Consider the following 113,046-nt stretch of genomic DNA (forward strand, 5'->3'; position numbering starts at 1 on the left):
CCATCGAGCAGGCGGCGAGCGAGAAGACGAGTGCGCCGGAGGCGACGAGGCCGAGGGCGGTCTTGGTGATGGTCTTGCGCGTGATGGTCACGATGGGACTCCTTGTCTGTTCTTCCCGGTGGGGAGGTGACAGGGGTTCGCCGCCACCTCGGGAAGGGGTGGGTGTTCCCAGGTCCTGCTCAGCTTCGCCCACGCCGGGCCCCCCGAACGGGGCACGCCCCGTGCTGGCACGCGGCGGGCCCGCCTGCTCTACTGGTCGTCCGTCACCATCGCCCCGACCGCCTCCTGGGCACCACCAGGTCGGGGCCGCCGGATCAGGGAGAGACATGCACGACCGAACGGGAACCGACACCGACACCGACACCGACGCCGCCGCGGACCCGGGCGGCGACGCCTCCGGCTCGCACGACGTCGGCTGGCACGCGGTCGACGGCACCGCGCCCCTCGACGCCGCCGAGCGCGAGCGCCTGGCCGCCGTCGAGGCCTCGGCTCTCCTCGGCACCCCGCCGGAGGAGCGCTTCGACCGCATCACGCGCTTCGCCCGCGAGCTCTTCGACGTGCCGATGTCGTACCTCAACCTCGTCGACGACGCCTCGCTCGTGGTCAAGTCGCCCCAGGAGCCGGGGGAGGCGGCGCCCCGGTTCCCGTACGGGGCCGCGTTCTGCGAGTACACCGTCCACGGGACGGGCCTCTTCGAGGTGACCGACGCCTCCCTCGACCCCCGCTTCGCCGAGAGCCCGGCCGTCACGGCCTTCGGGGTGCGCTCGTACGCGGGCGTGCCGCTGCGCGCCGACGGCGGGCAGGCGATCGGGACGCTGTGCATCCTGCACCCCGAGCCGCGCCGGCTCACCGGGGAGGAGCGCGGCCGGCTGGTCGACCTGGGCCGGTGGGCGGAGGCGGAGATCCGCCAGGGGCAGGGGCAGGGCCCGGCGTCGGACGTCACCGTCGCCGTGGACCCGACGGCCGCGGGGCAGCGCCCCGCCCTGCACCACGGCGACCTCACGGCCACCGCCCTCGACCGGCCCCACGGCGCGGTGAGCGGCGACCTCCACGCCTGGGCCGAGGGCGGCGACGTCGTCACGGCGACGCTCGCCGACGTGATGGGCAAGGGCGCGGCGGCCGGCGCCCTCGCCGAGGCCCTCCGCCGGAGCCTCTACGAGGGGCCCGACGGCACCGACGCGCCCCCCGCGACGGCGCTCGCCACGGCGGCGCGGGCCCTCGGCCCCCAGCTCGCGGAGGCCGGGTCGTTCGTGACCCTCTTCCACGCCCGCGTCGACACGCGCTCGGGCGACGTCGAGTACGTCGACGCCGGCCACGGCCTCACGCTCCACCTCCGCGCCTCGGGGACGGTCGAGCGGCTCTCGTCGCACGACCTGCCGCTGGGGCTCCAGGACGCGGCCGAGGGCTGGACGACCGGGACGCTGCGCCTCGAGCCCGGCGACGCGCTCGTCTCCGTCTCGGACGGCGTGCTCGACGTCTACGACTCGACGCTCGCGAGCCTCGACCGCGTCGTCGCCGACCTGCGGGCCGAGCGCGACGTCGAGGCCTTCCTCGACGCGTTCTCGGTCAAGGTCGGCGTGGCCCAGGTCGACGACGACGTCACGGTGCTGGTCGTCACGAGGAGCTGAGCGGCCAGCCGGCCGGTCGGTCGGTCGGCCGGCCGGGCGTCGGAGCCGGCCGGGGGTCGGTGCGGCCCGGGCCTCAGGGTGCCGTCGGGGCGGCGACGGCCACGGGAGCGGACGCGTCGCCCGCGACCGGCGCCGCGACGGGCTCGCGCCGCAGGGCGACCACGGTCACGTCGTCGTCGTGGCCCAGCTCGCGGGCGAGGTCGGCCAGGGCGTCGACGACCGCCGACGGCCGCGGGTCGCGGCGCGCGAGGGCCGCGACGTGCTCGACGCTGTCGAGCCCGCCGCCGAAGAGGTCGAGCACCCCGTCGCTGAAGCAGACCACGAGGTCGCCGGGGCAGAGGGCGGTGGTCCGCGTCTCCCACACGTCGTGCAGGCCGAGGCCGAGGCCGATCGGGAGGTCGGGCGTCGACAGGCGCTCGGCCCCGCCGTCCTCCCGCACGACGACGGTCAGGCCGTGGCCGGCGTCGGCCCAGTGCAGCACGTCGCCGCGGAGGCGCGCGTGGAAGAGGGTGGTGAACACGACGGAGTCGGGCCCGTCGGCGAGGTCGGTGGCGAGCCCCTCCGAGGCGCGGACGATGGCGGCCCCGGGGTCGGGGTCGCGGCGTGAGCTGCGCACCGTCGCCCGCACGGCCGCCGCGATGAGACCGGCGCCGACGCCCTTGCCCATGACGTCGCCGAGGGTCATCGCGACCCCGTCGTCGGTGCGGTACCAGTCGAAGAAGTCGCGGCCGACGGTCGTCGAGGGCAGGCAGGTGCCCGCGAGGGCGTAGCCGGGCGTGTCGGCCAGGGCTCCGGGGAGGAGCGAGCGCTGCACCTCGGCGGCGCGGGTGATCTCGGTCCGGACCACCGCCTCCCGCTCCTCCGACAGGCGCAGCTGGGCCGCGTACTGCCGGCTCAGCTCGTTCACGACGAGGGCCAGCGCGGTGTAGACGAGGACGCCGACGAGCAGGCGGGCGAGCTCGGTGACCCGGTCGCCGGCGCTGATGCCGGCGATGAAGGGCGTGAGGATGACGACCATCGAGCCGAGCACCGCCCAGAGCACCGACCGGCGTGGCTCGCGGGCGGCGAACCACACGAGCGGCATCACCAGCAGGGCCGTGAAGACCGACGAGGAGGAGCCGGTCGACCAGCGCAGGACCCCCAGCGCGACGAAGTCGAGGGCGGGCACCAGGAGGGCCCACCCGCCGATCACGGCCGGGCGGGCGGTGGCGGCGGCCGCCCAGAGCGTGGCGACCGCGGTGACGCCCAGGGCGACGAGGAGGCCCGCGCCGCTGGTGACCACCAGCTGCGGGACGGTGAGCGAGAGGACGACGGCCAGGACGACGAGCAGCGCCGACGGTGCCTGCTTCACGAGGGGGGTCACGCCGTACCGCAGGAGGAACGTGTCGAGCGTGGAGCTCCGGCGTGCCCGCGACGGAGAGCGGTCAGAGGTCACCCCTCGACGATAGGTGTCGGCCGCCCCTCTCCGGTACCCCCCGCACTGGAGCGCCGCGGCGGGCTGTGCCGGGGGTCGGCCGCAGCTATGGTGTCGCGGAGGACCGCGCCGACCCGTGCGCCGGGACGACGAGCCGAGGAGGCTGGCTGGATGGATCTCGCTGTCGAGGGAGCGGGCGCCGACGTCGCCGTCGTGCGCTGCACCGGGAGGCTCAACATGGTCTCGGCCCCGGCCCTGCGGGAGGCCGTGACCGGCGCGATCGCCGACGGTAGGCCCCGCGTCGTCGTCGACCTCGCCGGCGTCGACTTCATGGACTCCTCCGGCCTGGGCGCCCTCGTCGGCTGCCTCAAGTCCGCCCGCTCGGCGGGCGGCGACCTGCGCATCGCCTCGCCGTCGGCCCAGGTGCTGATGGTGCTGAAGCTGTCGAACATCGACCGCATCCTCCGCCCGCACGACGACGCGGCGACGGCGTTCGATGAGTGAGCACCAGCTCGTCTTCGCCACGCCGCCGGACGACGTCAACACGGTGCACGACTTCCTCGAGTCGGTCTGGGGCGACGACACGACCCTCACCGACGAGGAGCGCATGGCCTTCGAGCTCGCCCTCGTCGAGCTGACCAGCAACGTCATCGAGCACGCCGCGGCGGGCGAGGGCGTGGCCTGCCGGCTCTCCGTCGCCATCACCGACGGCGAGCTGACGGCCACCCTCAGCGACACGGCCGAGCCCGGCAGCGTCTCGCTCGTCGGCCGCGTCATGCCCGACGAGATGGCCGAGGGCGGCCGCGGCCTCGCCCTGGTCCAGCTGCTCGTCGACGACCTCGGCTACGAGCGGGTGGGCGACTCCAACGTGTGGTCGATCCGCAAGGCGCGCCCGACGGCCTAGCCGAGGGGCGCCGCACGACCGGCCAGCTCGGGGGAGGCGACGGTGGTGGAGGCGACGTCGGTGGTCTGGCCTAGGTTCTCTCCGGGAGGCACCGTGAGCGAGACGACAGGCGAGGCAGGGCGTGGGGCGCGCCCTCCGCGGTCGACCCGACCCGCGACTCCTGAGCTGCCGCCCGTCGTGCTCGGGCCCGTCGGGGGCGAGGAGCGCGCCGACGCCGACCTGCCGCGAGCCGCGCTCGAGGCCGTGCACGCCGGCTTCCCGTCGCCCGCCCAGGGCTACTGGTCGGGGCCGGTCGACCTCAACCGGCACCTGATGCGCGACCCGACGGCGACCTTCCTGGTGCGGGTGAGCGGCGACAGCATGACGGGCGCGGGCATCTTCGACGGCGACGAGCTCGTCGTCGACCGCGGGCTCGACGCGCACGACGGCGCCGTCGTCGTGGCCGTGGTCAACGCCGAGCTGACGGTCAAGCGCCTCTCATGGCGGCAGGGGCTGATGGTGCTCAGCCCGGAGAACCCCGCCTACCCCGAGATCGTGCTCTCCGAGCTCGACGAGGCGACCGTCTGGGGCGTCGTCACGAGGTGCCTGCACCGTGTCTGAGCGCCACGTCGCCATCGTCGACGCCAACAACTTCTACGTGTCGTGCGAGCGCGTCTTCAACCCCGCGCTCGAGGGCAGGCCGGTGGTCGTCCTCTCGAACAACGACGGCTGCGTCATCGCCCGGTCGCAGGAGGCCAAGGCGCTGAACGTCGACATGGCCGCGCCCTGGCACACGATCGCGCCGATCGCCGCGATGCAGGGCGTCGTCGCGGTGTCGAGCAACTACGAGCTCTACGGCGACATGTCGGCGCGCTCGGCCGAGATCCTCAGCCGGTTCACGAGCCACCAGGAGGTCTACTCGATCGACGAGTCGTTCATCGAGCTGACCGGCACCGTCGACGAGACCACCGCGCAGGCCCGCGAGATCCGCCGGGTGGTGCGCAAGCTGATCGGCCTGCCCGTGAGCATCGGCATCGCGCCGACGAAGACGCTCGCGAAGCTCGCGAACCGCGGCTCGAAGCAGGCCACGGCGCTGGCGGGCGTCTGCCACCTGGGCAGCTACACGCCGGGGCAGCAGACCGCCATCCTCGCCAGCGTCGACGCGGGCGACGTGTGGGGCATCGGTCGACGCACGGCGAAGAAGCTCGTGCCGCTCGGCGTGCACACGGCCGCCGACCTGCGCGACGCCGACGCCGCCCGCATCCGGAAGCGCTTCGGCGTGGTGCAGGCGCGCGTCGTGCAGGAGCTCCGCGGGGTCGACTGCCTGCCGATCGAGGAGGTCCAGCCCGAGCGCGACCAGATCTACCACTCGCGGTCGTTCGCGGTGCCCGTGACGACGGTCGCCGAGCTGGAGGAGGTGCTGTCGGTCTACACGCAACGTGCCGCCGCACGACTCCGGGGGCAGGGCTCGCTGACCCGGATGATGCGCTGCTTCGCCGCCACGTCGCCGTTCGCCACCGAGGCCGGCCACACCAACCACGTCGTCTCCGTCGCCTTCCCCGAGCCGACCGACGACGCGACCACGCTCTACCGCGCCGCGATCGGAGCCCTCGGCCCCCAGCTCGAGCCCGGCAAGCGCTACGTGCGCGCCGGCGTCACCCTGATGGAGCTCACCCCGCGCGCCGAGCACGCGAGCCTCGACGTCTTCGGGGAGGTCGCCGCGGCACCGCCCGCCTACGGCGACGTGCTCGACCGGATCGCCGGCAAGTTCGGCGACGAGAGCCTCGGCCTCGGCGTCGCGGGGCTGCGGCACCGCCGCGGCTGGGCGATGAAGCGCGACATGGTCTCGCCGCGCGCGACGACCCACTGGGACGAGCTCGCGACGGTGACGGCGCGGTAGCTCCTCCGTGATCGAGGTGCCGCTTCCTGGGCTCTCCGGGGAGGACAGCGCCCCGGACGGGGCATCTCGATGACTCGTCGTGCATGTCGGTGCACAGCGCGCATCATTGCCCGGAACGCGCCGGGAGCCGTCACGATGGAGGCATGGCAACGACAGAACCGCCCTCCTCCGGGGCCACCGACGCCCGACCCTCGACCCCGGGGGAGGCCGTCACGACGACCCCCCAGCTCCGTCGGTGGGTGTTCTGGCCCGCCGCGATCGTCGTCCTCGGCTTCGTGGCCTTCACGCTGATCGCCCCCGCCTCGGCCGAGGCTCTCTTCCTCGGGCTGCAGAGCGGCATCGTGCGCAACTTCAGCTGGTACTACGTGCTGATCGCCGCCTTCTTCGTCGGCTTCTCGGTCTTCGTCGGGTTCAGCCGCTTCGGCACCATCAAGCTCGGCAAGGACAAGGACGAGCCGGAGTTCTCGACCGGGTCGTGGTTCGCCCTGCTCTTCGCCGCGGGGATGGGCATCGGACTCGTCTTCTACGGCGTCTCCGAGCCCCTCAGCCACTTCGCCTCGCCGCGCCCCGGCGTCACCGGCACGGAGGACCAGCTCGCGCAGCAGGCCCTCACGCAGACCTTCCTGCACTGGGGCCTGCACGCGTGGGCGATCTACGTCGTGCTCGGCCTCGCGCTCGCGTACGCGATCCACCGTCGGGGCCGTCCGGTCTCCATCCGCTGGGCGCTCGAGCCCCTGCTCGGCGACCGCGTGCGCGGCGGCTGGGGCAACCTCATCGACGTCATCGCCCTGGTCGGCACGCTGTTCGGCGTCGCCACCTCGCTCGGCCTCGGCGTGATCCAGATCGGGGCGGGCCTCGAGGCCGCCGGCATCGCCGACAGCAGCATCGTCAGCCAGATCGCGATCATCGCGGTGATCACCGCGGTGACGATCGTCTCGCTCGTGACGGGCGTGACCAAGGGCATGAAGATCCTCTCGAACTTCAACCTGATCCTGGCCGCCGCCCTCCTCCTCTTCGTGCTCATCGTCGGCCCGACGCAGTTCCTGCTCCGCGACTTCGTGCAGTCGATCGGCGCCTACCTGCAGAACGTCGTCGGCCTCTCGTTCAACGTCACCGCCCAGCAGGGCGCCGCCGGCGAGGAGTGGCAGGGCGCCTGGACGACCTTCTACTGGGGCTGGTGGATGTCGTGGGCCCCCTTCGTGGGCATCTTCATCGCGCGCATCTCGAAGGGCCGCACCGTCCGCCAGTTCGTCTTCGGCGTGCTGCTCGTGCCGACCGCCCTCACCTTCCTCTGGTTCGCCGTGCTCGGCGGCGCGGCCATCCACCGCCAGACCGACGGTGCCGGAGGGCTCATCGGCGCCGACGGTTCGGTCGACGTCGAGGGCTCGCTCTTCGCCCTCCTCGGCGACCTCCCCGCGGGCGCCGTGCTGACCTTCGGCGCCATCCTCCTGATCGGCGTCTTCTTCGTCACGTCGTCCGACTCGGGCTCCCTCGTGATGGCGATGATCGCCTCCGGCGGCGACATCGAGCCGAAGAACTGGCTGCGCGTCTTCTTCGCGCTCGTCGCCGCCCTGCTCGCCGTCGCCCTGCTGCTCACGGGCGGCCTCGACGCCCTCAAGACCGCGGCGATCACGACGGCGCTGCCGTTCAGCGTGGTGCTGCTGCTCACCTGCTGGTCGACGATCATCGCCTTCACGCGTGAGCGGCGGGCCTACGACGCGGCTGAGCGCGACGTGCTGCTCGAGCACGTCGGGGCCTACTACGGGCTCGAGGTCGAGGCGCCGACCCAGGCCGGCGCACGCGGGCTGGCCCGCCCGTGGGAGGCGGTGAAGGGCCGCCTGCGCGGCTCTCGTCGTGCGGCGGGCGACGGCTCGCCCGTCTCATCCGGCCCATCCGGCTCGCCGGTCTCGCCGTCCTCCGTGGCGCCGGAGCCGCCCCTCCGCGTGAGCGCCGTCTCGGTCGACCCCGCGGTGGACCCGAGCCTCGACCAGCGCCCCACCGACGACGGCGAGGGGACCGGCCCGTCGACTAGCGGCCGATGAGGGAGTCGCGGAGCGCCGACGCGTGCTCGTCGAGCAGCCCGGTGCGCGACGGCGGGGCCACCTGGTCGAGACGGGCGATCAGCCGCAGCGCCGCCTCCTGCACCGCCGGCTGCCCGTCGGCGTAGGTGCGCACGGCGTCGAGGACGGACAGGGTGAGCTCCTCCACCGTCGGCCAGCGGACGAGCACGCGGTCGCGGCCCTGGTCGTCGAGGTGGGCCACCACGACGTCGCTCCGTCGCCAGAGCGGCACGAGCACGCCGGCCGACATGTCGAGCGCGCTCACCGCCGTGTAGGGGTCGTTGCTGCCCGAGGCCAGGCCGCGGACGGCGATCTCGACGAGCTGCTGCAGGGCGAACTCGACGTCCTGGTGCGGCGTCCGCGCGGGGCCGACCGTGACGGCGCGACGCAGCTCCTGCACCGCGCCGGAGCCGAGGGAGGCGCGGGCCACGACGAGCGCGTCGCCCGCGATCACGTAGCGGCCCGGCATGGCCACGACCTCGACGACGTCGTCCTCGCGGGCGGCGACGCGGCACAGCTGCGCCCACGCGACCTCCTGCACGTAGCCGTCGGCCGAGGCTCGCACGACGGCGCCCCCCACGCCCTCGACGTCGGGTCGGGGCGGTGCTGCCGACGCTGGGGCCCCCGCCGGCCCGGCCTCCCGGCCCCGCGCCTCCGTCCGCACGTCGTCGCCCGGCTCGTCGGGCCACACCGTCGCCGCGACCGCGCGCAGGTCGCTGAGCACCCGGGCCTGGAGCGACGTGATCTGCACCGACGCGGCGATGTGGTGGATGAAGAAGACCAGCACCCCGACGTCGACGACGCCGAGGAGCACCGCGACGTGGACGGCGATGACGGGCACGAAGGCGGAGGCGTCGTCCACCTCGGTGTGGACGGTGCGCATCACGACGATGCAGTAGAGGAAGGTCGACGTGAAGGCGGCCAGCACGAGCTGGTTCGACCGGTCGGCCATGAAGTTGCGCACGAGGCGCGGCCCGTAGGTCGACGACGTCGTCGCCAGCACGGAGATGGTGATGGAGAACGACGTGCCGGCCACCGTGAGCATCGACGAGCCGATGCCGGAGAGGAGCGACCTGCCGCCCGAGGCGCTGAGGGCCCCGAGCAGGGGCAGGCCCGCGGTCGTCGACGAGGGGATCGAGCGGTCGACGGTGACCAGCACCTCGGCGAGCACGAGGACCGCGAGGGCGAACACGGCTGGGAGGAACCAGAACGACTCCCGCACGCGGGTGAGGGACAGCATGTGGCCGAGAGTAGGCGTGCCGGTACCGCCGCGGTCGGGCGGGCCAGGGCCGTCACCTGCGAGGATCGGGCCATGCCCGTCGACGGAACACCCCTGCGGCGCCTCGGCGTCCTCACCATCGGCTCGTTCGACCCCGCCTCGCCGGCCGCGGGCCACGAGGACGTCCTGCTCGTCATCGAGCGCGCGGAGGAGCTCGGCCTCGACAGCGCGTGGCTGCGCCACCGCCACCTGCAGCCGGGCATCTCGTCGCCGGTCGCGATCATGGCGGCCGCGTCGCAGCGCACGAGCCGGATCGAGCTGGGCACGGCCGTCACGCCGATCGGCGCCGAGAACCCCTTCCGGCTCGCGGAGGACCTCGCCACGGTCGACGTGCTGCTGGGCGGCCGCCTCAACCCGGGCTTCTCGTCGGGCACCCCGATGAACTTCGACCTCTACCGCGACGCGATCTACCCCGACACCGCCGAGCACGAGGAGCTCGGGCCCGAGCGCCTGCTGCGACTCCGCGACCTCGTGCGCGGCGACGTCGTCTCGGCCTCGCCGGGCCGCCGCGGCATCGAGGAGTTCAGCGACGTCGTCCAGCCGCACAGCCCGGGGCTCGTCGACCGGCTGTGGTGCGGCGTCGGCAGCACGCGGTCCGCCGTCTGGGCCGGCGAGAACGGGTTCCACCTGCTCGCGTCGAGCGTGACGAAGGCCGAGCGGGGCACGGACTTCGCCGAGAACCAGCGCGCCCAGATCGACGCGTACCGCGACGCCCACCCGGCGGGCGCCTCCGCCCGGGTGTCGCAGGGGCTCGTCGTCGTGCCGACCGACTCGGCCACGCCCGAGCAGCGGGCCCGCTACGCGGCGTACGCCGAGGCGCGCGCCGGCCGCGTGGGCGTGCCGCAGGGCCCGGGGCAGCTGCTCTTCGCGGCCGACCTCGTCGGCACCTCGGCCGAGATCGCGGACGCCCTGCACGCCGACCCCGCCTACCAGGCGGTCGACGAGGTCGCCTTCGCGCTGCCGTTCGCCTTCGAGCCCGGCGACTACGCGCAGATGCTCACCGACATCGCCGAGCGCCTCGGGCCGGAGCTCGGCTGGAGCCCCGCCGCCGCGTGACGGCACGCCCCGCGGGCGCTCGACGGTGAGCCCGCGGGATCCTCGGTCAGGGCTGGTCGCCGCCGCGCACCACGCGTTCGAGCAGCTCGAGGTCGATGCCGACGTGGCGCCGTGCCAGGGCGGCGGCGCGCGCGGCCTCCCCGGCGCAGATCGCCTCGACGATCTGCTCGTGCTCGGCGAGGGCGCGCAGCTCCATCTCGCGCATGCCGTCCGGGCCGCCCCAGAGGTGGGCCGGCGCGGCGATGCTGACCCGCGACTCCAGCTCGAGCAGCACGGCCCGGAGCGTGGCGCTGTGCGCCGCGTCGGCGATCGCGACGTGCAGGCGCTCGTCGGCCTTCTGCGAGGCCAGGCCCGAGGCGGCGGCGCGGTAGCCCTCGAGGCGGTCGCGCAGCACGGCGACGTCGTCGTCGGTGCGGTTCTCGGCCGCGGCCTCGGCGACCGTGCCGTGCAGGCGGCCGATCGCGTCGCTGGTGTCGCGGAGGTCCGACCAGCGGGCGGCGAGCGTGCGCTGCGCGACGGCCGCGGCCCGGTCGGTCGAGCGCTCCTGCACGAACGAGCCGCCGCCGCGGCCGCGCTGGGTCTCGATGAGCCCCTGGTCGACGAGCCGGGCGAGGGCGGCCCGCACGGTCATCCGGCCCACGCGCAGCGAGGCGGCGAGCTCGCGCTCCGGGGGGAGGCGCTGGCCGGGCAGGTACTCGCCGGTCGCGATGGCCGTCATGAGGCGGTCGGAGATGTCGTCGACCCGGGTCGACGACTCGAGCGGGGCCTCGAGGACGCCGGGGGAGTCGGAGCCGGGGGAGGCGGTGGCGGCGTCGGTCGCGGCGGTCACCGGGGACCCGGCGCGCGCCTCCGCGGCGTCCACAGACCCGTCCTCCGTCATGCCGCGTCACCCCTCCCCAGCCCGTCGTCGTGTTACGCCCAGGTTAAGTCACGCAGAAAGGTCTTGGCGTGAGACCTTTCGCGGGTGCATGCTGACGCGCATGTCGACGAGCACCGCTGCCACCCTCCCGTTCCGCGACGGCCACACCTGGTACCAGGTCACCACGCCCGACGAGCCCCGCCCCGGCGCCCTGCCCCTCGTCGTGCTGCACGGCGGCCCGGGCATGGCCCACGACTACCTGCGCAACCTGGCGGCGCTCGCCGACGAGACCGGGCGCACCGTGGTGCACTACGACCAGTTCGGCTGCGGCCGCAGCAGCCACCGCCCCGACGCGCCGGTCGAGACCTGGGCGCCCCAGCTCTTCGTCGACGAGTTCGAGGCCGTCGTCGCGCACCTCGGGCTCGAGCGCTTCCACGTGCTCGGCCAGTCGTGGGGCGGCATGCTCGGCGCCGAGATCGCCGTGCGCGAGCCCGCCGGCCTCGCCAGCCTGGCCATCTGCAACTCGCCCGCCTCGATGCAGCTCTGGATCGACGGCGCGGCCGAGCTCCGGGCCCAGCTGCCCGCCGACGTGCAGGAGGCGCTGCTCCGGCACGAAGACGCGGGCACGACCGACGACCCCGAGTACCTCGCCGCGACCCAGGTCTTCTACGAGCGCCACGTGTGCCGCGTGGTGCCGATGCCCCAGGACTTCGTCGACAGCGAGGAGCAGATGGAGGCCGAGCCGACGGTCTACCACACCATGAACGGCCCGAACGAGTTCCACGTCATCGGCACGATGCGCGACTGGACGATCGTCGACCGCCTGCCGAGCGTCACCGCGCCCACGCTGGTGGTCGCGGGCGAGCACGACGAGGCGACGCCGGCCACCTGGCAGCCCTTCGTCGACGGCATCGACGGCGCCGTCTCCCACGTCTTCCCCGGCGCCAGCCACTGCTCGCACCTCGAGCAGCCGGAGGAGTTCCGCCGCGTCGTCGCCGGCTTCTTCGCCGACCACGACGCCTGACCGCCACCCCCGCCACCCCCCCCTGACGGGCGTGGGCCGCGTCACCTGGACCGACGCGACCCGCGCCTCCCCGCACCACCCGCACCGCGCCTCCCCGGCACCACCCCCTCCCCGCACCGTTCCTCCCTCACCCCGAAGAGAGACACCATGTCCGAGCGCACCGAGTCCCCCGAGCTGAGCGCGCAGGCGCAGCTCGAGCAGTACGGCTACAAGCAGGAGCTGAAGCGGTCGGTCTCGACCGGCGACCTGCTCGTCTACGGCCTGATCTTCATGGTGCCGATCGCCCCCTGGGCGATCTTCGGCACCGTCTACAACGCGTCGTCGGGCCTCGTGCCCCTGGTCTACCTCGTGGGCCTGGTCGCGATGATCTTCACCGCCCTCGCCTACGCGCAGATGGCCAAGTCGATCCCCCTCGCGGGGTCGGTCTTCTCGTACGTGGGGCGCGGCATCCACCCCACGGTCGGCTTCTTCGCCGGCTGGGCCATCCTGCTCGACTACCTGCTCGTGCCGACGCTGCTCTACGTGTTCGCCGCCGAGTCGATGGTCGGCATCTTCCCCGGCACCGCCCGCTGGATGTGGGCGCTGATCTTCGTCGCGATCAACACGGCCGTGAACCTGCTCGGCATCACCTCGCTGAAGCTGATGAACCGCGTCTTCCTCGCCATCGAGGTCGTCTTCATCGTCATCTTCGTGATCATCGCCGTGACCGCGCTCAACGGCGGCACCATCCCCGGCGCCGAGTTCAGCGTGAGCCAGGTGTGGGACCCGTCGAAGGTCACCGGCCCGCTGATCGCGTCGGCGCTCTCGATCGCCGTGCTGTCGTTCCTCGGCTTCGACGGCATCTCGACCCTCGCCGAGGAGTCGACCGGCAAGCGCGGAGGCGCGGGTCGGGCCATGATCATCGCCCTCGTCATCGTCGCCTTCCTGTTCGTGCTGCAGACCTGGCTGGCGAGCGCGCTCGCCGCGGGCCGCGACTCCTTCCCCGAGGGGGAGGCCGGCAACGCCTTCTTCGACCTCGTCGCCCAGGCGTCGTCGAGCGGCTGGATGACCGCCTTCTTCGTCGTCAACGTGCTCGCCGTCGGCATCGCGAACGCGATGGCGGCGCAGGCCGCGACCTCGCGCCTGCTGTTCTCGATGAGCCGCGACCGGCAGCTGCCGGCCGTGCTCTCGCGCCTGAACTCGCGTCAGGTGCCGCAGGCCGCCATCCTCGTCGTGTCGGTGCTCTCGGCGATCCTCGTGCTGTTCTTCGTCGGCCAGATCGACGTCATCTCGTCGCTGGTCAACTTCGGCGCCCTCTTCGGCTTCATGCTGCTGCACCTCTCGGTGATCTGGCACTACGTCGTGAAGGGGAAGTCGCGCAACTACCTGCTGCACCTCGTCGTGCCCGTGGTCGGCTTCCTGATCATCGGCTACGTGCTCGTCAACGCGGCCCCCGCGGCGAAGATCGGCGGCCTCGTCTGGCTCGTGGTCGGGGCAGGAGTCTTCCTCTTCTACAAGATCCGGGGAGGCGCGGCGCCGACCCTGGGGCAGGTCGACGAGGGCGACGGGTCGGGAGCGGCCGCCACGGCGACCCCGGCGGCGGACACCCTCGAGAAGGAGGCGGGGCGATGAGCGACGCGCACCGCGACGCCTCGGGCGTCGACCACTTCCTCGGCAACGAGCTCGGCCGGCCCGGCTTCAGCGCCGCCGTCGAGCCCGTGCTGCACATCACCCCCGGCACGGGCGAGACGATCGGCTTCGAGACGAGCGACGCCGTCTACGCCGAGCTGCACGAGCACCACGACCTGGCGCAGCTGTTGGTGCCGATCAACCCCGTCACCGGCCCGGTGTACGTCGAGGGCGCGATGCCCGGCGACGCGCTCGCCGTGACGGTGCACGACATCCGGCTCGTCGACCACGGCTGGTCGGTCAGCCTGCCCGGCTCGGGCGCCCTGCAGCACGTGATGGGCGACGAGATGTTCACCCGTCGCGTGCCGATCGACGCGGAGGGCGTGCACGTCACCGACCGCCACGTCTTCGCGCCGCGGCCGATGATCGGCTGCATGGGCACCGCGCCCGCCGAGGGCGAGAACTCGACGATCATGCCCGCCTACCCGCAGGGCGGCAACATGGACGTGACCGAGAACACGGTCGGCTCGACGGTGTTCCTGCCCGTGATGGTCGAGGGCGCGTACCTCTCGATCGGCGACGTGCACGCGATCATGGCCGAGGGCGAGTCGTCGTTCGTGGCGATCGAGGCGCAGGGCACGGCGGTCGTCTCGATCGACCTCGTCAAGGGAGCCCGGCTGCGGGCGCCGCGGATCGAGACCGCCGACGACTGGATCTTCGTCGGCCTCGGCGACCCCGTGCAGGAGAGCGTCCGGCGCGGCTACGAGGACGCCTTCTCCTTCCTGGTCGACGACCACGGCTGGTCACGCGGCGACGCCTATGCGGTGCTCAGCGCCGTCGGGCACTCCCGGCTCGGCGGGCCGACCGGCTCGGTCGCGCCCGACCCGCTGCACCCGTTCGCGGCCGTCGGGGCGGTGACGCTGCACCGCGTGCCGAAGTCCGTCCTGTAGGAGGCGCGGGGCGGGCCGGCCGCCCGGCCGCCCTCAGCTCGAGAGGTGCGTGAGGATCGACCCGAGCAGGTCGTTCGTCGGGTAGTTCGACTGCCCGACGGCGATGAAGAGGTCGCCTCGCACGAAGTAGGTGTCGGTGCTGTCGGTGCCGTACATCTCGACGACGGTGGTCTGCTGGCAGAGCCGACCGTCGTGGGCCTCGGAGCAGGTGGCCCCGCGCGCCTCCGCCTGCTGCAGCAGGGCGGCGCCGGTGGCCTCGTCGAGACGGCCCAGCTGCACGGACAGGCCGGTGATGTCCGCCCCCGGGTCCCGCCAGAGGCAGTCGAGCTCCGCCGCCGTGTCGGCGATCATGAAGGGGGCGTCGCCGGCCGCGGGGACGCCGGGCGTGCGGGCGCCGCGGGCGCTGCCGTCACGGCGCGTGTACGCCTCCGGGTTCAGCGGCGTGGAGCCCATGGTCGCCTGGTACGTCGCCGTGTCGACGATCTGCGTGCAGTCGGTCGGGATGGTGACGACCGGCGACGCGTCGGGGGCCGCGGTCGCCGTCGGGGCCGGGGTCGTGTCGGGCTCGGCGGTCGGCGTCGTGGCCGGCGTCGGAGCGGCGTCGCCGGTGGCCGTGGCCGTCGGGCTCGCCGACGCCGCGGCGTCGCCCCCGGGCGTCCCCGTGCAGCCGGCCAGGGCGAGCACGACGAGGGCGGCGGCCGCGACGGTGGTGAGCGGGCGGACGTTCGACATGGCGGTTCTCCTCGACGGGCAGGTGCCGTGCGCACCCCTGGCGCTCGCGGCGGGCCCTCGGTCGGGCCCCGTTCTCACGCTAGTGAGCGGGGGAGGAGTCGCCCGTCAACCTCGGGGATGATCCCCGCCCGTGCCGGTCACGATCTGGTCACGTCGACCCGGTGTCGGACGGCGGCCCGCTACGGTCTCCCCGTCGGCCTGCGGCGGCCCGACGCCGGCCCTGAGGAGGACCATGCTCTCGCTCCGCTCCGCACCCGTCGGTGCGACCCGTCGGCGACCGTCGTCCCGTGCCCTCGGCGGCCTCGTGCTCGTCGTCGGCATCGCCCTCTCGGCGGCCGGTTGCGCCTCTGCCGACGGCGCCGCCTCCGCCTCCCACCGTCAGGTGTCGGTGGCGGGCCACGGCTCCGGCGAGGCCGAGGCGACCCAGGCGGCCACGGTGAGCCCGACGCCCAGCTCGGAGGGCGCAGGGGCGGCGGTCGCCGCTCCGGCCTCCCTCCCGACGTCGTGCGACGACGTGCTGCCCCCCGCCGAGGCCGTGGCCGCGGTGGGCGACCGTCCGGTCGTCGAGCTCGAGCCCCGCGCGGAGGCGGACGCCGTCATGAAGAGCGAGCGGCCCGTGCTGGCCGCCGAGGCCCTCGCCTGCCTCTGGTCGTCACCCGGCTCCGACCTCGGCACGAGCGTCGAGTACAGCGTCGTGGCCCCCGAGGTCTCCGACCAGTACCTGTACGACCTCAGCCTCGAGGGCTTCGCCTGCACCGAGTCGCTCGGCGGGCAGCGCTGCGCGTACTCGCACCCCGGCACGGCGGGGTCGTCGGCGGACGCCGGGCTGCTGACGATCTTCGAGCGCGACGGCGTCGTGATCACGCTGACGGAGTTCGGCGACGTGTCGGGGTCGCTGCTCCAGGCCGTCGTGCACCGCTTCTGGCCCTGAGTCCGTGGCGGCTCGGCCCCTCGGGGCGAGCCAGCTCAGTGGGCGTGACCGTGCCCCGGCCGCCCCGTCGCGTCGTCCCAGGTCGGGAAGGGGTCGACCAGGTCGCGCCACGAGGCCGGGTCGGCGAGCAGCTCGGCGTCCGTGAGGAGGCACTCGTCGAGCGCGCGACGGACGAGCCCGGCGTCGAGGTCGAGCCCGAAGAAGGCGAGCTGCTGGCCGTGCGGCGACTCCGGGTGCCACGACGGCCGTGACGTCGGGTCGAGGCTGAGCATCTGGCCGACGCTCGACCAGGAGCCGACCCGGTCGGCCCGGGTCGCGAACTGGGTGAAGCCCCGTGACCGGAGCACGGTGCCGGCCGGCCCGGGGGTGAACGTCTGCTCCAGCGCGACGGCCAGGCGCTCGGGGTGGAAGGGCCGCTCGTCGCGGTAGACCACCGTCGACACGGGGTCGCCCTCGACGACGTCGGGGGCGTCGTCGGAGAGGGCCCGCATCCAGCCCGCGGAGCCCGCGAGGGCCGAGGCGCGGCCCGGGGTGGGCAGGCAGCCCGCCGTCAGCGACGTGATCGGCAGCACCGTCGCGGTCGGGGCCAGCACCCCGAGCAGGGCCGCGAGGAGGCGGTGCTCGCGCTCCGTCACCGCGCCCACGTCGGTCAGCACGACGAGCGTCGCATGCTCGACGAGCTCGATGACGTGCTCGGCCGCCGCGAAGCGGTCGTCGGTGCCGCGCAGCACGAGGTCGGCGAGGTCGTCGGCGCTGACCACGCACGCCACGTGCTGCAGCAGCGACGCCCCGTCGGGGCGGCCGAGGTCGTGGTCGAGCAGCGAGCCGAGCAGCAGCGCCGTCGAGCGGGTCGGGGTGCCGGGGCGCAGCCGGACGGTCACGTCCACGGGCTCGCCGCTCCGGGCGAGGTCGAGCACGGCACGGTGGACCTCGTCGGCGGCGTCGTGCACGTCGGGCCCCGGGGCCAGCCGGTGGCTGTCGGGGCGGGCGAGCGTGTCGGCGACGTGCTGCAGGGCCGCCTCCTCCTGCCCGGCCACGAGGGTGACCCCCCGGTGTCGTGGGAGGCGCGGGCTCGGCAGGTCGTGTCTCATGCGGCTACTCTAGATGAAAACCGTTCTCAACAATAAGGAGGCACCCATGAAGGTCCGCAACTCGCTCAAGGCGCTGAAGCTCGTCCCCGGCTCGCAGGTGGTGCGCCGGCGCGGTCGCGTCTACGTCATCAACAAGGCGAACCCGCGCTGGAACACGCGCCAGGGCTGACGCCGCCGCCGGTCGTCGTCGGTCACGGGTCGCAGTGTCTCGCTGTCGGTGCTGGTTCTCATCATCGATTGGATGAACGCATTGCAATTCGTGCATGTGTTGTGGTGGACTCGTCCTGCCCGCTTGACCCGCCCCTCCGGAAGGACCGCCATGACCGACACCGAGACCCACGCCGAGCACACCGTCACCGAGCACCAGCACGGCACCGACTGCGGCCACGAGACCGTCACGCACGACGACCACGTCGACTACGTGCACGGCGACCACAAGCACGCTCAGCACGGCGACCACTACGACGAGCACTGATCGTCGCGACCGAGGGCCCCGCTCATCAGCGGGGCCCTCGGTGCGCCCGGCACCGCGGCCGCGCGCGTCGCATGCGCCACGGCTAATGTGTCTCCATGTCCACCGAGGGCCTCGAGGCCGCCGCCGAGCTCTTCAAGGCGCTGTCGTCGTCGTCCCGCCTGCGCCTGCTCCGCCTCCTCGGCGAGGGCGAGGCGGGGGTCTCCGCCCTCGTCGAGGCGTCCGGGCTGTCACAGCCCCTCGTCTCGCAGCACCTGCGCACCCTGCGAGCTGCGGGCCTCGTCCAGGTCGACCGCGTCGGGCGCGAGGCGATCTACTCGGTCGCCGACCTGCACGTCTCGCACATCGTCGACGACGCCGTGGCGCACGCGGGCGAACAGCCCGGCGCCTGACGCGCGCCCTCTGACGCCCGGTGCGGGCGCCCGGCCGCCCTACGCCAGCTCGGCGAGCAGCGCCACGACGAACTCGCTGCGCTCGACCATGCCGTCGAGGCTGATCCACTCGTGGCGCGCGTGGGCGCCGCCGCCCACCCCGCCGACCCCGTCGAGCACGGCGGCGCCGAGCGCGGCTGCGAAGTTGCCGTCGCTGGCCCCGCCGACCGACACCTCGCGCAGCTCGAAGCCCAGCTGCTCGGCGACCGCGGCGGCTCGCTCGTAGAGCGCGCCCGTCGCCGCCGACCGCTCCATCACGGGGCGGTTCCAGCCGCCGGTGACCTCCACCCGGGCGAGCGGGTCGTGCGGGGCGAGCGACGCGAACAGCCGCTCGACGCGGGCGGCCTCGTCGGCTCGGGTGACCCGCACGTCGACCATGGCGCGGGCGTGCCCGGCCCGGACGTTCGTCCGCGTGCCGCCCTGCACGATGCCGACGTTGAGCGAGGTGCCGGCCTCGACGTCGGCCTCGCCGTGCAGCTGCAGCACGAGACGGGCCATCTCGTCGATGGCGCTCGCCCCGCCGCGCGGGTGGAGCCCGGCGTGCACCTCGACGCCGAACGTCTCGACCTCGTAGATGCCGACGCCCTTGCGGGCGGTCTTGACCGCGCCCTCGGCGGCGGACTCGAAGACCAGCACCGCGCCTCCCCGGCTCACCTCGGCCTCGATCACGGGGCGCGACGCGATGCTGCCGACCTCCTCGTCGCCGGTCAGCACGATGCGCACGCCGGGCCGCGGCAGGCCGAGCGCGTCAGAGACGGCCAGGGAGTGCCCGAGCTGCACCAGCCCGGACTTCATGTCGAAGACGCCGGGCCCGGTCATGCGGTCGCCGTCGATCTGCACGGGCCACTCGGCGAGCGTGCCCTCGGCCCAGACCGTGTCGTAGTGGCAGAGCGCGGTGACCCACTCGGCCGAGCCGGTCGGCGACGGGTGCTCGAGCGTGACGGCGTCGCCGTAGCCCTCCACGACGCTCACCCGGCGGGCGGCGGCGGGGCCGGCCGTCCGCTCGAGCCACGCCTCGATCCAGGCGAGCCCCGCGGCGAGCAGGTCGACGTCGTCGGACGGGGTCTCGAGCGACGCGTAGGCCACGAGGTCGGCGATCATCGCCTCGCGGCGGGCGGCGACCGCCTCGCGCAGGGCGGTCGTGTCGGTCTCGGTGAGGGTCACGGGGGTCTCCGGGGGCGTCTCGGTCGGTGCGGGCGGCGCGGGCTCCGACCATGTTCCTCCCTCCCGGGGCCGACGGGCGACGAGGAGGCGCGGTGCCGGCCCCGCAGGGAGGGCCCGACCGCGGGTCGGCTCGTCACGACGGTGCGGCGGGTCCGCGTCCTCGGCGGCGGGCCGGCGCCGGCCCGCCGCCGAGGACGGCGACCCGCCGCACCTCGGGTGTCGGTCGGCGTCGATACAGTGACGACCGTCCGGCAGCACCGCCGGCGCCACGACCACCGCGAGCGAGAGGGGCCCCGTGCGCATCCTGCACACGAGCGACTGGCACCTGGGGCGGACCCTGCACGGCGTCGACCTCCTCGAGCACCAGGCCGCCTTCGTCGACCACCTGGTCGACCTCGTGGCCGAGCGCGCGGTCGACGTGGTCGTGGTGGCGGGCGACGTGTACGACCGGGCCGTGCCCTCGGTGCCCAGCGTGCGCCTCCTCGGCTCGGCCCTGCGACGGCTGAGCGAGCTCGCCGTCGTCGTCGTGACGCCGGGCAACCACGACTCCGCCGCGCGGCTGGGCTTCGCCGCCGAGCTGATGCGGCCTGGCCTGCACGTGCTGGCCGCGGTCGACCGGCTCGACGAGCCGGTCGTCGTCGACGACGCGCACGGGCCCGTGGCCTTCTACGGGCTGCCCTACCTCGACCCCGACACCGTGCGGCACGCCCTCGCGCCCGACGGCGCCGACGAGCCCCTCGCGCGCTCGCACGAGGCCGTCGTCGGCGCCGCGCTCGACCGGGTCAGGGCCGACCTGGCGACGAGGCCCGGCACCCGCTCGGTCGTCGTCGCGCACGCCTTCGTCGCGGGCGGGGCGGTCGTCGAGCGGAGCGAGAGCGAGCGCGACATCCGCGTCGGCGGGGTCGACGTGGTGCCCTCGGCGGTCTTCGACGGCGTCGACTACGTCGCACTCGGTCACCTGCACGGCGCCCAGCGCGTGGGCGCCGCCGCCGGGTCGCATCCGGTGCTGCGCTACTCGGGCTCGCCCCTGGCGTTCTCGTTCGGCGAGGTCGGGCACGTGAAGTCGACCGCCGTCGTCGACCTCGCCGCCGACGGCACGGTCGAGGTCGAGCTCGTCGCCGCACCCGTGCCGCGTCGCCTGGCCGAGGTGACCGACACCCTCGAGCACCTGCTCGACGGCCGCCACGACGACCTCGTCGACGCCTGGCTGCGCGTCAGCGTCACCGACCCCGTGCACCCCGACCACCTGTGGGCGCGCGTCCGGGAGAGGTTCCCGCACGCGCTCGCCGTGCTGCACACGCCCGTCGGCGCCGTCGACTCGCCCCGGCTGCGCGTGGTGACGGCCGAGACCGACCCCGTCGAGGTCGCGGCCGACTTCGTCGCGTTCGCCTCGGGGGCCCCGGCCAGCGACGCCGAGCTCGCCGTCGTGCGGGCGGCGTACGAGGCCGCGAGGGCGAGCGAGGGCAGCGAGTGATCCTGCACCGGCTGACCCTGCGCGCCCTCGGCCCCTACGCCGGCGAGCACTCGATCGACTTCGCCGCGCTCGGCGCCTCGGGCACCTTCCTGCTCGAGGGGCCGACCGGGGCCGGCAAGTCGACCGTCATCGACGCGATCGTCTTCGCCCTCTACGGGCAGCTCGCCGGCGAGGGCGCCAGCCGCGACCGCCTCCGCAGCCACCACGCCGCGGCGCACGTCGAGCCGTTCGCCGAGCTCGTGTTCGAGACGGCGGCGGGCGTGCACCGCATCCGCCGGAGCCCGGCGTGGCAGCGGCCGAAGAGCCGGGGCACCGGCACGACGCCCGCGAACGCGACGGCCACGCTCGTCCGCCTGACCTCGCCCGACGCCGTCGACGGCGAGGTGGTCTCGACCAGCACGCAGGAGGTCGGGCACGAGATCGGCCGGGTGCTCGGCCTGACCCGTCAGCAGTTCGTGCAGACGGTCGTGCTGCCCCAGGGCGAGTTCGCGGCGTTCCTCCGCTCGTCGGGGGAGGACCGCCGGCGCATGCTGCAGTCCCTCTTCGGCACCGAGATCTACGAGCTGACGACGGCCCGGCTGGCCGAGGGGCGGCGCACGGCCCACGCGGCCGTCGCCGAGGCCGACCGGGGCGTCGAGCTCGCGGTCGCCCGGCTGCGCGAGGCGGTCGGGGTCGACGACGACCCGGTCGTCGGAGCCGCGCTGGAGGCGGCGCTCGCCGGGCAGGCCGCCCCGGTCGTGGCGGGCGGCGGGAGCGACTCGGGCGCTCAGCCCGCCGAGGGTGGCGAGGGCGCGGCGGGCGCCGAGGGCCTCGTCGCCACCGTCGATGACGTCCTCGCCGGGCTCGTCAGCGAGTCCGACGCGGCCGCCGACCGGCGGGGCACGGCCCGGTTGGCGCACGACGACGCGCGGCGTCGCCTCGACGAGCAGCGCCGTCTGCGCGAGGCTCTCGACCTCCGCGCCGACCTGCAGGCCCGGAGCGCCCGCCTGACGGAGGCGGCGGTCGCGGTCGACGAGGCCCGGTCGCGCCTCGAGGCCGCGGGCCGGGCCGACACGGTGACCGGGGCGGCTCGGGGCCTCCGGGCGGCGCAGGGTGTGCTCGCCGAGTCGGGAGCGACGCTGGTCGACGCGCGGCAGGCGGCGACGGAGGTCGACCCGGAGCTGGAGACCGTGCCCGGGCTGGTGCTCGTCACGGGGCCGTCGACGCCGACCGACGGCATCGACGGCATCGGCGGCACCGCCGGCCTCGACAGCTCTGGGGGCTCCCCCGATCTGCCGGAGGTGACCGCCGCCGTCGCGGCCCACCGCGACGACCTGCGCTCCGACCTCGCCGTGCTCGGCCGGGTCGCCGCCGTCGAGCGGGGGCTGCCCGGTCGTCGTGCCGAGCTGCTCGACGCGGGCCGAGCGCTCGAGCAGGTCGACGTCGACCTCTCGACGCTCGACGCCGAGCTCGTCGAGCTCCCCGTCGCGAGGGTCGCCCTGGTGGCCGCTCGTGAGGGCGCCCGGCAGTCGGCCGACGACGAGCCCGCCGCCGTTCGCCGGGTCGCCGACGCCCGGGCGGCGCTCGCCGCCGTGCTCGCGACGGACGCCCTGCGGGAGGAGGCGACACGGCTCGACGAGCTCCTCGCCGACCGGTCGACGGAGGCGCTGGCCGCGGTCGACCTCGAGGCCGGGCTCCGTCGTCGGCAGATCACCGGCACGGCCGGCCAGCTCGCGCTCTCGCTCGAGGCCGGAGAGCCGTGCCCGGTCTGCGGGTCCATCGAGCACCCGGCCCCGGCCACCCCGACCGACGACCACCCGACCGACGACGACGTCGAGGCCGCCGCCCTCTCCGCCCGCGCCGCGGGCCAGCGGCAGCGCGACGCGGCCGCCGCCGCGGCCGCCGCCCGTGCCCGTCTCGAGGTCGCCGTGGCGGGGCTCGGCGACCTCGACGAGGCCGGGGCCCGGGAGGCCGTCGCCGAGGCGGAGCAGGCGCTCGCCCGCGCCCGTGCCGCCGTGGCCTCCGCCCGGGCCGCGGAGCGGGCGCTCGACGACCACGACCGTGAGGCGGAGGCACTGCGCACCCGGGCCGAGACGACCCGCACGCTCCGAGCGACCCGTGCCGAGCGGCTCGAGGGCGATCGACGCCGGCTCGCCGACGACGAGGCGCTCGTCGCCGAGGCCGTCGCCGGAGCAGGAGCCGGAGCCGAGGGGCGTGCCGACGGGAACGCCGACGGCCACGCCGAGCGCCCGACCGGCACCGTCGCCGACCGCGTCGACCTCCTCACCCGTCGCGCCGACCTCGCGGATCGTCTCGTCTCCGCCCTCCGGGCGGCCGAGGTCGCCCGGGTCGCGCACGACCAGCGTCGCGTCGAGCTCGCCGAGGCGCTGGCCGCCTCGGGCTTCGCGACGGCCGACGCCGCCGCCGCGGCGGTCCTGCCCGGCCCGGAGCGCGACTCCCTCGGTCGTCGCGTCGCGGGGCACGACGCCGAGCTGGCCGTCGTCGGCGCGGGCCTGGCCGACCCGTCCATCGCCGCCCTCACCGGTGAGGAGGAGGTCGACGTCCCGGCCGCGGAGGGGGCTCTCGGCGTCGCCGAGGTGGACCTCGCTGCGGCCACCGACGCGGCCGGGCGGTCCGCCGACCGGGCCCGACGCGCGACCGAGGCGCTCGCCGCGCTCCGACGTGCCGAGGCCGCGGGCGAGTCCGTCGCCGAGGAGGCGCGGGCCGTCGTGCGGATGGCCGACCTCACGAGCGCCACCGGCACCGTCAACGTGCGCGGGGTGACGCTCGGCACGTACGTGCTCCTCCGTCGGTTCGACGACGTCGTCGCGGCCGCGAACGCCCGGCTGCGGGTGATGTCGAGCGGTCGCTACGTGCTCGAGGCCTCGGAGGAGCGCGAGCAGGGCTCCCGCTCCCGGCGCACGGGCCTCGCGCTCGCCATTCGCGACGCGTCGACCGACACGACCCGCGACCCCGCGAGCTTCTCGGGCGGCGAGACCTTCTACGCCTCGCTGAGCCTCGCGCTCGGGCTCGCCGACGTCGTCCAGGCGGAGGCGGGCGGCCTCGAGCTCGGCACGCTCTTCGTCGACGAGGGGTTCGGCTCGCTCGACCCCGAGACTCTCGACGCCGTGATGACCGAGCTCGGCCGCCTCTCCGACTCCGGCCGGGTGATCGGCATCGTGAGCCACGTCGACGAGCTCAAGCAGCGCATCGCCGACCGCATCGAGGTGCGACGCCTGCCCGACGGCTCGTCGACGCTGCGCTCCACGGTCGGCTGACCGCGCCACCCGCTCCGCGCCTCCCGCCTGTCTCCGCCCGCTGGCCGACCTCGCTCGGCGAGTGGTCGCGAACTGCTGCTCCCGCGCCGAGTGAGGAGCACATCGCGACCATTCGACGCCGTCAGCCAGCGACGGCGTTCGGCGAGTGGTCGCGAACTGCTGCTCCCGGCCGCCGCGGAGCGCAGTTCGTGACCACTCGGCGCCAGCCCACGCCGTCCCCCACGAGCGACGGGCCGCGACCCCGCCACGACCACGGGGGTCGGGAGGGGGCGCGGCCCGTCGAGGGGTCGTGCGGGGTCGATCAGACGATCGGGCCGCCGTCGTCGCGCGTCGAGCGACGCGTGACCTGCTCGCCGCTGACCGGGTCGACCGCGCTGCGCGAGGTCGACGTCACCTGACGACGACGCGTCGCGAAGACGAGCCCGAGGATCGTGACGATGATGCCCGCCGCGATGAGGATGTAGCCGATCAGCTGGATGTCGATGCCCGCGACCTGGAAGTCGAGAGCGAACGCGAGGATCGCGCCGATCACGATCAAGGCGATTCCGCCGCCGATGCTCATGGGTTCTCCTTCGTGAGCCGGAGCCTCTGCTCCGGGTGCCTGAAGGGTACTGACCCCGCGCCTCCTCCGTCACCATCTCGTCGAGGGCTCCTCACCCCCTCCGCGGCCTGTGGGCAGCCCTCGGGCGGGCCGGACGCTGACTGAGCGTCACCCGGGTGGACGGGGGACGACGGGCCGAGACAGGTCGGGCGGCGAGGTAACCTCGGGTCACTCCGGCGGATCCTCGGCCTCGAGACTCCTGTTGAGCGACGCCCGTCGCTCGTTTCCCGGTGGTGGAGCCGAGGTCGGGTCCGCCGGAGGCCTCGCCGCTCCCGACGCGGCGGCAGACCACCTGGTCGACCCTCGATCTGGGGGAGGCGCGGGGCACGCCGGTCCGATCACCTCGGCCGGCAGCGCCCCCGGTCGGCACGCGTCGGCCCCAGTCGCCCCGCCAGCCCCCCCTCTCAGACCTCGGTCAGGCCCCGTGCAGCAGGTCGAGCGCAGCACCGAGTGCCAGGGCGTCGAGCTGCCCCGGGGCACTCGTCGCCCCGACCGCGCCGAACGTCAGGCACGAGCCGACCGTCTCGCCGGCGAGACGCGAGAGGGCGCCGAGCGGCCCCATCGACATCGTCACCGCGGGCACCAGGCCGGGCCCCGACCGGAAGTCGTCGGTCGCCGCCAGGAGGGTCAGCACGTCGGCGGGCGACGTCGGCATCGCGGCGAGCTTGACCACGTCGGCGCCGTTCTCCTGCTGCTCGACGAGGCGCGAGACGATCTCGGCGCGGGGCGGCGTCGCCGTGAAGTCGTGCGACGACATGACGACGCGGAGCCCCGCGCCGTGCGCGGCGTCGACGAGGTGCTCGCGCACGTCGGGCTGCGTGTACATCTCGACGTCGACCGCGTCGGGGCGCTCGGCGCCGTCGAGGGCGACGACAGCGTCGAGCAGCGCACCGTAGGCGTCGGGCGTGATGTCGCGCTCGCCGCCCTCCTGCTTCGTGCGGAAGGTCGCGAGCAGCGGGACGTCGTCTCGCAGCGACCGCCGCACCGCGGCCACGGCCTCCCGCACGCGGTCGTGGTCGGCGACGGCGGTGAGGTAGTCGAGGCGGAGCTCGACGACGTCGACCACTCCGCGGGGCAGGGCCGCGAGCTCGACGGCGGTGGCCTCCAGCGCGGCGGCGGTGCGCCCGACCAGCGGCACGCAGACGGCGGGGCGACCGTCGCCCAGGGTCACCGAGCGCAGGGTGACGGGCTGCGGGGTGGGCCGCACGTCAGACCACCGCCCGGTCGGTGAGCCCGGCCGCCGCACGGACGGCCGCCCGCACGGCACCCTCCTCGCGGAGCGGCTCGTCCGCCGCGCCCCCTGTGAACAGCCGCACCTGGCCGATCGCCTGCTCGACGAGCATGTCGAGCCCGCTGAGCACGACGCCGCCCTGCGCCGCCCACGCGCTCGCGGCGCGCGTCGGCCACGGGTCGTAGGCGACGTCGAACAGCACCGACGTCGAGCTCCGAGGCCGCAGCGGCAGGTCGTCGGCCGCGCCGGCGGGCAGGGTGCTGACGACGAAGTCGAGGGGGCCGATGGAGGGCAGCTCGCTGAGCGGGGCCACGACGACGTCGCCGCCGAGCTCCGCGGCGAGGGCGGTCAGCTCGCCGGCGCGGCCGGGGCTGCGCAGGTGGACGGAGAACGACCGGGCTCCCAGCTGCCAGGCCGCGTGCATCGCGGAGGCCGCCGTCGCGCCCCCGCCGAGGATGACGGCCGACTCGGGCCGCACGTCGTGTCGGCGCTGCACGGCGCGGACGATGCCGTCGACGTCGGTGTTGTGCCCGTGCCGGCGGCCCTCGTCGTCGATGACGACGGTGTTGGCGACGCCGAGCAGGGCCGCGAGCGGCGAGACGGTGTCGAGCAGCGGCAGCACCTCGCGCTTGAGCGGCATCGTGAGGCTGAGCCCCCGCCAGCTCGCGTCGAGGCCGTCGACGAAGCCCTGCAGCTCGCCCGAGGCGACCTCGGCGCGGCCGTAGTCGTAGTCGAGCCCGAGCACCTCGTAGGCCGCGGCGTGCAGGCTCGGCGACAGCGAGTGGGCGATCGGCGAGCCGAGCACGGCCAGGCGGCGGCGGGGGGCGTCGGCTCGGGTCACACGGGCTCCTCGGGGTCGGCGGGGCAGACGGCCCATCCTACGACCGGGCCTCCGGGCGGGCCTCGACCCGCGACTCCTGCCGGCCCCGCCGCCGGGCCGGGCCGCCGGGCCGGTCACGGTCTGGCAGGCTCGACCGATGGAGATCCGCGCCTTCGCCCCCGCCGACACCGAGACCGTCGTCGCCCTGTGGGAGGAGTGCGGCCTCACCCGCCCGTGGAACGACCCGCGCCGCGACATCGAGCGCAAGCTGCAGGTGCAGCCCGAGCTCTTCCTCGTCGGCACCGAGCGGGTCGAGACGGCCGACGGCGGAGTGCAGGAGGCGGTGGTCGCCACCGCCATGGCCGGTCACGAAGGCCACCGCGGCTGGCTCTACTACGTCGCCGTCGCCCCGGCCCTCCGCGGCGGCGGCCGGGCCCGCGCGCTCGTGGCCGAGGCCGAGCGCCTGCTCACCGAGGCGGGCTGCCCCAAGCTGCAGCTGATGGTGCGGTCGGGCAACGACGACGCGCTCGCCGCGTGGAGCGCGCTCGGCTACGAGCGGCAGGACGTCGTCGTGCTCGGCAAGCGGCTCATCGAGGACTGAGCGGGCGGGCCGTCGACGCCGACGGCGGCCGCGCTCAGTCGAGCGCGAGCAGCACGGCCGCCGCGAGGGCGAGCACGAGGCCGACGACCTGCGACCGGGTGAGCCGCTCGCGCAGCACGACGGCGGCCAGCACCACCGTCACGGCGGAGTAGAGCGCGGTCAGCACGCTCATCACCGTGAGGTCGCCGAGCCGGAGCCCGAGGAGGATGAGCACGTTCGCCCCGGCGTCGGCCACGCCGCAGAGCAGGGCCAGGCGGAGCGCGGGGGCGAGGCCCCGGGTCGCCGACGGCGCGCCGGCAGGCGTGCCTGCGGGCCCGGCCGTGCCGGGGGCGTGAGCTGTCGGCACGGCCAGGCCCGCGCCTCCCGGGCCCGGCGACCGCCGCCGCCTCGAGAGCGCGACCAGGGCGAGCACCGCCACCGCGCCTCCGGTCAGCACCACGTTCGTGACCCTGTTCGCGACCAGCGGCACGAGGCCCGAGTCGGCGGGCGTCTGGTCGAGGAAGACGAGGACGACGCCGATGCCGACGCCCGCCGCGAGGGCCATCAGCAGGCCGGCGGCCGTCGGCTTCGGGGCGGAGGCGTCGGGCACGAAGCCGACGAGCACCACCGCGACGAGGGCGAGCGAGATGCCCGCCCACCCGGCCGGCCCGAGCCGCGAGCCCTGCAGCAGGCCCACGCCCACCGGCACGATCGCGGAGACCACGGCGGTCAGCGGCGACAGGATGCTCATCGGCCCGATCGCGAGGCAGGCGTAGAGCAGCGCGATGGCGGCCGCGCCGGCCACGCCGCTCGCGACGCCCCAGCCGACCGCGGCGCCCGAGGGGGTGCCGGGCACGACGGCGAGCAGCACGAGCAGCAGCACGAGGCCGCTCGCCGCCGAGATCGCCGTGACGCGGAGCGGCGGCAGGCGCCGCGCCGCGAGCCCGCCGAGGAAGTCGCCCGAGCCGTAGGCGACGGCGGCGGCGAGGCCGAGGAGCACGGACAGCAAGGGGACCTCCGGAGGCGCGGTGGGGGTGGGCGACGACCGTCGCGTTAACAGCACGTGACGAAGTCGTGCGGAGCCTTGTGCGGCTCCCAGCCAGATCTTATGTTCGTCGGGTCTGTCCCTCGTCCGAGGGGCGGGCCGCCCCGGGCACCTCCCGCGGGCCTGAGATCACGCACGGACACCAGGAGACACACCGCACATGCGCCCCCGTCACCCCATCGCACCTCCGGCCGAGACGGGAGCGCCGCGTCGTCGCCGCCGCGCCGCCCTCTCGCTCGTCGCCGTCGCCACCCTCGGCGCCGGCCTCGTCGCCGCCGTCCCGGCCCAGGCGGCCCCGACCAGCATCGACATCCTCGGCATCAACGACTTCCACGGCCGCATCGCGCAGGAGGCCTCGCCGGTCGCCGGCGCCGCCGTCATGGCCGGGTTCATCGACCAGTTCCGCACGACCCACCCGAACACCTCGTTCGTGTCGTCGGGCGACAACATCGGTGCCTCGACGTTCACCTCCTTCATCCAGGAGGACAAGCCGGCCCTCGACGCGCTCAACGCGATGGACCTCGACGTCAGCGCGCTGGGCAACCACGAGTTCGACCGCGGCCAGGACGACCTCAACGGCCGCGTCACCGAGGCCAGCGACTTCCCCTACCTCGGCGCCAACGTCTTCCGTGCCGACGGCTCGCACGCCTACGACCCCTATTTCGTCAAGGACGTCGGCGGCGTCAGGGTCGGCTACATCGGCGCGATCACCGAGCTCATGCCCGAGCTGGTCAGCCCGTCCGGCATCGCCGGCCTCACCTTCGGCGACATCGTGGACAGCGTCAACGACGTGGCCGACGACCTGAGCGACGGCGACGCCGCGAACGGCGAGGCCGACGTGCTCGTGCTGCTCGTGCACGAGGGCAACTCGTCGGGCACGGCGCTCGACGCGGGCGGCGACTTCGCCCGCATCGCGACCGACGTCTCGCCGAAGGTCGACGCGATCCTGTCGGGTCACACGCACCAGTCGTACAACTTCTCGGTCGTGCCGACCGGCGGCACCACGCCTCGCCCGGTCGTGCAGACCGGCAGCTACGGCGCGAACCTGAGCCACCTCGCGATCACGTTCGACGCCGACACGAAGGCCACGACGGTCACGAGCGAGCTGCTGCCGCTCTACCAGAAGGCGACGCCCGACCCCGAGGTCGCGACGATCGTCAGCGACGCCGTCGCGGTCGCCGCGGTCGAGGGCGCGAAGAAGGTCGGCGAGATCACCGCCGACTTCCCCCGCGCCGTGCAGTCCGACGGCACCGAGAACCGCGGGGGCGAGTCGACCCTCGGCAACTTCGTCGCCGACGTGCAGCTCGAGGCCACGGTCGGCAACGGCTCGCAGATGGCCTTCATGAACCCGGGCGGCCTCCGTGCCGACCTGCGCTACGCCTCCACGGGCGCCAGCGACCCCGCGGGCAACCTGACCTTCGCCGAGGCCGCCGCCGTGCAGCCCTTCGCCAACACGCTCGTCGTCGTCGACATGACGGGGGCGCAGATCGAGCAGGCCCTCGAGCAGCAGTGGCAGCCGGCCGGGTCGTCGCGGCCGTTCCTCAAGCTGGGCGTCTCGAAGGGCCTCAGCTACACGTACGACCCGGCCGCCGCCTCCGGCGAGCGCATCCGCACGATCACGCTGAACGGCACGGAGCTCGACCGCGCGGCCTCGTACAAGGTCACGGTCAACTCGTTCCTGTCGTCGGGCGGTGACAACTTCACCGCCTTCAACACCGGCTCGGCCGCCGACAGCGGCAAGGTCGACCTGCAGGCCCAGGTGGACTACTTCACCGTGCCCGCCGGCTCGCCCGCCCGCGTCGCCACGCCGGACTTCACCCAGCGCTCGGTCGGCGTCACGGCGACCCCGTCGCCCGAGGCTGGCTTCGCGGCCGGCGACACGGTGACGTTGTCGCTCTCGTCGCTGCTCTTCAGCTCGCAGGTCGGGCCGGAGACGGGCACCGTCGCGGTCAGCCTCGACGGCGTCGAGCTCGCCTCGCAGCCGATCGACCGCACCGTGGTCGACAAGGGCGACGAGACCGGGCGCGCGACGCTGTCGTTCGCGGTGCCCGCCGGCGTCACGGCCCCCACGGCCGGACCGGTCGTGCGTCAGCTGCGCGTCACGGTGGCCGGGACGGGGACCGTCGTCGACGTGCCCGTCGTCCTCGCCGCCGCCGAGCCGGTCGTCGTCGACCCGACCCCGGCCCCGACCGACCCCGCCGTCCCCGCCCCCGGGGCCGGAGCGGGCACCGGCGCGGGCACCGGGACGGGTGCCGGCACCGGCACCTCGACCCGCCCCACGCGCGTCACGGCCGCGGGCGACCTCGCCTACACGGGATCCGACGCCGCGATGACCGGGCTGGCGCTCGCGCTGACCCTGATGCTGGCCGGCGCCGGCGTGGTCACGGCCACGCGCCTCCGTCGCCGCCGCACCGCCTCGGTCGGCACCACCGACTGACGCTCCGCCGCACAGCTCGACCCGGACGGCCCGGTCGCACCCCACGGTGCGGCCGGGCCGTCCGGCGTCGCAGCTGCCCCGGCTAGCCTCGACCCCGTGACCGTCGCCTACCACCGCCTGTTCCGCACGCTGCCGACGTACCGCTGGTACCGGCCGTTGTTCGCGCTCCTGCTCGGCACGGTCTTCTACGTCGTCGCGTCGAACGTCGTCGTGCTCGCCCTCTACGCCGTGGTCGCCGCGGCCGGGGGAGCGGACGCCGCCTCCCGCCTCGCCGAGGGCCTCCAGAGCGACCCGCTCGACGCCTCCCAGCCCCTCGTCATGCTCGCGACGCTGGGCTCGATCGCGACCATGCTGCCCTCCGTGCTGCTCGCGACGAAGCTCGCCGGGCTCGGCGGCTGGGGTCAGCTCTCGAGCGTCGCCGGCCGCCTGCGCCGGCGCTGGCTGCTCCGCTGCGTGGGCCCGGCCGCCGCCTTCATGGCGCTCACCGTCCTGCTCAGCTACCTCGTCGTGCCGCTGGTCACGGGCGACGATCTGGGCTCCGGGCCCGTCACGACCCCGCCCGCGGCCCTCGTCTGGTCGGTCGTCGTGATCCTGCTGCTCGTGCCCCTGCAGGCCAGCGCGGAGGAGTACGTCTTCCGCGGCTTCGCGATGCAGTCGCTGGGGTCGTGGATCGCCCGGCCGCTCGTCGCGATCGTCGTGCCCACCGTCGCCTTCGGCCTCTCGCACGCCTACAACGTCTGGGGCGTGCTCGACGTCGCCGTCTTCGGCGTGACCGCCGCCTGGCTGACCTGGCGCACCGGCGGGCTCGAGGCCGCCATCGTCGCGCACGTGCTCAACAACACGGTCCTCTTCCTCCTCCTGGCGCCCTACGCGGGCACCCCGTCGAGCGACGGCAGCCCCCTCGCGCTCGCCGTGACGGTCGTCTGCACGCCGTTCTGGGCCTGGCTCGTGCTGCGCTCGTTCCACAGGTCGGGCGAGCTCGCGTCCTCCCCCGCGAGCGAGCTCACGGGGCGTCACCCGGTGGAGTCGCGGGTCGGCTGACCGCGTCAGTGGCGCCTCCTAGACTCGCCTGGTGACCGACGCTCCCCCCTCCTCCGCAGCCCCCGCCACCGGCAGCCCGACCGACGCCTCCGGCAGCGCGACCGACGCCTCCGGGCGGGCCGGCTCGCCCGTCGAGGTGCTGCAGCGGGTCTTCGGGTACGACGCCTTCCGCGGCGACCAGGCGGCGATCATCGACCAGGTCGTCGGCGGCGGCGACGCCCTCGTGCTGATGCCGACCGGCGGCGGCAAGTCGCTCTGCTACCAGGTGCCCGCGCTCGTGCGGCCCGGCACCGGGGTCGTCGTCTCGCCGCTGATCGCGCTGATGCAAGACCAGGTCGACGCCCTCGAGGCCGTGGGCGTGCGGGCGTCGTTCCTCAACAGCACGCAAGACCCCGACCAGCGCCGTGCCGTCGAGCAGGCCTTCGTCACGGGCGAGCTCGACATGCTCTACCTGGCGCCCGAGCGGCTGAAGCTCGACAGCACCAAGTCGCTGCTCGACCGCGGCCGGGTCTCGCTCTTCGCGATCGACGAGGCGCACTGCGTGGCGCAGTGGGGCCACGACTTCCGCCCCGATTACCTCGAGCTGTCGGTGCTCCACGAGCGCTGGCCCGACGTGCCGCGCATCGCCCTCACCGCGACCGCCACCGAGACCACCCACCGCGAGATCTCGCGGCGGCTCGAGCTCGACGACGCCGCGCACTTCGTGGCCGACTTCGACCGCCCCAACATCCAGTACCGCATCGAGGCGAAAGACGGCCCGCAGCAGCAGCTGCTCCGCTTCATCCGCGCCGAGCACGACGGCGACGCCGGCATCGTCTACTGCCTCTCGCGCAAGTCGGTCGAGAGCACCGCCGAGTTCCTGGTGAAGCAGGGCATCGCCGCGCTGCCCTACCACGCGGGCCTCGACGCGGGCACGCGCGCCCGCAACCAGTCGCGCTTCCTCCGCGAAGACGGCATCGTGATGGTCGCCACGATCGCGTTCGGCATGGGCATCGACAAGCCCGACGTCCGCTTCGTCGCCCACCTCGACCTGCCCAAGTCGGTCGAGGGCTACTACCAGGAGACCGGGCGGGCCGGGCGAGACGGCCTGCCCGCCACCGCGTGGCTGGCCTACGGCCTGCAGGACGTCATGCAGCAGCGCCGCATGATCGACCAGTCGGAGGGCGACGCCGACCACCGCCGCAAGCTCAGCGCGCACCTCGACGCGATGCTCGCGCTCTGCGAGACGGTCGAGTGCCGCCGCGTGCAGCTGCTCGGCTACTTCGGCCAGGCGAGCACGCCGTGCCACAACTGCGACACCTGCCTGAACCCGCCGCAGTCGCTCGACGGCACCGTGCCGGCGCAGAAGCTCCTGTCGACGATCGTGCGCCTCAAGCGCGAGCGCGACCAGCAGTTCGGCGCGGGGCAGATCATCGACATCCTGCTCGGCAAGACGACGCCGCGCATCACGCAGAACCGCCACGAGCAGCTCAGCACCTTCGGCATCGGCACGGAGCTGACCGAGATCGAGTGGCGCGGCGTCGTGCGCCAGCTGCTCGCCCAGGGCGTTCTGGCCGTCTCGCCCGACGGCTACGGCACCCTGCTCATCACCGACGCCGCGGCCGAGGTGCTCTCGGGCTCGCGGCCCGTCCGTCTCCGCAAGGAGCCCGAGCGGGCACCCCGCTCCCGCTCGGCCCGCGGGGCGGGCGGCTCGTCGCGCGGGGCGCGCACCGGTGCCGGGGCCGCCGACCTCGACGCCGCCGACGTGCCGCTGTTCGAGACGCTGCGGCAGTGGCGGGCCGGGGTCGCCAAGGCCCAGGGCGTGCCCGCGTACGTCGTCTTCGGCGACGTCACGCTGCGCGGCGTCGCCGCGGCCCGGCCCACGTCGATGACCGAGCTCGCGGGCATCAGCGGCGTCGGGCAGAAGAAGCTCGACACCTACGGCCAGCAGGTGCTCGACGTCGTGGCCGGCGTCTCGCCCGAGGAGGCCGCCGCCGCGGCGGCCGAGCGCGGCCCGGCGAGCTCCGGCCCGAGCTTCGGCGGGGGAGGGGGCGGGGCCGACGAGGCCCAGCCCGCCACGGCGCCCGGGGCGGCCCGGCGGGCCGCGCCCGCTCGCTCACGCCCGGCGACGCGCCCCGCGCCGGCGGCGGCTCCGGCCAGCGGGGGCGCTCCCGACCTCGAGCCCTACCCGTACGACGACGAGCCGCCCTTCGACCCCTACGTCGACGACGTCCCGCCCGACGACTGGCGCTGACGACCGGCGCTGTCGACCGGCGCTGACGACCGGCCGCGCCGGGGCGGGCCAGGGCGAGCCCCGGCGGTCTGATGGCCTCCGACCTCGTGGGTCGGGGCGATCCGTGGGCGTCGTCGTCAGCCCTGGGCCTGGCGCGCGTCGATGACCGGCAGTTCGTCGACCTCGGCGACCTGCACGACCTGCGGTGCAGGCCGCACGGGCACCCGTATCGGCCCCGAGACCGGGCCGGCGGAGCCGAGCTGGAGCTCGGAGACGCGTCGGGCGAGCAGCACGAGCGCGAGGGTCGTCCCGACCATCGCCTCGAAGCCGCCGGCGAACCCGCCGCCGTGCAGGCGGGAGACGTACGCGGCCGAGAGCAGGAAGGCGCAGCCCAGGGGAGCGCTCAGGTACAGGGCCTGCACCGGCTGCAGCAGCAGCGGCAGACCGAGTCGCACCCGCACGCGGATCACCGTCATCGTGACGAGCAGCGCGACGGCGACCGCCGCGGCGAGACCGTAGAGGACGACGGCGACGTCGGCCGCGACGAAGTCCGCCCGGGCCGCCCCCGCGGCCCCGGCGGACGCCACCGCCGCGAAGTAGAGGTAGACCGCCGGCGCGACGGCGTAGGCCGCGCGCCGGAGACGCCCGGCCGGCAACGCGATGATCGCGTCGGCCCCTTGCCCGTCGCGAGTCGTCGGCTCCTGCGTGTCGTGCGTCATCGTCGTCCCCCCGGTGCGCCCCCACGGCGCACCTGCATCCCCGGGTCGAGCCTAGACAGGTCCGTCGGAGGCGCGCAATCAGTCACAAGGAGGACACCCGCCGTACCCGCCGCGGGTGGTCCGCCGGCTCCGCGCCTCCCGCCCGCCCCTCGCCCGCCGCGCCTCCGGCCGTCACCCGCCGCCCGTGCACCGGCCGTCGACGCCCGGCGAGCATGCCCGCCCGGGCATGCGGCGTCGGGCACCCTGGAGCGTGCTCACCTTCGTCAGCCGGGCTGTCCTCGCGCCCCTCGTGCGCCTCCTCTGGCGGCCCCGCGTCGTCGGCCGCCGCAACGTTCCCAAGCGGGGCGCGGTCATCCTCGCCAGCAACCACCTGTCGTTCATGGACAGCGTCGTCATCACGCTGATGGCCCCGCGGGAGGTGTCGTTCCTCGCGAAGAACGCCTACTTCACGGGCACGGGCCTCCGCGGCCGGCTGCGCCGCTCCTTCTTCACCGGCATCGGGGCCATCGGCGTCGAGCGCGGCGCCGGCTCCGCCGCGCAGCACGCCCTCGATCTCGGGCTCGAGCGCCTGACGCAGGAGGCCGCCTTCGCGATCTACCCCGAGGGCACCCGGTCGCTCGACGGCCGTCTCTACAAGGGCCGCACGGGCGTCGCCTGGCTCGCCCTCACGAGCGGCGCCCCCGTCGTGCCCGTCGCCCTGACCGGCACGCAGGAGCTGCAGCCGGTCGGCTCCACCCTGCCGCGCCTGACCCGCTTCACCGTCGAGTTCGGCGAGCCGATCGACCTGTCGCACCACGGCGAGGCGAAGTCGGGCCGCGCCCGGCGCCAGGCGACCGACGAGGTGATGGCGGCCATCGCGCGCCTCAGCGGCCAGGAGCTCGCCGGCACGTACAACGAGCCGCCGAACCCCTCCGTCGTCGAGCGCGTGCGGCGGGCGATCCGCCGCGACCCGGTGGGCGAGGACGCGGTCGACTGAGCCGCCCTGCCGGGGCCGCTCCCCACGGCGGCCGACCCGCGCCTCCCCGTGTCCCCGGGCGCGCCCCGAGCCGCCCGGCGTACGGTGCACCTCGGCGGTGCACCAGCCCGCCCCCGCACATCGACGCGGCCGCACGACGGCCGCCGGCAAGGAGCACCAGGGCATGCACGTCGCAGTCATCGGCACCGGGATCATGGGCGGCGGCGTCGCCAGAACGCTGCTCCGCGAGGGCTTCGACGTGACGGTCTGGAACCGCACCCGGGCCAAGGCCGAGCCGCTCGCCGACGACGGGGCCCGCGTGGTCGACACGGTCGCCGAGGCCGTCGCCGACGCGGACGTCGTCGTGACGGTGCTGTTCGACGGCCCCGCCGTGCTCGACGTGCTCCGCGAGGGCGGCCGGGCCGCGCGCTCCGCCGACGGCGCGCCCCTCTGGGTCCAGGCGAGCACGATCGGCACCGCCGCCACCGCCCAGGTCGTCGACCTCGCCCGCGAGCTCGACGTGCCGCTCGTCGAGGCGATGATGCTCGGCACGAAGAAGCCCGCCGAGACGGGTGCGCTCGTCATGCTCGCCGCCGGCGACCCCGACCTCGTCGCCCGGGCGACCCCCGTGCTCGACGCCATGGGTGCGAAGACGGTCGTGGCCGGCACCGAGGTGGGCCAGGGCACGGCGCTCAAGCTCGCCGCCAACGCCTGGATCGCGTCGATCACGGCGGCGACCGCGCAGTCGCTCGCCCTGACGCAGGCTCTCGGGCTCGACCCCCGGCTCTTCCTCGACGCCATCGCCGGCGGGCAGTCCGACAGCCAGTACGCGCACGTCAAGGGCGCGACGATGATCGCCGGCGAGTACCCCGCGCAGTTCGCCCTCGACGGCATCCGGAAGGACATCGACCTCATGCGCGAGGCGGCCGACGGCACGCCCGTCGACACCGGACTGCTGGAGGCGCTGGCCGGCCTCTACGGGCGTGCGTCCGACCGCGGCCACGGCGGCGACGACATCGCCGCGGTGCGCACCGGCTTCGACGCGTGACGCCCCTCCGACGCCTCTCCGCCTGACGCGCCGCTACCGCTCCCGCAGCTGACTGCAGGCGGTCGAACCTGCGCTCCTCCTGAGAGTCCCGTCGCCGCGCCGTCGCGGCGGAATGCCCTCCCCGCACCTCCGGTTGCCCTCGCGGGCGCCGCTGCCTCCGTGCGCCGCACCCGCGGTCGCGCCCCGTCCTCATCCCCGACGAAAGGACCCTCCGTGGACCTCTTCTCCTCCGCCTCGTTCGGCGACCTCACCCTCGCGAACCGCGTCACCATGGCGCCCCTGACCCGCATGCGCGCCGACGCCGGCGACGTGCCCGGCGACCTGATCGTCGAGCACTACCGCCAGCGCGCGACCGTGGGCCTGATCGTGACCGAGGGCACCTACCCGACCGTGGAGGGCAAGGGCTACACCGGCCAGCCCGGCATCGTCACCGACGAGCAGGTCGCCGGCTGGAAGCGCGTCGCCGACGAGGTGCACGCCGCCGGCGGCACGATCGTCATGCAGGTGATGCACGCGGGCCGCGTCTCGCACACCGAGGTCACCGGCACCGAGCGCGTCGTCGGCCCGAGCGCCATCGCGATCGACGGCGAGATCCACACGCCGAGCGGCAAGTCGGCCTACCCGGTGCCGCACGAGCTGACCACCGAGGAGGTCCGTCAGGTCGTGCAGGACATCGTCACCGCGTCGAAGCGCGCCGTCCTCGAGGCCGGCCTCGACGGCGTCGAGCTGCACAGCGCCAACGGCTACCTGCTGCACGAGTTCCTCTCGCCCGTGTCGAACGTGCGCACCGACGAGTACGGCGGAAGCCCCGCCGCCCGCGCCCGCATCGGCGTCGAGACTGCCACGGCCGTCGCCGCGGCGATCGGCGCCGGCCGTGTCGGCATGCGCATCTCGCCCATGCACAACATCCAGGACGTCGCCGAGACCGACCTCGCCGACGTGACCGCGACCTACGAGGCCCTGCTCGACGGCGTCGCGCCGCTCGGCCTCGCCTACCTGAGCGTGCTGCACGCGGAGCCCCGCGGCGAGCTCGTGCAGCACCTCCGGGCCCGCTTCGGCGGCCCCGTCGTGCTGAACAGCGGCTTCGGCGTCGTCACCGACAAGGCCGAGGCCGAGGAGCTCGTCGGCGGCGGCCACGCCGACGCCGTCGCGGTCGGCCGCATGGTCATCGCGAACCCCGACCTCGTCGCGCGCTGGCAGGGCGACACCGAGCTGAACGAGCCGAACTCGGCCACGTTCTACGCCGAGGGCGCCACCGGCTACACCGACTACCCGACGCTGGAGACGGTCTCGAACTGACCCGCGCCTCCTCGCTCGGCCCGACGCCCGGCCTCGCCGCGACCCCTGGTCGCCGCGGGGCCGGGCGTCCCGCGAAGGGGGCGGCGCGCCGCGAGCCCGCGGCGCGTTACGATCCCTCAGGCGGTCGACCCCGACGACGCCGCCGAAGGGGACCACCGTGGCCGATGCCGACCTGCCGCCGACGCACCAGCGCGTCGCGGCGCTCCTCCGCCACGAGTTCTCCGGTCTCGAGCTCACCGACGTCGCGAGCGAGTACCCGGGCACCCGTGCGCCGGGTGCCGCCCTCCGCCTGCGCCTCGGCCACCGTCTCTGGCTCGACCTCGCCGACGACGGCCGGGAGTGGTTCGTCGCCGGCCTCTACGCCGACCAGTCGGGCGTCACCCCGCCCGACCAGCGGTCGCGCGAGTCGCTCGCCGTGCCCCTGGACGCGGAGGCGCGGGTCGTCGCCGACGCAGCCGTCGCGTCGGTCTGGCGCTGGGTCGACGCCGTGGGCCCGGCCGAGGCCGACGCTCCGTTCGCCCGGGAGCGCCCCGCCGCGCCTCCCGCGATCCCCAGCCCCGCCGTCTTCGGGGCGCCGGCGCCCGCTCCGTACGTCCCCCAGCCGACGCAGGCGCTGACGCCCTCGCCCGGGGCGTGGGCCGGGCAGGGTGCGGGCCAGCCCGTGCCGAACGCGTACGTGCCGCAGGCCGCCCCCGGGGCGTCGCCCTACGGCGCGCCCGGCGGCTACGGCGCCGCGCCCGCCTACGGCGCCGCGCCCGCCTACGGCGCCGCGCCCGCCTACGGCGCCTGGGCGCCCGCCGCCCCCGCGAAGCCGCGGAACCGCGGCCTGCTCATCGGCGGCATCATCGCCGCCTCCGTGCTCGTGCTCGGGGGCGTCTCCGCCGCGGTCCTCAGCGGCATCGACACCTTGTCGAGCGAGGTCGCGGCCGGGTCGGACCCGGGCATCGACCCCGACGCCGTGCCCGACACCGGCATCGAGGAGCTCACGGTCGGCGACTGCTTCTCGTTCGGCGGCGCCGACGCGACGGCGGAGGAGGTCTCGATGGTCGACCTCCGCTCGTGCGACGAGGAGCACCAGAACGAGGTCTACCTGCAGGACGAGCTCACTGACGCGGACGCGTACCCCGGCGACGAGGAGACCGCGGCCGAGGCGGACGACCTCTGCTACGGCGCCTTCGAGGGGTTCATCGGGCTGCCGTGGGAGGAGTCGGAGGTCGAGTACCTCTACCTGACGCCGACCGAGCAGAGCTGGGGCCAGGGCGACCGGAGCGTGCTCTGCTACGCGTACCTCTACGGCGACACGTCGCCCGGCAGCCTGCAGGACTACGGGTACTGAACCGCCGCTGGTCGGGCAGTGCGGCGGGTCGCCGTCCCCGCGGGCGGGTCGGCGCCAGCCCGCCGGGGAGGACGGCGACCCGCCGCCTCCGCTGAGCGGTGGCCGGGGCGCCGGGGGAGGCCGTTCCACTCCGGAGTGGAGGAGCGATCCTGGAGCAACGCCCTGCTGGCCGCCGAGCGGGTCGTGCGCCCGTGCGCCCGCGCGTACGGCGGGTCCGTGTCCCCGCTGGCGGGTCGGCGCCGGCCCGCCCAGGAGGACGGGGACCCGCCGCGCTCCTCGCGGACCGGGCTCGCGCCTCCCGTCCTCGCCCGCCCACCCGCCGCGGCGCGCCCCGTAGGATCGGAGCGCCCCCGCGACCCGCCGGGAGCGTGACCCGAGAGGACGTCGTGCAGCTCGTCGACCGTCTGTTCCGCACCGACGAGTGGCGGACCGTGCCCAACGCGATCACGGCCGTGCGACTCCTGCTGCTGCCCGTCTTCGTCGTGCTCGTCGTCGGCGCGCACTACTGGTCGTCGCTGCTGGTGATCGCCGTGGTGTTCTTCACCGACTTCCTCGACGGGTTCGTCGCGCGGCGCACCGGCGCGACGTCCGAGCTCGGTCGCTGGCTCGACCCCGTGGCCGACCGGCTGACGGTGATCGTCGTGATGGTCTCGCTCGCGCTGGGCGACCTGCTCAACTGGCCCGTCGTCGTGCTGATCCTGCTGCCCGACGTGCTGCTCAGCCTCTACGCGCTGGTGCGCTTCGGCGGCGCGCCCTTCCCGGTCACGCGGGTCGGCAAGGTGCGCACCGCCCTGATCTTCGTCGGGCTGCTGATGCTGCTCGTCGGCCACGCGGCCGTCGACCAGTGGCGAGGAGTCGCGGGCTCGGAGGGCCTGGACGTCGCGGGCCAGGTGATGATCCTGATCAGTGCGTTCGTGCTGTTGCTCGGGCTGATCGGGCACTACGTCGCGGCGGTGATCTACGGGCGAGCCCTCGTCGCTCGGCACCGCGAGGACCGCCGGGCCGGCTGAGGTCGCCGGATGACGACTCCCGACAGGGGCCCGGACCCCGCCGCGATCGAGCTCGCCGAGGTCGACCCCGACGACCCGAGGGCCGTCTGGTGCCTCGGGCAGTACCTCGCCGAGATCGACGCCCGCTTCGACGTCGGCTACGACCCCGCCGCGGCCGTGCCGACCACGGCGGCGTCGATGCGCCCGCCGAAGGGCCTCTTCGTGCTCGCGACGCGGAGCGGCGAGCCCGTCGGCTGCGGCGCCCTCAAGCTGCACGACGACGGCTCCGCCGAGGTCAAGCGGGTGTGGGTCTCGGGGGCGGTGCGGGGAGCTGGGCTCGGCCGACGCCTCCTGCGCGACCTCGAGCGCCGGGCCGTCGAGCGCGGCGTCACCCTGCTGCGGCTCGACACGAACGCGACGCTGGTCGAGGCGATCCGCCTCTACCGCGCCGAGGGCTGGGTCGAGGTGTCGCCGTTCAACGACGAGCGCTACGCCGACCACTGGTTCGAGAAGCCCGTGGCACCCGCCGCCTCCTAGGCTCGCCCCGTGACCTCGACCACCGCCTCCGCCGGCCTCGACGCGGCGTCGCCGGTCGCCCTCGTGCTGCCCGGCGCCGGCTACACCGCGCAGGCGCCGGTGCTCGCCTGGTCCGTCGCGCTGCTCGCCGAGCGGGGCTGGCACGTGCAGGTCGTCTCGTGGACGATCGACGCCGCCGCCGAGGGCGACCCGGAGGCGTTCGTCACGGCGGAGGCGCGCTCCGCGCTCGACGCGGCCCGCGCCTCCGGCGCCACCGGGCCCGCCCACGTCGTCGCCAAGTCGCTCGGCACCTGGTGCCTGCCGTGGGCGCTCCGGGAAGGCCTGCCGGGCGCGTGGCTCACCCCGCTGACGACCGAGCCGGCCGTGCGGGCCGCGCTCGACGCCGCCGGCCCCGAGCACCTGGCCGTCGGGGGTGACGTCGACGCGTGGTGGCGGCCGGAGGGCCTGGGCGGCTCCGGCCTCGAGCTCGTCACCGTGCCCGGCGCCGACCACGGACTCCGGCGCCCGGGCGACTGGCGTGCCTCGCTCGACCTCCAGCGCGGCGTCCTCGAGCGGGTCGACGCCTGGGCCGGCCGCTCCGCCTGACCCCCGGCCGTCGAGGGGCCGAGCACGGACCCGGCCACAGACCCCGGCCACAGACCCCGGGGCTACCGTTCACCGCATGACACGTCTCACCACCCCGTTCTCCGCCGCCACGACCGCCGCCGAGGTGGTCGACGGCGTCGACCTCACCGGCCGCCGCATCGTCGTCACGGGCGGCGCCTCGGGCCTCGGCCTCGAGACGGCGCGCGCCCTCGCCGGGGCCGGCGCCGAGGTGACCCTCGCCGTCCGACGCCCGGAGCAGGGCGAGGAGGCGGCGGCCGACATCGGCCGCAGCACCGGCAGCGAGACGGTGCGGCACGCCGTCCTCGACCTGCAGCGCCGCGACTCCCTCACCGCCTTCGCCGACGCCTGGCAGGGCCCGCTGTACGCCCTCGTGAACAACGCCGGAGTCATGGCCACGCCGGAGACCCGGACGCCCGAGGGCTGGGAGCTCCAGTTCTCGAACAACCACCTCGGCCACATGGCCCTGTCGCTCGCCCTCAAGTCGGCCCTCGTCGCCGGCGCGGACGACGCCGGAGCCCCGTCGCGCATCGTCTCGCTCAGCTCGACCGGCCACCACTACTCGCCCGTCGTCTTCGACGACGTGATGTTCGAGCGCCGCCCCTACGACCCGTGGTCCGCCTACGGCCAGTCGAAGACGGCCAACTCGCTCTTCGCGGTCGGCGTCACCCAGCGCTGGGCCGACGAGGGCGTGCTCGCCAACGCCGTGCACCCCGGCGGCATCATGACGGCCCTGCAGCGGCACATGCCCGAGCAGGAGATCCTCGACCGCGGCTGGCGCGACGCCGACGGCACCCCGAACCCCGCGTTCAAGACGCCGGAGCAGGGCGCCGCCACCTCGGTGCTGGTCGCCGCGTCGCCGCTCGTCGAGGGCGTCGGGGGCCGCTACTTCGAGGACGTCGAGGAGGCGCTGCCCTTCTCCGAGGACCGCCCGCGCGTCGGCGTCAAGGCGTACGCGCTCGACCCCGAGGCCGCCGACATGCTCTGGCAGTACAGCGCCGGCCTGCTCGACTGAGCCCGCCCCGAACGGCAGGACGCCCCGTCACGACCAGGTCGTGACGGGGCGTCCTCGCGCCGAGCCGCCCGCAGGGGCGAGCTCAGCGGACGTCTGCGGAGCTCAGCTCCAGCGCTTCTTGGCCTTCTTCGCGGCGACCTTGCGGGCCTTGGCGACGTTCTTGCCGGCGCTCTTGCGGGCCTTCTTCACCTGCGGGTCGTTCCAGAACGAGCCGAAGTAGCTCGCGATCTCCTTGTAGCGGCCGTGGCCGGCCTTGGCTCCGAAGGTGTACGCGACGAAGGCGATGACGGCGATGAACAGGAAACGGAAACTCATGGGGTCCTCCCGAGTGGAACGATGTGCGATTCGTCCCGACGCTAGTCCCTGAGGCTGCGCATCGGCTCGCCCACGAGCATGAGATCGCCGGGTGCGGCCAGCGGCGACGGCGTCGCGCCCGAGAGGAGTCGCCCCCCCCCGTCGGCAGGGATCGCCCGGTCAGCCCGTCGGGTGCAGGAAGTGGTCGATCGCGTCGTGCCGCGGCCACGCCGTGCCGCCGATCGGGAGGAGGCGCTGCTCGTCGGGCTGGGAGGCGGAGGCGAGCGCCTCGGTCATCGTCATCTGGTCCACGCTGCGACGCTACGTCGCGCGGCCCCGGGCGCTGCAGCCCCAGAGCGGGTGCGCCCAGACCGGGGGAGCCCCGCGCGGGGGACGGCGCGGCGGAGGCCGGTGCGGCCGAGGCCGAGGCCGAGGCCGAGGCGGCGGCGCCCAGACCGACGACCGCTCGCTCGGCACCGCCACAGCGAGCTCGTCCCCGCGTGCAACGCCGCGGAAACACCCCCGCAACACCCCGTGGATACCGTCGAGCCATGGGAGACCTCTTCGACGGATACGCGGCCACGGCCGACCCGGGCAGCCGTCGCGGCGGGGGCCTGCGGGCTGCCGCCGGGGCCCTCGGCGTCGGCTCGGGCGCCCGCCAGGCCGCGGCCCGGCAGGCCGCCGACCGCATGCCGCCCGCCCGCGCCTGGGACGAGATGTTCGAGCGCGACGGCACCCCGCGCCGGGCGTACCACGAGATCCACGCGACGCTCGAGGGCATGACGCAGGACGACCTGCGGCACCGCACCGCCGCGCTGGCCGACTCGTACCTCGCCCAGGGCGTCACCTTCGACTTCGCCGGCGAGGAGCGCCCCTTCCCCCTCGACGCCGTGCCGCGCGTGATCGAGCAGCCCGAGTGGGCCTCGGTCGAGAAGGGCGTCGCGCAGCGGGTGCGGGCGCTCGAGGCCTTCCTCTCCGACGTGTACGGCGCGCAGCGGGCCGTGGCCGACGGCGTGATCCCCGCGCGGCTGATCACCTCGTCGTCGCACTTCCACCGGCAGGCCGCGGGCATCGAGCCCTCGGGCGGCGCGCGCATCCAGGTCAGCGGCATCGACCTGGTGCGTGACGAGGCCGGCGCGTGGCGCGTGCTCGAGGACAACGTGCGGGTGCCGTCCGGCGTCAGCTACGTGATCTCGAACCGGCGGGTGATGGCACAGACCCTGCCCGAGCTCTTCGTCTCGATGAGGGTGCGGCCGGTGGGTGACTACCCCAACCGCCTCCTCGCGGCCCTGAAGAAGAGCGCACCGTCCGGCGTCGACGAGCCGACGGTGGTCGTGCTGACGCCCGGCGTCTTCAACAGCGCGTACTACGAGCACACGCTGCTGGCCCGGCTGATGGGCGTCGAGCTCGTCGAGGGGCGCGACCTCTACTGCTCCGGCGGACGCGTCTTCATGCGCACCACCGGCGGCCCCGAGCGGGTCGACGTCATCTACCGCCGGGTCGACGACGAGTTCCTCGACCCGCTGCAGTTCCGCGCCGACTCGGTGCTCGGCTCGCCGGGCCTGCTGATGGCGGCGCGCCTCGGCACCGTGACCATCGCGAACGCGGTGGGCAACGGCGTCGCCGACGACAAGCTCGTCTACACGTACCTGCCCGAGCTGATCCGCTACTACCTGGGCGAGGAGGCGCTGCTGCCGAACGTCGACACGTGGCGGCTGGAGGACCCGGGCGCCCTCGAGGAGGTGCTCGACCGCCTCGACGAGCTCGTCGTGAAGCCGGTCGACGGCTCGGGCGGCAAGGGCCTCGTCGTCGGCCCGGCCGCGAGCCGCCGCGAGCTCGACGAGCTGCGCACCCGCCTGCAGCGCGACCCCCGCGGCTGGATCGCGCAGCCGGTCGTGCAGCTGAGCACCATCCCGACCCTCGTCGACGAGGGGCTGCGGCCCCGGCACGCCGACCTGCGGCCCTTCGCGGTGCACGACGGCGACGACGTCTGGGTGCTGCCCGGCGGGCTCACCCGGGTCGCGCTGCCCGAGGGGCAGCTCGTCGTCAACAGCAGCCAGGGCGGCGGCTCGAAGGACACCTGGATCGTCGGCGGCGACGTCAACGCCTGGGCGGGGCACGACGTCAGCGCCCTGATCGCCGAGCAGACGACGCCCACGGCCGCGATCCCGATCGTGACCGCCGCGGAGGCGGGCACCCCGGCGGTCGCCGACCACAGCCCCGACCACGCTCCGCAGGACGACCCCCGCAACGACCAGCAGGCCCAGCAGCAGCAGGAGCACGTCCAGCAGCAACAGCAGCAGCGACAGCAACACCGACAGCGGCACCGACAGCGACCGAACGACGACCGCGCCACCACCGAGAGGGAATCATGCTGAGCCGCATCGCCGAGAGCCTCTTCTGGATCGGTCGGTACATCGAACGCTCCGACGGCACCGCGCGCATCCTCGACGTGCACCTGCAGCTGCTGCTCGAGGACCCGTGGATCGAGGAGGACGCCGCCTGCCGCAGCCTCCTCGCGGTGATGGGCAGCGAGGCCCCCGCCGACGTGTCGCTGACCCGCGCCGACGTGCTCGCGATGCTCGCCGTCGACCGGCACAACCCCGCCTCGATCGCCTACTCGCTCGGCGCCGCCCGCGAGAACGCGCGACGGGCCCGCGAGATCGTCTCGACCGAGCTGTGGGAGTCGCTGAACACCACGAGGGCGCGCATGCCCCGCAAGGTGGCCGGCGACAAGGTGCACGAGTTCTTCGGCTGGGTGCGCGAGCGCAGCGCCCTCGCCGTCGGCATCATCGAGAGCGCCACGAGCCGCGACGAGGTCTGGCACTTCTTCACCCTGGGCCGGTCGATCGAGCGGGCCGACATGACCGCCCGCCTGCTCGCGACGCGCACGCTGACCGAGGCGTCCGGCCCGTCGTGGACGACCATCCTCCGCTCCTGCGGCGCCTACGAGGCCTACCTGCGCACCTACCGGGGCGTGCCGAGCGCCCGCAACGCGGCGGAGTTCCTCCTGCTCGACCGCCTCTTCCCGCGCAGCGTCCTGTTCGCGGTGAGCCGCGCCGAGATGTGCCTCCGCGAGGTGGAGCCGACGAACCACCGGGTGGCGGCCTCCGACAGCGGGGTGCGCATCCTCGGCCAGATGCGCAGCGAGCTCGAGTACCGGCCCATCGGCGAGATCCTCGACGACCTGCCCGGCCACATGGACAGCGTGCAGGCGGCGACGAGCGCGGCCTCCGAGGCGATCCGCCAGCGGTACTTCCCGACCAGCGCGGCACCGACCTGGGTCGGCGGCCGCGCGTGAGCCGCCTGCGCATCCGGCACCTGACCGGGTTCTCGTACGCCGGGGAGGCGGTGGCCAGCTACAACGAGGCCCGCATGCTGCCGGCGCACACCGAGGGGCAGTACGTGCTCTCGTCGCACCTGCGCATCGAGCCCGTCGCGGCCTCGCACGAGTACGTCGACTACTGGGGCACCCGCGTCTCGTCGTTCGAGGTGCTGCTGCCGCACCGGCAGCTGTCGCTGACCGCGACGTCGCTCGTCGAGGTCAGGCCCGTCGCGCACCCCGACACGAGCATGGGGTGGGACGACCTCGCGCGGGTCGCGGGCGCCACCGCCCCGTTCGTCGAGCACCTCGAGCAGACGCCGCTGACGACGCCGCCCGACGACCTCGTCGCGCTCGCGGCCGAGGCGCGGGGCTCGGCGGCGCCGTGCGAGGCGGCCCTCGCGATCTGCCGGGCCGTGGGAGGCGCGGTGTCTTACCTGCCCGGCGTCACCAACGTGAAGACCACCGCCGCCGAGAGCTGGGCCGCCCGGGCCGGCGTCTGCCAGGACATCGCCCACGTGACGATCGGGGCCCTCCGCTCGGCGGGCATCCCGGCCCGCTACGTGAGCGGGTACCTGCACCCGAAGCCCTCGGCCGAGCTGCGCGAGACGATCGTGGGCGAGTCGCACGCGTGGGTCGAGTACTTCTGCGGCACCTGGCACGGCTACGACCCGACGAACCTCATCGACATCGGCGAGCGGCACGTGGTCGTCGGCCAGGGCCGCGACTACCGCGACGTGCCGCCGCTGCGCGGCGTCTACGCGGGGTCGGGGGCGTCGTCGCTCTTCGTCACGGTGGAGATCACGCGCGAGGCGTGAGCGGACGGGCGCCCGTCAGCAGCGCTCGAACACGTAGCCGGGGTCGTCGGGCCCCACGAGGTCGCGGTCGCGGAGGACGGTGCTCGCCGGCGTCGTCGCCCGGCCGCAGGTGCCGGCGAACGTGTCGCGGAGCTCGTCGGAGTACTCGACCGCGAGCACCCGGTCGCCGTACACCTCGGTGAACGCGGGGCACTCGTCGTAGGCGTCGCACTCCTCGACGACCGCGAAGTCGAAGCCGACCTCGTCCCGGCCCCGCGACTCCAGCTCGGCCGTGTTCTTCTGCGCGGCGGCCAGCCCGACGGCGTGCGCCCGGTCGACGAGCAGCGTCGCGTACGCGACGGCGTCGTCGAGGCCGAAGGCGCCCTCCGAGCGGCTGTACGAGTCGAGGTTGTCGAACTCGACGGCGTCGTAGCCGTCGTCGGCGCAGCCCTCGATCGTGGCCGTCATGCGCGCCGCGACCGTGGCCCTCGTCTCGGGGCGGGCGAGGTCGAAGAGGTGCTCGTCGGGCCACCCGGGGTCGACGAGCAGCTCGCCGGAGGCGCGGTGCACGAGGAGCTCGTCAGGCCAGTCCACGCCCGGCTGCGTCTGGAACCCGTTCACGTAGCAGACCCCGTAGGCGCCGGCGGCAGGCTCGGCCGTGCTGTCGCGCACGACGACGTCGGTGCCGGCCGGTGGGTCGTAGGCGGCACCGAGCTGGTAGTCGAAGGTCGCTCCGGGAGGAGGCGCCTGCGGTGCGCTCGCCGCGCACCCGGCGACGGCCGTGGCGACGACGGCGGAGGCGAGCAGCAGCAGCGCGGCGCGGACCGCGCGGTGACGGCGGGGGCGCGGCGAGGTGGGCACCCCGGGAGCCTAGACGCCCGGGTCAGGCGTCGGGGAGGCGGGCGAGCGGCGGCGGGACGGGTGAGCCGACGCGCGACGGGTCAGTCGTGCTGCGGGGTCGCCGGCGCAGGCGGCTGATCCACTCCGGAGTGGATGAGCGTTCCTGGCGGGTCGCCCGCCGGGGCGGCTGCCGGTGCGGCGCCCCCGGTCGTCGCCCCGACCGCCGAGACGACCCGCGGCGGCGTCACCGTCGTCGGGCGTCGGCCGAACGTCGACCCGTCCGGGCTGTCGGCGAGCACGCGGTCCGCGAGGGCGACGAGCAACACGACGAGCCCGCCGACCACGACGGCCGCCGCGAGCAGCGCCAGGGCCACCCCGACGTAGTCGCCGCCGGCCAGCGGGGTGACGACGGAGGTGCCCGCGGCGCCCGTGCCGTCGACCGCACCGGGCGTCGCGGCCGCGCCGGCACCGGCCGTCGCCGCGGCCGACGGCACCGCGGCGACCGGCGTCGCGGCGGCCCCGGCGCCCGTCGTCGTGAGCGGCGTGAGCGCGGTGGCGACACCGCCGGCCTCGGCTCCGGAGCCGGCCGTGCGGTCGAGGCGAGCGAGCACGACGAGGCCCAACGCGCCTCCCACGGTCGTGGTGGCGATCGCCACGACGCCGCTGACCGTCGCTCTGCCCATGGCCGGCCCTCCGCCGCCGAGTCGCTCGGCTCGTCGATCGACGACCCGGTTGCTCGTGCCGGGGAGCGTACGCCCCGCGGCGACCGCGCGGCGGCCCGGCCGGTCGCTACGTCGTCTGGCGGACAGCGGCCTCGTCGGCCGCCATCGCCTCGGCGGTCTCCTCCCGCTGTGCGCGGAGGCCGTCGCCGTCGTGCTCGACCCGGAAGCGCGGGTGGAGCACCGACCCGCCCCGGCGCAGCCGCAGGTGCTGGCGGCGGATCAGCCACGCCAGCGCGAGGCCGCCTGCGACGTAGCCGGCGCTCGCGCCGACGCCGATGGCCCAGCGCGGGCCGAGGGTGTCGGCGACCCAGCCGACGATCGGGGCGCCGAGCGGGGTGCCGCCCGTGAAGATCGCCATGTAGAGCGCCATCACGCGACCGCGCATCTCGGGGGCCGCCGACAGCTGCACCGAGCCGTTGGCCGTCGTCATGAGCGTGATGGACGAGAGCCCCACGGTGACGAGCACGGCGGCGAAGCTCCAGTACGTCGGCATCAGCGCCGCGACCGTGCAGGTCACGCCGAAGGCGAAGGCCGCGAGCACCAGCACGCGCATCCGCGGCCGCTCGCGCCGCGCCGAGAGCAGGGCGCCCGCCAGCGAGCCGACCGCGATGCACGACGACAGCAGGCCGAAGCCGCTGGCGTCGACCCCGAACTCGACGCTCGCCATCGTCGAGGTGAAGATCGGGAAGTTGAGGCCGAAGGTGCCGATCACGAAGATGACGGCGAAGATCACCAGGAGGTCGGGGCGGCCGCGCACGTAGCGGAACCCCTCCCTGATCTGCCCCTTCGCCCGCGACACCCGGGGCTTCGCCTCGAGCTGCGACACCCGGATGAAGCGCAGCGACACCAGCACCGCCGCGAACGACGCCGCGTTGATCAGGAACACCCAGCCCGTGCCGACCCCCGCGATCAGCACGCCGGCGACCGCGGGGCCGAGGAGGCGCGCGGCGTTGAACGAGGCCGAGTTCAGCGAGACGGCGTTGGTCAGGTGCCCCGGCGGGACGAGCTCGGAGACGAAGCTCTGGCGGATGGGCGCGTCGATCGCGTTCGCCGTGCCGAGCAGCAGCGCGAAGACCCAGACCATCCAGAGCTGGGCGACGTCGGTCAGCACCAGCAGCCCGAGCGCGAGCCCGAGCAGCCCCATCGTCGCCTGCGTCAGCATCAGCATGCGCCGCCGGTCGAAGCGATCGGCGATCAGCCCGGTCACGGGCACGAGGAGGATCGGCGGCGCGAACTGCAGCGCCATCGTGATGCCGACGGCCGTCGCGTCGTGGTCGGTGAGGTGCGTGAGCACGAGCCAGTCCTGCGCGGTCGACTGCATCCAGGTGCCGGTGTTCGAGACGAGCGCCCCGGCCGACCAGAGCCGGTAGTTGTAGAGGCGCAACGAGCGGAACATGGCGCTCACGAGAGGGTCAGCTTCCGCAGGATCTCGGTCGCGTCGGCCAGCGTGCGGCGCTCGTCGGGGGTGAGGGCGGCGAGCCGGGGCGCGAGCCAGGCGTCGCGGCGGCGGCGCGTCTCGACCACGAACGCGGACCCCGCCGGCGTCGTCTCGAGCACGACGCGGCGACGGTCGGCCTCGTCGACCCGGCGCGCCAGCAGACCGGCCTCGACGAGCTTGCCGACGGTGCGGTTCATCGACGGCGGCGTGACGCCCTCGTGCTCGGTGAGGGCACCGATGGTCAGCGGCTGCGACTGGTAGACCCAGCCGAGCGCCGCCATCTGCGCGTCGCTGACGTCGGCCTCGGCCTTCTGCTGGCGGAGGCGCCGCGCCAGCCTCAGCACCGACCCGCGCACCGTCGTGGCCAGCTGGGCGTGCGGCAGCGCACGGAGCGGGGCAGCGGCGGAGGGGGGAGCGGGGGAGGCGGGAGTCACGTCGGTCATCGCCCTCCAGTATGAGCAGTTAGCTCGGCTAAGTAAACATCTCGGGCAGATCGACGACACCTGTTGAGGATCGGTCGATGCAGGCGTATCGTCGTGGACGGCTCGACGACGAGCCCCCACGACAGGGCCCCGAGGGGCGCCAGGACGCCGGCGCGAGAACGCCGCAGAAGGAAGAAGGACCACCATGGCCAGGTTCACCGACAAGACCGCGATCGTCACCGGCGGAGGCAGCGGCATCGGCGCCGAGATCTCGCGGGCGCTCGCCGCCGAGGGCGCCTCCGTCGTCGTCACCGACATCAAGCTGGACGCCGCGCAGTCGGTCGTCGATGAGATCATCGCCGCGGGCGGCGCCGCGACCGCCTTCGAGCAGAACACCGCCGTCGCCGAGCAGTCCGACGCCGCCGTCGAGTTCGCGAAGACGACCTACGGCGCCCTGCACCTCGCCGTGAACAACGCCGGCATCGCGGGCGCCCCGGCCGACATCGGCGAGTACGACGTCGCCACGTGGGACCGCGTGCGCAGCGTCGACCTCGACGGCGTCTTCTACGGCCTCCGCTACCAGCTGCCCGCCATCGTCGAGGCCGGCGGCGGAGCGGTCGTCAACATGAGCTCGGTGCTCGGCACCGTCGGCCTGGCCCAGAACGCGGCCTACGTCACGAGCAAGCACGCCCTGGTCGGCCTGACCAAGGTCGCGGCGCTCGAGTACACCGCCCGCGGCGTCCGCACGAACGCGGTCGGCCCCGGCTTCATCGACACGCCCCTCGTGCGCGCGTCGCTCTCGGGCGAGGCGCTCACCGCGCTCGAGCAGCAGCACGCCGCCGGCCGTCTCGGCACCGACGCCGAGGTCGCCGCGCTGGTGCTGTTCCTCCTCAGCCCGGAGGCGTCGTTCATCTCGGGCAGCTACCACCTCGTCGACGGCGGCTACTCGGCGCACTGACCCGCGCCTCCCCGGGGGGCTCGGGCTCGCTGCGCGGTGCAGTGCGGTGCGGCGGGCTCGCTGCGCGGTGCGGCGGGTCCGTGTCCTCGTGGGCGGGTGGGCGCCGGCCCGCCCAGGAGGACGGCGACCCGCCGCAGCTCGAGGTGCGGCCGCCGACGATGACACCGACCCGCCGGCCGTGGCAGGCCGTGCGACGTCGGCTCCCTCCGCTTCAGCGCCGGTTCAGCGCTCGCCCGCCAGACTGGGCCCGTGGGCAGGGCGCCCGCGGGGAGGGAGCCGGCCGTGCGAGTGCTCGTCGTCGAGGACCAGGCGACCCTGGCCGAGGGCCTGCGGGTCGGGCTCGAGGCCGAGGGCATGGCCGTCGACGTGGCCGGCACCGGCACCGACGCCCTCTGGCGCACCCGTGAGGGCAGCTACGACGTCGTCGTGCTCGACATCATGCTGCCCGGCATGAGCGGCTACGCCGTCTGCCGGGCCATGCGCGAGGGCGGCGACTGGACCCCCGTCATCATGCTCACGGCGAAGGACGGCGAGTGGGACCAGGTCGAGGCCCTCGACACCGGCGCCGACGACTACCTCACCAAGCCGTTCTCGTTCGCCGTGCTGCTCGCGCGCCTGCGCGCCCTCGTGCGGCGCGGCGCCCGCGAGCGGCCGGTCGTGCTCGAGGCCGGCGACCTGCGGCTCGACCCTGCCGCCCGCACCGTGCACCGCGGTGACGCGCTCGTCGACCTGACGAGCCGCGAGTTCGCGGTGCTCGAGTTCCTGATGCGGCGGGCCGGCAGCGTCGTCACGAAGCGCGAGGTGCTCGACGGCGTCTGGAACGACGACTTCGAGGGCGACCCCAACATCGTCGAGGTGTACGTGCGGCACCTGCGCAACAAGGTCGACCGCCCCTTCGGGCGGGAGGCGATCGTCACGCTCCGCGGGGCCGGGTACCGGTTGGAGTCGCGGGGTGGCTGAGCGCATCCCTCCCGCCGGGCGCCGTGGTCGCCGTGGCTCGCTGCGCCTCCGCACGACCGCGGCCGCCGTGCTCGCCGTCGCCGTCACCCTCGGCCTCTTCACGCTCGTCTTCGCGCTCGTGCAGCGCGCCGTGCTCGACGACGCCCCGCGCTCGGCGGCCGAGGAGGACGTCTCGCGCGTCGCCTCGGCGCTCGAGGCCGGGCAGACGCCCACCGTCGCGGTGGCCGGCGACGCGGACGGCACGCTGGTCGTCGTGCTCGACGCCGCCGGCGCCGTGCTCGCGGCCGGCGGCGACGACGACCTCGTCGCCGAGGCGGCCCGTCTGTCGACCGTGCCGTCGGGCGGCCGGGCACGGCTCGACGGCGAGGCCTTCGTCGTCGAGCGCGACACCGCCGACGTCGACGGCGGGGCGACCGGCGGGGCGTCGTCGGGCGACGAGCCCTCCGCGTCGGCGTCGGCGTCGGCGTCAGGCGACGACGACGATGACGACGACTCGTCCGGCCGCGGGGGCCGGGGCACCGACGACGACACGGCCGACGCTGCAGACGACGACGCGGTCGGCACCACCGAGCTCACCGTCGTGGCCGCGCGCTCCCTCGACGAGGCGCAGGCCGCCTCCGCGGCGAGCCTGGTGACGCTCGGCGTCGCCGTGCCCGTGGCGCTGGTCGTGCTCGGCGTGACGACCTGGTTCGTGGTCGGCCGGGCCCTGCGCCCGGTCGAGGCCATGCGCCGCGAGGTCGACGAGGTCACCGCCGCGCGCCTCGACCGACGGCTGCGCGACCCCGGCGGGCGCGACGAGATCGCCCGCCTGGCCCGCACCCTGAACGGCATGCTCGACCGGCTCGACGCCTCGGCCCGCGCGCAGCGGCGCTTCGTCGGCGACGCCTCCCACGAGCTCAAGACGCCCCTGGCGACGATCCGACAGCACGCGGAGGTCGCGCTGCTCCACCCCGGCAGCATCGACGGGCAGGCCCTCGCGGGCACCGTGCTCGGCGAGGAGGCGCGCCTCACGGCCCTGGTGCAGGGCCTGCTGGTGCTGGCGCGCGCCGACGAGGGGCAGCTCGGCGTGGCCCGACGGCCCGTCGACCTCGACGACCTCGTGGTGGCGGAGGTGTCGCGGCTCCGCGCCTCCTCACCGCTCCGCGTCGACGCCACCGGCGTCGGGCCCGCCCGCGTCGTCGGCGACGAGCCGCTGCTCGGGCAGGTCGTGCGCAACCTCGTCGCCAACGCCGCACGGCACGCCACGTCGACCGTCGCTCTCGCCCTCGTCGAGCGCGACGGCCGGGCGGTGCTGACCGTCGACGACGACGGTGCCGGGGTGCCCGTCGCCGACCGCGGGCGGGTGTTCGAGCGCTTCGTCCGCCTCGACGAGGCCCGCGACCGCGACGCCGGGGGCAGCGGCCTCGGGCTCGCCATCGTGGCCGAGATCGTCCGCGTGCACGGGGGAGCGGTGCGCGTCGACGACTCCCCGCTCGGCGGCGCGCGCTTCGTGGTCGACCTCCCCGCCGGCTGACGCCGCTCCTGCCGCCGGCTGACGCCGAGCCTCCCGTCGAGTGGTCACGATCTGCGTGTCGCAGGGCCCGCGAGCAGCAGATCGTGACCACTCGACGCCTGCGCACGGACGCGTGCCGCCGAGCCTCCCGCCGAGTGGTCGCGATCTGCGCCTCGCGGGGTCGGCGAGCAGCAGATCGTGGCCACTCGACGCGTGACCGCGCCGGCTGAACGTCCCTTCAGGTCGCTTCAGGGGTGCTTCAGCGCCCGGTCGGCACAGTGGGGTCATCGCCGACGGGCCCGCCCCGCACCGGCACCGACCACCCCACGACCACCGGCCGCACCGCGGCTCGACGAACGGAGACACCGTCATGAAGAACACCAAGAAGACCCTGCTGATGGCCGGCGGAGTGGCGGCCGTGCTCGTGCTCGGCGGCGGCGGCGTCGCCCTGGCGACCGGCCTCGACGACGACCGGCTGTCGGCCCAGACCACCGACCGTGTCCGGGAGGCGGCGCTCGCCGAGACCGGTGGCGGCACCGTCACCGAGGTCGACACGATCGGCGACGGCCTGCCCGGCTACGAGGTCGAGGTCTCGCTGCCCGGCGGCGGCGAGACGCACGTGTACCTCGACGACGACTACGCCGTGACGTCGACCCGCACGGGCGACGACCACGGCGGCGACCGGGGCGACCGGGGAGGCCGTGACGACGACGACGACCGCGACGGCACCTCCGGCAGCGCGACCGACGACTCCGCGGGCGGCTCGGACGACGCCACGACCGGCACCGGCACCGGCACCGACGACGACACCGTCACCGGCGCCGACCACGACCAGGCCTCCGCCGCAGCGCTCAGCGCGGCCGGCGGCGGCACCGTCACCGACGTCGACCGCAGCGACGACGGCGGCGTGGCCTACGAGGTCGACGTCCGCCTCGACGACGGCACCGAGGTCGACGTCGACCTCGACGCCGCGTTCGGCGTCGTCCGCACCGACGTCGACGCGCCGCGCAGCTGACCCTGACGCCGTGCCGGGGGCGCGGGCCGGCCCTCGGGAGCCGGCCCGCGCCTCCTCGCGTCCGCCCGCCGCACCGTGACCGCCCCCGGTCGGTGCCAAGATGACCGCATGCCCACCTTCTCCGCCGCCCGGGGCGACTTCGAGTTCGTCGACGCGCACGGCGTCACCGTCCACTACTACGTGTGGCGGGCGGCCGACCCCCGCGGGTCGGTGCAGATCATGCACGGCGTCGGCGAGCACGCGCTCCGCTACGAGGAGGTCGCGCAGCACCTCGTCCGCGCCGGCTGGACGGTCTACGCCGACGACCACCTCGGCCACGGCGCCACCGGTCTCGGCCAGCACGGCGGCGACCACACGAAGCTCGGGCGCCTCGGCCCCTCGGGCGTGCGAGGAGCCGCGGAGGCGGTGGTCCAGCTGACGGGGATCATCCGCTCCGAGGCCCCCGGCCTCCCCGTCGTCGCGCTCGGCCACTCGTGGGGGTCGCTGATGCTCCAGGCGATCGTCGACCGGCAGGCCTCGCTCTACGACGCCGTCGTGCTCACCGGCACCGCCTACCGCGTGCCCGGCAGCATGAACGGCGGCGACCTGAACTCCCGCCACGCCCACCTCGGCAGCACCGGCTTCGAGTGGCTGAGCCGCGACCCCGCGGTCGCCGAGGCGATGGCGGCCGACCCCCTCGTCGTCGACGCGAAGGTGATGCAGCTCTTCGGCTGGCGCGACACGCTGCGCCTGCTGGGCCGCCCGTCGAAGCACCTCGAGCACGACGTGCCGCTGCTGATCATGGTCGGCGACGACGACCCGCTCGGCGGGGAGGAGAGCGCGCGCAGGCTCGCCGACGCCTACGTGAACCGGAGCGGCCTCACCGACGTCGAGCTCGTCGTCTACCAGGGCGCACGGCACGAGATCTTCCGCGAGACGAACCGCGACGAGGTGCTCGACGACCTGACCCGCTGGCTGGACTCCCGCGTGCCCCGCTGACCCGCGCCTCCCCGGGGGCTGCTGCCCGCCGACGCCCCCCGCCCGCCCCGCCCGCCCCGGCCGGCAGGCATAGGCTGCTCGCATGCACGGTGAGTACAAGGTCCCTGGCGGCAAGCTCGTGGTGGTCGACCTGGAGGTGCGCGACGGGCGCATCGCCGAGTTCCGCCTCGCGGGCGACTTCTTCCTCGAGCCCGACACGGCGCTCGACGCCATCGACCGCTCGATCACGGGCCTGCCCGTCGAGTCCGACGCCGCGACGATCGCCGCGGCCGTCCGTGCCGGGCTGCCCGACGACGCCGTCCTGCTCGGCTTCACGCCCGAGGCCGTCGCCGTGGCGATCCGTCGCAGCCTGTCGAAGGCCAGCGACTGGCGCGACCACGAGTGGCAGATCATCCACGACGCCCCCGTGTCGCCGAACATGCACCTCGCCCTCGACCAGGTGCTCACCGAGGAGGTCGGCGCCGGCCGTCGGGGCCCCACCCTGCGCTTCTGGGAGTGGGAGCAGCCGGCCGTCGTCATCGGCAGCTTCCAGTCGCTCCGCAACGAGGTCGACCTCGACGCGGCCGAGGAGCACGGCTTCGAGGTCGTCCGCCGCATCAGCGGCGGCGGCGCCATGTTCATGGACGCCCAGTCGATCGTCACGTACTCGCTCTACGCCCCCGGCGAGCTCGTGCAGGGCATGAGCTTCGCCGACAGCTACGCCTACCTCGACGAGTGGGTCATCACGGCGCTGAAGTCGCTCGGCATCGACGCGTTCTACCAGCCGCTGAACGACATCACGAGCGCCAAGGGCAAGATCGGCGGGGCCGCCCAGAAGCGCCTCGGGAACGGCGCGCTGCTGCACCACGCGACCATGTCGTACGACATGGACGGCGAGAAGATGGTGAAGGTGCTCCGCATCGGCCGCGAGAAGATGAGCGACAAGGGCACCACGAGCGCCGCGAAGCGCGTCGACCCGCTCCGCAGCCAGACCGGCCTGCCCCGCGCCGAGATCATCGAGCGGATGAAGCAGACCTTCACGGGCCTCTACGGCGCCACGACCGGCCACGTCACCGAGGCCGAGCTCGAGGCCGCCGAGCAGCTCGTGACGACGAAGTTCGCCACGCCCGAGTGGCTCCGCCGGGTCCCGTGACCTGAGCCTCGCGGGTGTGCCCGGCGGGCGCAGCTCCGAGAGCCGGGGGGAGTCGCGGGTCGGCGACCGGGGTCAGCGGGCCAGCAGCTCCTGGTAGTCGACGTGCTCGTCGACCCAGTCGGCGACGAACGGGCACAGCGGCACGACGCGCAGCGAGGTCTCGGCGCGCACGTCGTCGAGGGCGCCCTGCACGAGCTGCGCACCGAGGCCGGCCGAGCGACGGCTGGGCTCGATCTCGGTGTGGGTGAAGCGGATCTCGTCGCCGACGACGTCGTAGGCGGCGAAGCCGACGGTCTCGCCGTCCTCGACGAGGGCGTACTGGGACTGCTGCGGGCGGTTCTCGACGGTGATGCTCATCCGGCGACCCTACGCCCGGTGAACTGGCCGCTGCCCGGCACGACAGAATGGTGACCATGCCCGTCGACTGGACCCGTGACTCCCCGAGCCTCGTGGTCCACGGCGACAACCTCGACGCGACCCGTCAGCTGCCCGACGGCGCCTTCACGGTCGTCTACCTCGACCCGCCGTTCAACACCGGGCGGCCCCAGCAGCGGCGCTCGACGACCTCGATCCGCAGCGTGGAGGGGTCGGTCACCGCCGTGACCGGTTTCAAGGGGCGAGGCTACGAGCGGATCCGCGGCGACCTGATGCGCTACGACGACCACTTCGACGACTACTGGTCGTTCCTCGAGCCGCGCCTCGCCGAGGCCTGGCGCCTGCTCGCCCGCGACGGCACGCTCTACCTGCACCTCGACTACCGCGAGGCCCACTACGCGAAGGTGCTGCTCGACGCGCTCTTCGGCCGCGAGTCGTTCCTCAACGAGATCATCTGGGCCTACGACTACGGCGCCAAGAGCCGCAACCGCTGGCCGACGAAGCACGACACGATCCTCGTCTACGTGAAGGACGCCTCGGCGTACCACTTCGACTCCGAGACGGTCGACCGGGAGCCCTACATGGCGCCCGGTCTCGTCACCCCCGAGAAGGTCGCCCGGGGCAAGCTGCCGACCGACGTCTGGTGGCACACGATCGTGTCGCCGACCGGCCGCGAGAAGACCGGCTACCCCACGCAGAAGCCCGAGGGCGTGCTGCGCCGCATCGTGCAGGCCTCGTCGCGCGAGGGCGACTGGGTGCTCGACTTCTTCGCCGGCAGCGGCACGACCGGTGCCGTGGCCGACGCCCTGGGGCGCCGCTACGTGCTCGTCGACAGCAACGAGGAGGCGGTGGCCGTCATGCGTCGACGGCTCCCGTCGGCGGAGTTCGTCGTCGCGGAGCCGCCGGCCACCGAGCCGGGCTCCGAGACGGCCACGGCGAGCTGAGCTGAGCGGCGCGGCCGAGCAGAGCTGGGCGCCCTGCCGCACGGGTCAACGGCTCAGGCGTTCTCGGTCTCGCGGACGGTGGCGACATGCGGGTGGGCGGCCACGGCGGCCGGCGCCGCGGTCGTCGCGTCGTGTCCCTGGCCGGCGGGCCCGTCGACGCCGTGGTCGTCGATCTCGATCGCGGAGGTCATGTCGCGGAGGAAGCCCACGACGGCCGCCGACTCGTCGGCGGTGAGAGACTCGGCCGCGCTGATCATCCGCGTGTGCATGCTCGCCATCGTGGCGCGCACCTCGCTGTTCGAGTCGCCGGTGGCCGTGAGCAGGACTCCGCGCTTGTCGGTCGGGTGCGAGTGGCGCTCCATGTGGCCGCTGCGCACGAGGCGGTTGATGAGCACCGAGGTCGAGGCGGAGGTGATGCCGAGGTGGTCGGCCAGCTCCTTGGCGCTGACGGTCTCGCTGCGGCGCTGGGCGCGGAGGAGGAAGCGGACGGCCGCGAGGTCGGTCTCGCCCATCTTCATCGAGGTGCGCGTGCGACGGCGCATCTCGGACTCGGCCGCACGGTAGCGGCGCAGGGCGTTGAGCACTTCGACGCCGCGCTCCTCGTTGCTGCTGGAGTACCAGTAGCCGGAGGCGTCGTAGATCGGGGCTGACCTGTCGGGCATGCTAGAGAGTCTAGCTAGGGCTGGCGACGGTGGCGAGGGGCCCGTCGTTCTCCCAGGGAGGGGCCGGCGGCGCGGCCCGGAACCGGGCCCGGACGCGTGGACCGGCCCGACACGGGCCGAGAGGGAGCCTGGCTCGGAGACGAGGACGGGCCGTGCACCCTGAGGTGCACGGCCCGGGGTCGTCGCGCCTCCCGCGCTGAGCTTCACGGGCAGGGACCGCCGGAGGCGAGACGACCAGGACGTCAGCGCGTGGCGCCTACGTCGTCGTCAACGTTACTCGCCTCGGCGACGGAGTCCAGTCACGGTCGGTGATCCGCAGGCTCCTCGGAGGCTCCGTCGGCGGCCTTCCCCCGGCGGGGAGCGTCGCCCCCGTCGACCGTCCGGACGCTGCCCGTGTCGGGCGAGACGAGCGCGCCCGTCGCGGCGGCCGCCTCCTGCGCCTGCACGGCCGCGTCGGCGGCGAGGGCCGCCTGGGCGTCGTCGTGGGCCTCGTCGATGGCCGACTTCTGTCGCAGCGGCGTCGCCTTGAGGAAGAAGCTGAGCACGAACGCCACCAGCACGACGGTCAGCGCGACCCAGAACACGGTCACCGTCGCGTTGGCGAACCCGTCGAGGAAGGGCGCGGCCAGACGGCGGTCGGCCGTGTTGAGGAACGACGTGTCGCCGTTGAGCGCACCGCCGACCTGCGAGGTGTCGCCGCCCTGGGCCGACTGGTACAGCCCGAGGATGGAGGCGTTGGCCGGGTCGCTCGCGACGGCCGGGTCGGCGAGGGCCGCCTGGGCGTCGGCCTGCAGGTCGCGGTCGGCGAACGCGCCGGCGATGGTCTGCGGGATGCGCGAGAACAGCACCGAGAAGAGGACGGCGGTGCCCAGCGTGCCGCCGATCTGGCGGAAGAACGTCGAGGCCGACGTGGCCACGCCGATGTCGCGCGGGCCGACCGAGTTCTGCGACGCGATGGTCAGCGTCTGCATCAGCTGGCCGAGGCCGAGGCCGACCAGCAGCATGCCGAACATCATGAACCAGTAGGGCTTGTCGTACGACAGGGTCGTGAACCAGAAGAAGCCCAGGGCCATGAAGGCCGTGCCGGTGATCGGGAAGATCTTGTAGCGCCCGGTGCGGGCGATCAGCTGGCCGGAGACGATCGACGAGATCATCAGACCCGCGATCATCGGCAGCATCTGGAAGCCGCTCTCGGTCGGCGTCGCGCCGTTGACGAGCTGCAGGTACAGCGGCACCGTCAGGAGGGCGCCGAACATGCCGAAGCCGACCAGGACGCCCAGCACCGTCGACATCGCGAAGGTCGGGATGCGGAAGAGCTTGAGCGGGATGAGCGCGTCGTCGCCCATGCGGCGCTCGACGGCGATGAACGCGGCGATCCCGACGACGCCGACGACGTAGCAGGCGAAGGCGCGGGGCGAGCTCCAGCCCCACTCGCGGCCCTGCTCGGCGACGAGCAGCAGCGGCACGGCGGCCACGATGACGGCGCCGGCGCCGAGCCAGTCGATGCGGACGTTCTCGCGGCGCACCTGCCCGGGGATGTGCAGGAACCGCACGACGACGCCCAGCGCGACGATGCCGATCGGGATGTTGATCAGGAAGACCCAGCGCCAGCCGGTGACGAAGAGGATCTCGTCGGCGCCGGCGAACAGGCCGCCGACCAGCGGGCCGATGACGCTCGAGATGCCGAAGACGGCGAGGAAGTAGCCCTGGTACTTGGCGCGCTCGCGCGGGGCGAGGATGTCGCCCATGATCGTGAGCGGCAGAGCCATGAGGCCGCCGGCGCCCATGCCCTGGATCGCCCGGAAGATCGCGAGCTGGTACATGCTCTCGCTGAACCCGGCGGCGAGCGAGCCGACCAGGAAGATCGAGATCGCGATGAGGAACAGCGGGCGGCGGCCGAAGATGTCGCTGAGCTTGCCGTAGATCGGCGTCGAGATGGTCGACACGATCAGGTACGCGGTGGTGACCCAGGCCTGCAGGCTGAGCCCGTCGAGGTCGTCGGCGATGGTGCGCATCGACGTGCCGACGATCGTCTGGTCGAGGGCGGAGAGGAACATGCCGGCCATCAGCCCGAAGATGACGAAGAGGATCTGACGGTGCGTCATCAGCCCCTGTCTCTCGGCGGGCGCGGCGGCGGCGGGGGAGGAGTCGGTGACCCGGGACATGTGTGGTCTTCCTGGTGCGGTGAGTCTGACGGGGTGCGCGGCGGGCCGCGGGGGGAGGGGGCAGCAGCGCCGGAGGCGCGGTGAGCGCCGATCGTCGACGTCACGTCGACGAGAAACTTGCGTGGTACGCAGAAGTTACTCCACGCGGCGTCGCGCCGCCACGTGACGTCCGCTCGACCCGCGGTGCGCCCCCTACCCTGGAGCGCATGTCGTCACGCCGCCCGCGCCTCCGCCCCGCCTCCCCGGGCCGCGTCTCGCGGCGCCGCGTGGCCACGGCCCTGGCGCTCGGGCTCGTGGCCGCGGTGCTCGCCGGGTGCACCGGCGCGGGCGACCCGGCCTCGGTGACCGGCACCGCGACTCCCTCGGCGACGCCCCGGGCGACCTCGACGCCCCCCGCCCCGGCCCCGACGGAGGACCCCGTGACCCCAGCCCCGGAGCCGGCCGCGCCGGCGACGCCCACGTTCGACCGCGGCGCCCTCTCGGTCGACGACCCCGCCAGCCTCTGGGTCGTCAGCGACAAGCTGCGGCCGCTCGACCCGGTCGACTACGCCCCCGCCGACCTCGTCACCGTCGACGTCTCGTCGCAGAACCCGCCCGTCTTCCGGAAGGAGGCCGGCGACGCCCTGCTCGCCCTCTTCGCCGCGGGGGAGGCGGAGGGCGCGGGCCCCATGACCGTGCAGAGCGCGTACCGCTCGTACGCGACGCAGGTGACCGTCTACGCGGGGTGGGTGCAGCAGCTCGGCCAGGCCCAGGCCGACGTGCAGAGCGCCCGGCCGGGCTTCTCGGAGCACCAGACCGGGCTCGTCGCCGACATCAGCCCGCTGCCGCTGAGCTGCGTGCTGCAGGCGTGCTTCGGCGACACGTCGCAGGGCCGCTGGCTCGCGGAGAACGCCTGGCGGTTCGGCTGGCTGCTGCGGTACCCGGCCGACAAGACCGCGGTGACGGGCTTCACGTACGAGCCCTGGCACTTCCGCTACGTGGGCGTGCCGCTCTCGACCGAGATGCACCAGCAGGGCGTCACCACGCTCGAGGAGTTCTTCGGCCTGCCGGCCGCGCCGACGTACGCCGGCTGACCGCCGCTGTGGCTGCGGCCGCGGCTGCGGCCGTGGTCGTGACGACGAGGAGGGGCCGGGCTGCGATCGCAGCCCGGCCCCTCCTCGTCGCGTGAGGCCCGTCGCTAGCTGCCGAGGGCGGCGTCGACGATCGTCTTCGCCTCCTGCTGCACGCGCGCCAGGTGCTCGGGGCCCTCGAACGACTCGGCGTAGATCTTGTAGACGTCCTCCGTGCCGCTGGGGCGGGCCGCGAACCACGCCTTGTCGGTGACGACCTTGAGGCCGCCGACCGCGGCGCCGTTGCCGGGCGCCTCGCTGAGCGTGGCGGTGATCGGGTCGCCCGCGAGCTCGGTGGCCGTGATGGCGTCGCCGTCGAGCTTGCCGAGGCGCGCCTTCTGCTCCTTGCTGGCCGCGGCGTCGACGCGCTCGTAGACGGGGTCGCCGAACTCCTCGGTGAGCTCGCGGTAGAGCTGCGACGGGGTCTTGCCCGTGACGGCGATGATCTCGCTCGCGAGCAGGGCGAGGAGGATGCCGTCCTTGTCGGTCGTCCAGACCGTGCCGTCCTTGCGCAGGAAGGACGCGCCGGCGCTCTCCTCGCCGCCGAAGGCGACGGAGCCGTCGACGAGCCCGGGCACGAACCACTTGAAGCCGACCGGCACCTCCCAGAGGCGACGGCCGTGCTTCTCGGCGACCTTGTCGATGATGCTCGACGACACGAGCGTCTTGCCGATCGCGGCGTCCTCGCGCCACTGCGGGCGGTGCGTGTAGAGGTAGTCGATCGCGACGGCCAGGTAGTGGTTCGGGTTCATCAGGCCGCCGTCGGGCGTCACGATGCCGTGGCGGTCGGCGTCGGCGTCGTTGCCGGTGAGCACGTCGAACTCGTCCTTGCGGCGCACGACGCTCGCCATGGCCGAGGGGCTGGACGGGTCCATGCGGATCTTGCCGTCCCAGTCGAGCGTCATGAAGCGCCAGGTCGGGTCGACGCCGGGGTTCACGACGGTGAGGTCGAGGCCGTAGACGTCGCGGATGGCGCCCCAGTACTCGACGCTCGCGCCGCCGAGCGGGTCGGCGCCGATCTTGACGCCCGCGGCCTTGATGGCCTCCATGTCGATGATGTTCGCGAGGTCGCCGACGTAGCCGCGGAGGAAGTCGTGGCGACCCGGGCTGCCGTCGCCGCGGAGCACGTCGACGTTGCCCGCCGCGATGATCTCGTTGGCCCTGTCAGCGATCCAGCCGGTCGCGTCGCTGTCGGCGGGCCCGCCGTGCGGCGGGTTGTACTTGAAACCGCCGTCGCGGGGCGGGTTGTGGCTCGGCGTGACGACGATGCCGTCGGCCTTGTCGAGGTTCGCCGGGTCGGAGTTGTAGACGAGGATGGCGTGGCTGAGCGCGGGGGTCGGCACGTAGCCGCCCTCGGCGTCGGCGAGCACGTGCACGCCGTTGCCGGTGAGCACCTCGACCGCGGTGCGCTCGGCCGGCCCGCTCAGCACGTGGGTGTCGCGCCCGATGAACAGCGGGCCCGTGATGCCCTGCCCCGCCCGGTACTCGACGATCGCCTGCGTGATCGCGGCGATGTGCGTCTCGGTGAACGCGGCGTCGAGCGACGAGCCGCGGTGGCCCGAGGTGCCGAAGACGACCTTCTGCTCGGCCTTCGTGACGTCGGGGACGAGGGAGTAGTAGGCGTCGACGACCTCACCGGTGTCGATCAGGTCGCTGTCTTGTGCGGGGGTTCCGGCGCGGTCGGTCATGGGGTCATCCTGGCACCAGCGGCCCCGCTCCGTCGCGCCTCGTCGACGGCCCTCAGTAGGCTCTCGGTCATGTCGACCCCCGCCTCCTCGCCGACCTACAGCTACCTCGGCCCGGCCGGCACCTTCACGGAGGCGGCGCTCAAGCAGGTGCCCGAGGCCGCGGGCGCCGTGTGGCACAGCGTCAACAACGTCGGGGAGGCCCTCGCCGACGTCGTCTCGGGCCGCAGCACGGCCGCGATGATCGCGATCGAGAACAGCGTCGAGGGCGGCGTCTCGGCCACGCAGGACGCCCTCGCGACCGTGCCGGGCCTGCGCATCGTCGGCGAGTACCTCGTGCAGGTCGACTTCGTGCTCGTGGCGCGCCCCGGCACGACCCTCGACCAGGTGCGCGTGGTCAACGCACACCCCGTCGCCTACGCCCAGACGCACCGGTGGCTCGAGGCGGCGCTGCCCGGCCACGGCCACCTGCCCGCGACGTCGAACGTCGCCGCGGCCGCCGACCTGCTCGCCGCGCCGGCGGGCGCGGGGCGCGCCGACGCCGCCGTCGCGCCGCCCACGATCACCGAGCACCACGACCTCGACGTGCTCGCGACCGAGATCGGCGACAACCGGAACGCCGTCACGCGGTTCGTGCTGGTCAGCCGCACGGTGCCTGTGCCCCCGGCGACCGGGGCCGACAAGACGAGCCTCATCGTCGAGCTGCCCGAGGACGGCGCGGGCGCGCTGGTCGACATGCTCGAGCAGTTCGCGACGCGGGGCATCAACCTCAGCCTGATCCAGTCGCGCCCGATCGGCGACGCCCTCGGGCGGTACCGGTTCGTCATCGACCTCGAGGGGCACGTGCTCGACGAGCGCGTCGCCGACGCGCTGCTCGGGCTCAAGCGCTTCAGCCCGAACGTCATCTTCCTCGGCTCGTACCCCCGGGCCGACGGCCGACCGGTCGAGGTCTCGCCGCGCAACGACGACGACGCGTTCGTCGACGCCCGCGACTGGCTCCGGATGCTGGTGGCCGGGTCGCTCTAGGTCGCGAGCCGGCGGGCCGCGCCCAGCTCGGCCCCGCTCGGCCCGGCCCGGCGGTGCCTAGCTGTCGGCGGGCACGCGCACGGTCAGCGCGCCCTCGTCGACGACCGCGCGGAGGGCCACGGCCTTGCCGACGGAGTCGCCGTCGATCTCGAAGTCCTGCGGCGACTCGAGCCGCACCACGAGCTTCCGGCCCTTCATGTAGCGCAGGGTGCGCACCTCACGGCTGTTGGCGGCGAGGATGCGGCGGCCGACCTGGGTGCGACGCAGCACGCCGTTCTCCCACACGATCTTGAACCAGATCTGGAACCAGCCGAAGAAGCCCTCGGGGCGCAGGGCGACGATGTCGAACTGGCCGTCGTCGATCGCGGCGTCGGGCAGCAGCATGATGTTCGCCGGCAGCAGGCCGCAGTTGCCGACGATGACCGTGTGGGCGCGCATCGACTTGCGGCCGCGCCCGTCGAGCTCGTAGCGCACGTCGATCTTGTTGTTGTCGCGCAGGGCGCGGATGATCGCGTCGACGTAGGCGAGCCAGCCGACGCGCGCCTTCAGGTCGTCGTTGGTGTTCGCGAGCATCTTGGCGTCGAGGCCGACCCCGGCCATGACGACGAAGGCGAACGTCTCGCGCTGGCCGTCCTCGCGCTCGATGTCGACCACCCCGAGGTCGATGTCGCGGTCGCGCCCCTGGAAGGCGGTGGCGATGGAGTCGTCGAGGTTGTCGAGCGACAGGTCGAGGTTGCGGGCCAGGAGGTTGCCCGTGCCCGACGGCAGCAGGCCGATCGAGGCGCCCGTGCCCCGCAGGGCCTCGGCCACGGCCCGGACGGTGCCGTCGCCGCCCGCGGCGATCACCATGTCGGCGCCGTCGGCGAGGGCCTGCGCGGTGACCTCTCCGCCCGGGTCCTCCTTGCTGGTCTCGTAGAAGCGGGTCTCGCCCCAGCCGGCCTCGCGCTCGTGGCGGGCGATCGACTCCTTGACGGCCTCGATGTCGACCTTGATCGGGTTGTAGACCAGCGCGGCCGTCTTCTGGGTCGTCTCGGCCGAGGGCGTCGAGCCGGGCTCGGCGGGCGAGGAGGAGGGGGAGGGGGTCATGCGCCGAGCGTATTGGTCGGGGAGCCCCCGCGACCGGTCTCGGGGCAGGTCGCAGGGAGAACGGGCCGACCCGCGACTCCGGGGAGGGACGGGGGCTGACGTCCACACGCACTCCTTAGGATGGTCGCGTGATCGATCCCCAGCTGCTCCGAGACGCCCCCGACCTCCTCAAGGCCAGCCAGCGCGCCCGCGGCGACTCCGAGTCGCTGGTCGACGACGCCGTGGCCGCCGACTCCGCCCGCCGTGCCGCGATCTCGGCCTTCGAGGCCCTGCGCGCCGAGCAGAACGCCTTCGGCAAGACCGTCGCGAAGGCCCCGAAGGAGGAGAAGGCCGCGCTCGTCGCCGAGGCGCAGGCGCTCGCCGCCCGCGTGAAGGAGGCGCAGGCCGCCTCGACCGAGGCCGACGCCGCGTTCGACCGGGCGATCCGCTCGCTCGGCAACCCCGTCATCGAGGGCGTGCCCGCCGGCGGCGAGGAGAACTTCGTCACCCTCCGCGAGGTCGGCACCCGCCCCGCCTTCGACTTCGAGCCGCTCGACCACGCCGACCTGGGCGAGGTGCTCGGCGCGATCGACATCAAGCGCGGCACCAAGGTGTCGGGCTCGCGCTTCTACTTCCTCCGCGGCATCGGCGCGCGGCTCGAGCTCGCGCTGATGAACATGGCGCTCGACCTCGCGGTGCAGAACGACTTCACCCCGCTGATCACGCCCACGCTCGTGCGCCCCGAGATCATGGCCGGCACGGGCTTCCTCGGCTCGCACAGCGACGAGGTCTACCACCTGCCCGCCGACGACCTCTACCTCACCGGCACGAGCGAGGTCGCGCTCGCCGGCTACCACGCCGACGAGATCCTCGACGTCGAGGCCGGGCCGATCCGCTACGCCGGCTGGTCGACCTGCTACCGCCGCGAGGCCGGCGCCGCCGGCAAGGACAACCGCGGCATCCTCCGCGTGCACCAGTTCAACAAGCTCGAGATGTTCAGCTACGTGCACCCCGACCAGGCCACCGCCGAGCACGACCGGCTCGTCTCGTTCCAGGAGACGATGATGCAGTCGCTCGGCCTCAACTACCGCGTCATCGACGTCGCGGCCGGCGACCTCGGCTCGAGCGCCGCCCGCAAGTTCGACATCGAGGCCTGGGTGCCGACGCAGGGCACCTACCGCGAGCTCAGCAGCACGTCGAACTGCACCACCTTCCAGGCCCGCCGGCTCGACACCCGCTACCGCACCGAGAGCGGCAAGACCGCTCCCGTGGCGACGCTGAACGGCACCCTGGCGACGACGCGCTGGCTGGTGGCGATCCTCGAGACGCACCAGCGGGCCGACCGCTCGGTGGTCGTGCCCGAGGCGCTCCGCCCGTGGCTCGGCGGCCTCGAGGTCATCGAGCCGGTCGCGTGAGCGGCGTGGGCAGCCCGACCGACGTCGCGGCCTCGGCCGCCGCCGCGGGCGTGGTCGACGGTGAGCGCTGGCTCGTCGCCCTCGACGTCGACGGCACCATCATGCAGGAGGACGGCACGATCACCGACGGCGTCGCCGAGCAGATCCGCCGCCTGCGCGAGGCCGGCCACGCGGTGATGATCGCCACGGGCCGCTCGGTCTCGACGACGCTGCCGGTGATGGACCGCCTCGGCCTCGTCTCGGACTACGTCGTCACCGCGAACGGGGCGATCACGCTCGGGCGCGACGAGTCGGCGCCCACCGGCTACGGGCAGGTGCACGTCGAGGAGTTCGACCCGACCGACGTGCTCACCACGATCCGCGGCGAGATCCAGGAGGGCGGCTACGCCGTCGAGGACCGCGACGGGGTGCTGCGCTACTGCGGCTCGTTCCCGACCGTCGAGTCGAGCGGCAACGCCGAGAAGGTCGAGTTCGAGCAGCTCTTCGACCGCCCGGCGACCCGGGTGGTCGTCGTCTCGCCCGACCACGGCACCGACGACTTCCTCGAGGTCGTCGAGCGGATGGGCCTCTCGAAGGTGAACTACAACGTCGGCTGGACGGCCTGGCTCGACATCGCGCCCGACGGCGTGACGAAGGCGACGGCCCTCGAGCGGGTGCGCGAGTGGCTGGGCATCCCGCGCGAGCGCGTGTTCGCCGCCGGCGACGGCCGCAACGACATCGACATGCTGCGCTGGGCCTCGGCCCAGGGGCGCGGCTGCGCGATGGGCCAGGCGCCCGACGACGTCTTCGCCGTCGCGAACGAGCGCACCGGCTCCGACGTCGACGACGGGCTCGCCGCGGCGCTCGCGACGCTGTAGCGGCGGGAGCGGCTGCGGCGGCGGCAGCGGGGTCGGGGTCGAGGGGGCGACCGCCTCGCGGACCGGGGGATCCCGCCCGTGTCGCCCGCGCCTCCTCGGTTAGACTCGGCCACGGTCGTGCGGGCTCGCCCGTCGCGCACCGGGAGGGCTGTCCGAGCGGCCGATGGAGCTTGTCTTGAAAACAAGTGGGCAGAGATGTCTCGTGGGTTCGAATCCCACGCCCTCCGCACCACGTCGCCTCGGCGACGACGAACCACGTCCTCGCACCCGAACCATGCCGCGGCGTGGTTCGCGTGCGACGACCTGGTGCCTCACGGCCTGAGCGGCTGCTAGTCGTCGGTGGGGCGGCGGCGCTGCTGCTTGGTGGCCGAGCGCTCGCCCTTGGCGCTCAGCCGGCGGCGGTCGGAGCCGCGCGTCCGGCGCGTCGGCCGTCGTGGTGCGGCGTCGGGGGCGAGCGCCGCGGTGACGATCTCGGCGAGCTTCGCCAGCGCCGTCTCGCGGTTGCGCAGCTGCGACCGCTGCTCGGACGACGTGACGGTCAGGGCGCCGGCGACCAGGCGCCCGTCGAGACGCGACGTCAGGCGCTCGCGCTGCGCCTCCGTCAGGCTGTCGGCGTGGGCGACGTCCCACGACAGCTGCACCCGGCTGTCGGAGGTGTTCACGTGCTGCCCGCCCGGCCCCGACGACCGCGAGAAGCGCCAGGTCAGCTCCGCCGCGGGGATCGTGAGCGCACGCGACACGACCAGGTCCATGCCCCCACCCTCGCACGCCGGGGGCGCCCGTGGCGGCACTGGCGCAGCAGCGCGGCGGGCCGCGGCGGCGCTGGTCGCGGCGGGGTGCCCGAGCAGGTACCGTGCTCCGGTGACGACACGAGGGGTGAGAGCGGCCCGATGATCCCCGAGACGATCGCGTGGGTGGTCGCGGCGGTGCTCGTCACCGTCGCCACGAGCGGAGTCGCGGGTCGGGCCGGCTGGTCGGCCCCGGTCGCGCTCGTCACGGTCGGCGCCGTCGCGTCGTTCCTGCCGTTCGTGCCCGAGGTGGTGATCGAGCCCGACGCCGTGCTCTACGGGCTGCTGCCGCCGCTGCTCTTCGCGGCCGCGATCCGCACGCCGCTCGCCGACATCCGGGCCCGGCGCGACAGCATCCTCGTGCTCTCGGTCGGGGTCGTCGTGGTCACCCTCGCCGTCGTCGGCTTCGCGCTCTGGGCCCTCGTGCCCGCGGTGGGCCTCGCCGCGGCGCTGGCGCTCGGCGCCGTGGTCGCCCCGACCGACGCCGTCGCCGTCCAGGCTGTCGCCGGCAAGGCCCGCCTGCCCCGCCGCGTGCTCTCCATCCTCGAGACCGAGAGCCTCCTCAACGACGCCACGGCGCTCGTCGCCCTCAACACCGCCATCGCGGCCGTCGTCGGCGTCGTGCACCCGATCGAGGTGGGCGGCGAGTTCCTCCTGGCGGTCGGTCTCGGCGTGGGCATCGGCCTCCTGGTCGGCTTCGGGTTCTCGGTCGTCCGCCGCTTCCTCCACTCGCCGGTGCTCGACACGAGCCTGTCGCTCGTCGTGCCCTTCGTCGCGTTCGTGCCGACGCAGGAGATCGGCGGCAGCGGCGTGCTCGCCGTCGTCGTGGCCGGGCTCTGGCTCGGCTGGCGGGCCCCGCTGATCCAGTCGCCCGAGGCGCGCATCGCCGAGTCGGTCAACTGGCGCACGATCCAGTTCCTGCTCGAGAACGCGGTCTTCCTGCTCATCGGGCTGAGCCTGTCGGGCATCGTGCGCGGCCTCCGCCGCTCGAGCCTCGACGGGGTGCAGATCACCGGGGTCGTCGTCGCCCTCCTCGTCGTCCTGGTGGCGTCGCGCTTCATCGCCGTCGGCCTCGCGAAGGTGCTCTTCGACCACGGGCCGCGGGCGCTGCGCGAGCGCTCGTGGAACTGGCGCACCGTCACCGCCGTGTCGGCCGCCGGCATCCGCGGCGTGGTCACGCTCGCCGCCGTCTTCCTCCTGCCCGCCGAGACGCCCGAGCGCGAGCTGCTGCAGTTCCTCGCCTTCGCGGTGGTCGTCGGCTCGCTGCTGCTCGGCCTCTTCCTCCCGCCGATCATCCGGGCGCTCCGCCTGCCCCGCACCGCCGACCTGCAGGAGGAGTCCGACCGCGACCGCCTCCTCGACGAGGCCAGGGCGGCGGGCCTGGAGGCCCGGCGCGAGGCGAAGGAGTCGCGGGTCGACGAGCAGGGCGAGCCGGCCGTCGGGGCGGCCGGCCGCGACGAGTCCGACGACCTCACCGACCTCACGGGCGAGCGGCTCGAGCACGACCGGGTGCGGCGCCGCATGATCGAGGCCGAGCGGGCCGCCGTGCTCGCGGTGCGAAGGGAGCACCGCTACCCGGAGACCGCGGTGCGCCAGGTGCTCGAGCTCATCGACGCCGAGGACGTCGCCCTGCGCCGCCGCGAGGGGCCCCGCGAGTAGGCCCCCGGCGGCCGGTGTCTAGGCTCGGGGCATGGCCACCGTCATCCTCGTCCGTCACGGGCGCACCACCGCCAACGCGAGCGGAGTCCTCGCCGGGCGCACCCCGGGCGTCCTGCTCGACGACGTCGGGCGCCAGCAGGCCGTCCGCACCGGCGAGCGGCTCGCCGTCGTGCCCCTAGTCTCCGTCGTCTCGAGCCCGCTCGAGCGCTGCCGCGAGACCGCGGGGTACATCGTCGACCGGCAGGAGGGCAGCCCGACGACCCCGGTCGAGGAGGGCATCTCCGAGTGCGACTACGGCGACTGGCAGGGCCGCACCCTGAAGGAGCTCAGCGCCGAGCCGCTCTGGGCGACCGTGCAGGGGCAGCCCTCGGCCGTGACCTTCCCCGGCGGCGAGTCCATGGCGGGCATGCAGGCCAGGGCGGTGGCGGCGATCCGTCGCCACGACGCCGCCGTCGAGGCGGAGCACGGCCCGGGCGCCGTCTGGGTCGCGGTCAGCCACGGCGACATCGTCAAGTCGGTGCTCGCCGACGCGCTCGGCATGCACCTCGACCTCTTCCAGCGCATCGCGGTCGGCCCGGCGTCGGTCTCGATCGTCCGGTACGGCACGAGCCGCCCCGAGGTCCTCGCGACCAACACCGACTCGGGCGACCTCTCGTGGCTGCGCGCGGCGGCGCCCGCGGCGGACGCCGCCGTCGGGGGAGGCGCGGGGCACGAGTGACGACCGGCACCGTCGACGAGGCGGCCAGCCCGCCCGCCGGCACCGCGACTCCCGCCCTGCACGCAGCCTGAGCCGGGCCGGCCCGCCGCTCGTAGGATGGGCGGCATGCCCACCATCGTCCACGGATTCGACTGGCCCGACCGGATCGTCGTCGGCACGATCGGCCAGCCCGGTCAGCGCGAGTTCTACCTCCAGGTGCGCGACGGTGCCCGCGTCGTCAGCGTCGGCCTCGAGAAGCAGCAGTCCGCGGCCCTCGCGGAGAAGATCGACGAGATCCTCGACGAGCTGAGCTCGCGAGAGGGCACCTCGCTCACGATCCCCACCGTCACCCCGGTCGAGCTCGTCGACAACGAGCCGCTCGAGCAGCCCGTCGAGCCGGAGTTCCGCACCGGCGCGCTCAGCCTCGGCTGGGACCCGACCACGGCCCAGGTCGTCATCGAGGCGTTCCCCGTCGTCGAGCTCGACGACGACGAGTCGCAGGCCTTCTCGGCGGCCCTCGCCGCGGCCGAGGCGGACGACGACGAGGCCGCGGTCGAGATCGAGGTGGAGGCCCCCGAGCTGCTGCGCGTGCGCATCCCCGTCGGCACCGCCCGGGCGTTCGCGGCCCGGACCCACGAGGTCGTCGGCGCCGGCCGCCCCCTCTGCCCGCTCTGCGGCACGCCGATCGACCCCGAGGGCCACGTCTGCCCGGCCGCCCCCGGTCTCGGCGAGATCGGGCCCGACGACCTCGACGACCTCTTCGACGGCGACCGGCCCGACGGTCGGCCGTAGGCCGTGACCGCCGTCCCCGAGCCGGACGCGCCCGTGCCCGGTGCTCCTGCAGCGGACGCGCCCGTGCCCGGTGCCCCCGCCCCGTCGGGGCCCGTCCCGTCGGGCGACCTCGAGCTGACGGGGCGCGTGCGCATCGCCTCGAACGACACCTTCGTCGGCACGATCGACGGCACGGCCGTCGTCTACAAGCCCGTCGCGGGCGAGGCTCCCCTCTGGGACTTCCCCGACGGCACCCTGGCGGGCCGCGAGGTCTCCGCCTTCCTCGTCAGCGAGGCGTTCGGCTGGGGCGTCGTGCCGACCACGTGGCTGCGCGACGGGCCGCTCGGCCCGGGCATGGTGCAGCTCTGGCAGGAGGTCGACCCCGAGCAGTCCGCGGTCGACCTCGTCTCGAGCGACGAGGTGCCCGAGGAGGGCTGTCTGCCGGTGATCGACGGCGCCGACGAGCGCGACCTGCCGGTCACCCTCGTCCACGAGGACTCCGCGGCGCTCCGCCGCATGGCCGTCTTCGACGTCGTCGTCAACAACGCCGACCGCAAGGGCGGCCACGTGCTGGCCCTGCCCGACGGGCACCGGCACGGCGTCGACCACGGCCTCACCTTCCACGTCGAGCACAAGCTGCGCACCGTGCTCTGGGGCTGGCTCGGCGACGAGCTCGCCCCCGACGAGCTCGAGGGGCTCGTGCGCGTGAGGGCCGACCTCGACGGGGCCCTGGGGGAGGCGCTGGCCGAGCACGTCACCCCGTTCGAGATCAGCGCGACGATGGCGCGGTGCAAGCACCTGCTGTCGTCCGGTCGCTTCCCCGAGCCCCGCGGCCACGGCTCCGCCGTTCCCTGGCCGCTCTTCTAGGGGCCGATGCGGTTCAGGCCGCGCGGCCGGGGCCCGGCTGCCGCCCGTCGAGGTACGACTCGACCACCGCGGCACCGAGGTCGTCGGCCTCCGGGGCGACGACCGTGCCGCCGACCCGGCGCGCCATCGCGTCGACGAACCGGGCGAGGCCGGGGTCGTCGCCGAGGCGGAAGATCGTCGTCTGCGCGCCGAGGCGCATCGAGGCGTCGAGCTCGCGCACGGTGACGGCGATCGTCAGCGGCGCCGGCGGGTAGTCGAACCAGGTCGCGCCGTCGGCCTCCAGGTGGGAGGTCGGCTCGCCGTCGGTGACGATGAGCAGCACGGGCTGAGCGGAGGGGTGCTTCCGGAAGTGGCGGTTCGCGAGCAGCAGCGCGTGGTGGAGGTTCGTGCCCTTCTCCCACTTCGCGTCGAGGCCCACGAGCTCCTCGATCTCCATCGTCCGCGCCTCTCGGCCGAAGCCGATCAGCTGCAGGTCGTCGCCGCGGAACCGGCTGGTGACCAGCGTGTGCAGCGCCAGCGCCGTCCGCTTCATCGGCACCCAGCGGTCGTCCATCGCCATCGAGAACGAGGTGTCGACCAGGAGGGCGACGCACGCCTGCGTCCGGGCCTCGGTCTCCTGCACCTCGACGTCGCCGATCTCGATCCGCACGCCGTCGCGGGTGGACCCGCCGCCGCCGGCCACGCGCGTCACGGCGTTGGTGACCGTCCGGGTGACGTCCCAGGGCTCGGTGTCGCCGAACGCCCACTCCCGCGTCGCGCCCGACCGCTCGCCGGCCGCGCCCGCCCGGCGCACGTCGCGCGCGCCTCGTCGGCCGGAGACCGTCTCGGCGATGTCGCGGAGCAGCGCCTTGCCCAGCTGCCGCATCGCCTTGGGCGTGAGGCGCAGGCGACCGTCGGCGGCGCGCGACATCGTGCCCGAGTCGCGCAGGGCCTGCTCGAGGCGCTGGAGGGCCCGCGCGTCGACCACCGCCTCCTGCCCCAGCTGCCGGGTGAGGGCGTCGAGGTCGAGGTCGTCGAGCTGGGAGCCGGGGCCCGACCGCGCCAGCTGCTCGGCGAGGGCGTCGAGGTCGGCCAAGTCCTGGAAGACGCCGGTGCCGTCGCCGAGGCCCATGCCCTCTCCGCCGCCGAACTGCTCCGAGCCGCCCCAGTCTTCTCCGGGCCGGAGCCCGCGGAGCACGTCGTCGAGCTGCGACAGCTGGCCCATCAGCTCGGGCGAGCCGAAGGCCTGCTGCGCGAGCGCGTCGAGCTCGTCGCGCTGTTCGGGGGTCAGCGAGTTGCGCAGCCGCTGCGCCGCGGCCGCCCGCGCCGCGAGGGCGTCGATCAGCTCGTCGACCGTCTCGGGCCCCTCGGGGAAGGCGTCGCCGTGCGCGGCCATGAAGTCGTCGAACTGCTGCTCGACGTCGTCGCCGCGCCGGTGGGCCTCGAGGAGGTCGGTGAGGTCGGCGAGCATCTGCGTCGTCGCGGCACGGTCAGCGTCGGTGGCGCCCTCGAGCGCCTGCTTCATGCCGGCGAAGCGCTGGTCGAGCATCTCGCGGCCGAGCAGGTCGCGGATGGCGTCGTAGTCGGCCTGGGCCTGCCGGCTCTGCCAGCGGTAGTCCGCCAGCTCGGCGACGGCGGCCGCGGGCGACGGCGGCAGGCTGTCGAGCTGCAGCTCGGCCAGCGCACGGTCGCCGTCGTCGAGCTCGACGTCGCGCGCGAGCTGGCGGCGCTCGTCGAGCACCGCCCGCTCGAGCAGCGCCGCGACCTCGCGCAGCGTGCCGTCGAGGTCGGTGCCCCGCGTCAGCTCGCGGCGTCGCTCAGCGACGCGGCGGGCGAGGTCGTCGAGACCGCGACCGTCGCTGCCGCCGCGGCGCAGGAACTCGCGCAGCGCCGCCTCGGGCGACCGCCCCGCCATGACGTCCTCGCCGACCGCGTCGAGGGCCTCGCGCAGGTCGACCGGCGGCGCCAGTGGGTCGGGCCCGCCGTCGAACCTCCGGTAGCTCGAGCCGCGCCCGAGCCGCCGGTTCGCCCTAGCCATAGACGGCCTGCCCGTCGCCCGCCTCTTTGCTGACCCGACGGGCCAGCCAGAGGCCCTCGAGCGCGAGCTCGATCGCCCCCGCGCGCTGCCCGTCGCTGGTGGCGCCGAGACGCTCCGCGACCCGGTCGTAGAGGTCGGACTCGCCGAGCGAGGGCAGGCCGGCGAGGAAGTCGCGCGCCGTCACCTGCTCGCCGGTCGTCACCATGCGGCCGGCCTCGAGCGCGTCGACCAGCAGGTCGAGGTCGACGCCCCGCAGGTGCGCGCGCACGGCCTCCGCCGTGGCCGTCCGCAACAGGTGGTCGAGGATCTCGTCTTCTCGCCCCTCCTCGCCCGACTCGAACTCGATCTTGCCGCCGAGCACGTCGACGGCCGTCTCGAGGTCGATCGGCCGGGCCACGGCCTCGGGCTCGCCCTGGCGCGTCGCGCGGTGCAGCGCGGCGGCGGCGATCGTCTCGGCCCCGGCGATCGCGAACCGAGCGCTGACGCCGCTGCGCTGGTCGACCGAGGGCGAGTCGCGGAGCGCGCGCGTGAAGCGGGCGAGCACCTCGACGAGCACGTCGGGCACCTCGGCCACGAGGTCGGCCTCCTGCCGGATCACCGCGATCTCGTCGTCGAGCTCGATCGGGTAGTGGGTGCGGATCTCGGCACCGAACCGGTCTTTCAGGGGCGTGATGATGCGGCCGCGGTTCGTGTAGTCCTCCGGGTTCGCGCTCGCGACCACGAGCACGTCGAGCGGGAGCCGCAGCACGTAGCCGCGGATCTGGATGTCGCGCTCCTCCATCACGTTGAGCATCGCGACCTGGATGCGCTCGGCCAGGTCGGGCAGCTCGTTGACGGCGACGATGCCGCGGTGGCCGCGGGGGATGAGCCCGAAGTGGATCGTCTCGGGGTCGCCGAGGCTACGGCCCTCGGCCACCTTCATCGGGTCGACGTCGCCGATCAGGTCGGCGACGCTCGTGTCGGGCGTCGCGAGCTTCTCGACGTAGCGCTCGTCGCGCCCACGCCAGGCGACCGGCAGGTCGTCGCCGAGCTCCGCCGCCCGGCGGATGCTCTCGGTCGTGATCGGCTCGAACGGGTGCTCGCCGAGCTCGGACCCCTCGATCACCGGCGACCACTCGTCGAGCAGGCCGGCCAAGGTGCGCAGCAGGCGCGTCTTGCCCTGGCCCCGCTCTCCGAGCAGCACCACGTCGTGCCCGGCGAGCAGGGCCCGCTCGAGCTGGGGCAGCACGGTGGTCTCGAGCCCGTGCAGCCCGGGCCAGGGGTCGCGGCCCTCGCGCAGGGCGGAGAGCAGGTTGTCGCGGATCTCGGTGCGGAGCGGTCGCAGCCGGTGCCCGGAGGCTCGCAGCTCGCCGACGGTCGTCGTCGTGGGTCGTGTCACGCGAGCGACGGTACGCCTGACCACCGACGTCCACCAGGGCCCGGGGCGGGCGCCGTGCCGGCTCGTAGCCCGCACCCAGGGAGCGGGCGGCCCGCTGCCAGCCCGGATGCGGGAGACGTGCAGCCACCGTGCCCGCGACTCCCACGGCTCCCGGTGCGAGCTCGCAGGAGGCGCGGGCCGGGTCGGCCGGAGGGGGGACGACGGGCGTGCCCCCACCCCCGAAGACGGGCGGCGTCGGCACCGCACGGGGGCTTGAGGCGCACGGGGGCCCGTGCTGCACTGACGGCACCAGGTCGGCGTCACCCGCGTCCGTCGCCTGGTCGACGGGTGCTCCGCCCCGCCGCCCTCCCCACCGAACGGAACCCACCCCGTGACCTCCCTCGCCCGCCGGGGCCTGGTGCTCGGGGCCGCCGTCGCGCTCGCGACCGGCCTCGTCGCCGTGCCCACCGCCTCCCCTGCAGACCCCGCGGCCGCGGCGACCGCCGCGTCGTCCGCGACCGTCACCTCCGCCACCATCCGCACGGCCTCGGCCGGCACCGTCTACCGCGGCGGCCTCTACGTCGACCCGACCGGCGCCGCCGCGACGGCGGCCGCGCAGCTGCAGGCTGCAGGCCGCACCACGGAGGCCGCCGCGGCCCGGACGATCGCCGACCAGTCGATCGCGACCTGGCTCGGCAGCTGGTACGACGACGTCATGCTGGTGAAGGTCGTGCAGCGCACCCTCGCCGCCGCCGAGGCGAAGGGGCGCACGCCCGTCTTCGTCACGTACGAGATCCCCGGCCGCGACTGCGGCGGCTGGTCGGGCGGCGGGGCGGTCGACGACGCCGCCTACCTGCGCTGGAACCAGCTCGTCGCCGACACCCTCCGGGGCCACCGCGCCGTCGTGCTCGTCGAGCCCGACTCGCTCGGCCACCTCGGCTCGTGCCCCGAGACGACCACGACCCGGACCGCGACCCTCGCCGCCGCCGTCGCGGCCCTGGCCGACGCGGGCGTGCCCGCCTACCTCGACGGCGGCAACTCGAACTGGGTCGCGCCCACCGAGATGGCCGCCCGGCTGAAGGCGGCGGGCGTCGACCGCGCCCGGGGCTTCTTCACGAACGTCGCGAACTACTACGGCGTCGACCCGGAGCGGGCCTACGCCGACAAGGTCTCGGCGGCGCTCGGCGGCACCCACTACGTCATCGACGTGTCGCGCAACGGGCGGGGCTGGAAGGGCACCTGGTGCAACGCCCCCGGTGCGGGCCTCGGCCAGACCCCGCGCGTGACGGGCGGCACCACCGGGCTCGACGCCCTGCTCTGGGTGAAGACGCCGGGAGCCAGCGACGGGCCCTGCAACGGCGGCCCCCCGGCGGGGCAGTGGTACCCGGCGTACGCGGTCGCGCTGGTCGCGAACCGGAAGTAGGAGGCGCGGCGCGGGCAGGGTCAGTCGGTCGCCGTGCCGGGGCCCTTGCCCTTGTCCTTGCCGTTGCCGTTGCCCGGCCCGGTGACGACGGTGGCGTCCACGCCGGGCACAGCGGCGCCGGCGCCGGTGGGCTTGCCGTTGCCGTTGCCGTTCCCGTTGTTGCCGGTGCCGGTGCCGGTGCCCTGGCCGGGCACGGTGCCCGACGGCGGCGTCGCCTGGCCCGGACCGCCCTCGTCCTCGTCGGGCTCGTTCTCGTCCTCGTCCGGCTCCTCCTCCGACGGCGCGGGCGCCGTCGTCTCCGGCGCGGGAGCGGGCGCCACGGTCGGCTCCGTGCTCGGCTCCCCGGCGGGGGCCTCCTCGCTCGGCGCGACGCTCGGCTCCGGGCTGGTCTCGGTCGTCTCGACCGGCCTGCTCGGGTCGTCGGCGGGGTCGCTGCCGCGGCCTGCGCCGAGGGCGAGGGCCACGGCGGCCAGCACGGCGAGCAGCACGACGGCGACGACCACTCCGACCAGCACGCGACGGCGGCCGGGCCGTTCGTCGTCGCCCCCGGCGCTGCGCGCGGCCCCCGAGGAGGCGCGGGTCGACCCGAGCGGGGAGGTCGCGGCCCCGGCTGCCCCGGCCCCCGCGGCGACCCCGGCCGAGCCCGCCTCGGCGAAGCGCCGCGTGGGGGCGTCGTCGGACGGGAGCGCCCGGGTGGGGGCGTCGCCGGCGCCGGCCGCGGGGTCGAGACGGGCCGTCGGGGAACCTCCGGCGGGGAAGCGGGCGGTGGGGGCGTCGCCGGCGGGCATCGCGCCGGTCGGCTGGTCTGCTCCGGCGGCCGCAGTCGCGGCAGCGGCAGTCCCAGCGCCCGCGGCGAGGCCGGCACCGGCGGCCAGGCCCGCCACGGCAGCGCCACCGGCCCCGCGCCCGTCGCTGGTCGCCCCGGGGGCCGTCGCCGCGCCTCCGGCACCCGCTCCTGCTCCCGCGGTCACGACGGGCGCAGCCGCAGCGCGCGCCTCGCGCAGCACGTCGAGGGCGGTCGGGCGGGCCGCGGGGTCGCGGGCCGTCATCGCGGTGAGCAGGGCCTGCCAGTCGGCGCCGACCGACGCTGGGACGACCGGGTCGCGGCTCAGGCGGGCGCTCAGTGACTCCATCAGCGTGCCCGGGAACTCGCGGCGGCCCGTGACGACCTCGAGCAGCACGAGGCCGAGCGACCAGATGTCGGAGGCCGTGCCGACGTCGCCGCCGAGGGCCTGCTCCGGGCTGAGGTAGGCCGCGGTGCCGAGCACGGAGCCCGGCGCCGTCAGCCGCGTCGCGCCGCTGAGCTGGGCGATGCCGAAGTCGGCGAGCAGCGCGCGGAACTCCTGGCCCGGGACGGGCGACGGCGCGAGCAGCACGTTGCCCGGCTTCAGGTCGCGGTGCACGATGCCGGCGGAGTGGACGACGTGGAGGGCCTCGGCGAGGTCGGCGGCCATCCGCTGCACCTCGTCGCCCGCGACGGGGCCGTCGTGCAGGCGCCGGTCGAGGGTGGGGCCGTCGACGAGCTGCATGACGAGGTAGGGGCGCTCGTCGCCGTCCACGACCGCGACGTCGGCGTCGTAGAGGGTCACGAGGGCGTGGTGCTCGAGCGAGGCGAGCAGGTCGATCTCGGAGTGCGCGCGCCGCAGGTCGTCCGCGTCGCCGCTGTTCGGCGCGAGCAGCTTCAGCGCCACCGGGCGCCGGAGGGCCGTGTCGACGGCGCGGTACACGGTGGCCATGCCCCCGCGCCCGAGGACGCCGTCGAGTCGGTAGCGGTCGCCCAGGAGGGCGCCGCTCAGGTCACGGCTGCGGTCGTCGCCCATGTCGTCCCTCCGGCAGGTCGACTCCCCACTGTAGGCGGGGACGGCGCCCCCGCGTGCGTCGGGGCGGGCCCCGGCAGGGCCGCGGGACCTCCCGCACGGCCCCGGGCGGGACCCCGGCGCGGCACCCCCAGAGAGGGGCTTCGTCGGCCCGTTCCTGTGGCGGGCACCTAGGGCGCTCTGTCTACAATGCCTTCTGCCCGCCCATCGCACGGGCACCGCCGGCCTCCTCGTGAGCGTGACCGTCGTGTGCCCGCGACGACCGAGAGGACCCCCTGCGTGAGCGATCTCCGTGACCGACGTGACCGACGTGACCGCTCTCCGCGACGCGACCGCGCGACCGGGGGCCACGGTGCCGGCCGGAGCCGCACCACGCCCGCCCCGGCCGACGAGACGGTGCACCTCTCGCGGCGCGCGGCGAGGTCGGGCTCGACGGGGATCGCCCGCCACGGCCGCCTGCGCTCGGGCGGGCCGGTCGGAGGCGTGGCCAAGATCCTCGCCGGGGCCCTCGCCGTCGTGCTGGTAAGCGGCGCCTCCGTCGGGGCGATCGCGGCCTACCAGGTGAAGAGCGACCTCGGCACCGGCGTGGCCCTGCCCGCGGCGAAGGGCGAGACGAAGGCCCCGGAGGCGCCGTCGATCGCCGCCTTCGAGGGCGGCTTCAACATCCTCGTGGTCGGCACCGACAACGACGCCTCGCAGGACGCCGCGGCGTTCGGCGAGCGTGACGCGACCCTCAACGACGTCAACATCCTGCTCCACGTCTCCGCCGACCACACCAACGCCACGGCCGTCAGCATCCCGCGCGACATGGTGGTGCCCATCCCGGCCTGCGCCCGCGAGGACGGCAGCGGCTACTACTCGGCCATGTCGGCCAGGCCCATCAACGAGGCGTGGTCGTACGGCGGACTGAGCTGCGTGGTCTCGACCGTGTCGGCCCTCACCGGCCTCGACATCCCCTTCGCCGGCATGATCTCGTTCAACGGCGTCATCGAGATGTCGAACGCGGTCGGGGGAGTGCCCGTCTGCGCCGCGACGCCGATCACCGACCGCTACACGGGGCTCGACCTGCAGGCCGGCGAGACCGTGCTGTCGGGGGCCGACGCCCTGGCCTTCCTGCGCACCCGTCACGGCGTCGGCGACGGCTCCGACCTGGGCCGCATCAGCAGCCAGCAGGTCTACCTGTCGTCGCTGCTGCGCACGGTCAAGAGCGCCGACACCCTCGGCGACCCGACGAAGCTCTACTCCCTGGCCCGCGCGGCGGCGAGCAACATGACCCTCTCCGAGGGCCTGACGAACGTCACCACGATGGTGCAGATCGGCAGCGCCCTCAAGGACCTGCCGCTCGACGCGGTCAACTTCGTGCAGTACCCCGGCACGACCGGCGGCACGGGCGTCTACGCGGGCAAGGTGCAGCCGACGACGTCGGTGGCGACGCAGCTCTTCGACGCCATCGCCGCCGACGTGCCGTTCACCCTCCCCGAGGGCAGCACGGGCATCGGCTCGGAGACCACCGAGAGCGCGGCGCCGACCGACCCGGGGGCGGCGGCTCCGGCACCTGCCGACACCGCGACTCCTGCCCCCACGGCCGCGCCGACCACCGACCCGGGCGTGACGACGACCACGCCGCCGGCCGCGGGGTCGACCGAGGTGATCACGGGGCTCACCGGGCAGACGGCCGCGGACCAGACCTGCTCGGTCGGGTTCGGCAAGTAGGTCGCGGGCCCGCAGGCGGGCCCGAGGTGCGACCGGGAAGTCGTCCCGGCGAGTAACCAGCTCGCCGGGACGACCCGGGTCTCACGCGGCGGCCCGAACCGGCACGCATGAGGGGCCCTGCGGCGCCGGGATCAGGGGTTCGGCGCCGCAGGGGGACGGAGTCGACGTCGCTGTCGGCGGGGGTGTGCCCACCGCGGGCGTCGGGTACGCTCGCGGAGTCGGGGTGGCACGGTGACGCGCTCGGGCAGCGGGGGAGTGTCCGGCAAGGGGTGGACGTGCTCGTGCTGTCGAGCTGCCGCACCTCCGCCGTCGTCGGCGTCAGGGGTACTCTATGTGTCCGCATAATGGCGGACAAGCCGGTCGTGGCCCCCAGGAGGGGGGCTTGCGGGTGAATCGCGGGTGAGAGACCACGGCCCGACCGACCGTCGAGCGGCGGGCCACGCGGTGCAGGGGGCGCGGTTCGGCAGATCGCGCTCGGCCCGCTATGATCGTCGGTGCGCGCTGTCGTCCCTGACCCAGCGCTCGAGGAGCCGTCGCATAGTTCGGCCTAGTGCACCACCCTGCTAAGGTGGAGTTCCCTTTGTGGGAACCGTGGGTTCAAATCCCACCGGCTCCGCTGGAAAGCCCCGATCGAACACCTCTCGCCAGGTGCCGACCGGGGCTTTCCTTCGTTCAGAGCGGCCGTGTCGGTGCTCACGGAGTCTGGGCTCACGGAGTCTGCGCGGTGCGGGCGCGGCGGCGGCGACCGACGAGGACGACCAGCGTCGCGAGCACCGCCAGGGCGACGACCAGCACCACGAGGTACAGCGCGACCCCGCCCGCCCCGCCCACGGCCGACGGGTCGTAGAACGGGTACGGGTAGAACCCGATGACCGCTCCGCGGACGAGCGAGTACACGCTGTAGACGACCGGGTAGACGAGGCACACCGCGGCCGCCCACCAGGGCAGGCGTCGCTCGGGCGGCCACACGACCCAGTCGACCAGCACCGCCACCGGCATCAGCATGTGCACCACGACGTTCACCCACGGCACGAGGGCCCCGACGTCGAGGCCCGCCAGCAGCACGTTGAAGACGATCCCCACGAAGACCATGGCGACGACCGTGCCGGCCCGCACGACCGACCAGGCGCGGGAGTCGGGGGCGCCGCGGGCGACCCTGATCGCCCCGACCGTGAACACCACGGTCGCGAGCAGGTTGCTGAGGTTCGTGAAGTACGAGAAGAAGTTCGCGATCGACGAGTCGTTCACGAGCGTCACCCGGAACTGCGCGGTCACCGCCGTGAGGGTGAGCGCCGCGAAGACGAGGCGGTAGACGATCGTGACGGGGCCGGGGCGCATGGGCCGACCCTAGCGCTCGCCGTGAGTCCTCCCCAGGTGGACGCTTCGCGGTGCCCTCCCCGGCGCGACGGGCCCTCGACGCCCCGGTCGTGCGCGGGTGCGATGCTGAGCGCATGACACGAGGACGACTGCGGGTGCTGCTCGGCGCGGCACCGGGGGTGGGCAAGACCTACACGATGCTCGAGGAGGGGCGTCGGCTGCGCGACGAGGGCAAGGACGTCGTCGTCGCGGTCGTCGAGACGCACGGCCGCGCCGCGACGGCCTCGGTGCTCGGCGACCTCGAGGTCGTCCCGCGTCGCGTCGTCGAGCACCGCGGGGTCGAGCTCGACGAGATGGACCTCGAGGGCGTGCTGGCCCGCCGGCCCCAGCTCGCGCTCGTCGACGAGCTCGCCCACACGAACGCCCCGGGCGGCACGCACGACAAGCGCTGGCGCGACGTCCAGGTGCTGCTCGACGCCGGCATCTCCGTCATCTCGACCGTCAACGTGCAGCACATCGAGTCGCTCAACGACGTCGTCGAGCAGATCACCGGCACGGTGCAGCGCGAGACGGTGCCCGACGCCGTCCTGCGGTCGGCCGACCAGCTCGAGGTGGTCGACCTCGCGCCCCAGGCGCTGCGCGACCGCCTGGCGGCGGGCGACGTCTACCCCGCCTCGCGCGTCGACGCCGCCCTCTCGAACTACTTCCGGCTCGGCAACCTCACCGCCCTCCGCGAGCTGGCGCTGCTCTGGCTCGCCGACGAGGTCGACAGCGCCCTCAAGGCCTACCGGGTCGAGCACGGCATCGACAGCCCGTGGGAGGCGCGAGAGAGGGTCGTCGTCGCGCTCACCGGTGGTGCCGAGGGCGAGACCCTCGTGCGGCGGGCGGCCCGCATCGCCGCGCGGTCGGCCGGGGGCGAGCTGATCGCCGTGCACGTCAGCAGCCAGGACGGCCTGCGGCAGGGCGTGCCGGGAGCGCTCGCGGCGCAACGCGCCCTCGTCGAGAAGCTCGGCGGCACGTACCACCAGGTCGTCGGCGACGACGTGCCCCAGGCCCTCGTCGAGTTCGCCCGCGGCACGAACGCCTCGCAGCTGGTCATCGGCGTCAGCCGACGGGGGCGCCTCGCGACGGCGCTCACGGGCCAGGGGATCGGCGCCACCGTCATCCGCGAGTCCGGGCAGATCGACGTGCACATCGTCAACCACGGCTCGGCCGGTCGGGGCTGGGCGCTGCCGCGCATCGGCGGTGCCCTGTCGCGCGGGCGCGTCCTCGCCGGCTTCGCCCTCACGCTGCTCGGCGGCCCGCTGCTCGCGTGGCTGCTGGTCGGGCACCGCAGCGAGGACGGCATCGCGGGCGACGTGCTGCTCTTCCAGCTGCTCGTCATCGTGGTGGCCGTCGTCGGCGGCCTCTGGCCCGCGCTCGTCGCCGCCCTGCTCTCGGGCGTGGCGCTCGACCTCCTCTTCATCGCGCCGGTGTACGAGCTGACCATCGCCGAGCCCCTGCACTTCCTGGCGCTGGTGCTCTACGTCGTCAACGCCGCGCTGGTCAGCTGGGTCGTCGACCAGGCGGCCCGGCGCAGCCGGGCGGCGGCGAGGGCCCTGGCCGAGACCGAGCTGCTCGCCACCGTCTCGGGCAGCGTGCTGCGCGGCCAGGACGCCGTTCAGGCGCTCGTCGAGCGCACGCGCGAGGCGCTGGGGCTGACGCGGGTCCGCGTGCTGCAGGGCGACGTCGAGCTCGCGTCCTCCGTCGCCCCGGGGGGCGGGGCCGCCGGGGCGGATGCTCACCCCGACCCACGCTCCGACTCCGACTCCGACTCCGTCGCGACGCTGCCCGCGGGGTCGGGGGCTGCCCTCGAGCTGACCGGCGGCGGGCTCCTGGCGGCCGACCGCCGCCTCCTCGTGGTCGTCGCGGCCCAGGTCGAGGCGGCGCTCGAGCACTCCGCCCTGAGCCGCGAGGCCGGCCAGGTGGCACCGCTCGCCGAGGTCGACCGCATGCGGAGCGCCCTGCTCGCCGCCGTGGGGCACGACCTCCGACGCCCGCTGGCCGCGGCGACGGCCTCGATCAGCGGGCTGCGCCAGGCCGACGTCGACTGGAGCGACGCCGACCGCGACGAGCTGCTCTCGACCGCGTACGAGAGCCTCGAGTCGCTCGCCGCCCTCGTGACCAACCTGCTCGACGTGAGCCGCGTGCAGGCCGGCGCCCTCGCCGTCTCGACCGACGACGTCGACGTCGACGAGGTCGTGCTCGGGGCGCTCGACGAGCTGGGGCTCGGCCCCGCCGACGTCGAGCTCGCGCTGCGGGCGTCCGTGCCGCCCGTGCGGGCCGACCGCGTGCTGCTGCAGCGGGTCCTGGTCAACCTGCTCGACAACGCCCTGCGGTTCTCGCCGGAGGGGCAGCGGGTGCGCATCTCGACGAGCGGCTTCGCCGACCGGGTGGAGGTGCGGGTCGTCGACCGGGGGCCGGGCATCCCTCCCGAGCGGCGCGGCGAGATCATGACGGCGTTCCAGCGGCTCGGCGACACCGACAACGCGACCGGCCTCGGCCTCGGGCTCGCGCTCAGCAAGGGCTTCACCGAGGCGATGTCGGGCACGCTCACCCTCGACGACACCCCGGGCGGCGGGCTGACGATGGTGGTGTCGCTGCCCGACGGCGACGGCCCCGGCGATCCTGACGGGATCCCTACGCCGGCGGCCCTCGCCGTGGCCGGGGCGTCGGGTACGGTCGGCGGGGAGGAGCCGTGAAGATACTGATCGCCGACGACGACCCGCAGATCCTGCGGGCGCTCAAGGTGACCCTGGGGGCCCGGGGGTACGAGATCCACACCGCGGCCGACGGCCGCGAGGCGCTCGACGCCGTCGTCGCTCACCGCCCCGACCTGGTGATGCTCGACCTCGGCATGCCGCGGCTCGACGGGGTCGAGGTGATCGCGGGCATCCGCGGCTGGTCGACCGTGCCGATCCTCGTGGTCTCGGGGCGCACCGACGCGGCCGACAAGGTCGAGGCGCTCGACGCGGGCGCCGACGACTACGTGACGAAGCCGTTCGCGATGGAGGAGCTGCTGGCCCGGCTCCGGGCGCTCACGCGGCGGCTCGCGCCCGGCGACGACGACGCCCCCGTCGTGGCCTTCGGCGACGTGCGGGTCGACCTCTCGTCGACCACCGTCACCCGGGGCGGCGAGACGGTGCGGCTGACCCCGACCGAGTGGCGCGTGCTCGAGCTGCTGCTGCAGAGCCCGGGCAAGCTCGTCACCCGTGAGACCCTGCTGACGCAGGTATGGGGTCCGTTCCACGCGAAGGACACCGGGTACCTCCGCCTCTACTTCGCGCAGCTGCGCAAGAAGCTCGAGCCGGTGCCCGCGACTCCGCGCTACCTCGTGACCGAGCTCGGCATGGGCTACCGCTTCCTGCCCGACGAGACCCCCGCGGGGGAGGCCCGCCCCGAGTCCTAACGCGATCCTCACGCCCGCTCGGCTCCCGGCGCACCACCGGGGCTTAGCGTTGTGTGCGCGCGCCGTCCCGAGGCCGCGCGAGCGAGAGGTCCGACCGTGTCCACAGTCTCCGAGAAGTCCGGCAGGGACGCCGATGCGCTGGAACCGCAGCCGACCCCGGTGGCCGGCGCGCGCCTCCGGAACTGGCTGCTGGACGGCCTGACCGAGAACTCCGGCGCCCACCAGGGCCCGCACGCCGAGAAGGTGGAGAAGACCCACTCGTGGTGGCGCGTGATGTGCCTCACGGGCGTCGACTACTTCTCGACCCTCGGCTACCAGCCGGCCATCGCCGCCGTCGCCGCGGGGCTCCTGTCGCCGCTCGCGACCATCGTGCTCGTGGTGCTGACGCTGCTCGGCGCGCTTCCCGTCTACCGTCGCGTCGCCCGCGAGAGCCCGCGCGGCGAGGGCTCGATCGCGATGCTGGAACGCCTGCTGCCCTGGTGGGGCGGCAAGTTGTTCGTGCTCGTGCTGCTCGGCTTCGCGGCCACCGACTTCATGATCACCATCACGCTGTCGGCCGCCGACGCCACGGCGCACGCGGTCGAGAACCCCTTCACGCCCGAGTGGTTCCACGGGGCAGAGGTACCGATCACGCTCTTCCTGGTCGCCCTCCTCGCGGCGGTCTTCCTCCGCGGGTTCAAGGAGGCGATCGGCATCGCCGTCGTGCTGGTCGGCGTCTTCCTGGTGCTGAACCTCGTCGTGATCGCCGTGTCGATCTTCCACGTGGCCGAGAACACGGTGGTGATCGGCAACTGGTGGCAGGCGCTGACCGTGCAGCACGGCAACCCGGTCGTGATGGTCGGCATCGCGCTCATCGTCTTCCCGAAGCTCGCGCTCGGGCTCTCCGGCTTCGAGACCGGCGTCGCGGTCATGCCGCAGATCACCGGTGACCCCGACGACACCGACGAGCGGCCCACCGGGCGCATCCGCGGAGCTCGACGGCTGCTGACCACGGCCGCCCTGATCATGAGCTCGTTCCTCATCCTGTCGAGCTTCGTCACCACCCTGCTCATCCCGCAGGAGGAGTTCCAGTCGGGAGGGTCGGCGAACGGCCGGGCCCTGGCCTACCTGGCGCACGAGTACCTCGGCAACGGCTTCGGCACGCTCTACGACGTCAGCACCATCTGCATCCTCTGGTTCGCCGGCGCCTCCGCCATGGCCGGGCTGCTGAACCTCGTACCGCGCTACCTGCCCCGGTACGGCATGGCTCCGCAGTGGGCCCGGGCCGTGCGGCCGCTCGTCCTGGTCTTCACGGTGATCGCGTTCGTCATCACCGTCGTGTTCGACGCGGACGTCGACGCCCAGGGCGGGGCCTACGCGACCGGCGTGCTCGTGCTGATCACCAGCGCCTCCGTCGCGGTCACGCTCTCGGCCCGTCGGGCCCGGCAGCGCAAGCGCACGGTGGGCTTCGGGGCCATCGCGCTCGTCTTCGTCTACACGACGATCGTCAACGTGGTCGAGCGGCCCGACGGTGTGCGGATCGCCGCGATCTTCATCGTGGGGATCATGGCGGTGTCGCTGATCTCACGGGTGCGGCGGTCGTTCCAGCTGCGGGCGACGTCGATCACCTTCGACGACACGGCCCTCGGGTACGTGCGGGAGGACGCCGACGAGTACGGCTCGATCCGGCTCATCGCGCACGAGCCCGGCCGCGAGGTCGCCGAGATCTACAAGAAGAAGCTGACGGCGGAGCGGCGCTACAGCGGGATCCCGCAGCGGGCGCCCGTGATCTTCGTCGAGGTGCACCCGGGCGACTCGTCGAACTTCGAGGAGGACCTCGTCGTCACCGGCCACGTCGTGCACGGCTACCGGGTGCTGCGGGTCACGAGCGGCGCGGTGCCGAACACGCTCGCCTCGGTGCTGCTGGCCATCCGCGACGAGACCGGGGTCGCGCCCGACATCTACTTCGAGTGGACCGAGGGCGGGCCGCTGTCGAACATGGGCCGCTTCCTCGTCACGGGCGCCGGCGAGGTCGCCCCGGTGACGCGCGAGGTGCTCCGCCGCGCCGAGCCGAACCGCTCCCGCCGCCCTGACGTGCACGTCAGCTAGCCCGCCCCTCGCGCCGCTCCCGTCCCCTGGGTCGTCCCCGAAGAACCCGCGATCGGACAAAACACCCCTGCACGCACGGGTTCTTCGTCCGGAACGAGGTTCATCGAGGCCCGACGCCGTCGAACCTGGCACGGGCAGCACGAGCAGCGGCCCGGATCCGCCGGGGATCGAGGGAGACGCCGCCCGCCCTCAGCAGCTCCGCCAGCTGCTCAGGCCGGACCACGTCGACGTAGTCGCAGTGGATGACCGTCCTCACGTCAGGCAGGGCGAGGAGGGCGCGGTCACGTGCCTTCTGCTCGCGGAGCGCCTGGGCGGTCGAGCGGCCGGCGAGCATGCGACCGTCGACGAGCTTCTCCATGCCGTCGAACCCGAGCACGGCCCCGTCGGGGAGCTGGACATCGGCGCGAGCGACGACGCGCCCGTGCAGGCGGAAGACCTTCTGGAGGACGGGCTGCGCGACTCCCAGCTCATGGAGGGCGATCCGCAGCAGCGACTCGCCCCCGTTCTCGGCCCACGGTGACGCGAAGGCGATGATGCGCCTGGCCGCGCGCCCGCCTTTGTGCCCGGGCGGTCCGACCCGGGACACGAGCGCTGCTCGGACCTGCGTCAGCCTCGCGTCGACGTCAGGGCCATCGCGGTGCTCGCCCCCCAGCACGATGCGGCGGAGGACGGCGTCCACGCAGAGCACCGCCTCGGCGAACGACGCGGTCCTGGCCATGTCGGCTGCCGTCCTCAACAGCGAGGTGACCCGGACGCCCGCGACCTCCACGACGTCGTCGTCGGGGAGGGGGCCCGGCCGGACTAGGAACGTCGGCGTGCGCTTGACCGTCCTCCGGTGCTCGTCGATCGTGCGGACGACGTCATCGAGTCGGCGCCCCACCGTCGGGAGCCCATGGAGGGCGACAGCCGACTCGTGCGACACCGCGATGCTCGGGGACGCGCCGGCCACGCTGGCACGGACCGTCACGACGTGCCTGCCCCGCGCCTCCAACGCCGTCCAGTCGGCGAGGTCGACGTAGACGCCTCGACGCACGCGGTGGAGCAGGCCACGCTCGGCCCCGCGACGCAGAGCCCGAGCTTCGCGGGACGAGTCGCCATGAGTCGCGACGCGCAGCAGGGGCAGCAGGGGCAGCTGGGTGGGATCGGTACTGGCCATGCCCGAGTGTGCGCGATTCGCGGCCGGGAGCGCCGCTGACGGGAGTGGCCCTGTGGACGGGGGAGGCGCCTCCCGGGCGGAGGAGGCTCACGGAAGAACCCGGGATCGGACATCGCACCCGTGCGCACAGGGGTGCGATGTCCGATCGCGGGTTCGACGAAGAGCGGAGGGCGGGCGCGCGGGAAGTGAGAGGGGCGGGTTTTAGGGGGCGGGGCGAGGGGTACGGGGGCGAGCGGACCGCTCAGCTTGGCCCGCGCCTCCCGCGCTCCTGTACATCTGAGTGATGACCGCATCTCGCTCCAAGCCCTACCCCCTCGGCGTCACGCCCCTCGACGGCGGCGGCGCCCACGTCGCCGTGTACTCCGAGACCGCCGACCACATCTGGTTCTGCCTGTTCGACGACGACGCGGCCGACGGCACCCCCGGTGCCGAGCACCGCACCGAGCTCGTCGAGCGCACCGGCCACGTGTTCCACACGGTCGTGCCGGAGGCGCGGGTCGGCAGCCGCTACGGCTTCCGTGTCGCAGGCCCCTGGGACCCTTCCGCGGGCCTCCGCCACAACGAGCACAAGCTGCTGCTCGACCCGTGGGCCACCGCCCTCGACGGCACCTTCGACTGGGGCCAGGCCGTCTTCGGCCACGACATGGACGACCCCGAGACGATGGACACCACCGACTCCGCCCCCGCGATGCCGCGCAGCGTCATCGCCGACCGCAGCTTCGACTGGGGCGACGACGAGCGCCCGCTCACGCCCCTCGAGGAGACGGTCGTCTACGAGGTGCACGTGAAGGGCTTCACGCGCCAGCACCCCGAGGTGCCGGAGGAGATCCGCGGCACGTACGCGGGCCTCGCGCACCCCGCCGCGATCAAGTACTTCACCGACCTCGGCGTCACCGCCGTCGAGCTGCTGCCGACGCACCAGTTCGTGCAGGACAGCCACCTCGAGGAGAAGGGCCTCCGCAACTACTGGGGCTACAACTCCATCGGCTTCTTCGCCCCGCACGACGAGTACGCCTCGAAGGCCGCCGGCACCCGCGGCGGCCAGGTCGCCGAGTTCAAGGCCATGGTCAAGGCCTTCCACGAGGCCGGCCTCGAGGTGTGGATGGACGTCGTCTACAACCACACCGCCGAGGGCAACCACATGGGCCCGACCCTGTCGTTCAAGGGCATCGACAACGCGGCCTTCTACCGTCTCGTCGAGGGCGAGGAGTCGGCCTACTTCGACACCACCGGCACCGGCAACAGCCTCAACGTCAGCCACCCCGCCGCGCTCGCCCTCATCATGGACAGCCTCCGCTACTGGGTGACCGAGATGCACGTCGACGGCTTCCGCTTCGACCTCGCCACCACGCTGACCCGCCAGGGCGGCGAGGCGAGCGAGCACAGCGCCTTCCTCACCCTCATCCACCAGGACCCGGTGCTGAAGAGCGTCAAGATGATCGCGGAGCCCTGGGACACCGCGGGCTACCAGGTCGGCGGCTTCCCGGCCGACTGGTCGGAGTGGAACGGCAAGTTCCGCGACGACGTCCGCGAGTTCTGGAACGGCGAGCCCGGCGTGCTGTCGACCTTCTCCGACCGCGTGCTCGGCAGCCCCGACGTCTACGAGGACTCGCGGCGCTCGCCGCTCTCCAGCGTCAACTTCGTCACGGCCCACGACGGGTTCACCCTCGCCGACCTGACGATGTACCAGGAGAAGCACAACGAGGCCAACGGCGAGGACAACCAGGACGGCGAGAGCGACAACAAGTCGTTCAACGGCGGCATCGAGGGCCCGACCGACGACGGCGCCGTCAACGCGTACCGCGACCGTCAGCGCCGCAACTTCCTGGGCACGCTGCTCGTCAGCGCGGGCGTGCCGATGATCCTCGGCGGCGACGAGATCGCGCGCAGCCAGGGCGGCAACAACAACGCCTACTGCCAGGACAGCGAGATCTCGTGGTTCGACTGGGAGCAGGCCGACCTCGAGCTGCTCGAGTTCACGCGCGAGCTCATCACGCTCCGTCGCGAGAACGCCGCGCTGCGCCCCGACTGGTTCCGCTACGCCCCCGAGGTCGAGAGCGACGACCACGTGCAGGTGCGCCGCGCCGACGACCACTCGTTCTCGAGCGGCGACTGGCAGCAGGGCGAGAACAAGGCGATCACGTTCGTGCTGACGCACAAGGACGCCGACGCCTTCGCCTTCCTCACCAACGGCTCGACGAGCGTCGTCGAGTTCCAGGTGCCCGAGGCTCCCCACGGCGAGTGGGAGCTGGCCAGCTCGAGCGACCCCGACCAGGTGGTCGAGGGCCCGGTGACCACGCTGCTCGTGCGCGACGCGAGCTTCACGCTGCTGCGGAGCCGCGCCTCCTAGGGGGCCTGCCGGAGGCGCGGGCCGGCCACCCGGGGGAGACCCCGGTGGCCGTGCCCCCGCCTCCGCTCCCGCCCCCGCCTCGTCGGCGGGGGCACGACGAAGGGCGGGTGCCCGTCACCGTGGTCGATCGAGATCGACCCGGCGACGGGCACCCGCCCTCCGTCGTGCGGTGCGGCGGCCCGCTACGCGGTCGCGAGCTGGCGCGACGTCTCGAGCCGCAGGAAGTCCGCGTAGGTCGGCTCGGCGACCGCGGCGGGGGCAGCGTCGACGCGGATGGTCGTCAGCTCCGACGACAGGCGGCGACGCTTGGGGTAGGGGTGGATGCGGGCGGCGGGCACGCGCTCGTCGCGGAGGTAGGAGCTGTCGCTCGTGACGTCGACGCGCGACCGGACGTGGCGGACGAGCTGCTCGGCCGAGAGCCCGGCGAGCTGGCGGGCGGAGGGGTGCAGCGAGGTGGTCATGTTCATCTCATTCCTGGCGGTCCTGCGAACGCCTAGAGGGGAACTCGGGGCTGGTGACGCCGCCGTGAATCGGCGTCGAGACGAGTGTGGCACGCAGATGTCTAGAGAAACTAGTTAGCGCCATGAACGTTCGCTTCGTGGATACCGGTGTACCCCGCCCGGACGCCGGGGAGCCTCTCGAGGCGTCGCCGGGGCCGCTCGTCGGCGTCGGGCCGGGCTCTCCCCTGAGCTCGCCCGTGCGCTCGCCCCTGCGCTCGTCCCTGCGCTCTCCCCTGCGCTCGCCCGCCCGCGCGTGCCCCGTGCTCCGTGCCCCTGTCAAGGCCCGGACACCGCCGGGCCGGGCGGCCTTCATGGGACGGGACCGACCACCAGGGCCCACCACGAAGGAGATCCCCATGAGCACCTCAGCTCGGACCACCACCGCCCGTCACCGCTTCGCCGAGACCCCCGTGCAGAAGGCCTCGCTCGTCGTCGGCGTCGTCTTCCTCGTCGTGGGGCTGGCCGGGTTCATCCCCGGCCTCACGACGAACGTCGGCGAGCTGCACGGCGCCGGCCACGGCTCGGGCGCCCTGCTGCTCGGCGTCTTCCAGGTCTCGGTGCTGCACAACGTCGTGCACCTGCTGTTCGGCGTGCTCGGCGTCGCTCTGGCCCGCGCCGTGCGCAGCGCCCGCCTGTACCTGATCGTGGGCGGCGTCGTCTACGCCGTGCTCTGGATCTACGGCCTCGTCATCGACAAGGAGAGCCAGGCCAACTTCGTGCCGCTCAACTCGGCCGACGACTGGCTGCACTTCGTCCTCGCGATCGGCATGGTCGCGCTCGGCCTCCTCCTCGGCCGCCGCGGCACCACGCGCTCGGCCGTCTGACGCCCCGGTGAGGACGCCGCGCTCGCTCGCCGCCGTGCTGCGCCGGCCCGGCCGCGTCCACGACGGCGACCTCCGGCCCCTGGCCGAGCAGGTCGTCGTCGTCACAGGCGCCACGAGCGGCATCGGGCTCGCCACGGTGCGGGCCCTCGCTGCGCGCGGCGCGGCCGTCGTGACGGCCGCGAGGGACAGGGAGGCGCTGGTCGCCGAGGAGCAGCGGCTGCGGGCCCAGGGCGCCCGCGTCGTGCACGTCGTCGCCGACGTCGGCGATCCGGACGACGTCGACCGCATCGCCGAGACGGCCGTCGAGGAGCTCGGCGGCGTCGACACCTGGGTGAACGTCGCCGGGATCTCGGTCTTCGGCGGCGTCGAGGAGGTCACCCTCGACGACATGCACCGGCTGTTCGACACCGACTTCTGGGGCGTCGTGCACGGCACCCGGCGGGCGCTCGCGCACTTCAGGGCCCGGGCGGCGGAGGAGGGGGGAGGCGCGTTCGCCCTCGTCACCGTGGGCAGCGTCTTCGGCGACCGGGCGGCCCCGGTCGAGTCCACGTACTCGGCGGCGAAGCACGCGGTCCACGGCTTCGTCGAGGCCACGCGCACGGAGCTCGAGGCGCAGCACGTGCCCGTCTCCGTGACCCTCGTGCACCCCGGCCGCGTCGACACGCCGTTCGACCGCAACGCCCAGAGCTACCTCGACCAGCACCCGGCGCACCGTGACGTGACGTATCCGCCGGAGGCGGTCGCCGAGGCGGTGCTGTACGCCGCCGAGCACCCCGTGCGCGACCTCTTCGTGGGCGGCCAGGCGAAGCTGGCGGTCGTCGCCCGGGCGATCAGCCCCCGCCTGGTCGACGACGTCATGGAGCGGTACTTCTTCTGGGGGCAGCGGGGGGACGCCCCGTCGCCGCCTCGAGAGACGAGCGGCCTGCACCACCCGGGGGGCGGGCACGAGGTGCACGGCGACCACCCCGCGTGGGCCCGGTCGCACAGCTGGTGGCTGCGGGCCGAGGAGCACGCACCCGCGCTGCGCCGGGCGGCCGCCGTCGCGGGGGCGGTGGGGGTCGGCGTGCTGGTGGCCCGGAGGAGGCGGCGGTCGGGTCGGTAGGTGACCCCGCCTCCCCCGGCCGTGCAGCGCCGGCAGTCGCGCCGCGCCGCTCCGCCGGCCGTGCAGCGCCGCCGGCCGCGCCGCGCCGCTCCGCCGGCCGTGCAGCGCCGCTAGTCGCGCCGCGCCTCCATCGCGTCGGCGAGGTCCTGCGAGAAGTCGCGGTCGAACGCGACGGGGACGCCGTCGAGCGACGAGATCGGCGAGATCTGCCGACCGCTCGACGCGAGCCAGAGGGCGTCGGCCGCGCGGACGCTCTCCATCGGCAGCAGCTCGTACGCCGTCTCGTGGCCGAGGGCCTCGAGCGTCTCGAAGACCGCGGCCTGCGTCGTGCCCTCGAGGATGCCCTGGTCGGTGCTCGGCGTGACGAACCGGTCGCCGAAGCGCGCGATCAGCGACGCCGAGGGGCCCTCGAGCGCGTAGCCGTCGCTGCTCACGAAGATCACGTCGTCGGCCCCGCGGCGGGCGGCCTCGCGCAGCACGCTCTTGTTGACGGCGTACGAGAGCGTCTTGGCGCCCTGCAGCAGCCAGGGCGAGGTCTGCGCGACGTCGTGGCGGTAGCCGCGGTCGAGCGCGACCACGGCGATGCCGTCGCGGCGCTCGTGCGAGTGGTCGGGCATCGCGTCGGTGCGCACCCACGCGGTGGGCGTGCCGTCGCCGCCCTCGACGCCCCGGGTGACGACGAGCTTCTGCAGGAGGAACGGCGCGGGGGCGTGCAGCCGCGCCGAGGCCAGGCAGGCCTCGCGGACCACGTCGAGGTCGAGCTCGGGCAGGTCGAGCATCGCGGCGGACCGGGCGAGGCGCCGCAGGTGCGGCTCGAGCGCCTGGATCGCGCCGTCGGCGACTCCCAGCCCCTCGAAGACGCCGTCGCCCCGCGTCACGCCGAGGTCGGCGACGTCGATCACGGGCTCGTGCACGTCGACGACGTGCCAGCCCGTCTCGCCCTCGGCCAGGGGCGGGCCCCCCGCCGTGACCTTGTCGATCAGCACGAGGACGGGCGCGGAGGCGGGGGAGTCGGTCACGTCGTCAGCATAGGAGTCGCGGGTCGGGTCGGGCCAGGACCTCCCGGAGCCGCACGGCGAGCACCCGCCCACTCGCAGCCCCGGTGGGTCGCTAGACAGCCTCGTTAGGCCGTCTAGCTAAAAAAGGGTGCTGATCAGCTTTTTCTGGGGTACGCAACCCCTGGTGGCTCCCAGTTCGACGCCGTACCGTGGGCTGTGCCCGCCTAGGCCGGCTCGTGGTTCCCCACAGGGTGCGGAGCTTCACACGCAGGGGCGTCTCCTGTGGGGGACCACCACGAGCCGGGGCCAGGCGGCGGTGCAGCGGCCAGCGCGACCAGCGCGACCACCAGGCCAGGCCGGCCTGGCAGCGGCCTACTCGGGCTTCGGGTGCCCCGGGATCGAGTCCCCCGACAGGTTGAGCTCGGAGGGATCGACCTCGATCTCGCCCACGTCGTCCGGTCCGCCGGTGCCCGGCAGGGTCTTCACGGCGTCGGAGTCGATCTCGTCGTCGTCCATGGCCGGCGAGTCGCCCGGCTCGGTCGACTGCATCTCGCGGATCGTGCCGTCGCTGCGCGGGCTGTCGAACGTCGGGTCGTCGGTGGTCTCGGTCGCCTCGTCGAGGCCCTTGGAGTGATCGTCGTTGGTCATGCCGTGACGCTACGCCGCGGTCGCCCGCGGGCGTCCGGGTGGTGCCCAGCCAGCAGCCCGCTGTCGACGCCGTCAGCCGCTGAGCGGGTGCGAGCCGTCGTGCGAGTCGCGGAAGGCGACCGCGCGGGCGAACTCGCGGAGCGTCGCGTCGGAGCTGTGCCGCGGCGCCCAGCCGAGCACGCGGCGCGCACGGTCGGTCGACATGACCGGGATCTTCGCCGCGATGTCGAGCCAGCCCGGCTCCGTCGGCTGCAGGCGCAGCAGCCAGGTGACCGAGACGAGGGCACGCATCGCCCGGTACGGCACGGGCAGCAGGCGCGTGCCGAAGGCCTCGGCGACGTGCTCCGGGGTGACCACCGGCTCCGCGGCCAGGTTGAACACGCCTCCGGCCTGTCGGTCGACGGCACGCCAGAACGCGTCGGCGACGTCGTCGGCGTGGACGACCTGCGACACGAAGCGCGGGGCGAGCGGGAGGAAGGGGAGGCGGTGGCGCTGCATCCAGCGCGTGGGCACCCAGCGGCCGAGGAAGAGGCCGACGATCTCGCTCGCGGCGGCCGGCTGGAAGACCAGGCCGGGGCGCATGCGGGTGAGGGTCACCTCCGGGTGCTCGCGCTCGAAGTCGTCGAACGCGCGCTCGTTGGCGGCCTTCTGCCGGGAGTAGCTCGAGCGGCGCACGCCCTTCGTCCGGTACGTCTCGTCGACGCGGCGGCGCTTGGGGCCGCGGCTGTAGGCGCCGACCGACGAGGCCGCGAGCACGTGCGGCACGCCGGCGCGGACCGCCGCGGCGAGGACGCGGGAGGTGCCGGTCACGTTGGTGCGCCACATGCCGTCACGGTCGTGGCTGGGCTGCAGGGCCCAGCCCAGGTGGACGACGGCGTCGGCGCCCTCGAAGGCGTGCGCGAGCTGCGCCACCGCGACGTCGTCGCCGACGTCGATCGAGAACCAGGCGACGCCCCCGTAGGGCGGCGAGGCGGTGCGGGGCGCCCGGCGGGCGACGCCCGCGAGCTCGGTCACCTCGGGCTCGGCCTGGAGCCGGGTCAGCAGGGCGGTGCCCAGGTTGCCCGTGGCTCCGACGACGACCACGCGCATGCGGGCTCTCTTCCTGTCCGGGGCGGGGGCGACGACGGCCCCCGGGTGCTGCGTCGAGCGTACGCCGGGGCGCCTGGGCGCGGCGCGGGCCGGATGCGCCACCGCGCGGGCGGCGCGCGGGTGCTCAGCGCGGCGGAGCGGCCGGGCCGGCCTCCGCGGCGATGCGGCGCACCGCCTCCTCGTCGAGCACGAAGACCTCCTCGCCGTCGCCGCGGGCGTGCGCCCGCACCACGGTCGAGCGCACCGGGCCCTCGGCCAGCACGTCGACGACGAGGAAGGCCGAGCCCCGCACCGCCCGCTCGGTGCCGTGGGGCGCCGCGACGTCGGTCTCGTTGGTCACGCCCGGCGCCACGAGCACGGGCACCCCGGCCAGCGACCCGACGATGTGGTGGTGGTAGTGCCCGGCCAGGACGACGCGGACGTCCGTTCCCTCGATCACCGCGCCCAGCGCCTCCGGGGCCTGCAGCGCCAGCGACTCGTGCAGCGTCGTCGGTGCGGGCACGGGCGGGTGGTGCAGCACGAGCACGGTGCCGCGCTCGGCCGGCGTCGCCAGCAGCTCGCCGAGCCAGGCGAGCTGCGCGGGGCGGAGCGAGCCCCAGCCCGCGCGCGGCACCGAGGTGTCGAGCGTCACCACGCGCCACCCGTCGAGGTCGGTCACCCCGTCGATCGGCACCTCGACGGAGTCGGGCACCGGCCCGCCGTGCCCGTCGCCGAGCACGGCGCCGAAGCCCTCGCGCACGTCGTGGTTGCCCGGGGCCAGCACGACCGCGGCGTCACGGCGGCCCGCCCACGTCTCGAGGCGCCCGCGCAGCAGGGCGTAGGAGTCGCGGGTGCCGTCGTCGGACAGGTCGCCCGAGCCCACGAGCAGCCGCACCCCCTCGACCCGGTCGGCCTCGGCGAGGACGCGGTCGAGCGCCGCGGTCGTGTCGACGACCCCCTGGTGCAGGCTGCCGTCGCCGGAGAGGTGGGTGTCGCTGAGGTGGACGAGGCGGAGTGCTCCCGCGGGCAGGGCGTACATGGGGGGAGCGTACTGCCGCGGGCGGGCGGGGCGTGGCTAGGAGCTGAGCTCGTCGACCGGGCAGAGCCGCGCGTCGAGCAGGCGGCCGAGCCGGTCGAACATGCCGGTGACGCTCGCCCACTGGTCGGGGGTCGGAGCCGTCGGCTCGACCCAGAGGCCGTAGAAGCGGCGGCCGAGCGAGAGGGACTCGAGCAGGATCGTGCCGGTGAAGTCGGTCAGCACCGTGCCGTCGCGCTTGAGGTCGGCGGCGAGCACGAGGTCGCCGGCATCGGTGCGGAAGCCGTTGGCCGCCAGGGTCCGGGCCGTCCTCGCCGCGGAGAGCCGGGGCAGGTGCGCGCGCCGGGCGAGGGCCCCCGCCCGGGTGCGGTCGCCGTCGAGGGCCGCGGCGCCGTCGAGCCGGGCGCGCACGTGCGCGAACACGAGCGCGGGCTCGTGCACGGGGCGGGCGGCACGGTCGTCGGGGAACATGCGCCCAGCGTGGCAGCACAGGGGCCTCCCGGGCGACGCCCAGTTCGGGGAGCCCCGGGACGGGGGAGCCCGGAGGCGGGGGAGGCACGGGTCGGGGAGGCGCGGGTCGGGCCGTGGTCGGGCCGTCGCCGACGCGGCAGGATGGTCGCCATGGACGACGCCACCCGCTGCCCCTGCCTGAGCGGCGAGACCTTCGGGGCCTGCTGCGGCCCGCTGCTCCGCGGCGAGCGGCCCGCCCCGACCGCCGAGCGCCTCATGCGCAGCCGCTTCACCGCGTTCGCCCTGCACGACGACGCGTGGCTGCTCGCGACCTGGCACCCCTCGACCCGGCCGGGCGACCTCGAGCTCGACCCCGGCACCCGCTGGTACCGGCTCGACGTGCTCGGCACCCGCGCCGGGGGCCCGTTCGACGACGACGGCGTGGTCGAGTTCGCGGCGCACCACCGCTCGGCCGACGGCGCCGGGGTGCTGCACGAGGTCAGCCGGTTCGTCCGTGAGCGGGTGCCGGGCGACGCGGGCGGCCCGGCCGACCGGCGCTGGCTGTACGTCGACGGCGACGTCGGGTGACGACGACCCGGCGCTGAGTTCGGGTCGTCAGGCCCCGTTCCGCCTCGCGCCCGGCGCCGTCTCGCGCCCTGGCCGGAGCGGGGCCCACGACGCGGCCGCCGTCAGCGCTGCGGCGTGCCGCCCTCGACGTGGCCGGCGCTCGCCGCGGCGGCGTGGCCGAGCGCGGTGGCGACGTCGACGAAGGCCGAGTGCGCCTTGGAGGCGCCGATCGCGCCGCCCTTGACGGCGGCCGTGCCGAGGTCGCGCGAGATGCGGGCGACGAGCCGGCCCTGGTCGTCGACGAAGTACGCGAGCCAGAGCGTGACGTGGAACCCCTTGCCGGCCAGCCCGCCGAACAGCAGCGTCGTCGCGAGGTTGCCGCGGACGGCCTTGGTCGTGCCGTTCGGCATCGCCTCGAGGGCGAAGCCCTGGGCCTGCACCGTCGAGTCGATCAGGTGCCGCGCCGCGTCGTGCGGCCCGCTGAAGAAGTAGTCGTAGCTGCTCTCGGCCATCGTGGCCCCCCGGTCCGGCTGTCGCGACGCCCCCGCCGGGCGTCGTCGGGCTCACTGTAGCGGCAGGCGCAGCTCCCGCTCGAGGGCGGTCGGGTCGAGGGGGTAGGGCGAGGTCGCGCCGGTCGGGGCGAAGCCGCGGCGACGGTAGAACGCGATCGCCCGGTCGTTGGCTTCGTGCACCTGCAGGAACAGCGCGTCGCCGTGCCCCCTCGCCCACTCGACGACGCCGTCGAGCAGCGCGTCGGCCACCCCGGCGACGGCGCCCCGCGACGTCGGCGTCACGTAGACGCCGACGAGCACGGGGTGCCCGGGCTCGGGCAGGTACCCGCCCATCGTGCCGAGCCAGCGGCCGTCGGCCTCGTCGACCGCGGCCAGGAAGACCCCGGTCGCCGAGGTGCCCCGTGCCGCCCGCAGCCGCCAGGCCTGCTCGTCGAGGGGCTGTGCGGCGGCCAGCGTCTCGCCGAACGCCCGCGGGGTGTCGGCGAGCATCTCGAGCCGGAGGTCGCGCACCTCCCGCCAGTCGTCCGCCGTCGTGGGCCGCACGGTGACGCCGCCCCGCGGCCCGGACGGGGTGCTCGGCGCGGCCGCCGCGGCGACCGGGTGCCCCCGCAGCGGCTGCGGCGCGGGCTGCCGACGCTGCTCGTCGCGGCACGGCGTGAGGATCGTGGCGCGACGCCCCCGCGCATCCGGCTCGGTCGCGTGCCCGAGCACCTGCAGCCGACCCGGGGCCTGTGCCCGCAGCGACGCCGTCCACGCGCAGACGAGGGCGTCGAGCAGGTCCTCACGGTGCTTGTAGGCCCGGTCGACGAGCGGCGACGGCTCGTCGAGCAGGAGGCGCGACACCGGGTGCGAGCGCAGCTGCAGCGCCGGGGAGGCGGCCGAGAGCGTGCCCAGCCGACGCAGCAGGTCGTCGCAGACCGCTGCTCGGGCCTCGCGCCGCGCCTCCGGCGGGAGCGTCGTGTCGGGCCGCTTGTAGCGCGGCCGCCGCTCGTCGTAGCCGAGCTCGGCCGCCCCCACGAGCGTCGTGTACGGGTAGCACTCGAAGTAGCTGGTGCGGCCCTCGGGCACGAGCTGCACGCCGTCGTCGAGCACGAGGCCGGCGCGCTCGAGGCGCTCGCCGAGGTCTCGACCGCCGAGCCAGGGCAGGGAGGCGCTGCTCGCGTTCGCCGCCACGTGCCACCGGCCGTACGACCGCGAGACCTCGCGCTCGCTCGCGCGCATGCCGGTCGCGTTCGGCACGAGGACCGGCGCGTCGATCGCGACCACCGAGCCGGGGGTCGCCCAGCGCAGCACCCACTCCTCGACGGCGTCGACGCCGCGCGCCCAGCCTGCGTCGAGCACGGTGCCGTCGGCGGCGAGGACGGCGAGGCCGGTCTCGTTCGCGGGTCGCCCGGGCGTCGAGTCGCGCCAGGCGAGGTCGACCCCGAGGTAGCGCGGGGCGGCCGCGGCGGGCCCGGCGGCTCCGGCGGGCCCGGCGGGGGAGTCGGCGGAGGCACGGGTCACCCCGGTCACGCTAGTCGCGTCGTCGGCCGGTCACCCCCGGCGCTCGGGCCTGCCTCCCGGCCCCGCGGCCGGTCCGGAGGTCGTGGGGCGCGCCTCCCGCGGGTCCGAGCAGCGCTCCGTGACGGGTCGGCACGCGCGGGCGGGCCGGAGGAGGCACGATGAGGCCATGACCGACACGAGCGACCTCCGCCGCTGGCGCCGCTACCTCGCCGACGAGCGCGCCGAGGAGGCCACCTACCGCGACCTCGCCCGTCGCCGCACCGGCGAGGAGCGCGCCATCCTCGTCGCCCTCGCCGACGCCGAGGCGCGGCACGCGCAGCACTGGCTCGATCTGCTCGGCGACGACGTCGGGCGGCCGGTGCGCACCGACCTCCGCACCCGGGTGCTCGGCCTGCTGGCCCGCCGCTTCGGCTCGATCTTCGTGCTGGCCCTCGTGCAGAGCGCCGAGGCACGGTCGCCGTACGCGACCGACGCCGACGCGACCGACGCGATGGCGGCCGACGAGCGCATCCACGGCGAGGTCGTGCGGGGGCTCGCGGAGCGAGGGCGCAACCGCCTCTCGGGGTCGTTCCGGGCCGCGGTCTTCGGGGCGAACGACGGGCTCGTGAGCAACCTCGCGCTCGTGCTCGGCATCAGCGCCTCGGGGGTGCCGAACCGGGTCGTGCTCGCCACCGGCCTCGCGGGCCTGCTCGCCGGGGCCCTGTCGATGGGGGCCGGCGAGTACGTCTCGGTGCGGTCGCAGCGCGAGCTGCTCGACGCGTCGACCCCCGACGCGGCGGCGCGGAGCGTGCTGCCCGACCTCGACGTCGACGCGAACGAGCTCGCGCTGGTCTACCGGGCACGGGGCATGTCGCCGGCCGACGCGGAGGCGCGGGCGCGCGACGTGCTGCGCGCCGTCACGCCCGTGACGTCGCCGTTCCGGCTGCCGGGCGAGGCCGTCGCGACGACCCGCCGGGCCGAGCCGACGGGCGACGGGGCCGACACGGCCGACGCCCTGCCCGGCGACGCGGCCGAGGCGGGCGGTGCCGGGGGCGCAGGAGGCGCCTCCCGCGCCCCAGAGGAGGCCGCGACGCCCGCCCCGGTCGAGCACGAGACCCTCGGCACCGCCCTCGGCGCGGCCGGCTCGAGCTTCTGCTTCTTCGCGTCCGGGGCGGTGATCGCCGTGCTGCCTTACCTGTTCGGGCTGCAGGGGCTCGTCGCCGTCGTCGTCGCCGCCGTGCTCGTCGGGCTCGCGCTGCTCGGCACGGGCGCCGTGGTGGGGCTGCTCTCCGGGGCGAGCCCGCTCCGGCGCGCGCTGCGCCAGCTCGCGATCGGCTACGGCGCGGCCGGGGCGACGTACCTCCTCGGGCTGCTGCTCGGCACCGGCGGGCTCTGAGCCGGGCGGTCGTCGACCCGCCACGTCGCCCCCTCTCGTCCGCCGTCGTCCGCTGCGGGATCGGGAGGCACCCCGTCCTCGCACACGCACCCCGCCGCGGCGGGGTTCGTGGGCGAGAACAGGGTGCCGGACGGCGGAACGCGCTGCACGGTGCGCAGATCGGACGCCGCCCCTTCCGATGTTTGCGCAAACACCGTACGCTCCCGTTCGGGGGTCGACGACGACCGCCCGGTCGCCGTCAGGGGCGACCGTCAGCACGACAGAGGGGCTGCATCGATGACGATGCGACGATCACGATCTGTAGTACGACGAGCACTCGCGGGGGCGAGCGTCACGGCGCTCGCGGCCGTGGGGCTGGTCACCGGGCTCCCGCCCGCCGACACCGCAGCGGCCGCGGCGACCGCCGAGGGGGTGACCATCACGCCGAACCCCTGGTACGCGGGCGACCCGTTCCAGGGCTGGGGCACCAGCCTCGTCTGGTTCGCCAACGCCACGGGCGGCTACCCGGAGGAGCTCCGCGAGGACCTCTACCAGGCCGTCTTCGGCGAGGAGGGGCTCGACCTCAACATCGCCCGGTACAACATCGGCGGCGGCAACGCGACCGACGTCGTCGACTACCTCCGCGCGGGCGGAGCGGTCGACGGCTGGTGGGCGCCCGACGCCGACGGCAGCGAGGGCACCTACGGGGGCGCCTCCACCGCGTACGCGGACCGCGAGGCCGTGCGCCAGGCCTTCGACCCTGACGACCTGTCGCAGTACGACCTCGACGCCGACGCCACGCAGCGCTGGTGGGTCGACCGCCTCGCGGCCGACGACCAGATCACGCACTGGGAGACGTTCGCGAACTCCGCGCCGTACTTCATGACCGAGAGCGGCTACGTGTCGGGCGGGTTCGACTCGACGGCGCAGCAGCTGAAGACGGCCTCCGAGGCCGACTTCATCACGTACCTCACGCGGGTCACCGAGCAGCTCGAGCAGGCCTCGGGCATCGAGGTCGAGTCGATCGACCCGTTCAACGAGCCGAACACGAACTACTGGGGCACGACGATCCGGAACGGCCAGCCGACCGGGCGCCAGGAGGGCATGCACGTCTCGCCCGACCAGCAGGTGCGCATGATCGCCGACCTGCAGGCCGAGCTCGCCGAGCCCGGCACGACCACCGACGCGATGATCGCGGCGATGGACGAGACCAACCCCGGCATCTTCGCGACCAACTGGGCGGCCTACCCCCAGGAGGCGCGGGACGCGGTCGGGCGCATGAACGTCCACACCTACGGCACCAGCGGCCGCCTGACCGTCCGCGACCTCGCGAAGCAGGCGGACTCGCCGCTCTGGATGAGCGAGATCGAGGGCAGCTGGGTCAACGGCTGGGATCCGTCGAACATCGAGAACGGCCTCGGCATGGCCGGCCGCGTGGCGGACGACCTCCGCGAGCTCGAGCCCGACGCCTGGGTGCTCTGGCAGCCCGTCGAGGACCTCTACAACATGGAGCCGCAGGGCGAGGACCTCAACTGGGGCTCGATGTTCATCGACCTCGACTGCGTGCCCTTCACCGAGGGCGGCGTCGAGGTCTGGAAGAGCGAGCGCCGCGTCGCCGACGCGGGGGGCGACTCCACCGCCGTCGAGCCCTGCTCGGTGAAGGTGAACTCCAAGTTCTCGGCGCTCCGCAACTTCACGAAGTTCATCCAGGAGGGCGACCGCCTGGTCGCCGTCGACGACGTCGACACCACCGCGGCCGTGCGCCCCGACGGTGACGGCGCCACGCTCGTGCACCGCAACACGACCGACGCCCCCCGCACCGTCACGCTCGACCTGTCGCGCTTCGGCGCGATCGCCGACGGCGCGGCCGTCACGCCGTACACGACCACCGAGGCTCCCGAGGGCGCCGAGGTCACGTCGACCGGCGTCGTCCCCGGCGCCCCGGTGGCCGTCGACGTCGCCCGCGGCACCGCGACCCTGACGGTGCCGGCGAAGTCGGTCACCACCTTCGAGGTCTCCGGCGTCTCCGGCGTCGCCGCCGACGCCCCCGCGGTGCTCGACGGCCACGACTACCAGTTCGTCGGCGTGCAGAGCGGCAAGGCCCTCAGCACGGGCACCGGCACCGGTGCGGCCACGACCCTCGCCTCGTCGGCGACCACGACGGAGGCGGCGGCGCGGCAGTCCTGGACGGCCCGCACCGTGCCCACCGAGTCCGGCGACGAGCGCCGGGTCACCCTCCGCGCCGCCGACGGCCGCTACCTCGCGGCGACCTCCCGCGGCACCGAGCTGAGGAGCGTCGACGAGGCCACCGCGGCCGGCGACCCCGCCTCGCGCTGGTGGGTCACCACGACCGACGGATCGACCTTCTCGCTGGTCGGCGAGGGAGTCGCGCAGTCGCTGGACGTGAACGGACAGTCCTCCGCAGAGGGCGCGGGCGTCGGCGTCTACGGCTCCAACGGCGGCGCGAACCAGCGCTGGGTCGTCCGCGACCTGGAGCCGGCCGTCGGGCAGACCGTCGCGCTCCGGACCGACGTGGGCGTGCCTCCGGCGCTCCCCGCCACGGTCGTGGCCGGCTACTCGTGGGGCTCCGGCGCCGCGGCGAGCGTCGTCTGGGGCGCGGTCGACGCCGCGGCCTGGCAGACGCCCGGCCGCGTCGAGGTCGGCGGCACCGCCACCGACGTGTTCGGCCGCGAGTTCGCGGTCACGGCGCTCGTCGACGTCGGAGGCCTGACCGTCACCGACCCCGTGTCGCTCACCGTCGCGGTGGGCAGCGCGGTCGACGGGGTCGTCGCGGCCCTGCCCGAGACCGTGCCCGCCCGGGTCGGCGCCTCGGAGCAGACCTTCGACGTGCCCGTCACCTGGGGCTCGTCGACCCTCACGGCCGGCGACCTCGCCCAGCCCGGCGTCGTGACGCTGGCCGGCACGGCGACGGTCGACGGCGGCGAGCTGCCCGCCGAGGTCTCGCTGATCGTCACCACGGCGACCCTGCGCAACTTCGCCCCCGACCAGGGAGTCGCGGCCACGGCCTCGTCGACCGAGTCGGGCTACCCCGCCGACCGCACCCGCAACGGGGTGTCGGGCGACAAGGGCTGGTCGAACTGGGTGTCGTCGGGCAAGCCCGCGCAGAGCTGGCTGCAGTACTCGTTCGACGCTCCCCGCGACGTCTCGCAGGTGACCGTGCAGTTCTACCCGGACGGCTCGGCCACCAGCTGGGCCCAGACGATCCAGCTGCAGCAGCGGGCGGCCGACGGCAGCTGGCAGCCGCTGCCGGGCTACGAGACGCCGCAGCCCGTCGCGGTGCCGACCGCCGGTGCCCCCGTCGTGACGGCGGAGTTCCCGACGGTGACCACCTCGGGCGTCCGCGTCGTGATGGACGCCTACGCGAACACGCACCTCACCGTGAGCGAGGTGCAGCTCTTCGAGCCGGTCGCCTCCGACTCGTCGGTGAGCACGGCCGCGACCCTGCGCCTCGACGGCGTCGAGGTCGAGGGCTTCGACCCCGCCACGTCGGCCTACACGGCGACGGTGCGGGGCGAGCGCTGGCCGCTCGTCTCCGCGATCGCCACCGACACGACGGCCGACGTGGCCGTCGAGCAGGCGTCGGAGGCCACCGACGGCGTCGCCACGGTGACGGTCACCTCGCCCGACGGCACGACCACGACGACCTACACGGTCGACGTGACGCGCCAGGTCGCGCTGGGCTCCGTCGTCGTCACCGGCGAGGCGCGCGTCGGGTCGGAGCTGCGCGTCGTCGCGGTCGCCGACCCGGGCGAGGCCGAGCTGACGGCCGAGTGGCTGCTCGACGGCGAGCCCGTGGCCCCGGCCGCGGCGCCCGGCGACGAGCCCGCGACCCGCGCCGCCGCACCGGTCGAGAGCGCGACCTTCGTCGTGCCGGCCGGGTCGGAGGGCCGGGTGCTGAGCGTGCGGGTCACCGCCCGCGCGGCCGGCTTCGCCGACTCGGAGCCCGTCACGAGCGACGGCGTCACGGTGCTCGCCGCACCGGTCGACCCGCCCGTGGACGGCACCGACCCCGGCGCCGGGACGCCCGGCACGCCCGGCACGCCCGGCGGCACGGCCCCCGGGACCGGAGCGGGTGCCGGCACCGGCACCGGAGCGGGTGCCGGGACCGGAGCCGGAGGGGGCGCGACCGACACCGCCGCCCGCGCCGAGGCCCGCCGCCTCGCGATGACCGGCTCGGGCCCGGCGCTCGGCGTCGCGCTCACCGCGGCGCTCGCGCTGCTCACGCTCGGCGGGGCGCTCGTCGCCCGCCGACGGGGGCGCGCCGCCGAGTAGCGGACGGCACCACCTCAGGGAGGCGCGGGTCGGGCACCAGCCCGGCCCGCGCCTCCTGCGCTGTGCTCCGCGCTCGTGCCCTCCCGCGCCGCACCCTCCCGTGCCGCGCCGCCGGCCTCAGGGCCCGCCGAGCCAGTGGTCGATGCGGTGGTGGTCGGGCGTGAACCCGTTCTGCACGCCCCAGAGCACCGCCTGGGTGCGGCTCGTCGCGCCGATGCGGCGGTACACCGAGCGGATGTACGACTTGACCGTGTTGGGGCTGAGGTACGTGAGCGCGGCGACCTCGGCGTTGCTCTTGCCCTGGGTGATGAGGGCGAGGATCTCGCTCTCGCGGTCGGTGATGCCCTCCTTCTTGCCCGGCCAGTCGAGGCCCGGCGCGCTGGGCGCCCGGTGCCGGACGTCGCTGACGACGAGCTCCCCGCGGTGGACGGCCTCGAGCGCCTCGACGAGCTCGCGGGCCCCGAGGGTCTTGGAGAGGTAGCCGTGCACGCCCTGCGCGAGGGCCGACTCCACCAGCTCGGGGTGGAAGTTCCAGGTGTAGACGACGACGCGCCGCGCGGAGGGGTTCGCGACGAGGGCCGCGAGCTCGTGGTGGTCGGACTCGGGCTGCGCGAACGAGTCGTAGAGCACGATGTCGACGCTGTCGGAGAGCGAGGTGGTCGCGTCGATCTCGGCGACCGTCACGCGGTCGCGGTACTGGTCGAACATGTGGGCGAGGCCGGTCAGCACGACGTCGTAGTCGTCGACGAGGGCGACGGTGATGTAGCTGGTCTGGACGGGCAGCTCCGCGGTGGTCATGGGCTCACCATCCCACCCCGAGGGGTGTGCCGCCACACCTTCAGGGGTGGTCTGCTGTGACACGGCGACAGCACGGCACCGACGGTGCCGGTCGCCGCCCCCCTAGAAGGAGAACACCATGCTCGGTCTCATCGTCAGCCTGCTCGTCATCGGCCTGGTCGCCGGCTTCATCGCCCGCGCCGTCGTCCCCGGGAAGCAGAACCTCTCGATCGTCGCCACGATCGTGCTCGGCGTCGTCGGCTCGTTCGTCGGCGGGCTGCTCGGCTTCCTGCTCTTCCAGCACGACCCGACCGACGGCTTCTTCCAGCCCGCCGGCATCATCGGCTCGATCATCGGCGCGATCGTCGTGCTCGTGATCTGGGTGTCGGTCTCGGGTCGTCGCGGCGCTCGCCGCTGACCGCTGCTCGTCGCACCTCCAGGCCCCGCTCGGCACGCGCCGCAGCGGGGTCTGCGCGTCGTGAGGGGGCGCGGCTCAGAGCCGGCGGTCGAGCTTCCAGGCCAGCCAGCCCGTGACCAGCACGACCCCGGCCGCGGCGAGGCGGGCGCCCATCAGCACCCCGTCACCGGTCGACGTGGTGACGCTCATGTCGCTGCCGATGCCGATGCCCCAGGTCGCTCCCGACGCGGCCAGGCAGACGACGAGGGCGAGGCCCAGGACGCCCGACGTGACTCCGTGCGCCTTGGAGCCGACGGACTCGTCACGGCCCCGACGGTCGCCCGTGTAGCGGGCGGCGACGCCGCGGACGACGCCCAGCCAGAGCAGCGCCACCGCGCAGGCGCCGACCACGTCGCTGCAGCGGTGCCAGCCGTAGGCGACGGTCTGCTCGGCGACGATCGCCGCGAAGGCGGTCGCCACCACGTACACGACGGGCCGCGAGCGACGCCCGAAGGCGGTGAGCACGGCGAACATGGCCGCGACGGCGACCGTGGTGTGGCCGCTCGGGAAGCTGTTGGCGTACACGTCGCCGGTGAGCTCGGGACGCGGCACGACGATCTTGAGCACCTGCGTGGTCACCGTGGCGCCGATGACGAGGGCGCCGGCCTGGAGCGCGGCCCCGGGGCGACGGCGCGCGAACGCGACGAGCATCGTCACGCCGACGACCAGCATCAGGGCCGAGGGCGAGATGGCGTCGAGGGCCGAGCCGGACTGCAGCAGCGTGTCGCCGTCGACCGAGCGGAGGATGCTGTCCTCCATCGCCTGGCCGGTCGGCGTCAGGACAGCGACGACGTACACGCCGACGAGGCCCGCGGCCGAGAGGCCCGAGGTCAGCATCCACCGGTGGGCCACGCGACGGCGGACGGCCGTGCTGGCTCGGGCGGTGGTCGATGCGGTCACGGGACCATGGAACAACACCGCCCCTGGAAGCAGCCTCACACCGACCTCCCAGAGCCCGGAGTGCGGGCGGACTCACAGGCTGCCGGGGCGCGCTCCATCTCCCGCCACGCGCCTCCCGTCAGGGGAGAGAGCGTGACGACGACGTAGACGGCGGCGACGACGCCGAACGCCACGGCGAGGCCGACCGTGTCGGCGGCGACGCCCCCGAGCAGTGCACCGAGCGGCACCCCTGCCCACGCCCCGGCCGTGATCAGCCCGAAGACCCGGGCCCGCAGGTGCTCGGGCACGCGCTCCAGCTCCACCGCGCCCAGGATGGGGTTGATCGCGCCCGCGGCCAGCCCGGAGACCGCCGTGGCCGCGACGAGCCACGCCAGCGGCAGGTCGAGCGCGAACGCGGCCGACGAGGGGCCGCCCGCGAGGGCGAAGCAGACCGCGAACGTCACGCGACGGCGAACGCGGTGGGCCACCAGGCCGAAGCCCACGCTGCCCACGAGGGCGCAGCCGCCCATCACCGCGACGATCAGCCCGAGCGCGGCGGCGCCGCCCAGCCGGTCGTCGGCGTAGATCGGCAGCAGCGTCGAGCTGCGGGCGGCGTCGAGCAGGTTCGTCACCAGCACCAGGGCGACCACGAGGCGCATCAGCCGGTCGCGGGCGACGAACCGGGCCCCCTCCGCGAGGTCGCTCCAGAAGGAGGCACGGTTCGCGTCCGTCTGGCCTGCCGCACCCGCCGTCGACGAGCCGGCCCGCGACCCCGCCGCCGCTCGCGGCACCAGCAGCAGCGTCAGCAGCGCCGACACCGCGAACGACGCCGCGTCGACGACGAGCGTGCCGAGGGGCCCGAGCAGGGCGACCAGCAGGCCCGCGAGCGTGGCGCCGACGAGCTTCGCCAGCCGCTCCGAGCCGTCGAGGAACCCCACGCTCCGTTCGAGGCGCACCCCGGCCGCCCTGGAGAGGGACGGCAGCATGACGCGGCGAGCGGTCTGCCCCGGGGCGTCGAACAGGCCGCTGACGAAGACGAGGGCGAGCAGGGCCCAGAACGGCAGGCCGACCGTCACGGCGAGGGCGGGCACGGCCAGCACCGTGACGCCGCTGACGACGTCGGCGACCACGGCGCTCCGGCGGTGACCGACGCGGTCGGCGACGACGCCGCCCAGCGGCCCGCCGACGACGACGGGGAGGGTCGCGGCGACGGCGGCCACGCCGACCTCGACCCCGCTGCCGCCGGTGCCGAGCACGTAGAAGGGGACGGCGAACGAGGTGACCACGTTGCCCGTCTGGCTGACGGCGTGGGCGGCCAGGAGGGCGGTCAGGGCCGTGCGGGGGCGGCCGTGGGGCGCGGTGTGCGCTGCCTCCCCGGTGCCTCCGTCGGCAGCTTCGGGCCCCGAGACGCCGGCGGGGACCCTCGGCTCCGTCACGGCGCCGTGGGCCGCCGGTACGCCTGGTGTGCCCAGGTGACGTGCTCGACCGCGGGGTCGTCGGGCTCGTGGGCGGCGGAGACGTCGAGCCACCTCTCGGTGAGCCCCTCGAGCTCGTCGCGCAGTGAGGCGAGCTCGTCGACGGTGAGCCGGAGGGTGCGGTCGCCGAGCGCGGCCGCGGCGACCCACTCGCGGGGGAGGGACGGCGCCTCGTCGAGGTAGCGCCCGTACTGCGCTGCGAGCACCTGCGCGATCGAGCGCTGGAACGCGGTGGACGCGGCGGCCCGCTCAGGGTCGTCGAGCATGTCGGCCGGCTCCCACGCGGTCAGGTCGCTCGTGGCCCGCCACCAGCGTTCGCGGCGGTCGGGCCCCTGAGCGTCGGCCTGCTCGATCAGGCCGACGGCGGCGAGCTTGCCGAGGTGGTAGCTGAGGGTGCCGGGGGCCTCGTCGACGACGTCGGCGAGGAGGGCGGCGGTCTGCGGGCCTCGCTCGCGGAGGAGCCCGAGGAGGCGCAGCCGAGTGGGGTGCGCCAGAGCACGCAGCGAGGCGGCGTCGGTGAGCTCGGCACGACGGTCGGGCAAGCGAGAGGTCATGGGCTCGACCTTAGATGCGCAAGAAGTGTTGCGCAATGCCCCTTGTGCATGACGGGCCCTTGTCTGAGACGGGCGGCAGTCGAGGGAGCAGACTCGACCTCACATGACCCGAGCCACAGGAGGCACGCCATGACCGGCACCAACACGAACGAGCCGCACCAGGGCGGCGTCACCGACGAGACCGCCGAGTTCGGCGACCGCACCCGGGTGCCCGTCGCCGGCAGCACCGAGAACCACGGCGACGTCGAGACCGACGAGGGCGCCGAGCGCGGCACCGCCCACCTCAACGGGCGCGACGCGACCGGCGACGTGATGGACCGCAGCGGCACCGTCGACTCCGACGACGTCGACAGGCTGCTCGGCGAGCGCAAGGACGACGACGAGGGGCCGCGCGCTCCGTAGCCCGCCCCGAGCCGGGCCCGGTCGCCTCGATTGGCGAGCGGGCCCGAGCTCGTGTATGGTTTCCTCTGGCCGTTCGGCCGGAGAAATGCGCCTGTAGCTCAACGGATAGAGCATCTGACTACGGATCAGAAGGTTGGGGGTTCGAGTCCCTCCAGGCGCACGAGATCGAGAAGAGCCCCTGCCCTACACTGCAGGGGCTTTTCTCGTCCTCGGTGCTCGTCTGGCCGCCTGCCGGCGGCGTGCCGGTGGCGCTCCGCGCACCGGCGTCCGGTCACCGATCTGCGACCGGACGGGCCATGCGCCGGCGCCCTCCCCGGATCGCAGATGCCATCCCTGTCCACAGGTGACGATCCGTTCGTAGACATTTGCCTACGACGAAGGCACCATGGGGGGATGCTGAAGACGATCAAAGTCGGGGACCTCCGTCGCAACTCCGCCGAGATGATCACCGATGTCCAGAACGGCGATCAGTACGTCTTGACGAGCAACGGGCGTGCCGTCGCCAGGGTCGTACCGGTCCGGGACGACGAGCGTTGGATGCACAACCGTGACGAGGTCGCGGCGGCGCTGAGCGCGGCGGCCAGCGACCTCGACGAGCTCGCAGAGCTCGTCGAGGTCGCTCGGCGCTCGGAGGCGGGAGCGGACCTGTGAGGGCGGTCCTCGACACCAACGTCCTCCTCGCCCGTCACCCCGTCCCCGCCGAGTACGACGACGTCAAGGTCTCCGCGGTGACGTGGGGGGAGATCCGGCGGGGCATCGGCATCTACCGGGGCCGGGGCGACGCGGCGAAGGCCCTCCGATTCGAGAACCAGTACCAGCACCTCCGTCTCGCGCTCGGCGCTGGCCTTCCCTTCGACGACGCAGTGGCGGCGTCCTTCCAGAGCCTGGTCGAGCTGACGCACTCCGCTGGTCGCGAGTCGAGGGGGCGGATCCTCGACCTGATGATCGCGGCCACCGCCGTCGCGCACGGTGCGGACCTGGTGACCGCGAACCCTTCCGACTTCGTCGGTCTGGAGGAGCTCCTCAGGGTCGTCTCTCCGGACGCGCCCTGATCTCGGCCTGACGGCTCGGGCACGGGACTCGTGCTCCGCCTGACACCCGTCAGCGCGCCGCGGCGGCCTGCGCGCCCGCGGCGCCCGACGTCGCGAGGTCGCTCTTCTCCAGCGGCTGGCCGGCACCGAGGGCGGCCGTCCACGCGTCCGTCGTCGCGACGACGGCGAAGTTCGAGTGCAGCAGCGCCATCAGGGTCGTGTGCACGGTCTCGGCGTCGACGGTGCCGGCGGCGTTCGCGATGCTGATCGCCCCCGTCGCGTCGGAGAGGACCTCCACGGCGACGCCGTGCGCCTCGGCGTCGGCGGCCGACGCGACGATGCAGTTGTTGGTCATGTAGCCGACCAGGGTGACGGTGTCGATCTCGGAGTCGCGGAGGACGCCCAGGAGGTCCGTGTGCGCGAACACGGAGCTGTACTGCTTCGTGACGGCGTGCCAGTCGTCCCGCCGACGCCGCTCGACCTCGGGGTGCAGCGCGAAGCGGTCCGTGCTCGGGTCGAACACCGGAGCGCCCTCGCCGGCGGTGTGCTGCACGACGACGACCAGGGCCCCGGCGTCGGTGGCGGCGTCGATCGCCGCCCCGATCCGCTCCAGCGAGTCGGCGACGGGCGGGTGCTGGATCTCGAGGGGGCCGTCGAAGTACTCCTGCTGGACGTCGACGACGACGAGGGCGCGGGTGGGGGTGGTCATGGTGCCTCCTGGCTGGGCGGGGCGGCGCGGGTGCGTCGTGACGATCCTCGCTGCTGACCCGCGACTCCACCGGCACCACCCCGCC

Annotated in this window: 102 protein-coding genes and 3 tRNA genes; 64 read left to right on the plus strand and 41 right to left on the minus strand. The window is 74.5% G+C overall.

From position 1 onward, the window contains the following. Nucleotides 1–326: 326 nt before the first annotated feature. A complete protein-coding gene (locus tag FHR77_RS00005) occupies nt 327–1,628 on the plus strand; it encodes a SpoIIE family protein phosphatase (protein WP_167257825.1) in 1,302 nt (433 codons plus the stop codon). Between the two features lie 73 nt (nt 1,629–1,701). Here the strand turns inward: FHR77_RS00005 and FHR77_RS16260 are convergent, their stop codons facing one another. Continuing rightward, complete coding sequence (locus tag FHR77_RS16260; RefSeq protein ID WP_167257827.1) at nt 1,702–3,063, minus strand: SpoIIE family protein phosphatase; 1,362 nt, start codon at nt 3,061–3,063, stop codon at nt 1,702–1,704. A gap of 150 nt (nt 3,064–3,213) precedes the next feature. Here FHR77_RS16260 and FHR77_RS00015 point away from each other — a divergent pair, with 150 nt between their 5' ends. The 5 genes from FHR77_RS00015 (at nt 3,214) to FHR77_RS00035 (ending at nt 7,867) form a co-directional block, all read left to right on the plus strand. Further along, nucleotides 3,214–3,546 carry an STAS domain-containing protein gene (locus tag FHR77_RS00015; protein WP_056051930.1) on the plus strand — a complete coding sequence of 111 codons (333 nt, stop codon included), beginning with the start codon at nt 3,214–3,216 and terminating at the stop codon, nt 3,544–3,546. After that, on the plus strand, nt 3,539–3,946 hold the full coding sequence (locus tag FHR77_RS00020) for an ATP-binding protein (protein WP_056051933.1): 408 nt from the start codon (nt 3,539–3,541) through the stop codon (nt 3,944–3,946). The genes FHR77_RS00015 and FHR77_RS00020 overlap by 8 nt, the downstream gene beginning before the upstream one ends. A gap of 219 nt (nt 3,947–4,165) precedes the next feature. Next, a complete protein-coding gene (locus FHR77_RS00025) occupies nt 4,166–4,546 on the plus strand; it encodes a LexA family protein (protein WP_056055461.1) in 381 nt (126 codons plus the stop codon). Next, nucleotides 4,539–5,825: a Y-family DNA polymerase gene (locus FHR77_RS00030; RefSeq protein WP_167257829.1), complete on the plus strand. Its 1,287-nt coding sequence runs from the start codon at nt 4,539–4,541 to the stop codon at nt 5,823–5,825. The genes FHR77_RS00025 and FHR77_RS00030 overlap by 8 nt, the downstream gene beginning before the upstream one ends. 143 nt (nt 5,826–5,968) lie before the next feature. Then, a complete protein-coding gene (locus FHR77_RS00035; RefSeq protein ID WP_167257831.1) occupies nt 5,969–7,867 on the plus strand; it encodes a BCCT family transporter in 1,899 nt (632 codons plus the stop codon). Here the strand turns inward: FHR77_RS00035 and FHR77_RS00040 are convergent. Then, nucleotides 7,854–9,125: a DUF2254 domain-containing protein gene (locus FHR77_RS00040; RefSeq protein ID WP_167257833.1), complete on the minus strand. Its 1,272-nt coding sequence runs from the start codon at nt 9,123–9,125 to the stop codon at nt 7,854–7,856. The genes FHR77_RS00035 and FHR77_RS00040 overlap by 14 nt on opposite strands. A gap of 72 nt (nt 9,126–9,197) precedes the next feature. Between FHR77_RS00040 and FHR77_RS00045 the strand changes: the two genes are divergently transcribed. After that, complete coding sequence (locus FHR77_RS00045) at nt 9,198–10,220, plus strand: LLM class flavin-dependent oxidoreductase (protein WP_167257835.1); 1,023 nt, start codon at nt 9,198–9,200, stop codon at nt 10,218–10,220. Nucleotides 10,221–10,266: 46 nt separating this feature from the next. Here the strand turns inward: FHR77_RS00045 and FHR77_RS00050 are convergent, their stop codons facing one another. Next, complete coding sequence (locus FHR77_RS00050) at nt 10,267–11,082, minus strand: FadR/GntR family transcriptional regulator (protein ID WP_341777154.1); 816 nt, start codon at nt 11,080–11,082, stop codon at nt 10,267–10,269. A 118-nt stretch (nt 11,083–11,200) separates the two neighbouring features. On the opposite strand from FHR77_RS00050, the gene FHR77_RS00055 reads away from it, so the two are divergent. The 3 genes from FHR77_RS00055 (at nt 11,201) to FHR77_RS00065 (ending at nt 14,661) form a co-directional block, all read left to right on the plus strand. Then, nucleotides 11,201–12,103 (plus strand): proline iminopeptidase-family hydrolase, encoded by a 903-nt coding sequence (locus FHR77_RS00055; protein ID WP_243861352.1) that lies wholly within the window; start codon nt 11,201–11,203, stop codon nt 12,101–12,103. 147 nt (nt 12,104–12,250) lie between these two features. Continuing rightward, nucleotides 12,251–13,714, plus strand: a complete 1,464-nt coding sequence (locus FHR77_RS00060; protein ID WP_056051947.1) for an APC family permease — start codon at nt 12,251–12,253, stop codon at nt 13,712–13,714. Next, nucleotides 13,711–14,661, plus strand: a complete 951-nt coding sequence (locus FHR77_RS00065; protein ID WP_167257841.1) for an acetamidase/formamidase family protein — start codon at nt 13,711–13,713, stop codon at nt 14,659–14,661. The genes FHR77_RS00060 and FHR77_RS00065 overlap by 4 nt, the downstream gene beginning before the upstream one ends. A 33-nt stretch (nt 14,662–14,694) precedes the next feature. Here the strand turns inward: FHR77_RS00065 and FHR77_RS00070 are convergent, their stop codons facing one another. After that, the gene (locus tag FHR77_RS00070) at nt 14,695–15,393 is read right to left on the minus strand and encodes a hypothetical protein (RefSeq protein WP_167257843.1); all 699 of its coding nucleotides are present in this window, start codon (nt 15,391–15,393) and stop codon (nt 14,695–14,697) included. A gap of 232 nt (nt 15,394–15,625) precedes the next feature. On the opposite strand from FHR77_RS00070, the gene FHR77_RS00075 reads away from it, so the two are divergent. Further along, the gene (locus FHR77_RS00075; protein ID WP_167257845.1) at nt 15,626–16,324 is read left to right on the plus strand and encodes a hypothetical protein; all 699 of its coding nucleotides are present in this window, start codon (nt 15,626–15,628) and stop codon (nt 16,322–16,324) included. A 35-nt stretch (nt 16,325–16,359) separates the two neighbouring features. On the opposite strand, the gene FHR77_RS00080 is transcribed toward FHR77_RS00075, so the two are convergent. Then, on the minus strand, nt 16,360–17,415 hold the full coding sequence (locus tag FHR77_RS00080) for a GTP-binding protein (RefSeq protein ID WP_167257847.1): 1,056 nt from the start codon (nt 17,413–17,415) through the stop codon (nt 16,360–16,362). A gap of 46 nt (nt 17,416–17,461) precedes the next feature. On the opposite strand from FHR77_RS00080, the gene ykgO reads away from it, so the two are divergent. The 3 genes from ykgO (at nt 17,462) to FHR77_RS00095 (ending at nt 18,279) form a co-directional block, all read left to right on the plus strand. Further along, on the plus strand, nt 17,462–17,584 hold the full coding sequence (gene ykgO / locus FHR77_RS00085) for a type B 50S ribosomal protein L36 (RefSeq protein ID WP_056051966.1): 123 nt from the start codon (nt 17,462–17,464) through the stop codon (nt 17,582–17,584). Nucleotides 17,585–17,734: 150 nt separating this feature from the next. Further along, nucleotides 17,735–17,890, plus strand: coding sequence for a zinc transporter permease (locus FHR77_RS00090; RefSeq protein WP_167257849.1), 156 nt, complete (start codon nt 17,735–17,737; stop codon nt 17,888–17,890). A 95-nt stretch (nt 17,891–17,985) separates the two neighbouring features. Further along, nucleotides 17,986–18,279, plus strand: coding sequence for an ArsR/SmtB family transcription factor (locus tag FHR77_RS00095; protein ID WP_056051972.1), 294 nt, complete (start codon nt 17,986–17,988; stop codon nt 18,277–18,279). A 39-nt stretch (nt 18,280–18,318) separates the two neighbouring features. Here the strand turns inward: FHR77_RS00095 and FHR77_RS00100 are convergent, their stop codons facing one another. Then, nucleotides 18,319–19,482 carry a M20/M25/M40 family metallo-hydrolase gene (locus FHR77_RS00100; protein WP_208380376.1) on the minus strand — a complete coding sequence of 388 codons (1,164 nt, stop codon included), beginning with the start codon at nt 19,480–19,482 and terminating at the stop codon, nt 18,319–18,321. 295 nt (nt 19,483–19,777) lie between these two features. Between FHR77_RS00100 and FHR77_RS00105 the strand changes: the two genes are divergently transcribed. Next, nucleotides 19,778–20,956, plus strand: coding sequence for an exonuclease SbcCD subunit D C-terminal domain-containing protein (locus FHR77_RS00105; RefSeq protein ID WP_167257851.1), 1,179 nt, complete (start codon nt 19,778–19,780; stop codon nt 20,954–20,956). Then, nucleotides 20,953–24,213 (plus strand): AAA family ATPase, encoded by a 3,261-nt coding sequence (locus tag FHR77_RS00110; RefSeq protein WP_167257853.1) that lies wholly within the window; start codon nt 20,953–20,955, stop codon nt 24,211–24,213. The genes FHR77_RS00105 and FHR77_RS00110 overlap by 4 nt, the downstream gene beginning before the upstream one ends. A gap of 301 nt (nt 24,214–24,514) precedes the next feature. Here the strand turns inward: FHR77_RS00110 and FHR77_RS00115 are convergent, their stop codons facing one another. From FHR77_RS00115 to FHR77_RS00125, 3 genes are all read right to left on the minus strand, one after another. Beyond that, complete coding sequence (locus tag FHR77_RS00115; protein ID WP_056051981.1) at nt 24,515–24,775, minus strand: DUF6458 family protein; 261 nt, start codon at nt 24,773–24,775, stop codon at nt 24,515–24,517. A 454-nt stretch (nt 24,776–25,229) separates the two neighbouring features. After that, nucleotides 25,230–25,985 carry a type I 3-dehydroquinate dehydratase gene (gene aroD / locus FHR77_RS00120; protein ID WP_167257855.1) on the minus strand — a complete coding sequence of 252 codons (756 nt, stop codon included), beginning with the start codon at nt 25,983–25,985 and terminating at the stop codon, nt 25,230–25,232. 37 nt (nt 25,986–26,022) lie between these two features. Continuing rightward, nucleotides 26,023–26,886 (minus strand): shikimate dehydrogenase, encoded by an 864-nt coding sequence (locus FHR77_RS00125; protein ID WP_341777155.1) that lies wholly within the window; start codon nt 26,884–26,886, stop codon nt 26,023–26,025. Between the two features lie 136 nt (nt 26,887–27,022). Between FHR77_RS00125 and FHR77_RS00130 the strand changes: the two genes are divergently transcribed. After that, nucleotides 27,023–27,466, plus strand: coding sequence for a GNAT family acetyltransferase (locus FHR77_RS00130; RefSeq protein WP_167257859.1), 444 nt, complete (start codon nt 27,023–27,025; stop codon nt 27,464–27,466). 34 nt (nt 27,467–27,500) lie between these two features. On the opposite strand, the gene FHR77_RS00135 is transcribed toward FHR77_RS00130, so the two are convergent. Then, nucleotides 27,501–28,445, minus strand: coding sequence for an EamA family transporter (locus tag FHR77_RS00135; protein WP_341777265.1), 945 nt, complete (start codon nt 28,443–28,445; stop codon nt 27,501–27,503). A 205-nt stretch (nt 28,446–28,650) separates the two neighbouring features. Between FHR77_RS00135 and FHR77_RS00140 the strand changes: the two genes are divergently transcribed. From FHR77_RS00140 to recQ, 3 genes are all read left to right on the plus strand, one after another. After that, complete coding sequence (locus tag FHR77_RS00140) at nt 28,651–30,927, plus strand: bifunctional metallophosphatase/5'-nucleotidase (RefSeq protein WP_167257863.1); 2,277 nt, start codon at nt 28,651–28,653, stop codon at nt 30,925–30,927. A 96-nt stretch (nt 30,928–31,023) separates the two neighbouring features. Further along, nucleotides 31,024–31,968: a CPBP family glutamic-type intramembrane protease gene (locus tag FHR77_RS16480; protein WP_167257865.1), complete on the plus strand. Its 945-nt coding sequence runs from the start codon at nt 31,024–31,026 to the stop codon at nt 31,966–31,968. 31 nt (nt 31,969–31,999) lie between these two features. Continuing rightward, nucleotides 32,000–34,201: a DNA helicase RecQ gene (recQ, locus tag FHR77_RS00150; protein ID WP_167257867.1), complete on the plus strand. Its 2,202-nt coding sequence runs from the start codon at nt 32,000–32,002 to the stop codon at nt 34,199–34,201. Nucleotides 34,202–34,317: 116 nt separating this feature from the next. On the opposite strand, the gene FHR77_RS00155 is transcribed toward recQ, so the two are convergent. Continuing rightward, entirely contained in the window at nt 34,318–34,899 is a 582-nt protein-coding gene (locus tag FHR77_RS00155; RefSeq protein WP_167257869.1) for a hypothetical protein, read from the minus strand. A gap of 226 nt (nt 34,900–35,125) precedes the next feature. Here FHR77_RS00155 and FHR77_RS00160 point away from each other — a divergent pair, with 226 nt between their 5' ends. From FHR77_RS00160 to FHR77_RS00195, 8 genes are all read left to right on the plus strand, one after another. Next, nucleotides 35,126–35,875, plus strand: coding sequence for a lysophospholipid acyltransferase family protein (locus FHR77_RS00160; protein WP_056052002.1), 750 nt, complete (start codon nt 35,126–35,128; stop codon nt 35,873–35,875). Between the two features lie 97 nt (nt 35,876–35,972). Then, a complete protein-coding gene (locus tag FHR77_RS16485; protein WP_341777156.1) occupies nt 35,973–36,902 on the plus strand; it encodes an NAD(P)-dependent oxidoreductase in 930 nt (309 codons plus the stop codon). Nucleotides 36,903–37,115: 213 nt separating this feature from the next. Continuing rightward, the gene (locus FHR77_RS00170) at nt 37,116–38,201 is read left to right on the plus strand and encodes an oxidoreductase (RefSeq protein ID WP_167257873.1); all 1,086 of its coding nucleotides are present in this window, start codon (nt 37,116–37,118) and stop codon (nt 38,199–38,201) included. Nucleotides 38,202–38,358: 157 nt separating this feature from the next. Beyond that, nucleotides 38,359–39,537, plus strand: a complete 1,179-nt coding sequence (locus tag FHR77_RS16490; protein ID WP_167257875.1) for a septum formation family protein — start codon at nt 38,359–38,361, stop codon at nt 39,535–39,537. Between the two features lie 368 nt (nt 39,538–39,905). Further along, nucleotides 39,906–40,547 carry a CDP-alcohol phosphatidyltransferase family protein gene (locus tag FHR77_RS00180; protein ID WP_167257877.1) on the plus strand — a complete coding sequence of 214 codons (642 nt, stop codon included), beginning with the start codon at nt 39,906–39,908 and terminating at the stop codon, nt 40,545–40,547. 9 nt (nt 40,548–40,556) lie between these two features. After that, nucleotides 40,557–41,063 carry a GNAT family N-acetyltransferase gene (locus FHR77_RS00185; RefSeq protein WP_167257879.1) on the plus strand — a complete coding sequence of 169 codons (507 nt, stop codon included), beginning with the start codon at nt 40,557–40,559 and terminating at the stop codon, nt 41,061–41,063. Between the two features lie 9 nt (nt 41,064–41,072). Continuing rightward, a complete protein-coding gene (locus FHR77_RS00190) occupies nt 41,073–41,648 on the plus strand; it encodes a hypothetical protein (RefSeq protein ID WP_167257881.1) in 576 nt (191 codons plus the stop codon). A gap of 76 nt (nt 41,649–41,724) precedes the next feature. Beyond that, nucleotides 41,725–42,681: an SDR family NAD(P)-dependent oxidoreductase gene (locus FHR77_RS00195; protein ID WP_167257883.1), complete on the plus strand. Its 957-nt coding sequence runs from the start codon at nt 41,725–41,727 to the stop codon at nt 42,679–42,681. A gap of 102 nt (nt 42,682–42,783) precedes the next feature. On the opposite strand, the gene FHR77_RS00200 is transcribed toward FHR77_RS00195, so the two are convergent. Together FHR77_RS00200 and FHR77_RS16275 are read right to left on the minus strand one after the other, a co-directional pair. Continuing rightward, the gene (locus FHR77_RS00200; RefSeq protein ID WP_056052024.1) at nt 42,784–42,996 is read right to left on the minus strand and encodes a hypothetical protein; all 213 of its coding nucleotides are present in this window, start codon (nt 42,994–42,996) and stop codon (nt 42,784–42,786) included. A 159-nt stretch (nt 42,997–43,155) separates the two neighbouring features. Continuing rightward, nucleotides 43,156–43,287, minus strand: coding sequence for a hypothetical protein (locus FHR77_RS16275; protein WP_255354126.1), 132 nt, complete (start codon nt 43,285–43,287; stop codon nt 43,156–43,158). A 239-nt stretch (nt 43,288–43,526) separates the two neighbouring features. On the opposite strand from FHR77_RS16275, the gene FHR77_RS00205 reads away from it, so the two are divergent. The 3 genes from FHR77_RS00205 to FHR77_RS00215 are packed head-to-tail and all read left to right on the plus strand — an operon-like array spanning nt 43,527 to nt 47,115. After that, nucleotides 43,527–45,353, plus strand: a complete 1,827-nt coding sequence (locus FHR77_RS00205; RefSeq protein WP_167257885.1) for a circularly permuted type 2 ATP-grasp protein — start codon at nt 43,527–43,529, stop codon at nt 45,351–45,353. Beyond that, nucleotides 45,347–46,276, plus strand: coding sequence for an alpha-E domain-containing protein (locus FHR77_RS00210; RefSeq protein ID WP_167257887.1), 930 nt, complete (start codon nt 45,347–45,349; stop codon nt 46,274–46,276). The genes FHR77_RS00205 and FHR77_RS00210 overlap by 7 nt, the downstream gene beginning before the upstream one ends. After that, complete coding sequence (locus tag FHR77_RS00215) at nt 46,273–47,115, plus strand: transglutaminase family protein (protein ID WP_056052028.1); 843 nt, start codon at nt 46,273–46,275, stop codon at nt 47,113–47,115. The genes FHR77_RS00210 and FHR77_RS00215 overlap by 4 nt, the downstream gene beginning before the upstream one ends. 15 nt (nt 47,116–47,130) lie before the next feature. Here the strand turns inward: FHR77_RS00215 and FHR77_RS00220 are convergent, their stop codons facing one another. The 4 genes from FHR77_RS00220 to FHR77_RS00235 all read right to left on the minus strand — a co-directional run bounded on the left by FHR77_RS00220 (nt 47,131) and on the right by FHR77_RS00235 (nt 50,537). Continuing rightward, on the minus strand, nt 47,131–47,955 hold the full coding sequence (locus FHR77_RS00220) for an endo alpha-1,4 polygalactosaminidase (protein ID WP_167257889.1): 825 nt from the start codon (nt 47,953–47,955) through the stop codon (nt 47,131–47,133). Nucleotides 47,956–48,035: 80 nt separating this feature from the next. Then, on the minus strand, nt 48,036–48,617 hold the full coding sequence (locus tag FHR77_RS00225; RefSeq protein ID WP_167257891.1) for a hypothetical protein: 582 nt from the start codon (nt 48,615–48,617) through the stop codon (nt 48,036–48,038). A 106-nt stretch (nt 48,618–48,723) separates the two neighbouring features. Further along, nucleotides 48,724–50,061, minus strand: a complete 1,338-nt coding sequence (locus FHR77_RS00230) for an MFS transporter (protein ID WP_167257893.1) — start codon at nt 50,059–50,061, stop codon at nt 48,724–48,726. After that, nucleotides 50,058–50,537 (minus strand): MarR family winged helix-turn-helix transcriptional regulator, encoded by a 480-nt coding sequence (locus FHR77_RS00235; RefSeq protein WP_082514130.1) that lies wholly within the window; start codon nt 50,535–50,537, stop codon nt 50,058–50,060. Before FHR77_RS00235 ends, FHR77_RS00230 begins: the two co-directional genes overlap by 4 nt. 184 nt (nt 50,538–50,721) lie before the next feature. On the opposite strand from FHR77_RS00235, the gene FHR77_RS00240 reads away from it, so the two are divergent. The 6 genes from FHR77_RS00240 (at nt 50,722) to lplAB (ending at nt 57,051) form a co-directional block, all read left to right on the plus strand. Then, nucleotides 50,722–51,474: an SDR family NAD(P)-dependent oxidoreductase gene (locus FHR77_RS00240; RefSeq protein WP_167257895.1), complete on the plus strand. Its 753-nt coding sequence runs from the start codon at nt 50,722–50,724 to the stop codon at nt 51,472–51,474. 282 nt (nt 51,475–51,756) lie between these two features. Further along, nucleotides 51,757–52,434 (plus strand): response regulator transcription factor, encoded by a 678-nt coding sequence (locus FHR77_RS00245; protein ID WP_167257897.1) that lies wholly within the window; start codon nt 51,757–51,759, stop codon nt 52,432–52,434. Next, the gene (locus tag FHR77_RS15705) at nt 52,427–53,947 is read left to right on the plus strand and encodes a sensor histidine kinase (RefSeq protein ID WP_341777157.1); all 1,521 of its coding nucleotides are present in this window, start codon (nt 52,427–52,429) and stop codon (nt 53,945–53,947) included. Before FHR77_RS00245 ends, FHR77_RS15705 begins: the two co-directional genes overlap by 8 nt. Before the next feature lie 349 nt (nt 53,948–54,296). Next, nucleotides 54,297–54,941: a PepSY domain-containing protein gene (locus FHR77_RS00255; protein ID WP_167257899.1), complete on the plus strand. Its 645-nt coding sequence runs from the start codon at nt 54,297–54,299 to the stop codon at nt 54,939–54,941. A 108-nt stretch (nt 54,942–55,049) separates the two neighbouring features. Continuing rightward, complete coding sequence (locus FHR77_RS00260; protein ID WP_167257901.1) at nt 55,050–55,919, plus strand: alpha/beta hydrolase; 870 nt, start codon at nt 55,050–55,052, stop codon at nt 55,917–55,919. 82 nt (nt 55,920–56,001) lie between these two features. Then, nucleotides 56,002–57,051, plus strand: a complete 1,050-nt coding sequence (gene lplAB / locus FHR77_RS00265) for a lipoate-protein ligase LplAB (protein WP_056052046.1) — start codon at nt 56,002–56,004, stop codon at nt 57,049–57,051. A 72-nt stretch (nt 57,052–57,123) separates the two neighbouring features. On the opposite strand, the gene FHR77_RS00270 is transcribed toward lplAB, so the two are convergent. Beyond that, entirely contained in the window at nt 57,124–57,408 is a 285-nt protein-coding gene (locus tag FHR77_RS00270; RefSeq protein ID WP_056052050.1) for a GNAT family N-acetyltransferase, read from the minus strand. A gap of 47 nt (nt 57,409–57,455) precedes the next feature. On the opposite strand from FHR77_RS00270, the gene FHR77_RS00275 reads away from it, so the two are divergent. Beyond that, entirely contained in the window at nt 57,456–58,370 is a 915-nt protein-coding gene (locus FHR77_RS00275; protein ID WP_424955520.1) for a DNA-methyltransferase, read from the plus strand. 53 nt (nt 58,371–58,423) lie between these two features. Here FHR77_RS00275 and FHR77_RS00280 read toward each other — a convergent pair whose 3' ends face one another. Together FHR77_RS00280 and FHR77_RS00285 are read right to left on the minus strand one after the other, a co-directional pair. Continuing rightward, nucleotides 58,424–59,032, minus strand: coding sequence for a MarR family winged helix-turn-helix transcriptional regulator (locus FHR77_RS00280; RefSeq protein WP_167257904.1), 609 nt, complete (start codon nt 59,030–59,032; stop codon nt 58,424–58,426). 299 nt (nt 59,033–59,331) lie between these two features. Further along, nucleotides 59,332–61,197 (minus strand): MDR family MFS transporter, encoded by a 1,866-nt coding sequence (locus tag FHR77_RS00285; RefSeq protein WP_243861353.1) that lies wholly within the window; start codon nt 61,195–61,197, stop codon nt 59,332–59,334. 206 nt (nt 61,198–61,403) lie between these two features. On the opposite strand from FHR77_RS00285, the gene FHR77_RS16280 reads away from it, so the two are divergent. Beyond that, on the plus strand, nt 61,404–62,270 hold the full coding sequence (locus FHR77_RS16280) for a M15 family metallopeptidase (RefSeq protein ID WP_167257906.1): 867 nt from the start codon (nt 61,404–61,406) through the stop codon (nt 62,268–62,270). Nucleotides 62,271–62,374: 104 nt separating this feature from the next. Here FHR77_RS16280 and pgm read toward each other — a convergent pair whose 3' ends face one another. Continuing rightward, complete coding sequence (gene pgm, locus FHR77_RS00295; protein WP_167257908.1) at nt 62,375–63,994, minus strand: phosphoglucomutase (alpha-D-glucose-1,6-bisphosphate-dependent); 1,620 nt, start codon at nt 63,992–63,994, stop codon at nt 62,375–62,377. 69 nt (nt 63,995–64,063) lie between these two features. On the opposite strand from pgm, the gene pheA reads away from it, so the two are divergent. After that, nucleotides 64,064–65,017: a prephenate dehydratase gene (gene pheA, locus FHR77_RS00300; protein WP_167257910.1), complete on the plus strand. Its 954-nt coding sequence runs from the start codon at nt 64,064–64,066 to the stop codon at nt 65,015–65,017. A gap of 57 nt (nt 65,018–65,074) precedes the next feature. Here the strand turns inward: pheA and FHR77_RS00305 are convergent, their stop codons facing one another. Continuing rightward, a complete protein-coding gene (locus FHR77_RS00305; protein WP_167257912.1) occupies nt 65,075–66,103 on the minus strand; it encodes a diacylglycerol/lipid kinase family protein in 1,029 nt (342 codons plus the stop codon). 128 nt (nt 66,104–66,231) lie between these two features. Here FHR77_RS00305 and serS point away from each other — a divergent pair, with 128 nt between their 5' ends. From serS to FHR77_RS00320, 3 genes are all read left to right on the plus strand, one after another. Next, nucleotides 66,232–67,497, plus strand: a complete 1,266-nt coding sequence (gene serS, locus FHR77_RS00310; RefSeq protein WP_167257914.1) for a serine--tRNA ligase — start codon at nt 66,232–66,234, stop codon at nt 67,495–67,497. Between the two features lie 5 nt (nt 67,498–67,502). After that, a complete protein-coding gene (locus FHR77_RS00315; protein ID WP_341777158.1) occupies nt 67,503–68,354 on the plus strand; it encodes an HAD family hydrolase in 852 nt (283 codons plus the stop codon). A 142-nt stretch (nt 68,355–68,496) separates the two neighbouring features. Further along, nucleotides 68,497–68,581 (plus strand) — tRNA-Ser (locus FHR77_RS00320). Between the two features lie 102 nt (nt 68,582–68,683). Here the strand turns inward: FHR77_RS00320 and arfB are convergent. Then, nucleotides 68,684–69,106 (minus strand): alternative ribosome rescue aminoacyl-tRNA hydrolase ArfB, encoded by a 423-nt coding sequence (arfB, locus tag FHR77_RS00325; RefSeq protein WP_167257916.1) that lies wholly within the window; start codon nt 69,104–69,106, stop codon nt 68,684–68,686. A 138-nt stretch (nt 69,107–69,244) separates the two neighbouring features. Here arfB and FHR77_RS00330 point away from each other — a divergent pair, with 138 nt between their 5' ends. The 4 genes from FHR77_RS00330 to FHR77_RS00345 all read left to right on the plus strand — a co-directional run bounded on the left by FHR77_RS00330 (nt 69,245) and on the right by FHR77_RS00345 (nt 73,136). Next, entirely contained in the window at nt 69,245–70,801 is a 1,557-nt protein-coding gene (locus FHR77_RS00330; RefSeq protein ID WP_167257918.1) for a cation:proton antiporter, read from the plus strand. A gap of 31 nt (nt 70,802–70,832) precedes the next feature. Beyond that, complete coding sequence (locus FHR77_RS00335) at nt 70,833–71,519, plus strand: MSMEG_4193 family putative phosphomutase (protein ID WP_167257920.1); 687 nt, start codon at nt 70,833–70,835, stop codon at nt 71,517–71,519. A gap of 105 nt (nt 71,520–71,624) precedes the next feature. Continuing rightward, nucleotides 71,625–72,290, plus strand: a complete 666-nt coding sequence (locus FHR77_RS00340; RefSeq protein ID WP_167257922.1) for a DUF3090 domain-containing protein — start codon at nt 71,625–71,627, stop codon at nt 72,288–72,290. A 63-nt stretch (nt 72,291–72,353) separates the two neighbouring features. After that, nucleotides 72,354–73,136 (plus strand): SCO1664 family protein, encoded by a 783-nt coding sequence (locus FHR77_RS00345; protein ID WP_167259381.1) that lies wholly within the window; start codon nt 72,354–72,356, stop codon nt 73,134–73,136. A gap of 13 nt (nt 73,137–73,149) precedes the next feature. Here the strand turns inward: FHR77_RS00345 and FHR77_RS00350 are convergent, their stop codons facing one another. Both FHR77_RS00350 and FHR77_RS00355 read right to left on the minus strand, forming a co-directional pair. Beyond that, a complete protein-coding gene (locus tag FHR77_RS00350) occupies nt 73,150–75,153 on the minus strand; it encodes a vWA domain-containing protein (protein WP_167257924.1) in 2,004 nt (667 codons plus the stop codon). Further along, a complete protein-coding gene (locus FHR77_RS00355; RefSeq protein ID WP_167257926.1) occupies nt 75,146–76,531 on the minus strand; it encodes a magnesium chelatase ATPase subunit I in 1,386 nt (461 codons plus the stop codon). The genes FHR77_RS00350 and FHR77_RS00355 overlap by 8 nt, the downstream gene beginning before the upstream one ends. A gap of 370 nt (nt 76,532–76,901) precedes the next feature. Between FHR77_RS00355 and FHR77_RS00360 the strand changes: the two genes are divergently transcribed. Then, entirely contained in the window at nt 76,902–77,933 is a 1,032-nt protein-coding gene (locus FHR77_RS00360) for a glycoside hydrolase family 6 protein (RefSeq protein ID WP_167257928.1), read from the plus strand. Nucleotides 77,934–77,953: 20 nt separating this feature from the next. Here the strand turns inward: FHR77_RS00360 and FHR77_RS00365 are convergent, their stop codons facing one another. Continuing rightward, entirely contained in the window at nt 77,954–79,753 is a 1,800-nt protein-coding gene (locus FHR77_RS00365) for a serine/threonine-protein kinase (protein WP_167257930.1), read from the minus strand. A gap of 276 nt (nt 79,754–80,029) precedes the next feature. Between FHR77_RS00365 and FHR77_RS00370 the strand changes: the two genes are divergently transcribed. Then, nucleotides 80,030–81,463: an LCP family protein gene (locus tag FHR77_RS00370; protein WP_341777159.1), complete on the plus strand. Its 1,434-nt coding sequence runs from the start codon at nt 80,030–80,032 to the stop codon at nt 81,461–81,463. Between the two features lie 526 nt (nt 81,464–81,989). Then, nucleotides 81,990–82,079 (plus strand) — tRNA-Ser (locus FHR77_RS00375). Between the two features lie 92 nt (nt 82,080–82,171). Here the strand turns inward: FHR77_RS00375 and FHR77_RS00380 are convergent. Next, complete coding sequence (locus FHR77_RS00380; RefSeq protein WP_167257934.1) at nt 82,172–82,801, minus strand: Pr6Pr family membrane protein; 630 nt, start codon at nt 82,799–82,801, stop codon at nt 82,172–82,174. Between the two features lie 113 nt (nt 82,802–82,914). On the opposite strand from FHR77_RS00380, the gene FHR77_RS00385 reads away from it, so the two are divergent. The 3 genes from FHR77_RS00385 to FHR77_RS00395 all read left to right on the plus strand — a co-directional run bounded on the left by FHR77_RS00385 (nt 82,915) and on the right by FHR77_RS00395 (nt 88,316). Continuing rightward, complete coding sequence (locus FHR77_RS00385; RefSeq protein ID WP_167257936.1) at nt 82,915–85,521, plus strand: sensor histidine kinase; 2,607 nt, start codon at nt 82,915–82,917, stop codon at nt 85,519–85,521. Beyond that, on the plus strand, nt 85,518–86,228 hold the full coding sequence (locus FHR77_RS00390) for a response regulator (RefSeq protein WP_056052098.1): 711 nt from the start codon (nt 85,518–85,520) through the stop codon (nt 86,226–86,228). Before FHR77_RS00385 ends, FHR77_RS00390 begins: the two co-directional genes overlap by 4 nt. A 138-nt stretch (nt 86,229–86,366) precedes the next feature. Next, nucleotides 86,367–88,316 carry an APC family permease gene (locus FHR77_RS00395; RefSeq protein WP_167259382.1) on the plus strand — a complete coding sequence of 650 codons (1,950 nt, stop codon included), beginning with the start codon at nt 86,367–86,369 and terminating at the stop codon, nt 88,314–88,316. Between the two features lie 100 nt (nt 88,317–88,416). Here FHR77_RS00395 and FHR77_RS00400 read toward each other — a convergent pair whose 3' ends face one another. Continuing rightward, nucleotides 88,417–89,472 carry a hypothetical protein gene (locus FHR77_RS00400; protein ID WP_167257938.1) on the minus strand — a complete coding sequence of 352 codons (1,056 nt, stop codon included), beginning with the start codon at nt 89,470–89,472 and terminating at the stop codon, nt 88,417–88,419. A gap of 283 nt (nt 89,473–89,755) precedes the next feature. Between FHR77_RS00400 and glgX the strand changes: the two genes are divergently transcribed. Continuing rightward, nucleotides 89,756–91,822: a glycogen debranching protein GlgX gene (gene glgX / locus FHR77_RS00405; protein WP_056052104.1), complete on the plus strand. Its 2,067-nt coding sequence runs from the start codon at nt 89,756–89,758 to the stop codon at nt 91,820–91,822. A 182-nt stretch (nt 91,823–92,004) separates the two neighbouring features. On the opposite strand, the gene FHR77_RS00410 is transcribed toward glgX, so the two are convergent. Next, nucleotides 92,005–92,283, minus strand: coding sequence for a hypothetical protein (locus FHR77_RS00410; RefSeq protein ID WP_167257940.1), 279 nt, complete (start codon nt 92,281–92,283; stop codon nt 92,005–92,007). A 395-nt stretch (nt 92,284–92,678) separates the two neighbouring features. Here FHR77_RS00410 and FHR77_RS00415 point away from each other — a divergent pair, with 395 nt between their 5' ends. Beyond that, nucleotides 92,679–93,146: a DUF4383 domain-containing protein gene (locus tag FHR77_RS00415; RefSeq protein ID WP_167257942.1), complete on the plus strand. Its 468-nt coding sequence runs from the start codon at nt 92,679–92,681 to the stop codon at nt 93,144–93,146. 7 nt (nt 93,147–93,153) lie between these two features. Further along, the gene (locus tag FHR77_RS00420) at nt 93,154–94,248 is read left to right on the plus strand and encodes an SDR family oxidoreductase (RefSeq protein ID WP_167257944.1); all 1,095 of its coding nucleotides are present in this window, start codon (nt 93,154–93,156) and stop codon (nt 94,246–94,248) included. A gap of 110 nt (nt 94,249–94,358) precedes the next feature. Here FHR77_RS00420 and FHR77_RS00425 read toward each other — a convergent pair whose 3' ends face one another. The 5 genes from FHR77_RS00425 to FHR77_RS00445 form a co-directional block, all read right to left on the minus strand. Next, entirely contained in the window at nt 94,359–95,267 is a 909-nt protein-coding gene (locus tag FHR77_RS00425) for an aminodeoxychorismate lyase (protein ID WP_341777160.1), read from the minus strand. Between the two features lie 351 nt (nt 95,268–95,618). Continuing rightward, nucleotides 95,619–95,894, minus strand: a complete 276-nt coding sequence (locus FHR77_RS00430; protein ID WP_167257815.1) for a hypothetical protein — start codon at nt 95,892–95,894, stop codon at nt 95,619–95,621. A 72-nt stretch (nt 95,895–95,966) separates the two neighbouring features. After that, a complete protein-coding gene (locus tag FHR77_RS00435; RefSeq protein ID WP_167257946.1) occupies nt 95,967–96,983 on the minus strand; it encodes an NAD-dependent epimerase/dehydratase family protein in 1,017 nt (338 codons plus the stop codon). 124 nt (nt 96,984–97,107) lie between these two features. Then, nucleotides 97,108–98,001 carry a metallophosphoesterase gene (locus FHR77_RS00440; protein ID WP_167257948.1) on the minus strand — a complete coding sequence of 298 codons (894 nt, stop codon included), beginning with the start codon at nt 97,999–98,001 and terminating at the stop codon, nt 97,108–97,110. 36 nt (nt 98,002–98,037) lie between these two features. After that, complete coding sequence (locus FHR77_RS00445) at nt 98,038–98,469, minus strand: hypothetical protein (RefSeq protein ID WP_056052120.1); 432 nt, start codon at nt 98,467–98,469, stop codon at nt 98,038–98,040. 150 nt (nt 98,470–98,619) lie between these two features. Between FHR77_RS00445 and FHR77_RS00450 the strand changes: the two genes are divergently transcribed. Next, the gene (locus FHR77_RS00450) at nt 98,620–99,036 is read left to right on the plus strand and encodes a YchJ family protein (RefSeq protein ID WP_167257950.1); all 417 of its coding nucleotides are present in this window, start codon (nt 98,620–98,622) and stop codon (nt 99,034–99,036) included. Between the two features lie 101 nt (nt 99,037–99,137). Here the strand turns inward: FHR77_RS00450 and FHR77_RS00455 are convergent, their stop codons facing one another. After that, complete coding sequence (locus tag FHR77_RS00455) at nt 99,138–99,527, minus strand: hypothetical protein (protein ID WP_167257952.1); 390 nt, start codon at nt 99,525–99,527, stop codon at nt 99,138–99,140. A gap of 51 nt (nt 99,528–99,578) precedes the next feature. Beyond that, a complete protein-coding gene (locus FHR77_RS16495) occupies nt 99,579–101,030 on the minus strand; it encodes a GNAT family N-acetyltransferase (RefSeq protein ID WP_167257954.1) in 1,452 nt (483 codons plus the stop codon). A 166-nt stretch (nt 101,031–101,196) separates the two neighbouring features. On the opposite strand from FHR77_RS16495, the gene FHR77_RS00465 reads away from it, so the two are divergent. Then, the gene (locus tag FHR77_RS00465) at nt 101,197–102,405 is read left to right on the plus strand and encodes a VIT1/CCC1 transporter family protein (protein WP_167257956.1); all 1,209 of its coding nucleotides are present in this window, start codon (nt 101,197–101,199) and stop codon (nt 102,403–102,405) included. A 276-nt stretch (nt 102,406–102,681) separates the two neighbouring features. After that, complete coding sequence (locus FHR77_RS00470; protein ID WP_208380378.1) at nt 102,682–106,677, plus strand: Ig-like domain-containing protein; 3,996 nt, start codon at nt 102,682–102,684, stop codon at nt 106,675–106,677. A 117-nt stretch (nt 106,678–106,794) separates the two neighbouring features. On the opposite strand, the gene FHR77_RS00475 is transcribed toward FHR77_RS00470, so the two are convergent. After that, nucleotides 106,795–107,475 (minus strand): response regulator transcription factor, encoded by a 681-nt coding sequence (locus FHR77_RS00475; RefSeq protein ID WP_185231272.1) that lies wholly within the window; start codon nt 107,473–107,475, stop codon nt 106,795–106,797. A 118-nt stretch (nt 107,476–107,593) separates the two neighbouring features. Between FHR77_RS00475 and FHR77_RS00480 the strand changes: the two genes are divergently transcribed. After that, the gene (locus FHR77_RS00480) at nt 107,594–107,872 is read left to right on the plus strand and encodes a GlsB/YeaQ/YmgE family stress response membrane protein (RefSeq protein ID WP_056052134.1); all 279 of its coding nucleotides are present in this window, start codon (nt 107,594–107,596) and stop codon (nt 107,870–107,872) included. 75 nt (nt 107,873–107,947) lie between these two features. Here the strand turns inward: FHR77_RS00480 and FHR77_RS00485 are convergent, their stop codons facing one another. From FHR77_RS00485 to FHR77_RS00495, 3 genes are read right to left on the minus strand one after another with little or no spacing between them, the layout of a single operon-like run. Next, nucleotides 107,948–108,811 carry a phosphatase PAP2 family protein gene (locus FHR77_RS00485; protein WP_167257958.1) on the minus strand — a complete coding sequence of 288 codons (864 nt, stop codon included), beginning with the start codon at nt 108,809–108,811 and terminating at the stop codon, nt 107,948–107,950. A 35-nt stretch (nt 108,812–108,846) separates the two neighbouring features. Next, a complete protein-coding gene (locus FHR77_RS00490; RefSeq protein WP_167257960.1) occupies nt 108,847–110,226 on the minus strand; it encodes an MFS transporter in 1,380 nt (459 codons plus the stop codon). After that, a complete protein-coding gene (locus FHR77_RS00495; protein WP_167257962.1) occupies nt 110,223–110,819 on the minus strand; it encodes a winged helix-turn-helix domain-containing protein in 597 nt (198 codons plus the stop codon). Before FHR77_RS00495 ends, FHR77_RS00490 begins: the two co-directional genes overlap by 4 nt. 129 nt (nt 110,820–110,948) lie before the next feature. Here FHR77_RS00495 and FHR77_RS00500 point away from each other — a divergent pair, with 129 nt between their 5' ends. The 4 genes from FHR77_RS00500 to FHR77_RS00515 all read left to right on the plus strand — a co-directional run bounded on the left by FHR77_RS00500 (nt 110,949) and on the right by FHR77_RS00515 (nt 112,273). Then, nucleotides 110,949–111,221, plus strand: a complete 273-nt coding sequence (locus FHR77_RS00500) for a hypothetical protein (protein ID WP_167257964.1) — start codon at nt 110,949–110,951, stop codon at nt 111,219–111,221. An 87-nt stretch (nt 111,222–111,308) separates the two neighbouring features. Then, a tRNA-Arg gene (locus tag FHR77_RS00505) sits at nt 111,309–111,381 on the plus strand. Between the two features lie 233 nt (nt 111,382–111,614). Beyond that, the gene (locus tag FHR77_RS00510) at nt 111,615–111,872 is read left to right on the plus strand and encodes a type II toxin-antitoxin system Phd/YefM family antitoxin (RefSeq protein ID WP_167257966.1); all 258 of its coding nucleotides are present in this window, start codon (nt 111,615–111,617) and stop codon (nt 111,870–111,872) included. Beyond that, nucleotides 111,869–112,273 carry a PIN domain-containing protein gene (locus FHR77_RS00515; protein WP_167257968.1) on the plus strand — a complete coding sequence of 135 codons (405 nt, stop codon included), beginning with the start codon at nt 111,869–111,871 and terminating at the stop codon, nt 112,271–112,273. The genes FHR77_RS00510 and FHR77_RS00515 overlap by 4 nt, the downstream gene beginning before the upstream one ends. A 49-nt stretch (nt 112,274–112,322) precedes the next feature. Here the strand turns inward: FHR77_RS00515 and FHR77_RS00520 are convergent, their stop codons facing one another. After that, a complete protein-coding gene (locus tag FHR77_RS00520) occupies nt 112,323–112,961 on the minus strand; it encodes an isochorismatase family protein (protein ID WP_167257970.1) in 639 nt (212 codons plus the stop codon). Nucleotides 112,962–113,046 lie beyond the last annotated feature (85 nt).

The sequence above is a fragment of the Frigoribacterium endophyticum genome, assembly GCF_011759585.1.
GTDB lineage: Bacteria > Actinomycetota > Actinomycetes > Actinomycetales > Microbacteriaceae > Frigoribacterium > Frigoribacterium endophyticum.

Excerpts from the sequence above, each read along its gene's own strand:
- FHR77_RS00005 (WP_167257825.1), top strand. The coding sequence starts at position 327 with ATGCACGACCGAACGGGAACCGACACCGACACCGACACCGACGCCGCC.
- FHR77_RS00015 (WP_056051930.1), top strand. The coding sequence starts at position 3,214 with ATGGATCTCGCTGTCGAGGGAGCGGGCGCCGACGTCGCCGTCGTGCGC.
- FHR77_RS00020 (WP_056051933.1), top strand. The coding sequence starts at position 3,539 with ATGAGTGAGCACCAGCTCGTCTTCGCCACGCCGCCGGACGACGTCAAC.
- FHR77_RS00035 (WP_167257831.1), top strand. The coding sequence starts at position 5,969 with ATGGCAACGACAGAACCGCCCTCCTCCGGGGCCACCGACGCCCGACCC.
- FHR77_RS00040 (WP_167257833.1), bottom strand. The coding sequence starts at position 9,125 with ATGCTGTCCCTCACCCGCGTGCGGGAGTCGTTCTGGTTCCTCCCAGCC.
- FHR77_RS00045 (WP_167257835.1), top strand. The coding sequence starts at position 9,198 with ATGCCCGTCGACGGAACACCCCTGCGGCGCCTCGGCGTCCTCACCATC.
- FHR77_RS00055 (WP_243861352.1), top strand. The coding sequence starts at position 11,201 with ATGTCGACGAGCACCGCTGCCACCCTCCCGTTCCGCGACGGCCACACC.
- FHR77_RS00060 (WP_056051947.1), top strand. The coding sequence starts at position 12,251 with ATGTCCGAGCGCACCGAGTCCCCCGAGCTGAGCGCGCAGGCGCAGCTC.
- FHR77_RS00065 (WP_167257841.1), top strand. The coding sequence starts at position 13,711 with ATGAGCGACGCGCACCGCGACGCCTCGGGCGTCGACCACTTCCTCGGC.
- FHR77_RS00070 (WP_167257843.1), bottom strand. The coding sequence starts at position 15,393 with ATGTCGAACGTCCGCCCGCTCACCACCGTCGCGGCCGCCGCCCTCGTC.
- FHR77_RS00075 (WP_167257845.1), top strand. The coding sequence starts at position 15,626 with ATGCTCTCGCTCCGCTCCGCACCCGTCGGTGCGACCCGTCGGCGACCG.
- FHR77_RS00080 (WP_167257847.1), bottom strand. The coding sequence starts at position 17,415 with ATGAGACACGACCTGCCGAGCCCGCGCCTCCCACGACACCGGGGGGTC.
- ykgO (WP_056051966.1), top strand. The coding sequence starts at position 17,462 with ATGAAGGTCCGCAACTCGCTCAAGGCGCTGAAGCTCGTCCCCGGCTCG.
- FHR77_RS00090 (WP_167257849.1), top strand. The coding sequence starts at position 17,735 with ATGACCGACACCGAGACCCACGCCGAGCACACCGTCACCGAGCACCAG.
- FHR77_RS00095 (WP_056051972.1), top strand. The coding sequence starts at position 17,986 with ATGTCCACCGAGGGCCTCGAGGCCGCCGCCGAGCTCTTCAAGGCGCTG.
- FHR77_RS00115 (WP_056051981.1), bottom strand. The coding sequence starts at position 24,775 with ATGAGCATCGGCGGCGGAATCGCCTTGATCGTGATCGGCGCGATCCTC.
- FHR77_RS00130 (WP_167257859.1), top strand. The coding sequence starts at position 27,023 with ATGGAGATCCGCGCCTTCGCCCCCGCCGACACCGAGACCGTCGTCGCC.
- FHR77_RS00140 (WP_167257863.1), top strand. The coding sequence starts at position 28,651 with ATGCGCCCCCGTCACCCCATCGCACCTCCGGCCGAGACGGGAGCGCCG.
- FHR77_RS00155 (WP_167257869.1), bottom strand. The coding sequence starts at position 34,899 with ATGACGCACGACACGCAGGAGCCGACGACTCGCGACGGGCAAGGGGCC.
- FHR77_RS00160 (WP_056052002.1), top strand. The coding sequence starts at position 35,126 with ATGCGGCGTCGGGCACCCTGGAGCGTGCTCACCTTCGTCAGCCGGGCT.
- FHR77_RS00185 (WP_167257879.1), top strand. The coding sequence starts at position 40,557 with ATGACGACTCCCGACAGGGGCCCGGACCCCGCCGCGATCGAGCTCGCC.
- FHR77_RS00195 (WP_167257883.1), top strand. The coding sequence starts at position 41,725 with ATGACACGTCTCACCACCCCGTTCTCCGCCGCCACGACCGCCGCCGAG.
- FHR77_RS00200 (WP_056052024.1), bottom strand. The coding sequence starts at position 42,996 with ATGAGTTTCCGTTTCCTGTTCATCGCCGTCATCGCCTTCGTCGCGTAC.
- FHR77_RS00205 (WP_167257885.1), top strand. The coding sequence starts at position 43,527 with ATGGGAGACCTCTTCGACGGATACGCGGCCACGGCCGACCCGGGCAGC.
- FHR77_RS00210 (WP_167257887.1), top strand. The coding sequence starts at position 45,347 with ATGCTGAGCCGCATCGCCGAGAGCCTCTTCTGGATCGGTCGGTACATC.
- FHR77_RS00225 (WP_167257891.1), bottom strand. The coding sequence starts at position 48,617 with ATGGGCAGAGCGACGGTCAGCGGCGTCGTGGCGATCGCCACCACGACC.
- FHR77_RS00235 (WP_082514130.1), bottom strand. The coding sequence starts at position 50,537 with ATGACCGACGTGACTCCCGCCTCCCCCGCTCCCCCCTCCGCCGCTGCC.
- FHR77_RS00240 (WP_167257895.1), top strand. The coding sequence starts at position 50,722 with ATGGCCAGGTTCACCGACAAGACCGCGATCGTCACCGGCGGAGGCAGC.
- FHR77_RS00255 (WP_167257899.1), top strand. The coding sequence starts at position 54,297 with ATGAAGAACACCAAGAAGACCCTGCTGATGGCCGGCGGAGTGGCGGCC.
- FHR77_RS00260 (WP_167257901.1), top strand. The coding sequence starts at position 55,050 with ATGCCCACCTTCTCCGCCGCCCGGGGCGACTTCGAGTTCGTCGACGCG.
- lplAB (WP_056052046.1), top strand. The coding sequence starts at position 56,002 with ATGCACGGTGAGTACAAGGTCCCTGGCGGCAAGCTCGTGGTGGTCGAC.
- FHR77_RS00270 (WP_056052050.1), bottom strand. The coding sequence starts at position 57,408 with ATGAGCATCACCGTCGAGAACCGCCCGCAGCAGTCCCAGTACGCCCTC.
- FHR77_RS00275 (WP_424955520.1), top strand. The coding sequence starts at position 57,456 with ATGGTGACCATGCCCGTCGACTGGACCCGTGACTCCCCGAGCCTCGTG.
- FHR77_RS00280 (WP_167257904.1), bottom strand. The coding sequence starts at position 59,032 with ATGCCCGACAGGTCAGCCCCGATCTACGACGCCTCCGGCTACTGGTAC.
- FHR77_RS00285 (WP_243861353.1), bottom strand. The coding sequence starts at position 61,197 with ATGTCCCGGGTCACCGACTCCTCCCCCGCCGCCGCCGCGCCCGCCGAG.
- FHR77_RS16280 (WP_167257906.1), top strand. The coding sequence starts at position 61,404 with ATGTCGTCACGCCGCCCGCGCCTCCGCCCCGCCTCCCCGGGCCGCGTC.
- pgm (WP_167257908.1), bottom strand. The coding sequence starts at position 63,994 with ATGACCGACCGCGCCGGAACCCCCGCACAAGACAGCGACCTGATCGAC.
- pheA (WP_167257910.1), top strand. The coding sequence starts at position 64,064 with ATGTCGACCCCCGCCTCCTCGCCGACCTACAGCTACCTCGGCCCGGCC.
- FHR77_RS00305 (WP_167257912.1), bottom strand. The coding sequence starts at position 66,103 with ATGACCCCCTCCCCCTCCTCCTCGCCCGCCGAGCCCGGCTCGACGCCC.
- arfB (WP_167257916.1), bottom strand. The coding sequence starts at position 69,106 with ATGGACCTGGTCGTGTCGCGTGCGCTCACGATCCCCGCGGCGGAGCTG.
- FHR77_RS00330 (WP_167257918.1), top strand. The coding sequence starts at position 69,245 with ATGATCCCCGAGACGATCGCGTGGGTGGTCGCGGCGGTGCTCGTCACC.
- FHR77_RS00335 (WP_167257920.1), top strand. The coding sequence starts at position 70,833 with ATGGCCACCGTCATCCTCGTCCGTCACGGGCGCACCACCGCCAACGCG.
- FHR77_RS00340 (WP_167257922.1), top strand. The coding sequence starts at position 71,625 with ATGCCCACCATCGTCCACGGATTCGACTGGCCCGACCGGATCGTCGTC.
- FHR77_RS00350 (WP_167257924.1), bottom strand. The coding sequence starts at position 75,153 with ATGGCTAGGGCGAACCGGCGGCTCGGGCGCGGCTCGAGCTACCGGAGG.
- FHR77_RS00365 (WP_167257930.1), bottom strand. The coding sequence starts at position 79,753 with ATGGGCGACGACCGCAGCCGTGACCTGAGCGGCGCCCTCCTGGGCGAC.
- FHR77_RS00380 (WP_167257934.1), bottom strand. The coding sequence starts at position 82,801 with ATGCGCCCCGGCCCCGTCACGATCGTCTACCGCCTCGTCTTCGCGGCG.
- FHR77_RS00385 (WP_167257936.1), top strand. The coding sequence starts at position 82,915 with ATGACACGAGGACGACTGCGGGTGCTGCTCGGCGCGGCACCGGGGGTG.
- FHR77_RS00400 (WP_167257938.1), bottom strand. The coding sequence starts at position 89,472 with ATGGCCAGTACCGATCCCACCCAGCTGCCCCTGCTGCCCCTGCTGCGC.
- glgX (WP_056052104.1), top strand. The coding sequence starts at position 89,756 with ATGACCGCATCTCGCTCCAAGCCCTACCCCCTCGGCGTCACGCCCCTC.
- FHR77_RS00410 (WP_167257940.1), bottom strand. The coding sequence starts at position 92,283 with ATGACCACCTCGCTGCACCCCTCCGCCCGCCAGCTCGCCGGGCTCTCG.
- FHR77_RS00415 (WP_167257942.1), top strand. The coding sequence starts at position 92,679 with ATGAGCACCTCAGCTCGGACCACCACCGCCCGTCACCGCTTCGCCGAG.
- FHR77_RS00430 (WP_167257815.1), bottom strand. The coding sequence starts at position 95,894 with ATGACCAACGACGATCACTCCAAGGGCCTCGACGAGGCGACCGAGACC.
- FHR77_RS00435 (WP_167257946.1), bottom strand. The coding sequence starts at position 96,983 with ATGCGCGTGGTCGTCGTCGGAGCCACGGGCAACCTGGGCACCGCCCTG.
- FHR77_RS00440 (WP_167257948.1), bottom strand. The coding sequence starts at position 98,001 with ATGTACGCCCTGCCCGCGGGAGCACTCCGCCTCGTCCACCTCAGCGAC.
- FHR77_RS00445 (WP_056052120.1), bottom strand. The coding sequence starts at position 98,469 with ATGTTCCCCGACGACCGTGCCGCCCGCCCCGTGCACGAGCCCGCGCTC.
- FHR77_RS00450 (WP_167257950.1), top strand. The coding sequence starts at position 98,620 with ATGGACGACGCCACCCGCTGCCCCTGCCTGAGCGGCGAGACCTTCGGG.
- FHR77_RS00455 (WP_167257952.1), bottom strand. The coding sequence starts at position 99,527 with ATGGCCGAGAGCAGCTACGACTACTTCTTCAGCGGGCCGCACGACGCG.
- FHR77_RS00465 (WP_167257956.1), top strand. The coding sequence starts at position 101,197 with ATGACCGACACGAGCGACCTCCGCCGCTGGCGCCGCTACCTCGCCGAC.
- FHR77_RS00470 (WP_208380378.1), top strand. The coding sequence starts at position 102,682 with ATGACGATGCGACGATCACGATCTGTAGTACGACGAGCACTCGCGGGG.
- FHR77_RS00475 (WP_185231272.1), bottom strand. The coding sequence starts at position 107,475 with ATGACCACCGCGGAGCTGCCCGTCCAGACCAGCTACATCACCGTCGCC.
- FHR77_RS00480 (WP_056052134.1), top strand. The coding sequence starts at position 107,594 with ATGCTCGGTCTCATCGTCAGCCTGCTCGTCATCGGCCTGGTCGCCGGC.
- FHR77_RS00495 (WP_167257962.1), bottom strand. The coding sequence starts at position 110,819 with ATGACCTCTCGCTTGCCCGACCGTCGTGCCGAGCTCACCGACGCCGCC.
- FHR77_RS00500 (WP_167257964.1), top strand. The coding sequence starts at position 110,949 with ATGACCGGCACCAACACGAACGAGCCGCACCAGGGCGGCGTCACCGAC.
- FHR77_RS00510 (WP_167257966.1), top strand. The coding sequence starts at position 111,615 with ATGCTGAAGACGATCAAAGTCGGGGACCTCCGTCGCAACTCCGCCGAG.
- FHR77_RS00520 (WP_167257970.1), bottom strand. The coding sequence starts at position 112,961 with ATGACCACCCCCACCCGCGCCCTCGTCGTCGTCGACGTCCAGCAGGAG.